The sequence below is a fragment of the Chachezhania sediminis genome (genome assembly GCF_009765275.1).
Classification (GTDB): domain Bacteria; phylum Pseudomonadota; class Alphaproteobacteria; order Rhodobacterales; family Rhodobacteraceae; genus Chachezhania; species Chachezhania sediminis.
In genome coordinates, this window is sequence record NZ_VOPH01000011.1 from 1 (window position 1) to 112,668 (window position 112,668).

Below are 112,668 nucleotides of genomic sequence, written 5' to 3' on the forward strand. Positions count from 1 at the left end.
GGCCTTGAACTCGCCGAAATACTTCGTGATCGCGGCCGTCAGAGTCGTCTTCCCGTGGTCAACGTGACCGATCGTGCCGATGTTCACGTGCGGCTTCGTACGTGCGAACTTTTCCTTTGCCATGATGGCCTCCTTGTCTCTCTGGGTGGCGGGGTGAACCCCGCCCTACGTGGTATGGGTAGGGCGGGGTTCACCCCGCCGTCCCGGATCAGGCGTATTTTGCCTGGATTTCTTCGCTGATGTTCTGCGGGACCGGATCGTAGTGGTCGAACAGCATCGTGAACTGCGCGCGGCCCGACGACATCGAACGCAGCGTGTTGATGTAGCCGAACATGTTGGCCAGCGGAACGAAGGCGTTGATCGCGATGGCGTTGCCGCGGTTGTCCTGACCGGACACCTGGCCACGACGCGAGGTCAGGTCGCCGATGATCGAACCGGTGTACTCTTCCGGCGTCACGACCTCGACCTTCATGATCGGTTCCAGCAGCTTTGCGCCGGCCTTTTTCAGGCCTTCACGCATGCACATGCGGGATGCGATTTCGAAGGCCAGGACCGACGAGTCGACGTCGTGGAACTTGCCGTCGATCAGCGCGACCTTGAAGTCGATCACCGGGAAGCCTGCCAGCGGACCGGAGTCCATAACCGACTGGATGCCCTTTTCGACGCCGGGGATGTATTCCTTCGGCACCGCGCCGCCGACGATGCGGCTTTCGAAGGAATAACCTTCGCCCGCTTCGGTCGGGGTGATGATCATCTTCACTTCCGCGAACTGACCCGAACCACCCGACTGCTTCTTGTGGGTGTAGGTGTGCTCGGTCTCTTTCGAGATCGTTTCGCGATAGGCCACCTGCGGCGCACCGATGTTCGCCTCGACCTTGAATTCGCGCTTCAGGCGGTCGACCAGGATGTCGAGGTGGAGTTCGCCCATCCCCTTCATGATGGTCTGGCCCGATTCCAGGTCGGTTTCGACGCGGAAGGACGGGTCCTCGGCCGCCAGGCGCTGCAGGCCCTGGCTCATCTTTTCCTGGTCGCCCTTGGTCTTCGGCTCGATGGCGATCTCGATCACCGGATCCGGGAAGGTCATGGTTTCCAGAACCACCTGCTTCTGTGCGTCGCACAGCGTGTCGCCGGTGGTGGTTTCCTTCAGACCCGCCAGCGCGATGATGTCGCCGGCAAAGGCTTCCTCGATCTCCTCGCGGTTGATCGCGTGCATCATCATCATCCGGCCAATGCGCTCGCGCTTGCCCTTGGTCGAGTTGACGATCGAGTCGCCCTTCTTCAGCACGCCGGAATAGATCCGGGTGAAGGTCAGCGAACCGACGAACGGGTCGTTCATGATCTTGAATGCCAGCGCGGCGAAGGGCTGCGCGTCATCGGCCGAACGCTCGATATTGCGCTCTTCCGTTTCGTCATCCGGCGAGAAGCCCATGTAGGCGGGCACATCCAGCGGGCTGGGCAGGAAGTCGATCACGGCGTTCAGCAGCGGCTGGACACCCTTGTTCTTGAACGCGGAACCGGCCGAAACAGGCACGAAGGACAGCGACAGGCAGCCCTTCCGGATCAGGCTGCGCAGGGTTGCCTCGTCCGGCTCTTCGCCTTCCAGGTAGGCTTCCATCGCGTCGTCGTCCATTTCGACGGCGTTCTCGATCAGGGTCGAGCGCCATTCGTCGGCGACATCCTTCAGGTCGTCACGGATCGGCTGGCGGACCCAGGAGGCGCCCAGGTCTTCACCCTTCCAAACCCATTCTTCCATCTTGATGAGGTCGATAATGCCTTCCAGCTTGTCCTCGGCGCCGATCGGCAGGGCGATCGGAACGGGGGTCGCGCCGGTGCGGTCCTTGATCATCTTCACGCAGTTGAAGAAGTCGGCGCCGATCTTGTCCATCTTGTTGACGAACACGATGCGCGGGACCTTGTAGCGGTCGGCCTGACGCCAGACGGTTTCGGTCTGGGGCTCGACACCTGCGTTGCCGTCAAGCAGGCAGATGGCGCCGTCCAGAACCGCCAGCGAACGTTCGACTTCGATGGTGAAGTCCACGTGGCCGGGGGTGTCGATGATGTTGAAGCGGTACTTGGTGTCCGAGGTGCCTTCGGCGGTCGGATCTTCCTGGCGCTGCCAGAAGGTCGTGGTCGCAGCCGAGGTGATCGTGATCCCGCGTTCCTGCTCCTGCTCCATCCAGTCCATGGTCGCAGCACCGTCGTGCACTTCCCCGATCTTGTGGGACTTGCCGGTGTAATACAGGATGCGCTCGGTCGTGGTGGTCTTACCGGCGTCGATATGCGCCATGATGCCGAAATTGCGGTAGCGCTGGAGCGGATAGTCGCGTGCCATAGGGGTTGGTCCTTGTAGGGCCGAAGCAGGTTACGATTAGGCGGTCTCGTGATCGAGAACGGGGCGGCGTGCAATGCGGTCTTCGCGCACAGCGAACGTGAACACGCAAGCACCCGCCCGGTCCGGCCCGCGCCCGAAGATCTTTCGATCCAACAAGACGACGCCGCCGGCCACATGGGCCGGGGCGAAGGTCATCTCGTTTGTGGCGCGGGGAGCGGACATCGAGTTACCAGCGGTAGTGCGAGAAGGCCTTGTTGGCCTCGGCCATCTTGTGCGTGTCTTCACGTTTCTTGACGGCTGTACCGCGCGACTGGACCGCATCCAGAAGCTCGCCTGCAAGGCGCTCTTCCATGGTGTTTTCGTTGCGGTTGCGCGACGCGGTGATCAGCCACCGGATCGCCAGGGCTTCGCGACGTTCGGGACGAACCTCGACCGGCACCTGGTAGGTTGCACCACCGACCCGGCGCGAACGCACTTCGACCGACGGCTTGATGTTGTCGAGCGCCTCGTGGAAAACTTCCACCGGCGCACGCTTGATCTTGCCTTCAACGCGGTCGAGCGCGCTGTAGACGATGGTTTCTGCGACCGACTTCTTGCCGTCGATCATCAGGTTGTTCATGAATTTCGTCAGAACACGATCGCCATACTTGGCGTCGGGCAGAACTTCGCGCTTCTCGGCAGCGTGACGGCGGGACATGGGCTGATCCTCTTATTTCGGGCGCTTGGCGCCATATTTCGAACGGCGCTGTTTCCGGTTCTTCACGCCCTGCGTATCGAGCACGCCGCGGAGGATGTGGTAGCGCACACCGGGAAGGTCTTTCACACGACCGCCGCGGATCAGGACCACGGAGTGTTCCTGCAGGTTGTGGCTTTCACCCGGGATGTAGGAGATGACTTCGTAACCGTTGGTCAGACGCACCTTGGCGACTTTCCGCATGGCCGAGTTCGGTTTCTTAGGCGTCGTGGTGTAGACGCGCGTGCACACACCGCGTTTCTGCGGGCACTGCTCAAGGTGCTGAGACTTCGAGCGTTTGATTTTAGGCTGCCGCGGCTTGCGGATCAGCTGTTGGATCGTTGGCATTCCGGCGTTCTTCCCCGTTTCGCAACACACATGTCTGGCACGCATGTGCGTGCGGTTTCAGTTCGTACGGCGGCTCGCATTTCGGCAAAGCGCCAAAGACCGCGGTCGTCCTCCGAGTACGGGAACGATGCGGTCCTATTTCAGAGGATCGGGCCCGCAAGCGAACCGGATCGTGACCACTTCCATAACTGGAGTCGGCGGAGGGGATTACCCCTAGCGCCGAGATGAGCCCGGCGTATAGGGGGAGTCGGACGGGCTGTCAACAGCCCCCGGCCCCTTACGGACGTACAGCTGGGCGATTGCCCAGATAGGCAGCCCGACTGCCGGTTGCAACAGCGAAATCGTCGCCCTGTCACGCGTCCTGTTCGCGCACCCTCTGACGGGCGAACATGAACAGCCCAGAGGCCACGACCACCCCTGCCCCCATCAGGGTCACAGGCGTCGGCCATTCGCCGAACAGCAGCCACCCCAGGACCAGGGCGATCAGCAGGCTGGAATAGCGGAACGGCGCGACAAAGGAGATCTCGCCCACGCGCATGGCCATGACGCTGAAGAGGTAGCCGCCCGTCACGAAGATCGAGGACGCCGCGATCAGGATCCCCGTCCTTGGATCCACGGGTGCCCAGTCGATCCCGACAGACGTGATCGCCGAAAAGATCAGCACCGCGGCAGAGGCCGCGAAGGTCACCGTCAGGGAAGGCACCGATGGCGACAGCTTGCGGACCGACAGATCCCGGATGGCCACCACGAAGACCGTCACCAGGACGTAGAGCGCGCCCGTGTCGAAGCCTTCGGGCCCTGGGCGGATGATGATCAGGACGCCGACAAAGCCCGCCAGGATGGCCATGGCGCGGCGCCAGCCCACCTTCTCGCCATAGAACAGGACCGCCCCCAGCGTCACCGCCAGCGGCAGGACCTGCAGCACCGCCGCGACATTGGCGAACTTCATCCGGAACAGGGCCGCGAAGAAGAAGATCGCCGCCAGGAACTCGCAGGTGCTCCGTATGCCGATGATGATCCAGTCCCGGCGGGACTGGTCGAATCGTAGCCCTCCCAGCGCACGCGCCAGGAAGAAGATGCCGATGGTGGTCAGGACCGCCCGCAGGACCATGATCTGTATGACGGGCAAGCTGCCGCCCGTGGCCTTGATACAGATGTCGCTGATGCCGAAGGACGCCATGGCGGCGACCATGATCAGCGCGCCGCGCGCGTTGGGTGACATCTTCGGTCCTTCCGGTGGGATCCCCAGCCGGAACCGGAGGGGTTGCGCCCTGCCCTAGCATCGGGTCCGGCGTCCGGCAATCGCTGCAGGCGCAGCAAGGACCGGAACAGGCCGGGGCCCCAACTGGGGCCGTCGCAAAAGAAAAACCCGCGCCTTGACGCGGGTTTCCCTTGTTCCGTTCAGGTCGGACGGACCGGTCAGTCCTGGCTTTCCGGCGTATCCACCACCAGGCTGTCCGCGTCGTCCGCCATGCCCATGTCGTCCATGGCCGGTGCGGCCAGGGCCGCGGCAGCTGCCGCTTCCTCGCGCCGCGCCTCGATCACGATATTGTCGCGATCCTGGGCGATGCGGCGCACCCGCTGGGTAGCCCCGCCCGTCCCTGCCGGGATCAGACGGCCGACGATGACGTTCTCCTTCAGGCCGACCAGCTTGTCGCGCTTGCCCTGGACCGAAGCCTCGGTCAGGACGCGCGTCGTCTCCTGGAAGGAGGCGGCAGAGATGAACGACCGGGTCTGAAGCGACGCCTTGGTGATGCCCAGAAGGATCGGTTCGCCCTGTGCCGGACGGCCGCCTTTCGACAGCGCCTTCTCGTTCGCCTGGTCGAACTCCTGCTTGTCGACATGTTCGCCCTTCAGAAGCGTCGTGTCGCCGGACTCCGAGATCTCCCACTTCTGCAGCATCTGGCGAACGATCACCTCGATGTGCTTGTCGTTGATCTTCACGCCCTGCAGTCGATAGACGTCCTGAACCTCGTCGATCATGTAGTCGGCCAGCGCCTCGACGCCCATGATGGCAAGAATGTCATGGGGGGCAGGGTTGCCGTCCATGATGTAATCGCCCTTCTGGACAAAGTCGCCTTCCTGCACCGGGATGTGCTTGCCCTTCGGCACCATGTATTCAGCCGGCTCCATGTTCTCGTCGGCCGGTTCGATGGTGATACGACGCTTGTTCTTGTAGTCGCGTCCGAAGCGGACATAGCCGTCGATCTCGGCGATGATCGCGTGGTCCTTGGGACGCCGCGCCTCGAAGAGTTCCGCCACCCGCGGCAGACCGCCGGTGATGTCCTTCGTCTTGGCACCTTCGCGCGGGATACGCGCGACGACGTCACCGGCCGCAACGGTCTGACCGTCCTCGACCGACAGCACCGCGTCCACCGACATCGGATAGGTCACCGGGTTACCGGCAGAGTTCCGGACCGGTTCGCCATCCTCGCCCACCAGGATGATCTCGGGCTTCAGTTCGCTGCCCTTGGGGGCGGCGCGCCAGTCGATCACGATCTTCTGGGTCATGCCGGTGGCTTCGTCGGTCTCTTCCCGGACGGCAAGGCCCGAGACGAGGTCGACATATTTCGCCGTACCAGCCTTTTCCGCAATGATCGGCAGGGTGTAGGGGTCCCACTCGAACAGCTTGCGGCCCCGTTCCACCGTCTCGCCTTCCTTGACGAACAGCTTGGTGCCGTAGCCCAGCTTGTGGCTGGCCCGTTCCTCGCCCGCGTCGTCGAGGATCAGAAGCTTCATGTTCCGACCCATGACCATCATCTCGCCCGCCGCGTTCTGCAGAAGGTTCGCGTTCTCGAAGTTCACGGTACCGGACTGGGCCGCTTCCAGGAAGGACTGCTGACCACCCTGGGCAACGCCGCCGATGTGGAAGGTCCGCATCGTCAGCTGGGTGCCCGGTTCGCCGATGGACTGCGCCGCGATGATGCCGACGGCCTCGCCGACGTTCACCATGGTGCCGCGCGCCAGGTCACGGCCATAGCAGGTGGCGCAGACGCCTTCTTCGGCCTCGCAGGTCAGCGGCGAGCGGATACGCGCGGACTGCACACCGGCTTCCTCGATGGAATCCGCCATGCGTTCGTCGATCAGCTGCCCCGCCGACACCAAGAGGTCGGTCGTCCCCGGCTTGAAGATGTCGTCGGCCGCCACCCGGCCCAGCATCCGCTCGCCGATGGAGGCCACGACCTCGCCATCGTTGACCGCTGCTTCGCAGGTGATCGCGTTGTTGGTGCCGCAATCCCGCGACCGCACGATGCAGTCCTGCGCCACGTCCACCAGACGACGGGTCAGGTAACCCGAGTTCGCGGTCTTCAGTGCCGTGTCCGACAGACCCTTCCGTGCGCCGTGGGTCGAGTTGAAGTATTCAAGAACGGTCAGACCTTCCTTGAAGTTCGAGATGATCGGCGTCTCGATGATGTCGCCGTTCGGCTTCGCCATCAGGCCGCGCATCCCGCCCAGCTGCTTCATCTGCGTGACCGAGCCACGCGCACCGGAGTGCGCCATCATGTAAACAGAGTTCGGTTCCATTTCGGCCCCGTTCTCGTCCCGCTTGTTGGCCGAGATGGTCAACATCATGGCCTCGGTGACCTTGTCGTTGCACTTCGACCAGGCGTCCACGACCTTGTTGTACTTTTCGCCCTGGGTGATCAGGCCGTCCATGTACTGCTGTTCAAAGTCCTTCACCTGCTCGCGCGTCTCGTCGACGATGGTCCACTTCGACGGCGGGATGACCATGTCGTCCTTGCCGAAGGAGATCCCGGCCTTGAAGGCCTGACGGAAGCCCATGGTCATGATCTGGTCGCAGAAGATGACCGATTCCTTCTGACCGCAGTAACGGTAGACGGTGTCGATGACCTGCTGGACTTCGCGCTTCCGCAAAAGCCGGTTGACCAGTTCGAACGGCGCCTTGGCGTTCAAGGGCAGCAGAGCGCCCAGCCGGACACGGCCCGGCGTGGTCTCGTAGCGCTTGAAGACCTCGTTGCCTTCCTCGTCGATCTGCATGACCCGCGCGGTGATCTTGGAGTGCAGGTGCACTTCACCGGCGTCCAGCGCGATCTCGACTTCCTCGGGGGAGCCGAAGATCTTGCCTTCACCCTTCATGCCTTCGCGTTCCAGGGTCACGTAGTACAGACCCAGGATCATGTCCTGCGACGGAACGATGATCGGCGCGCCGTTGGCGGGCGACAGAACGTTGTTCGTCGACATCATCAGGACGCGCGCTTCCAGCTGCGCTTCCAGCGACAGCGGAACGTGAACGGCCATCTGGTCGCCGTCGAAGTCGGCGTTGAAGGCCGAGCAGACCAGCGGGTGCAGCTGGATCGCCTTGCCTTCGATCAGGATCGGTTCGAAGGCCTGAATGCCCAGACGGTGCAGCGTCGGCGCGCGGTTCAGCAGAACCGGGTGCTCACGGATCACCTCGTCCAGGATGTCCCAGACCTCGGGGCGCTCCTTTTCAACCAGCTTCTTGGCCTGCTTCACGGTCGACGACAGGCCCTTGGCCTCCAGTCGCGAGTAGATGAACGGCTTGAAGAGCTCGAGCGCCATCTTCTTCGGCAGGCCGCACTGGTGCAGCTTCAGTTCCGGCCCGGTCACGATGACCGAACGGCCCGAGAAGTCGACCCGCTTGCCCAGAAGGTTCTGGCGGAAGCGGCCCTGCTTGCCCTTCAGCATGTCCGACAGCGATTTCAGCGGACGCTTGTTGGCCCCCGTGATCACGCGGCCGCGACGGCCGTTGTCGAACAGCGCGTCCACCGATTCCTGCAGCATCCGCTTTTCGTTGCGGACGATGATGTCGGGCGCACGCAGTTCGATCAGCCGCTTCAGGCGGTTGTTCCGGTTGATCACGCGGCGGTACAGGTCGTTCAGGTCCGACGTCGCGAAGCGGCCGCCATCCAGCGGCACCAGCGGACGCAGTTCCGGCGGAATGACCGGAATGACGGTCATGACCATCCATTCCGGGCGGTTGCCAGACTCCAGGAAGGATTCCACGACCTTCAGTCGCTTGATGATCTTCTTCGGCTTCAGTTCACCGGTGGCTTCCGCCAGTTCCGCACGCAGCGTCTCGGCCTCGGACTCGAGGTCGATCTTGGCCAGCATCTCGCGGATGGCTTCGGCACCGATATTCGCCGTGAAGGCGTCCATGCCGTACTGGTCCTGGGCGTCCATGTACTCTTCTTCGGTCAGCATCTGACCTTCGTTGAGCTCGGTCAGACCCGGGTCGATGACGACATAGTTTTCAAAGTACAGCACGCGTTCCAGATCGCGCAGCGTCATGTCCAGCATGAGGCCGATCCGGCTGGGAAGCGACTTCAGGAACCAGATATGCGCGACGGGCGCAGCCAGTTCGATGTGGCCCATGCGTTCGCGGCGAACCTTCTGCAGCGTGACTTCAACGCCGCATTTCTCGCAGACGACGCCGCGATACTTCATCCGCTTGTACTTGCCGCACAGGCATTCGTAGTCCTTGATCGGCCCGAAGATGCGGGCACAGAACAGGCCGTCGCGCTCGGGCTTGAAGGTCCGGTAGTTGATCGTTTCCGGCTTCTTGATCTCGCCGTAGGACCACGAGAGGATCCGCTCGGGCGATGCCAGCGAAACCTTGATCTCGTCGAAGACCTTCGGCGGGGCGACCGGGTTGAACGGGTTGTTGGTCAATTCCTGGTTCATGAGGTGTCCTCGAATATCGTTCGGATGGAGGGGGGCGGCGGGGGAAACCCCGCCCTACCCGGGACATTTGCGTTGGGCGGGGTTCACCCCGCCGCGCGCGATGCCGTGTCGGTTACCCTTCCTCCTCCAAATCCAGGAGTTCCATGTTGAGGCCCAGACCCCGGACCTCCTTGACGAGAACGTTGAACGATTCCGGCACGCCGGCTTCGAAGTTGTCCTCGCCCTTCACGATGCTTTCGTAGACCTTGGTCCGGCCCGCGACGTCGTCCGACTTCACCGTCAGCATTTCCTGCAGGGTGTAGGCGGCGCCGTATGCTTCCAGGGCCCAAACCTCCATCTCGCCGAAGCGCTGACCACCGAACTGCGCCTTGCCGCCCAGCGGTTGCTGGGTGACGAGCGAGTACGGCCCCGTCGAACGGGCGTGGATCTTGTCATCGACCAGGTGGTGCAGCTTCAGCAGGTACTTGACCCCCACCGTCACTTTCCGCGCGAACTGTTCCCCGGTGCGGCCGTCGAACAGGATCGACTGGCCCGAGCTGTCGAAGCCGGCGCGCAACAGCGCGTCGTTCACGTCGGGTTCCTTCGCGCCGTCGAAGACCGGCGTCGCGATCGGAACGCCACGGACCACGTTGGCCGCCGCATCCAGAAGCTTCTCCTCGTCCATGTTGGCGATGCCCTCGTCATAGACATCGTCGCCATAGGCATGGGACATGGCTTCGCGCACCGGGGTCAGATCACCCGAACGCCGGTATTCGCCCAACGCATCGTCGATCTTCAGACCCAGACCGCGCGCGGCCCAGCCCATGTGGGTTTCAAGGATCTGACCGACGTTCATCCGCGACGGCACACCCAGCGGGTTGAGGCAGAAGTCGACCGGCGTACCGTCCTGCAGGAACGGCATGTCCTCTTCCGGGACGACCCGGCTGATGACACCCTTGTTCCCGTGCCGACCGGCCATCTTGTCGCCCGGCTGAAGCTTGCGCTTCACCGCGACGAAGACCTTGACCATCTTCATCACGCCCGGCGGCAGGTCGTCGCCACGACGGACCTTTTCGACCTTGTCCTCGAAGCGGGCGTCCAGGGCGCGCTTCTGCGCCTCGTACTGCTCGTGCAGGGCTTCGACGATCTGCGCGTCGCCCTCTTCCTTCAGGCCCAGCTGCCACCACTGACCGCGGGTCATGGTTTCCAGCAGCTCTTCCGTGATGATGGACCCCGGCTTCACGCCGCGCGGCCCTTTCGCCACTTCCTTGCCCAGAAGCTGCTGCTTCAGGCGGGCAAAGATGTTGCGGTCGAAGATCGCCTGTTCGTCGTCCCGGTCACGGGCCAGACGTTCGATCTCTTCCCGTTCGATCTGAAGGGCACGTTCGTCCTTGTCGACACCGTGGCGGTTGAAGACGCGAACCTCGACAACCGTACCGTAATCGCCCGGCTTGACCCGCAGCGAGGTATCGCGCACGTCCGATGCCTTTTCCCCGAAGATGGCGCGCAGAAGCTTTTCTTCCGGCGTCATCGGGCTTTCGCCCTTCGGAGTGATCTTGCCCACCAGGATGTCGCCCGGTTCGACGTCGGCACCGATGTACACGATCCCGGCTTCGTCGAGGTTGCGCAGGGCTTCCTCGCCGACGTTCGGGATATCGCGGGTGATCTCTTCCGGCCCAAGCTTCGTGTCACGCGCGGCGACTTCGAATTCCTCGATGTGGATCGAGGTGAAGACGTCGTCCTTCGCGATCCGTTCCGAGATCAGGATGGAGTCTTCGTAGTTGTAGCCGTTCCAGGGCATGAAGGCGACGATGACGTTCTTGCCGAGCGCCAGTTCCCCCATGTCCGTGGACGGGCCGTCCGCGATGACTTCACCCTTGCCGACGGTCTGCCCCACCTTCACCAGCGGACGCTGGTTGATACAGGTGTTCTGGTTCGACCGCTGGAACTTGCGCATCCGGTAGATGTCGACGCCGGCATCGCCAAGCGTCAGGTCTTCCGTCGCCCGGATCACGATCCGCTGCGCGTCGACCTGGTCGATAACGCCCCCGCGCTTGGCCATGATGGCCGCGCCCGAGTCGCGTGCGACGACTTCCTCGATGCCGGTGCCGACCAGCGGCGCTTCGGCCCGGATCAGCGGCACGGCCTGACGTTGCATGTTCGAGCCCATCAGGGCCCGGTTTGCGTCGTCGTTTTCCAGGAACGGGATCAGCGAGGCCGCGACCGACACCAGCTGTTTCGGCGACACGTCGATCAGGTCGACCTGGTCGACCGGAGCGAGGGTGTAGTCGCCCGACTGGCGGGTGTTGACCAGCTCGTTCACGAACTTGCCGTTTTCGTCCAGCGTCGCGTTGGCCTGCGCCACGGTGTGGCGCATTTCCTCGGTCGCGGACATATAGTGGACCTCGTCCGTGACATGTCCGTCCTTCACCACGCGATAGGGCGTTTCGATGAAACCGTACTTGTTCACGCGGGCGAAGGTGGCCAGGCTGTTGATCAGACCGATGTTCGGGCCTTCCGGCGTTTCGATCGGGCACATCCGGCCATAGTGGGTCGGGTGAACGTCGCGCACCTCGAAGCCCGCACGTTCACGCGTCAGGCCGCCCGGCCCAAGCGCCGACAGGCGCCGCTTGTGCGTCACTTCCGACAGCGGGTTGGTCTGGTCCATGAACTGCGACAGCTGCGACGAACCGAAGAATTCACGCACGGCAGCCGCGGCCGGTTTCGCGTTGATCAGGTCCTGCGGCATGACGGTGTCGATTTCGACCGACGACATGCGTTCCTTGATCGCACGTTCCATCCGCAGAAGGCCGACACGGTACTGGTTTTCCATCAGCTCGCCGACAGACCGCACACGCCGGTTGCCCAGGTGGTCGATGTCGTCGATGTCGCCCCGACCGTCGCGCAGGTCCACCAGCGCCTTGATACAGGCCACGATATCTTCGCGGCGCAGCGTGCGCTGGGTGTCTTCAGCGTCGAGCGCCAGGCGCATGTTCATCTTCACGCGGCCGACGGCCGACAGGTCATAGCGTTCGCTGTCGAAGAACAGCGTATCGAACAGGGCCGAGGCAGCCTCGATCGTGGGCGGCTCGCCCGGGCGCATCACGCGATAGATGTCCATAAGCGCGGTCTCGCGGCTCATGTTCTTGTCCATCGCCATGGTGTTGCGCATGTAGGCGCCGACATTGATATTGTCGATGTCCAGGACCGGGATATCGGTGAAACCCGCATCCAGCAGGTCCTTGACGGTCCCGCCGATGAACGTGCCGTCCTTGTCGTATTCCAGCGTCAACTCGTCGCCGGCCTCGACATAGATCGCGCCGGTTTCCTCGTTGATCATGTCCTTCGCGACGTATTTGCCCGCGATATGATCGAAGGGAACCTGCAGGTTCTTGATCGAGCCTTCTTCGATCATCTTCTTGACGGCGCGCGGCGTGACCTTCTTGCCGGCTTCGGCAAAGATCTCGCCCGTTGCGGCGTCGACCAGGTCATAGGTCGGACGAGTGCCGCGGATCCGATCCGGGAAGAACGGGGAAATCCAGCCCACGCCCTTTTTCAGCGAATAGGTGACCGTGTTGTAGTAGGCATCCATGATGCCTTCCTGATCCAGACCCAGCGAGTAAAGCAGGGTCGTCACCGGCAGCTTGCGGCGGCGGTCGATGCGCGCGAACACGATGTCCTTGGCGTCGAATTCGAAATCCAGCCACGACCCGCGATAGGGGATGATCCGGCAGGCGAACAGCAGCTTGCCCGACGAATGGGTCTTGCCCTTGTCGTGGTCGAAGAACACGCCGGGCGACCGGTGCATCTGGGACACGATCACGCGTTCGGTGCCGTTCACGATGAACGTCCCGTTGGGCGTCATCAGGGGCATGTCGCCCATGAAGACGTCCTGTTCCTTGATGTCCTTGACCGACCGAGCGCCGGTGTCTTCGTCCACATCGAACACGATCAGGCGCAGCGTGACCTTCAGCGGAGCCGAGAAGGTCATGTCGCGGGCCTGGCATTCCTCGACGTCGAATTTCGGCTGTTCAAGCTCGTACTTGACGAACTCCAGGACCGAAGTCTCATTGAAATCCTTGATCGGGAAGACCGATTGGAAAACGCCCATGATGCCTTCGCCGTCGGTGGGCTGAGGAGCATCGCCGGAGTTCAGGAACAGGTCGTACGAGGACTTCTGGACTTCGATGAGGTTCGGCATGTCCAGCACTTCGCGGATTTTGCCGTAATATCTGCGGAGCCGCTTTTGGCCGAGATAGCTTTGCGCCATGTGAGATGTCACCTTTGCAAGTTCTCATCGGACAAGGAGCCGCCGGGCACCGGCTGCCTGTCCCATCGAGACGACGAAGATCCGCATCCATTCCATGCTGCCATCCCGACCGGCAGCGTCCCGATGCGAAAACCACGTCCAAGAAAGGCCCGAAACCCGCCGGGCCTTTCTAAGACAGGTTCGGCTGAACCCGGATTTTCCGGGTCCAGCCCAATTCAAGCGCGCCGCTATGCGGCCGCGACAAGGTGGGAACGCCCCACCCCGGTGGCCTTAGGCCAGCTCGACTTCGGCGCCAGCTGCTTCCAGCTTGGCTTTGATGTCTTCGGCTTCCGACTTGGCGACCGCTTCCTTGATCTTGCCGCCGGCTTCGACCAGTTCCTTGGCTTCTTTGAGGCCCAGGCCGGTGATGCCGCGCACTTCTTTGATCACGTTGATCTTCGAAGCGCCTGCGTTCTTCAGGACGACGTCGAATTCGGTCTTTTCTTCCTCGGCTGCGGCGCCAGCGCCGTCAGCAGGACCGGCCATCATGACAGCGCCGCCGGCTGCGGGCTCGATGCCGTACTCGTCCTTGAGGATGGTTTTCAGTTCTTGTGCTTCCAGAAGCGTCAGGTTGACGATTTCTTCTGCGAGTTTCTTCAGATCAGCCATTTTCAGCTCTTTCCGTATAAAAAAGGTGTGTTCCAACGACGCGTGATTACGACACTCGCCGGTCTACGATGCTCAGGCCGCCGCCTTGTCCTCGATGGTGGACAGGATGGAGGCAATGTTCGAAGCAGGTGCGCCAATGGCCCCGGCGATGTTCGATGCGGGCGCGCCGATGCAGCCGACGATGGAAGCGATAAGCTCCTCGCGCGACGGCATTTTCGACACGGCCGCGACACCGGCACGGTCCAGAGCATTCTCACCCATGGCACCGCCAAGGATCACGAACTTGTCGTGGGTCTTGGCGAAGTCTTCGGCGACCTTGGCAGCCGCGACAGGGTCTTCCGAGTAGGTGAGAACGGTCATGCCCGTCAGAAGATCGGCCATGCTTGCGCAGGGCTGTCCTTCCAGGGCAATCTTGGCGAGCCTGTTCTTTGCAACACGCACGGCGCCGCCCGATTCACGGGCTTTGATCCGAAGCGTCTGCATCTGAGCAACTGTAAGACCGGTGTAGTGGGCAACCACGACAACGCCAGAGCTTTCGAAGATCTGGCCGAGTTCCTCGACCACTTTCTCTTTCTGGGCTCTATCCACAGTTTCACTCCAGTAAGGGAGGTTTGACCCTCCGGCTCGGTTCTGCCGGGACGAAAAGCCCCGGCTATCGGGTCCTTTACGGGTCCTGCGCAACGCCCCGGATCGCTGAAACGGTCCGAAGAAACTTTGTTCATTTCCCGTCTCAGGCAGGATTTATGAGAGGAGGCCCCTCACCCACCGTCTTGGACGAAATACGGACCCCCCCGAATCGTGAGGGTGCCCGAGTGAGCTTAGCTAGACCCTTGCGGGCCGGATGTGAAGGGGGTACGAAAAACTTTCACGCCGCACACGGCCGCCCGAAGTATCCGGCAGCCCAGTTGCAGGGGGAAATCATCCCCGCCAAGGCCGGGGCATGTCAAGTCAATAGGGACTTCACTGCTCCGCAAAGCGCTGTCGACACCCTCGATTGTCTTCGTGACAGCCCTATTGCGCCGGCGCCTTCCAGCAAATCCCGTCCTTGGCGGCGAAACGCACCACGACACAGCCCGGCATACCGACCGGCCCGAAATGACCGGCCCCCTGCTTCAGGCCAAGTCTCATTTCGACTGCGACCGCGGCCTGACGGTTGATCCACGGGGTGCCCCATGTCCGGGCAGACAGGCAATTGGCCTTGTGGGGCGTCGGCCCTATTGTCACCCGACAGCCATGACCGAAGGGACGCAGGGATGAATCGCAAGCCCGCCGGCGCGCCGACCACCAGGCGTCGCAAGGGATCCGTCGGGACAGTCGCCGATCTGCGGGCAAGACTGGGACGGGCCCGTGCCCGGGGCATGCCCAGGGCGCTTGAAGATCGCGGGCGCAGGATCCTGGATGACTGGCTGGCCGCCGAGGATCGGCGCGGCCGGCCGGTCGCCCAGGTCGTGCAGGATCTTACGGCCGGAGAGGCCGCGCGGCTGCTGGCCGCCACAACGGAAGCGCAGATCCGGGCCGGGAACCCGCCCGAACTGGCCCATGCGGTCTGCAGCGCGGGCTGTGCGTTCTGCTGCATCATGCTGGAAGGCGACGGCGGACTGATAACCGAAGCCGAGGCCCTGGCGGTTCATGCCGCACTGGCGCCGCTGGCCGGACAGCCGGACGGGCGCACCTGGACACCGCTTGCCTGCGCCGCGCTGGACCCCGCCAGCCGGATGTGCCGCGCCTACGACGCGCGGCCGACCGTATGCCGGTCCTTCCTGTCGTCGGATGTCGATGCCTGCCGCATCAATGCCGTCGGCGGCGATGCGGACGGGTCCGGCCTTCTGGGCAATCACCTGGACTACCTGGCGATCCTGGCACTGTCCCGGGACCTGCTGAAGGACGTCGCCAAGGTCCGGACCTATGCGCTGGACCGGCTGGCCATCGCGGCGGTCGAGGGGCTTGCGGCAGGCGCCGCATTGGCGGCCGCACGACATTCAACCGCGGAACTGGCAGAAACCTGCGAGGATATCGGGGGATCGGCCGTCTGATCCTTGACCGCCGGGGCGGCGGGGTGAACCCCGCCCTGCGCATGCAAAAAGGGCGGGGAAAACCCCGCCCTTCGCAATTCTGGATCCGGTCCGGTGTTATTCGGCGGTTGCAGAGTCGACGTCGACCGACACGCCCGGGCCCATGGTCGAGCTGAGCGAGACCTTCTTCATGTAGGCACCCTTGGCCCCCGACGGCTTGGCGCGAGCAACGGCACCGACGAAGGCGCGGATGTTTTCGACCAGCTTGGCTTCGTCGAACGAGACCTTGCCGACACCTGCGTGGATCACGCCGGCCTTTTCGACCTTGAACTGGACTTCACCGCCCTTGGCGTTCTTGACCGCTTCGGCCACGTCCATGGTCACGGTGCCGACCTTCGGGTTCGGCATCAGGTTCCGCGGGCCCAGGATCTTGCCCAGACGGCCCACAACCGGCATCATGTCCGGCGTCGCGATGCAACGGTCGAACTCGATCTTGCCGGACTGGATGGTTTCCATCAGGTCCTCGGCGCCGACGATGTCCGCACCTGCGGCCGTGGCTTCATCCGCTTTGGCGCCACGGGCGAAGACGGCGACGCGCACGGTCTTGCCGGTGCCGTTCGGCAGGCCGACCACGCCGCGGACCATCTGGTCGGCGTGACGCGGATCGACGCCCAGGTTCAGCGCGACCTCGACGGTCTCGTCGAACTTGGCCGAGGCATTGGCCTTGATCAGGGCAACGGCTTCCTCGATCGTCAGATCTTCCTTGCCGGCGAAGGCTTCGCGCGCAGCGCGGGTACGTTTTCCGAGCTTTGCCATGTTACTTCACCTCGATGCCCATGGACCGGGCGGAGCCCAGGATGATCTGCATTGCAGCTTCGACGTCGTTCGCCGAGAGGTCCTTCATCTTGGCTTCCGCGATCTCGCGCACCTGGGCGACGGTCACGGAACCGGCGGTCGCGCGACCCGGGGTCTTGGACCCGGACTGCAGCTTGGCCGCCTTCTTCAGGAAATAGGACGCCGGCGGCGTCTTGATTTCCATCGTGAAAGACTTGTCCTGGTAATAGGAAATCACGGTCGGGCACGGAGCGCCCGGCTCCATGTCTGCGGTCTTGGCGTTGAACGCCTTGCAGAATTCCATGATGTTGATGCCGCGCTGACCCAGCGCCGGGCCGACGGGCGGCGACGGGTTCGCCTGGCCGGCCTTCACTTGCAGCTTCAGGCTGCCAATCAGTTTCTTGGCCATTGGCCATCTCCTGTGTTCATCGCGTATTAGGACAGGAAGATCCCTGCCCTGCGCCTGTTCCCGCCGGCGCGCCGTTGGGAACGGATTCGCGTGGTCTGGTCCGGCGGTCGCGACCACCTCGCCTCCCACGTATGAACGGGACACTTCCCGAAAGAAGCGTCCGCGGGCCGCCTATTAGACGTCCGGCGCCGGAATGACAACGTGATTCTTCAGGACATTCCGGCAGATCGCCCGCCAGCCGGCAAAGTGCCCCCCCCCGGCACAAAAGGCCTTGGATCCACGCCGTCCCCGTCTTCCGCGCAATTGCACCGCTGCAAGGCACGCGGCCTGCCCCGCTGCCGAAGACCTTTAAACAGCAAAGGCGCGCAACCTCGTCGGTGCGCGCCTGAAAAGTTTCGTCGATGGGCCGCGTTCAGCCCTGCTTGGTCACCTGGGTGAATTCCAGTTCGACCGGGGTTTCGCGACCGAAGATCGACACCGTCACCTTCAGGCGCTGGTTGTCGTCGTCGACAGCCTCGACCATGCCGTCGAAATCCTCGAACGGGCCGTCGTTGACCTTCACGCGCTCGCCCACCTCGAAGTGGATCAGGGTGCGCGGGGTTTCCTCGCCTTCCTGGACGCGGTTCAGGATCTGGTTCACCTCGGCATCGCGCATCGGCATCGGGCGGCCTTGCGGGCCCAGAAAGCCGGTGACGCGGTTGATCGAGTTGATCAGGTGATAGCCGCTGTCCGACATTTCCATGTGCACCAGCACATAGCCGGGCATGAAGCGCCGTTCGGTCGTCACCTTCTTGCCGCGCCGGACCTCGATCACTTCCTCGGTCGGCACCAGCACTTCGTCGATCTGGTCTTCCAGACCCTTCTCGGCAACCGACGTGCGGATCTGCTCGGCGATCTTCTTCTCGAAATTCGAGAGCACGCTCACCGAATACCACCGTTTCGCCATGATGCTCCGTCTCCGCCTGTCGTTCTGCTGCCCGACCTCGCGGGCGTGTTCCCTGCCCCGGTGTCGAAGTGTCTTGCCAGTCTGTCCGGCAATATCTTCATGCGGGCGCCGCGAATCATCGGGCGCCCATTCCGCAAGGCAGGCCGCCTGTTACCGCCGCTGCCATTCTTTCGCAAGGGCAAGGCGCGGCCTTTTTTGCCCGCGCCCGCATTCCGGGTCCCGTTCGGCCGGGGCTCAACCGAAGATACTGAGGATCCCCTGAAGTCCGCTGCGGATACCCAGATCGACCAGCGCGAAGAAGGTCGCCATCAGCGCCGCCATGATGAAGACCATGATCGTGGTCACCATGACCTCGCGCCGGGTCGGCCAAACGACCTTCGCGATCTCGGAGCGCACCTGCTGGATGAACTGGATCGGGTTGACGGCCATGAGGGGCAATCCTTTTGCGTAGGCGGACGGTCGAGTGCGGCATCTAACCAAGCCGCGCCCGGGTTTCAAGCGAAACCCTTGCCGATGCGCCGTTCGGCCGTCTTCCGCACGCTTGCAGGTCGTCTGGAAAACCGGGTCGCTCGCGCTTCGGCAGCGTAGTCTGGCAGGCCACACGCCCGGTCAGCCCGGTGCGCCGGCCGAACGTTATGCTGAAGCTTCCAACTTTTGCAGGCACAAACGCGAACGCCTCCCCGAGGGGATGGCCACGTGGCAGAGAAAGCCCGGAGGGAAAGTTCTGGTCCACTCCGACCAGGGCAGCCAGTTCACCCGCATGAACCGGGCAGCATTCCTTCGCGCCCACGATCTGGAGCACTCGACGAGCCGTCGCGGGAACTGCCAAGACTGAAAATGTGGTATCGCGGCTTGATGGCCTGCCCCCTGCCACGGTTGACTTTGTGTCATTGCGTTGACGTGTCGGCCATCAGGCTGCCCCGGCAGCGGGCTAGATGTGACTTCATAGGAGCCTGACGGGTGGCGGAGCTTCACAGTCCTGTCCTCTTCGACCGGGCCCCGGCTGGTCTGGCCCCCATTTCAGCGGACACTCAGGCGGTTGCGGTTTGAGCTGCGATGAACGCGCGCGGTGGCGCCCGTACACTTCGAGCGACAGCAGTAACTGAGACAAGAAGGCGACTAAGAAACGCGGGGCTATTCAGAGGTTGGAGACGGGGCGGTGAACAAACAAGCTGTGACGGAACCCCGCGGGGCATCCGGGCCGTCTGAACAGGCCACTTTCGGGCCCAGGCCTAGGCCTGTTCGCCCCCGGCGAGGGCGCCGGGGATCACTTCGAGATTGGAAAGAACGCGGTCCCGGATCAGGTTAAGCCATATGCGTGTGTTGCGCTCCGCGGCGTCGGGATCGCCGTTACGGATGGCCATCACGGTCGCTTCCACCTGTGCCAGCCTCTCCTGTCGCTCGGCCACCGTAAAGGCATCCTGCGGCTTCTTCCATATGGCCGACCAGAACGTGTGGTCGTTCAGCTCGGCCCATATATCTTGCAAAAGCTGGTTCCGGCTGGTGACAATGATCGTGTAGACGATGCGAGTCATCTGGAAGCTGTAGTCCAGCGGCTGGCAGGTCTTCTTCGCCGCCATGCCCCGCAGCTGTTCCAGCCTGCGGTCCAGTTTCAGCATCACGTTTGCCTCCGGGGATTCGGTTACGCGCCGGGCGACATGCGCCGCCGCCATGCCAGCGAGCGTGTTGCGCACGTTGAACAAATCGGCGATCGAATCCCGCGTAACAGGGCGCACGAAGGCGCCTCGGCGGGGAATGATCTCGACCAACCGCCGTTTCTCGAGCACGCGGAAGGCATCGCGCACCGGCCCACGGCTGACGTGATAGAGATCGGCGAGCTTTTCCTCGCCGATCCGTTCATGGGGCACCAGCGTGCCGTCGACGATCATGGCCCCCACCGCATCGGCGATCTGCTCGGCCGTGGTCAGCGGCCTGCGGATCCGGCGCAGCCGTCCGGCAGGCGTACCGGGATCCGATCCCGTGACCTTCGAAAGCGACGCTGTGATAGGTTTGGCCTTCCTCGGCATGAAGGACCCTCGTTCAGGAAGAAACCGGAGAAAGCTCCATTACCACGTATCCACGAAACCGCGCACCCCCTGCCCGCGCGGAGGCGCAGACCGGGACGCGTTCGTCAGCCACCGGCGCGTGTCCATCGGATCGATCACCGCGTCGATCTCGGTCGCGACGGCATAGTTGATGGCCTTGCCGCTATCATAGAAATCGGCCAGCAGCGTTTCGAACAGGGCCTGCTTCCTCTCTGGGTCGGTTTCGGCTTCCAGTTCCTTGCGGAAGCCAAGGCGTACAGCGCCTTCCAGCCCCATGCCGCCGAATTCGCCCGACGGCCAGGACACCGTCAGCGCCGCTTCCTTGAAACCGCCCGCGACCATGGCCATCGCCCCCAGCCCGTACCCTTTCCGCAGGACCACCGCGTAGACCGGGACCGAAAGCGCGGCACCGGTCACGAACATGCGGCAGACATGACGGACAAGGCCCGTCTTCTCGGCCTCGGGTCCAACCATGAACCCCGGCGTGTCGCAAAGCGAGACGACGGGCAGCCCATGCGCGTTGCACAGCTGCATGAAGCGCGCGGCCTTGTCGGCCGCATCGGCATCAATCGCCCCGCCAAGGTGGCGGGGATTGTTCGCGATCAGGCCATAGGGTTTGCCTTCGATCCGGACCAGCGAGGTGATCATCCCGCCCCCCCAGCCGCGGCGAAGCTCCAGGACCGACCCTTCGTCGGCAAGAATGTCGATCACGTTGCGCACGTCGTAGACCCGCAGCCGGTTTTCCGGGATGGCGCGCCGCAGCCGCCGCTGATCGGGAGCCGACCAGCCGGCCACGCTTCCCTGGAAATAGGACAGGTACTGCTTGGCCACGGCGCAGGCCTCGGTCTCGTCCTTGACCCGTATATCGACGACACCGTTGGCCAATTGCACGTCGATCGGGCCGATCTCTTCCGGCTTGTAGACGCCAAGCCCGCCGCCTTCGATCATTGCCGGTCCGGCCATGCCGATATTGCTGTCTTCGGTCGCGATGATCACGTCGCAGCAGCCCAGAAGGGCCGCGTTCCCCGCAAAGCAGCGCCCGGCCACGACGCCGACCACCGGCACCTTGCCCGACAGCGCCGCGAAGGCCGCAAAGCTGTGCCCGTCGAGGCCTGCCACCGTGGCGCGGTCGGTATCCCCCGGACGCCCGCCGCCGCCTTCGGCGAAGAAGATCAGCGGCAGGTCGTGATTCCCTGCAAGGCTGAAGATCCGGTCCAGTTTGCGGTGGTGCCTCTGGCCCTGCGTTCCCGCCAGCACGGTGTAATCCCCCATGGCGAAGGCGCATCGCCCGGCCTCCGGCCCGAAAAGAGCACCGTTCACGCTGCCGGTGCCGGTCAGGATCCCGTCGCCGGATGTGTTGCGGATCAGGTCGTCGCGGCTGCGCCGCAGTGACTGGGCCGCGATGGCCAGTTCGCCGTAGGGATTGAACGTGCCGTCATCGCAGAGATCGGCAAGGTTTTCCGACACCGTCCGCTGCCCGCGGTCATGGCGTTTGCGCACCGCATCCGGGCGCGCGCCGTCCTGTCCCAGCGCAAGCCTGTCCAGAAGCTCCTGCAGGTCAGGGCGGACGGCGTCCAGATCCACCTCGGCCTCGTCATCAGCGGCAAAATCAGGGCCGTCGCCGGGTTCGATGGCAAGGATCGGATCGTCGGGCATCAGCGTCTGCCCCGTCGTCACGAACAGCGCATCGACGCGCCCCGATACCGGCGCCTCGATCGTGTGTTCCATCTTCATCGCTTCAAGAAGGGCAACCACCTCTCCCTTCCTGACCGTATCGCCCGCTGCGACCTTCAGTTCGAAGACGGTCGCCTGCATCGGTGTCACGACGCCGACTTGGTCGTCGGGCACCGAAACGGATCCGCTGGCTGCATCTTCCGTATCAGACGCGGCGCCGAATACGGATCCGGGCGCAGCTACCGCAGCTTCCGCCAGCTCGGCACCCTTGGCTTCGATGAACCGTGTCGAAACATCGTATTCCGCCATTTCGGGCCGGTTCAGCAGCGCATGCAGCCAAGCCAGGTTGGTCTCGAACCCTTCAATGCGGAATTCGGTCAGCGCCCGGATACTGCGCCGAAGCGCTGCAGGATAGCTGTCGCCCCGCGCGATAACCTTGGCCAGCAGGGAATCGTAGGCAGTCGAGGTGCGGTAGCCCGCATAGCCGAACCCGTCGACCCGGATGCCGGGACCGGCAGGCGGATCATAGGCCTTCAGCGTACCGCCCGACGGTCGAATGCCGCCATCGGCGCCGATGCGTTCCATGTTGATGCGCGACTGGACCGCGAACCCGCGCGGCGCGGCCGGCAAGGCAAGATCGCCAAGGTTTTTGCCTTCGGCGATCTGAAGCTGAACCGCGACCAGATCGATGTCGAAAATCGCCTCGGTGATCGTGTGTTCCACCTGGATACGGGGGTTGGCCTCGATGAAGAGGGCCTCTCCGGTGGCCTTGTCCAGCAGGAATTCGAAGGTGCCGAGGCTGCGATACTCTCCGGCCGCGGCAAGGGTGCGAGCGTAGTCGTGCAGCAAGTCACGGGTCGCATCATCGAGACCGGGGGCAGGCGCAATCTCGATCACCTTCTGGTGGCGGCGCTGTAGCGTGCAATCGCGCTCTCCCAGCACGGCGATGCCGCCCTGCCCGTCGCCCACGATCTGAACCTCGATATGGCGGGCGCTTTCGATGAAGCGTTCGACGTAGACATCGCCGTTCCCGAACGCCGCCTCGGCTTCGCGCCGCGCGGCTGTCACGGCGGCTTCGGCCTCGTGTGCCTTTCTGACGATGCGCATGCCGCGTCCGCCCCCGCCCGCGACGGCCTTCACGATCATCGCCGCCCCGTCCGGCAGGTCGGCAAGGAACGCAGCGGCCGCAGCCCCGTCAACCGGGTCCGGCGTGCCGGTCACAACCGGCACACCGCATTTTTCGGCCAGTTTCCGCGCCGCGACCTTGTCGCCGTATAGCCTGAGCGATTGCGGCGTGGGCCCCACGAAGACCATGCCCGCGGCTTCGACGGCGGCTGCGAAATCGGCGTTCTCGCTCAGGAAGCCGTAGCCGGGATGAACCGCGTCGGCCCCGCTGCGCCGCGCGGCCTCGACCACTTCGGCGATATCAAGATAGGCCCGCGCGCCTTGCCCCGGCAGCAATTCGGCCCTGTCGGTACGCAATGCATGCAGGGATCTGGCATCGTCGTCGGGGCAGATGGCAACGGTCGCAATCCCGGCATCCGAGGCGGTCCGGGCGATGCGCAAGGCGATTTCGCCCCGGTTCGCGACGAGAAGAGTATCGATCTTGGTCACGCAGTCTCGTCCTTGTCTTCAACCCAGGTCTGAAGTTCCGCCTTGCGGACCTTGCCGGTTGCCGTCATCGGCAGCGCATCGACGATGCGGATTTCCGGGATTTTGTATTTTGACAGTCTCCCCGAAAGCCAACGCGAAAGCGCGGTGGCATCGAGGCCGGGCTTGACCGGCTGAATGAAGGCCACGGGGATCTGCCCCGCATGTGCATCTGTGCGCCCCACCACGCCGGACCCCTGAATATCCGGATGCTTGCCCAGCACCGCTTCGATTTCGGCCGGGAAGACGGACATGCCGCGCACCTTCAGCATCTCCTTCCGGCGGCCCAGGTAGTGGAGATAGCCCATTTCATCCAGAACGCCGATATCGCCGGTATGAAGGAACCTGTCGCGGATCGCTTCGGCCGTGGCGTCGGGCTTGCCCCAGTATCCTTTCAGCAGCGCGGGCGTGCGCACGGTGATCTCCCCCTCTTTGCCAAGGGGCATGATGGCGCCGGTGTCGAAATCGCGGATCACAAATTCGGTCTCAGGGACCGGTAGCCCCACGAAGACAGGCTGCTGCTTCAGGTCGAAATCGTCGTCCTGCATGCCGGTGGTAAAGGTGTTCGACGTGTGGGTTTCGGTCATCCCCCAGGCGGCTTCTGCCAGGATCGTCCCCGTCAGATCGAACCAGCGCTTGCGGATGTCGGTATCCAGTTTCTTGACGAAGCTCACCACCCGCACCCGCGTCAGCGAAGACAGGTCGAAGTCGCCGAAGTCGGTCCGGTTCATCAGCTCGACCGCACCGTCGACGATCATGGCGGTGGTGGTGACGTGGTATCTCTCGATGGCTTGCAGAACGCCCAGCGGGTCCCAGCGGGTCATCAGTACCACCGCATCGCCTGTCATCGGCGGCATCACAAGTGCCGCGTTTTCACCCGCGATCCAGAACTCGGGGAAGAAGGACAGGCTGACACCTGTCGCACGGCCTGTCGAGACGGACCAGTTCGACGCGCCCGTGAACACCATGTCGCGCTGGGTGTGGATACAACCCTTGGGCATACCGGTTGTTCCGCCGGTATAATTCAGCGCCGCCGGGCTATCGAGGTCGCCAAGATCGACAGGATCAGCCGATTGTTCCGCCAGCGCGGGCAGAAACGCCGTGGTCCCCGGGCAGGGCAACGGGTCGGTCGCGACGCTGGCGGGCAAGTGGATGGCAGGTGTTTCAGGCAGCATCTCGGCCAGCGCGGTCGAGAAGATTTCGTCGACTGAAACCTCCTTCGTGGCGGTCTCAGCCACGGGCAGGAGGGTGTCGAGCAGTACGAGCATCCGGGCACCGGTATCGCGCAGCACGTAAGCCAGTTCGTCGGGCGTCGACAATGGCGAGACGGGAACATGCACTGCCCCAGCCTTCAGGATCCCGAAGAAGGCAATATGGAACTGCGGGCAGTTGGGCAGGAAGACCGCCACGCGGTCACCCTTTTCGATACCTCGCGCGCCAAGCAGACGGGCGAACCGGTTGGACTGGGCATCCAGTTCCGCCCACGAAATCGCGCGCCCGTAGTAGATGACGGAAGGCGCATCGGGCGTGCTCTTTGCCCAGTGCGTCACGTGAGCGGTCAGCGGGATCTCTCCCAGGGGGTAGCTGACCTCGCGGTCCAGATCCTTTGGCCACGATTGTTGCTGTCGTTGCGCGACGTCCGCCAGGTAATCTGTCAGTTCGCTCATCGATGGGTCTCCGTTTTGATGCCCAGTTCGGGCTGCAGCCTCTGCTGCCGATCGTCGGGTTGATCCTGGTTCTGGGCGGTCCCGGCCATCAGGGTTTTGCCGAAGTCGGATCGAGCGCTTCGCGCAGGGATTCCCCCACGGTGTTGAAGGCCAGTGCCGTGACAAGGATCGCGATACCCGGCGCATACATCTGGGCCGGTGCAATCTGGGCATACAGGTAGGCCCGCGCGATCATCGATCCCCATGACGGGTCGGGCGGCTGCATCCCCAACCCGAGGAAACTGAGCGAGGCTTCCGCCAGAAGTGCCACAGCCATCAGCAGTGTCATTTGCACCAGAACCGGCTGGATCGCGTTCGGCAGGATATGCCGGGCCAGGATCCATGCCGGCGAGGCGCCGAAACAATGCGCTGCATCGACGTATAGCTCCTGCTTCAGGACAAGCGTCCGGGCACGGGCCAACCGGGCCAGCTGGGGCGCGAACACGATGCCGACGGAAATCATGGCATTGGTCAGCCCGATGCCCAGTACGCCGGTCACCGCGATGGCCAGAACAATGGCGGGGAAGGACAGGAATGTGTCGATGACCCGGCTGATCGCCTCGTCCACCCAACCCCCGGCATAGCCCGCGATCAGGCCCACCGGGATACCCAGCAGCGAGGCCACGCCAACGGCAAGACAGGACGCGTAGACCGAGGCGGACGCCCCGTGGATCAGGCGGGAGAACACGTCGCGGCCAAGGTCGTCGGTGCCCAGCAGATGCGCGGCAGACGGCCCTTCCAGCATCGCGTCATAGTTCTGCAAGGTCGGGTCATAGGGCGAGATCCATGGCGCGAAGATCGCGCAGCCGACGATCATGCACAGCACGGCCAACGCGATGGCCGCCACCGGATCGTCCGTCAGCCAGTGACGGAACCGGGTAACGAACCCGTCGCGGTCGATCTGTGCCTGATGCGGGGCCTGAACAGTGGCGTCGGTCATCGCTGGCTGATCCTCGGGTCGAGTACGGAATAGAGCATGTCGGCGATCAGATTGACCGTGATCACGGTCAGGACCATGGCAAGCACCGCTCCCTGCACCACGGGGAAATCCCGCTGGAGCGTCGCGTTCACGATGGTGTTGCCCATGCCGGGAATGGCGAAGACGACCTCGACCACCACGGTGGCCGCCAGCGTCCGGTTCACCAGAAGCGAAATGACGGTCAGCAGGTTGACGGAAACATTCCTGAGCCCGTGTTTCCAAAGGACCGTTCGGAACGGCAGCCCCTTGGCATGAAGCGTTCGGAAGTGCTGGGAATTCAATACCTCGACCAACGATGACCGGAGCTGCCGAGCCACCTCGGCAACGCCGGATGCCGCAAGGGCAACGGCAGGCAGTGTCGCGTACCAGACCGCGCCCAGCGGGTCCTCCCATGGCGACACGAAGCCCGTCGCCGGGAACAATTGCCGGTTCAGCGCCAGCACGACGACGAGGATCATCGCGATCCAGAAGTTCGGCAGCGCCACCCCGACCGAGCTGCCCAGCATCACCAGCCGGTCGGCCAGCCCCCCGGCCTGCGACGCGGCCAGAAGGCCAAGCGGCACCCCGATCACGATCGAAAGCACGATCGCATAGCAGACGATAAACATCGTGTTCGGAAAGACGCGGGCCAGCGTCGTGGTCACCGCCTCGCCCGACAGAAGCGAATTCGACAGGTCGCCCTGCACGGCATTCCACGCCCACTGCCCGTATTGTACCAGCAAGGGCCGATCCAGCCCGTGGATCTGGCGGATCTCCTCGATCCGTTCGGAGGTGGCGTTTTCACCTGCCAACGTGATGGCCACGTCGCCCGGCAAAAGTTTCAGAAGCATGAAGACGGAAAAGGTCGCCATGATGATCACCGGCACGGCCTGGACGATCCGGCGTCGCAACATGCGTCTCTGAAGTGGGTTCAGCATCTTTCGGGCCTTTTGGGAATTGGAGGTCCGGGTGAAGGGGCGCACGCCCGGACCGTCGGGACTAGCCCAGTTTCACATCGCGGAACTTGGGCTTGCCCAACAGGTTCGCCTGGTAGTCCCTGACATTCGCCGTGGCGGCGTCGACCTCGTACCGCACGGAGAGCGGGATCGAGAGCTGCGCTCCCATCGCCAGTTCCTGTGCCGTGGCAAGCGCCGCAGCCCGTTCGGACTGGTTGTCGGATTCCCGGCTTTTCTGGACCGCCGCATCATAGCCTTCCGGCGGAGCCACTCGGCCGGGATTGTAGTACGAGCTTTCGCTGTAGAGCAGCGCGTAGGTCAAACTGGGATCGGGGCGCCCCGTCCATGCGGACAACAGCAGGTCGCCCACTTTCTCCTCGCCGAAGAACCGGCCCGAGGCCTCGGCTACGGGGGCGTTCTGAAACCGGCCCGTCACGCCGATCTTCTTCCACTGCGCCAGCAGGAATTCCTGACGCTGAACCGAACCCTGATCGGGATAGCCGCGCAGGTCGAGTTCGAGCCCGTCGCCATAGCCTGCCTCCTCCATCAGCGCCCTGGCGCCGTCGGGATCGAAGGTGGTGAGCTTCGCCGCATCTTCCGACCAGGCCCAGTGTGCCTTCGGAAGGTTCATGTAGGCGGGTTCGCCCACACCGGCCTGCGTCACTTTCACGAAGGCCTCGCGGTCTATTGCCATGGACAATGCGCGACGGACGCGGGCATCCTTAAGGGCCCCGCGGGCCGAGTTCACGTAGAGCTGGTAGATATAGAGCGTCGGCCCTGCCACCAGTGTCAGGTTCGGCATCTTGTCGACCAGCTGTTGCTGACGCTCGTCCAGCTGGTAGGCGATGTTGACCTGCCCGGACTGGACCGAACGCAGCCCGGTCGCGGCTTCCGGGATGACAAGGATCTCGATATTGTCGACGCCCGGCACGCCTTTGCGCCAATGGTCCGCGAACCGGGTTCCGGAGACCTTCTCGCCATCGGTCCAGCTTTCGAACGCCCACGGACCGGTGCCCACCGGGTTGCGTTCCATATTGGCCTCGGGATCGTTGCCAAGGGCCGCGGGCGATACCATCATCCCGGCCCGATCCGACAGGATCAGCGGCAGCGCCGTATCCGGCGCCGACAACGTAAGCGTGACCGTCAGGTCATCCGTCGCCTCGACATTCGCGATATTGGCAACGTCCCTCTTGATATTGGAAAGCGCCGCCGTGCGGTTGCGGTCAAGGTTGAATTTCACCGCCTCGGCATTGAAGGGGGTACCGTCCTGGAACGTGACACCGTCCTGCAACTTGAAGACAAGCGTCTTCGGGTCGGTGAATTCCCAGCTTGCGGCAAGGCCCGGTCTCGGCGCCAGGGTTTCCGGCTCCCAGTCCACAAGCGTGTCGAAGAAGTTGTAGAGATACACATGGTCGGACCCGGCCCCCCCGGTCGCGGGATCAAGGCTGGACGGGTTGGCATTGCCCCGGATCTTCAGCGTGTCGCCCGCCTGCGCCAAGGCCGCCTTGGGCAACAGGCCAGCCGCGGCGACGCCGGCCATCCCGGCCAGCACCTGCCGCCGTCGCAGGGGCGGCAGGGAGTTGATGATCTCCTCGGTTCGTCTGGACATGACATTCTCCTCCATTGTCAGTCGCTCGATACGCTTTCGCGCACGGGCAAGGGCGGCATCCCCTTCTCCGTGGCGTGATGGCAGGCCACCCGGTGATCCGGTTTCAGCTCGCGCCATTCCGGTTCGAGGCTGGCACAGTCCGGGGTGGCCCAGGGGCAGCGGGTGTGGAACCGACAGCCTGAAGGCGGATTGGCCGGGCTGGGTATGTCGCCTTCCAGTGTCATGCGGCGCCGGTGCCTCAAATGGGTAGGCAGCGGCTGCGGCTCGGCCGACAGAAGCGCGACGGTGTAAGGATGCAGCGGATCGTCGATGATGCCTTCGGTCGGCCCCAGTTCGACGAACTGGCCAAGGTAGGTCACAGCAATCCGGTCGCTGATCTGCGCGACAACGGAAATGTCGTGCGCGATGAAGGCGTAGGCAACGCCGAGGTCGTCCTGCAGTTCCTTGAAAAGGTTCAGGATCTCACCCCGGATCGACACGTCGAGCGCGGCGACCACCTCGTCGCAGACGATCAGCCTTGGCGACAGTGGCAGCACCCGGGCGATGTTCACCCGCTGCTTCTGGCCGCCCGACAGCTCGTGCGGGTAGCGTTGTGCCATGTCGCGGCGCAGCCCCACCTTTTCCAGCGCGGCCAGCGCGGTGTCCTGCATGTCGGCCTTGCTGCGCCCCCCTGCGATCCGCATCGGTTCCGTCAGGCTGTCGAGGATCGTCATCCGCGGGTTCAGCGCCGCGTTCGGGTCCTGAAAGATCATCTGGTAGTGGCGTCGCTCGGTCCGCCATTCGGCCCGGGTCATCGCGGCGCGGTCCCTGTCGCCGAAGGCCATCGTCCCGCTTGTCGGGGCCAGAAGGCCAACGAGCGTGCGGCCCACGGTCGATTTCCCCGACCCGCTTTCGCCGATCACGCCGAAGGTCTCTCCCGGTCGGATGTCGAAGGATACGCCATCGACCGCACGCACTTCGGACGAACCGTCGAGGCTGGGAAACCGCACGACCAGGTCGCGGACGGATACAACGGGGCGGGTCATGCCGTCTCTCCCGCGACCGCACCGTCGAGGACGAAATCATCGGCCCGCACGCAGCGCACGCGACGGTCGGCCGCGATATCGCGAAGCTCCTGCGGCGCGGTGCAGGCGTCGGCGGCATGGGCACAGCGCGGCGCGAACCGGCAGCCGGTCGGCATGGCACCTGGCGATGGCACCCGCCCGGGAATATGCGCGAACCGCCCTTTTTCCATGTTGAAATGCGGCAGGGACCGGAGCAGCCCGGACGTATAGGGATGGCGCGGCGACAGGAGCGCGTCGTCAACGGGCGCATCTTCCACGATTTCCCCGGCATACATCGTGATCATGCGCTGGCAGGTTTCGGCCACGACGCCAAGGTCATGGGTGATGAACAGAAGCGCGGTGCCGGTATCTTCGGAAAGCCGCGTCAGCAGGTCCATGATCTGGGCCTGGATCGTGACATCCAGCGCCGTCGTAGGTTCATCGGCGATGATCAGATCGGGCCGGTTGATCAGAGCCATGGCAATCATCACCCGCTGGCGCATGCCGCCGGAAAGTTGATGCGGATATTCGTCATAGCGCCGCTTGGGCGCCGGAATTCCAACGTCGGCCAGCGCGGCGATCACGCGGTCGCGCTCATCGGCCTTTGACAGGTTTTCATGCAGCCGCAACGCCTCGGCGATCTGTTCGCCGACGGTGAAAACCGGGTCGAGCGCGCTCATCGGCTCCTGGAAGATCATCGCGATCTTCTTGCCCCGCATGCGCCGGATCTCGCCCTGCGAAACGGTCGCCATGTCCTTGCCGTCCAGCAGGATCTGGCCACCGATCTGTGCCGCGCCGGGCAGCAGCCGCATCAACGCCAGTCCGGTGACCGACTTACCGCAACCGGATTCCCCGACGAGCCCCACCCGTTCGCCGGGCGCGATCCGGAAGTTCAGGTCATGCACGATATTCAGCGCCGGCTGACCCCGTCGCCCCCGGAAGCCGATTGACAGATCGCGCACGTCGAGAATGGGTCGGATCGCAGCGCCGGTCATGGATGGCGTACCGCCGAAGGCCCTGCAGCCAAGGCTCCGCCATCCCGCTTGAACAGCGGCTCGATCCTGCCGGATCCATCCATTATTGTCCTCCCTGACAACTCACAGGTTGCTGGGAGGCACCGTTTCATACCGTCGATATTTTTGTCAACAATTAACAAAAATATTTGACGAAGCCAGATGGAGACTGAAGATAACCATATGGTTTTAAACTTTTTTATAAAGAATAACCGCAATTCTGACCCTCTATCGGCATTCAAAGATTGCCCCGGCGGAGCGCACGGGTAGCTGGCCCGATGCGGTGCAGCCACCCTGTGTGCGACTTCCGCGTCGCACCGGTCGGACATTTCCACTGCCACAGGCGCGTCAGCGAGCGCTTCGATCAACGCCTCCAGGGCGTCGGCGATTTCCTTCAGCCGCGCGTAGCGCCAGATGCGGGAGGCATGCCGAGATGGCAGGGTCGCTTCCGCGACCTCTTCGGCGGAAGCGTCCCCGGAGGTGCGGGCCCGCTCCAAGAGCTTCGGAATATGTAGCCGCAGGCGCTTGGCCTCTTCCTTCTCGAAGCAAACCTTCCGCGCGGCGGCCTCGATCTCGCGGGTCCGGTCCACGAGCGGGGCGAGGTTGATGCCGAAAGCGTAGCGGATGAAGTTTTCGGACCTGACTCCATAGCGTCGACAACGTGCCGCGCTGGATGTCACGATGAAGCCCAGCTCCGCCAGGTGCGCCTCGGCCCGGGCAATCTGGCGTGGGTCCGCCTCAAGCTGCGATGCGGTTTCCGAAACCGAGGGCCACAGGGCGCAGATCCTGCCTGCTGCATAATCCTGATCCTGTGTCCGGGAGATCGCGAAGCGCAGGTACTTGAGCGTCGTATCGGTCAGGCCGAAATGCTTCGGCGCCTTCACCAGGAGGCCGTAGAGGTCCCATCGGTTCATCCCGTCCGGCAGACCGCGGTGCGTCAATACATGCGTCATACGAACTTCCCATCGGGAAGGTCGCCCCACAGGATTTTCGTTGTGACAGGGCGGCTCGACGCGCTACACTCGGGAAAGCAGAATTTCGTGTCTGCTTTTGAATTTGCCTCGGTTTCGGTTGCCGCCGGACCGAGGTTTTTCTCTGCCAATTTCCCAGCTGAATCAGAGCCAGCCCGATCCGACTGTGCGGGTTTTGTACGGGACACTCTCGGTCCAGCACTGAGAACCGCCGAAAAATCCTGCAAGAAGCTGCATGATGTGCTCGCACGGAACACACAAGCATCTGATATCAAATTGAAAAGTGGTGACCCCGACAGGACACGAAGAGTGTCCATGAAATCAGTAAGGTAATCCGTCCAACCCGGCCAGAAGGCCACATTGAAAACGTTGGCGAAAATCCGGGTTTGTCCAACCCGAAATCGGCAAAAGAAAACGCCGCTGCGGCTGGTCCCCGCAACGGCGCTGTCAATGCATGTGAAGCCCCTCAGCTTCGCGGACATGATACCCCGAGGCGGGGCACCTCCGCAATCAGCAAGTACATGAAACCCGAGCACAAGCGCCTGTCGCGGATGCTTGGCTACTGCCTGGTGCGCGGCTGCGATTATGAGAATTGGGCGGGCTTCGCCATCGTGGCGCAAGCGCGCCTGTCGGTGCAGGAGCGCGTGGCGCTCGCCTTCGCCTGCCTGAAGGCCCTTCCCGGCGATCTGATCGAAGATACTGCCGGGGCCGTTCTCGGCGCTCGGGGCTATCCACTGCCGTCCACACTCGGCGGCATGTTCGACGCCCGCTGGTGGGCGAGCGCTGCGACACGGCCGGAACTGAAAGCATACGCAGTCGCGGCCTTCGAAGCGATGAGCCGCGAGGACCGCCGCGCCTTTCTCGATTTTCTCACCGACTTGGAGCAGGCGGCATGACCGAGACAGAGCTGGACATGATCCTGACGTTCCGCTGGCCGCGTGTGGTGCGCCGGGTGATGGGCGCGGGCGACGATCCGAAGCTGATGGGCTTTGTGCGGTCCATATCCCGCAACGGGCGGCGCAAGACCTGGCATCCGAGCCCGAAGCAGGAGGCGTGGATGCACGCCATCCTGTCCGACTTCGACGCTGAGCACGAGCCGGATTTGGAGGTGATCGAGAGGGAATAACTCCGCATTGGCCGGCCCCTGATCAGGGCCAAGGCCAAGAACAACACGCGCTGCGAGTGGGCTTGACGACTTGTACGGGCGCAGCGTGACACGGGCGGTATCGTAGAAACTATCAGCCGCCAGGCCAGCCATGCAGCTTCGTGCTGTCACCCCAAGGCCGAAGATAGCACTGCCACCTGCGGGCGGTGAACAGAGGGGGTGCGCGCTTTCGATGCTGGATAGCGGAAGCGTGGCCTAAGCGGCGGCCCGGCTCCGGTGAGCAGGCAAGATCGCGGCGGTCAGGGGCGGCTGCAAAGTCGCCTGCTGACCGTCACAACAACCCTCACCAATGAGCAGGTGGGGATAGAGCAACGATAGAGAAGAGAGAGGAAGGCAGATGAAGACGACAGACTGGCGACACGTCTCCGAAGTCCTGGAAGACCTGGTCAGGCGACTTCGACGGCTCTGCCCCGACCATCACGACCCGCACCGCTTTCACGAGGAAAAGAGCGAGATCGCTTTCGAACTGACCAAGCTTGGAAGGAGCATTTCAGAATGACCGAACACGACAGAACCCCCGAGCAGTCCACAGAGATCGTCGCCAATTGCGTCTCTGACCTTATCCTGCGCCTGCACAAGGAGGCAGGGATACCTTTGCAGATGGTGATCGCTGCGGCGCATGCCGAGATCGTCACCGAAATGGCCCTGATGGTCGGCGGGGAGATGGCCTATGAGCTCTGCCTTGGCGCCGGTGAGCGCGTCCGACCGCTGTTGAGCGTGAGCGATATTGCCCTCGCCGCATCCACCCCTCACGGCAGCGCCTGATGGCGCGCGGGTCCTTCCCCGCCCCCCACCGCATGGGGGTAATTCGCGCCCCGACACTTCGGCCTGCGCAAGAATTTATAAGGGGCTGAAAATCATGAGGATTTTGGAGGAGCTGCCCCTTGGCGACAGCGGCGCCAGCGTCATGCGCATTGGCGGCGCTGATCTTTGCGACCTCCTGGGTATCAGCCCGGCGCTGCTGTCGGACCTGAAGCGCCGCCAGATCGCCATTCACATCGGGCACGACGCCTATGACCTCGGCGCCACCGTGAAAGCCTATGTCGCCCATCTGCGCGAAACCGCCAGTGGCCGCGGGGGCGAGCAGCATGTGAACACCCTGACGGCCGAGCGCGCCCGGCTGGCAAAGGAACAGGCCGACGCCCAGGCGCTGAAGAACGCCCGCCTGCGCGGTGACCTGGTCGAGGCGGCCGAGGTCGAACGCACCTGGTCGGACACGCTGCGCCACGTGCGGTCCCGGATGCTGGCGGTTCCGTCCCGGCTTCGGGCCGACTTCCCCCAGGCGGATGCCGCCATCTTCACAGCCATGGACCGCGCCCAACGCGATGCCCTGACGGAGCTTGGCAATGACGACGCTTGAACTGATCCGCCGCAACGCCCTGGGCGCGCTCACCCCGCCGCCCCGCCTGCGTCTGTCCGAATGGATCGAAGGCCACATCGCCCTGCCGGATGGCGTCAGCGCCCAGCCCGGGCCGGTGCGGCTCTGGCCTTTCCAGCGCGAGATTGCCGACGCCATCGGCGATCCGCTGATCGAGCGCGTGACGCTGGTCAAGCCGGTGCGCGTCGGGTTCACCACCCTCCTGACCTCGGCCGTTGCATCCTTCGTCGCCAATGAGCCGTCGCCGATCCTCTGCCTTCTGCCGGCCGAGGCGGATTGCCGGGATTACATGGTCAGCGACGTGGAACCGATCTTCGCCGCGTCCCGCAGCGTGGCGGACGCCCTGGGCGACGATCAGGACGAAGGCGAGCGCAACACGCTGCTGTCCCGTCGCTTCCCCGGCGGGTCGCTGAAGGTGGTCGCCGCGAAGGCCCCACGCAACCTGCGCCGGCACAACGTGCGCGTCCTGTTCATCGATGAGGCGGACGGCATGGACGCCACGGCCGAAGGCTCGCCGATCCTGCTGGCCGAGCGCCGCACGCTGTCCTTCCCGGATCGCAAGATCGTCCTGGGCAGCACGCCGGTGCACGATGAGACCAGCCATGTCCTGCGCGCCTATGCCCAGTCGGATGCCCGCATCTTCGAAGTGCCCTGCCCCGAATGCGGCAGCTTCGCCGAAATCGTCTGGGACCAGATCGTCTGGGACGACACGCCCGCATCCGCCCGCTGGAAGTGCCCGCACTGCCGGGCCGAGGTCGAGGAGCGACACAAGCCCGCGATGGTCGCACAAGGCCAGTGGCGTGCCACGCGGCCCGAGGTGCAGGGCCATGCCGGGTTCCGGCTGAATGCCTTGGTCAGCCTGCACACGAACGCGTCCTGGGCGAAGCTGGCGGCAGAGTTCATCGGCGCCAAGGACGATCCGACCACGCTTCAGACCTTCGTCAACACGATCCTGGGCCAAGGCTGGCGCGGGGAAGGCGAAGAACTGTCCGAAGAGGATCTGGCCGGCCGTGGCGAAGACTGGGGCCTGTCCGCCGTGCCCGAAGAGGTTCTGGCGCTGACGGTGGGCTGCGACGTCCAGCACGACCGCCTGGAGCTGACCTTTGTCGGTTGGGCCGAAAGCGGCATTGCCTATGTCCTGGGGCACCGCGTGATCTGGGGCGACTGGGACGACGACGATACCTGGGCGGCGCTGGACGTGCAGCTGCGCGAGACCTTCCCCCACGCCCTGGGCGGGCGCATCGGGATCGACGCCTGCGCGGTGGATGCCGGCGACGGCACCACCATGAACCGCGTGACCGACTTCGCGCGGGCGCGCACCCGCCGCAAAGTGCTGGCCATCAAGGGCGCCGCTGGCAGCCGGCCGCTGATCGAGCGGGCCGGGTCGAAGACGAAAACCGGTGCCCGGCTGTGGATCGTGGGCGTGGACACGGCGAAGGAACAGATCTTCGCGCGCCTGTCCCGCGGCAGCACGATTCGCCTGTCAGGCGACTTACCCGCCGTCTGGCATGAACAGGTGGCATCGGAACGTGCCGTGCTGCGGTATCGGCGCGGTCAGCCGGTGCGGAGCTTCGAGAGGATACCTGGGAAGAGGGCGGAGGCGCTGGATTGCTTGGTCTATGCGCTCGCGGCACGGCAGATGCTGCGGCCGGATTGGGAGGAGTTACGAAAGCACTGCGCGAGACAGGAAACCGCAAGGAAGAACCCAGTGCCCGTGCTTAAATCTGACTGGATGAAGCGTTGAACGCCACCGGCTTTGTGGCCGGCGCAAAAAGCACTCATCGTAGCGGAGGATCTAAGTAGCGTTCTTCAGGTGGAATTGCCGCGAGCTTGTCGAAAATCTCGTGAAGTTGTGCCGTTATCTGTCGTTGACGTAGGAACTCGCGTTCCATTGCAGCCTTTTGTGTTTGAAGGATTCCAATTGCCTCATCCCATTTCCGAAGTGACATACTATTGCCTCGTATAAGGATTTCCCGGTCGGCCTCCAGCTTCCTCATCCCTTCCTGGTACTCGTTGACAACTTTTAACAAACCTTGTCGCGGGGCCTCCCAAAGCTCAGGATTCGCCGGAACGAGGTCCATTTGCCGGTGCGTTAGGCGCATGACTTCGTTCGTAAGAAAGTCGGAAAGCTGCCCAACTAAACCTATGGTTTCAGCGCTAAGTGCCAGCGCCGCATTTCGCTTTGCGCTGATTTGGCTTGATCTAGTCGACCCCAACCCGATCAACGAGAACAATGCAGATACCGGGTCCGTCATGTTGTTCGCCTCCGCGTTGCGCAATCAATCCTAGTCACCCTGCGCCCAACCGAACAACAGCGGTGATCAGTCGGACCCCGATTCCAGATACTTCGGATGCGGCACGTAATCTATTGATCGTCCGTTCATGTGAAGCGTGACCGTATCTGGCAGATCCTTGCCGCAGGCGCTCTTTGATGCCGCAGTTTCACATGTAAATTGGTTCGACGCGCCCAGCCACGCTTCCAGCGCCGCCAGGATTTCCGCGTTCATGCTGCGTCGGTTCTCGGCCGCCAGGTCCTTAACCTGGTCCCGCATGCCGTCCGGCAGCCGGAGCATGAACTTGTCACTTTCCCGGTTTGCGCCGCCAGTCATCGTGCCTCCAAGCTTTGTGGCACCGTGACACCAGAAAACACTTGACCGCAATAAAGTCACCGTGACACATGTGATGTCACGGTGACTTTGGAAACTTGATATGACCAACCGCAAACCGCTTCAGCTGCGGCTTCCGCCCGAGCTCAAGGCATGGATCGAAGAGCAGGCAGAGAAGAACGGCAGCAGCCAGAATTCCGAGATCATCCGCGCCGTGCGCGACCGGATGGACCGGACCCAGGAGGCGCATAGCGCCTGAAATGAAGCGGGCCAGGCGGTGCTCCAACACCATCCCGGCCCTGACATGAAACCGATCTAATGAGGAGATCGCCCATGGCTGACAGCCAATATATGACCCGTCGCGTCCTGGTGAAAGGCCTTCCCATGGCCGCAGGGGGCGCAGTGTTTCCGTTGGCCGCAGAGACTGGCGCAGAAAAGGTGCCGCAATGTGCCGATCCGCATCCCGAGTGGCTGGCGCGCTGGCGAAAGGCCAGGCACGAAATGGACCAGCTCCTACGGGTCGATGATATGACCGACGCGGCGGAAGAAGATGCACTTTGGGCCCGGCGGATAGGGATCGAGGATCTTTTGACCGGCACCCCTGCCGGGACCATCGCAGGGGCCTGGGCGCAAATTCAGTTTCTGATCGAGGATGGCGAGCGCCATTACCTGGAAGACTACCAGATGAAGGCCCTTCAGTCTGTCGCTGCCACGCTTGGCATGGCTTAGGCGAGCTTCGAACGCCAAGGCGGAGTCCGCGCTGGTTCACCATTCTGAAACAGGTTGCCAGAAACCATTTTACGAGCTATCTTACCGACAAGTCAAAAGTGGTTGACCGAAACCACTTCGGAGTTGAGAGATGAGCGACGACAAGATGCGTTTCCGGCCGATGTTGATTGCGGAGGTTGCTCGCGTGGCGGGTGACCCCCGCGAAACCATCCGGACACGGCTGAAGCAGGGCGTTTTCAGCTTCGAACGCGGCAAGGGGTGGAAGCGCTTCACCGACTTCGAAACGATTACGATCAGCATCCACGCCCGCCTGAAACGCGCCACGAACGACGACAGCTTGGCGGAAATCGGAATGCTTCTGGCCGCCAAGGTGCTCATGGATGAGTGGATCGAGGACGAGAACGGCGTTCCGTATTTCGCCATGAAAACATTCGAAAAAGATCGCTTCATCATGTTTCGGCGCGGGGAGACCGGTGATTGGGTCGCGAACCTTGTCGAGAGCAACGAAGAGCTGAATGCCGAGATCAATCAGCGCCTGGATGAAAGCTTCACGACCGCGCCGGTCTTCACTTGTATCAATCTCCGCACGCTGCTGCGCCAGACCTTGCTTGCAATCCTGAAAGTCCAAGTTGAAGCGGAGGAAGGCAAATGAACGCCATCACCCGCACCCTTGGCCGAGTGTTTCGCCGCTCCGGCATCGAAGCCGGTGGCGGCGGTCGCCGTTGGGATGGTGCTTCCGTCCTGACCAATCCGCAGCAACAGACGCTTGCCGCCCGCGGTGCCGCCAAGGCCCGCGCCTCGGCCGCGTATGTGAACACACCCTATGGGCAGAGGATCGTGGAAGCCTGGACGGCCGCCCTGGTCGGCAAAGGCTGGCAGGCCCGTCCCCGTCATCCCGACGAAACGGTGCGCCGGCAGCTGAGCGATGACTTTGAGCACATGGTGGGCCAACACCTGACCGCCATCGCCCGTTCGCTGATCCGGGACGGCGAAGCCTTCGTCCGCATCCTGGTCAACGAAGACGGCACCACGCGCCTGCGGGTCATCCCCGCCGATCAGGTGGACCCGTCGCTGTCCCGCGATCTGGGCGGCGGCGCCCGGATCGTGTCCGGGGTGGAGTTCGATGCGTCCGAAACAGTGGCGGCCTATCACATCCTGCGCGAAGCCCCCGGGGCGCCGTTCGCCACGTTCGGTGAAACGGTCCGGGTTCCGGCAACGGATATGCTGCATATCTTCGACACGCTGTTTCCCGGCCAGGTGCGCGGCCTGTCATGGCTGACCCCGGTACTGCTGAAGATGCGCGACCGTGACGAGGCATCCGACGCCATGCTGATGCGCGAGAAGACCGCGGCCCTTCTGACCGGCTTCATCCGGGATCTGGATGGCGGCCCCGGTGGTCCCGCCGGTTTCGACGGTGAATTGTCGGGCGCCGCGGTGAATGTCTCGCTGGAACCCGGGGCGATGCGCGTGCTGCCGTCCAATACGGAAGTGACCTTCAGCCAGCCCGGCCAGGGCCTCGCCCAGGCCGTTGAATTCCTGCGCGCCCAGGACCGCGAGATTGCCGCCGGCGTCGGGCTTACCTTCGAGGCGCTGACCGGCGACCTGGGCGAAGCGAACTATTCCTCGGCCCGTGTCGGGCTTCTGGAATTCCGGCGCCGGGCGGAGATGCTGCAACGCAACCTGATCGAAGCGCAGTTCCTGCGCCCGCTGTGGCGGCGCTGGATCGACATTCAGGCCCTGTCCGGCGCCATCACCGGCGGCAGCGCCGATTTCAAGGCCGTCCGCTTCGTGGCGCCCGGCTGGCAGTGGGTCGACCCGCAGAACGAAGTGCAGGCCGATGTCTCGGCTATCGAAGCCGGCCTGAAGAGCCGGGAAGAGGTCGTCGCGGGGCGCGGGCGGGACATTGACGAACTGGATGCCGAGATCGCCCGCGATGCGCGCCGGCCGGATCAGGGGACCGCTACATGACCATTCATCTTCGCGCGATCACCCCCAGGCCGACCACGGTCGATATCAAGGGCCGCACTGTCGAGGCCATCGTTTCCACCGGCGCGGACGCGGTCCGCCCGGGATATATCGAGCGGCTTGACCTGCGCGGTGCCGACCTGTCCCGCCTGGTCGGCGCGCCCGTTCTGGACGGGCACCGCTCCGGTTCGACCCGCGATCAGCTGGGCGTCATCGAGGCCGCGGAACTGCGGTCCGAGGGGCTGTGGGTCCGGATGCGGTTCCGCAGCAACGACGCCGCGCAGGCGGTGCTGACCGATATCGGTGACGGCACCCTGCGCGGGCTGTCCATCGGCTACACCGTGGCCGAGTGGCAGGACGGGCGGGACGGCAAGAACCGTGTCCGCACGGCAACCCGATGGACGCCCCTGGAAGTGTCCATCGTCCCCGTCCCGGCCGATGCCGGGGCTCACTTCCGCAACGGAGAATTCGGCATGGAACCCGACGAGCAGACGGCCGAACGGCCGAACGAGACCGAGCGCCAGACGCGCGCGCAGGTGAACGCAGAGATCCGCAGCATTGCCCAGACCGCCGGCCTGAACCGCGCCTGGGCGGATGGCCAGATCGACGCCGAAGTGACCGCAGACGCGGCCCGCCAGTCCGCCTTCGCTGAAATGCAGCGGCGCAGCGCAGACACCACCACTCGCACCACCCGGGCCGTGATCACCCACGACAACACGGCACCCGAGGTCGTGGCGCAGCGTGCGGGCGAGGCGCTGTTCGCCAGGTCGCACCCGGATCACCAGATCAGCCCGGAAGCCCGCCAGTGGGCCGGCCTGACCTTCCGCGAGATCGCCCGGGAAGTGCTTCAGATGCGCGGTGCTGCCACCATGGCCATGACCGGGGACGCGCTGATCACCCGGGCGCTTCACAGCACCTCGGACTTCCCGATGATCCTGGGCGACGCTGTCGGGCGGGAGCTGCGCCGATCCTATGGCGCCGCCCCCTCGGCCGTGCGTCAGCTGGCCCGCCAGACGACGGCGCGGGACTTCCGGGCCAAGCGGGCGATCATGCTGGGCGAAGGCCCGGAACTGGAACGGGTCGGGGAAGGCGGCGAGTTCAGCTATGGCACCATCGACGAATCGGAAGAGAGCTACAGCGCCGAGACCTTCGGGAAGATCTTCGCGATTTCCCGGCAGGCGATGGTCAACGACGACCTGGGCGCCTTCACCCGGGTGCCGACGCTCCTGGGCGCATCCTCGGCCGCATTCGAGGCGAGTCAGCTGGTCGCCAAGATCACGGCGAACCCGGTGATGAGCGACGGTGTCGCCGTCTTCCACGAAGACCATGACAACCTGTCGGGCGCCTACGGTGCCCCGAGCATGACCACGCTGTCGGCCGCACGGCTCGCGATGCGCCGTCAGACCGGGATTTCGGATCGGCTGATCGACGTGAAGCCCCGCTTCCTGGTCGTCCCGCCGGAATTGGAAACCACGGCCGAACAGGTGCTGGCTGAGATTGCCGCAACGAAGACCGACGACGTGAACCCGTTCTCCAAACTCAGCCTGATCGTGGAACCCCGGTTCACCGACGCCCAGCAATGGTATCTGACCGCCGATCCCGCCCTGATGGATGGCCTGGAATACGCCTACCTGGAAGGCGCGCCAGGCCCGCAGATCGAGACCAAGGCCGGCTTCGAGGTTGACGGGCTTCAGATCAAGGTGCGGCTCGACTTCGGCTGCGGCTGGATCGAGCACCGCGGCTGGTATCGGAACGGCTGATGGCGATCGAGGCCACCGAGCTTGAAGAAATGCGCGACGCCCTGATCAGGGCGCGCGCAAAGGGCGTGCGCGAGTTGCAGATGAACGGCGAGCGCGTGCGCTATGGATCCGATGCGGAAATGGCTGCGGCGATTGCTGCGCTCGACCGCCGCCTCGCAAGCCCCACCCGTGTGCGCACCGTCGCTTTCAAGACTTCGAAGGGGGTCTGACCTCAAGCCATGTCGAACCGTCCCGCCAAGATCACGCAAACCGAGATCAGCCGCACCATAAAGGGTGCGGCCGAAGCCGGTATGCAGATCGGCGAGGTTAGAGTTAACCATGCCACCGGCGAAGTGACGATCCTCCCCGTTTCGTCAAGCATCTCGACGAACGGAATCGCGGATATCGACCGCATGCTGGATATCAGGAAATGAAGCGCAGGAACCCTTTCCCCGGGCTGGGAAATCAGCCCGTCATTGATCGACACGGCAAAAAGCGCTGGCGGCTCCGGCTGACGATCAAGGGCCGCAAGATCGACACCTATATCCACGGCGCCTATGGTTCTGCGCAGTTCCGGGCCGAATACGAAGCTGCGACCACCGCGGCCCCGGAACCCCAGACCGCGGGCGACTGGGGCACCGTGGAATACGTGCTTTCCAAGTACCGTGCCGACAAGAAGTACAAGGCGCTGGCAGCGTCCACGCGGTACGCAAAGGGCAAGCGTCTCGACTGGATCGGCTCGCTGATCGGTCGCGCCCGCATGGCCGAGCTTCAGCCCTACCACATCGAAAACCTGATGGATCGCAAGGGCGGCCCTGACGCGGCAAATCGGCTGCGCAAGGAGGTGTCCGAACTATTCACCTTCGCCCGCAAGAAACTGGGCATGAACCACCCGGACCCGACCGAAGGCATCGATGAGCGCAAGACCAACAAGAGCGGTTTCCACACCTGGACCGCGGCCCAGGTCGAGCAATACCGCGAGGCCCATGCCAGCGGGACCATGGCGCGCCTGGCGCTTGAGCTGATGCTTGCGACAGGCGCTGCCCGACAGGATGCCTGCGCCATCGGCCGCCAGAACATCAAGGGCGATGTGATCTACTATCGCCGCGGCAAGACCGGGCAAGATACGGAACTGCCGTTGAAGTACATGGCCGCCCTAGTCGCCGAAATCGTCCAGCTGCCCTACGGCACCACGATCTTTGTCACGCATGGCGGCAAGCCCTACACCGTAGAAAGCTTCGGAAACTGGTTCGCAGATCAGTGCAAGGCTGCGGGGCTTCCCGACGAATGCCGGGCACATGGCCTCCGCAAACTGGGGGCCACGACACTCGCAGAAGCCGGCGCGAACGAATTTCAGATCATGTCGTTCCTCGCACACAAGAGCACCCGCGAGGCGCTCCGCTACGTCCGGGCTGCGCAGCGGAAGAAGCTCACGGCCGCCGGCATGGCCCTCGCACACAGTGAAAACGTGTCCAACCTTTCCGAGTGGTTGGACAAAACAGACACGCAAGCACCTGAAAATAGGGAGTAAAAATGAAACAGTGGCGACCCCGACAGGATTCGAACCTGTAACCTGCCCCTTAGGAGGGGGCTGCTCTATCCAGTTGAGCCACGGGGCCACTGCCCGGGGCGTCACAGCGCTTCGGGCCGGGACCGCCTAGCACAGACGGTTCGGCTTGTCTCGTCACAATCGCCCGGTGCGGCGCTTGCGAAATGTCCGGGAAAGCGCCCCCCTGCATCCGCGGGATATTGAACCGGGCCCGTTGATCACGCTAACATCCCTTTACTCGACCGTTTGAAGGTTTCTCCCTTGCCCCCGTCACCGACCCGCCCCCTGACGTTGCGCGACGTCTCCGAAGCGTCCGGCGTGTCCGAAATGACCGTCAGCCGCGTTCTGCGAAACCGGGGCGATGTGTCCGACGCCACCCGCGCGCGGGTGCTGCAGGCGGCCAAGGACCTGGGCTATGTCCCGAACAAGATCGCGGGCGCCCTGGCCACCAGCCGGGTCAACCTTGTCGCGGTGATCGTGCCGACCCTGTCCAACATGGTCTTCCCCGAAGTGCTGATGGGCGTGAACGAGGTCCTGGACGATACCGAGTTGCAGCCCGTCATCGGCCTGACCGATTATACCCCCGCCAAGGAGGAACGCGTCCTTTACGAGATGCTGTCCTGGCGGCCTTCGGGCATCATCATCGCGGGGCTGGAACACTCCGACGCCAGCCGGGCGATGCTCAAGGCCTCTGGCATTCCGGTGGTCGAGATCATGGACACCGACGGCACGCCCATCGACGCGATGGTGGGCATTTCCCACCGCCGCGCTGGCAAGGAAATGGCCGAGGCGGTGCTGGCCGCCGGTTACCGCCATATCGGGTTCATGGGCACCAAGATGCCGCTGGACCACCGGGCGCGGAAACGGTTCGAAGGTTTCACCGAACGGCTGGCCAAGTCGGGGGTCGAAATCCAGGACCGAGACTTCTATTCCGGCGGGTCCGCGCTGGCCAAGGGCCGCGACATGACCGAGGCGATGCTGAATCGCTCTCCCGATCTGGATTTCCTATATTATTCCAACGACCTGATCGCTGCGGGCGGGCTTCTTTACCTGCTGGACAAGGGCGTCGACATTCCCGGGCAGGTTGGCCTGGCTGGCTTCAACGGGGTCGACCTGTTGCAGGGCCTGCCGCGAAAGCTGGCGACGATGGATGCCTGCCGGAAGGAGATCGGACGCAAGGCCGCGCAGATCGTCCTGAAGCGGCTGGCGGAACCCAAGTCGGAAGATTGCGGGTCAGTCACGCTGACGCCGACCATCGCCTGGGGCGACACGCTGAAGCGCACCGCCCGGACGTGACCGGCCTTCACCTGGACAACCGCGCCGCGCGGCGGCTGTTCCTGCACCGGCATGGCCTGGGCGATGCGCCCACCGGATCCGGCAAGGGGCCTGACCTGCTGGACGTGATCGAACGGCTGGGTTTCGTCCAGTTGGACAGCGTCATGACCGTGGCGCGTGCCCATGACATGATCCTGCGGGCGCGACGCACGTCCTATCGGCCGGCCCATCTGAAACGGCTTTACGAGGTCGACCGGCAACTTTTCGAACACTGGACCCATGATGCCGCCGTCATCCCGCGTTCGTATTATCCGCACTGGCACCTGCGTTTCGCCCGCGACCGCGAGATGCTGAAAGCGCGCTGGCAGAAATGGCGCGGCCACACATTCGACGACCAGTTCGACACGGTGCTAAGCCATATCCGGGACAACGGCCCTGTCTCCTCGGCCGAAGTCGGGCCTCAGGAGGGCAAGAAAAGCGGCGGCTGGTGGGAGTGGCACCCGTCCAAGACGGCTTTGGAATATCTCTGGCGAACCGGGACCCTGACGGTGATCGGGCGGGACGGCTTCCAGAAACGCTATGACCTGACCGAACGGGTGATCGAGGAGCATCTGCACGGCCCCGCCGCCCGGCCCGATCCCGAGGAGACCATCGACTGGTGCTGCCGGACGGCGATGGACCGGCTGGGCTTTGCCACCTCGGGCGAACTTGCGGCCTTCTGGGCCACGATCACCCCGCAGGAGGCGAAGGACTGGTGCGCCGCCAAACTGGCGAGCGGAGAAATCGTCGCCGCCACGATCGCGGGCCATGACGGCGCCCTGCGCAAGGTCTTTGCCTGGCCCGACGTGGATCAGGCCGCGGCCGCCCTGCCCCCGGTCCCGGGCCGTCTGCGCGTCCTGTCGCCCTTCGACCCGGCGCTCCGCGACCGGAACCGTGCCCAACGGCTGTTCGGGTTCCACTACCGGATCGAGATCTTCGTGCCGGCGCCCAAGCGGGTCTATGGCTATTACGTCTTCCCCCTAATGGAGGGCGACCGCCTGGTCGGCCGCGTCGACATGAAGACGGACCGCGAGAGCGCGCAACTGGTGGTGACGGCGCTCTGGCCCGAGAACGGGGTGCGCTGGGGCGGGGCACGGCAGGCGCGGCTGGAAACGGAACTGGATCGGGTGGCCCGGTTTGCAGGGATGGAAGGGGTGACCTTCCTGGATGGCTGGATGCGGGACCCGCAACCGTAGGGTGCGTGGTTTCCACCCGCATTGCCCCTCAGGCCGGTGCTGGGTTCCCAGTGCCGGTGCGGTGCGCGCCAAGCACGCGCCCTACGGTATGAACGGCGACCGCCCCTTTGGCCACATGTCATAGGGTGCGTAGTGTCCACACACCATCCCCCTGCAGCCCGACCGATTGCCCCGCCCCGATGTCACGGCGTCGACAGGAACCCTCGTTCTTCGATCAGAGCCAGCAGGTCCTGCAGCGACGCATCCGTGGTCTTGCGGGACGTATCAAGCTGCGCCTCGGCACGGGCATAAAGCTCCTCGCGATCCGTCAGGATGGATTTCAGCTGCTCCATCGCCTCGGGGTTGCCGGCCATGGGACGTTCGTCCCCCTGGGCACGGACGCGGGCCATGTGTTCGTCCGGCGACGTGCGGACCCAGATCGTATGGAAATGGGCCAGAAGTTCTCCATAGGTCTCGGTATCGGCGACGATGCCGCCGGCCACCGCCAGGATCAGCGCGTCGTGCTGCCGGATCACCCGGGCCACCGCCTGCGCTTCCAGCCGGCGATAGCCTTCCTGGCCATACAGCGCCATGACCTCGCCCACGGGCATGCCGCTTTGTTCCTCGATCTCGCGGTTCAGTTCGACAAAGGGCAGGCCCAGAACCGCCCCGGCGCGGGTGCCCAGGGTGGACTTGCCGGCGCCACGCAGGCCCACAAGGCAGATCCGGTTGCGACGGGCGTCCGGGACCTCTCCCGGGGCCAGCAATTGCAGGACCTGCGCCTGCACCGCAGCCGGCGCGGCACGGTAAAGCTCGGCCACCCGCGCGGCTTCTGTCGGGACCGCCGGATCGCTTCCGATCAGCCACTCCAGCCGCCGGCCCAGCGCCACGGCGACCCTTTCCAGCAGCGCGATGGAGATGTTGCCCTGCCCCGCTTCCAGCTGTGCAAGATACCGCGCCGAAACGCCCGACGCCTCGGACAGGGCGCGGCGCGGCAGGCCCTTTTCGGCCCTCGCCATGCGCACCCGCGCACCGACACGGCGCATCACGTCCGAGACGGGGGTCTCGGTCGCGTCGGCCGGCGCGGCGCTGGCGGGAAGCGGGGTTTCGGTCATGGATGCACGCTGGTATCAGAACAATAGCGCCATAAAGTAACCGAAGCGGCGCCCCGGGCAACGGAAATATGCACTATTTTTCCGGTTAATGCTCGTCAGGCCGGAATATACGGCTCCACCGCGGCGCGGATCTCTTCCGGGGCCGCGCGCGAGGTGAAATCGGCCGAATGCGTGAAGACGTTCACGAAAGTGCCTTCGAAGCACAGCGTTCCGTCCTGCGTGCCCGTCACCCGAAACTCGATCGACTTGGTGCCCAGCCGCACCGGTATCACCGCACAGATCAGGCGGTGACGGGGGGTGACCGGGGACCGGAAATCCAGGCTCATGTGCACGAAGGGCGTGCCATAGCCGCGGTCCAGTTCCATCTGATACCAGCCGTCGCCATCCAGGACATGTTCCCAGAAGCCGTTGATGGCTTCCAACGCCCAGGACGGGATCCGGCCGGTATAGGCGATCTTGGCCGGGTCGCAATCGCCCCAGGCCACCCGGATTTCGTGCAGGTAGGGTCCGGTCTTTTCTGAACTCATCAATAGGTTTCCACGTGATAGCGCCCGTCGGTGCGCATCTCATCGCGGATCGAGGTCCAGTCAAGCCCGGCGCCACGGGCAATGTCCGAAAGCGCCTGTTCGACACCCTGTTCCATGGCCTTCAGGCCACAGATGTAGATATGGCCCTTGGGGTCCTGCATCAGCTTCAGCACCCGGTCGCCTTCGGTCCGCAGGCGGTCCTGTACATAAGCCTTGGGTTCCCCCTCCTGCCGCGAGAAGGCGAAGAGCTTCGCCATGAAGTTTTCCGGCACCTTCTTCAGCGGGCCGAAATAGGGAAGCTCTCCCGGGCGGCGCGCACCGAAGACCAGCGTCAGCGATTCCTTCAGCGACGGATATTCGCGCTGACGCCGCATGGTGAAGGCCCGGAACGGGGCGGACCCGGTGCCGGTGCAGATCATCATCAGGTGCGCTTCGGGGTCGGAGGGCATCAGGAAGGTGGCACCGAAGGGCCCCGTCACCTTGACCTTGTCGCCCACCTTCAGGTCGCAGACATAGTTCGAACACAGGCCGTTCGGTTCCCGCTTCACGGTCAGCGAGATGTTGTGATAGCCGGGCCGTTCCCCGTCCCGCGGGCTGGAGACTGAATAAAGCCGCGGCAGGTGCGCCTTGCCATCGTCGCCCGTACCGGGCGGGATGATGCCCAGCGACTGGCCTTCCAGCACCGGGAAGGGCTGTGCACCCATGTCCAGGATGATCAGGCGCACATCGCTGTCGCTGTCGGCCTCGGTCAGACGGTAATTGCCGGTCACAGTCGCCTCGGCTGGCTTGCCCAGGTTGTACATGTTGATCGTGGGCTTCGACGCGGTGGCCGGCGCCTTGGCCTTGCCGCCGGCACCGGAATGGGCCTGGGCCAGCAGGGCGGCGATCTGGTCATCGACAGCCCCGGCGTCGTCGCCGTCGGTGTCCGATGCCACCTCTTCCTGTTCGGGCAGCTCCATCCATTCGTACTGCTCTTCCAGCGAATAGGGTTCTGCCACCACGCGCCAGTTGTCGATGGACCCGGTCGGGCAGACCGGGATGCAGTCCATGCAGAAATCGCATTTCGAGGCATCGACGACCACGTTGTTGTCGTCGTGCTGGATGGCTTCGACCGGGCAGGACATCTCGCAGGTATAGCAGCGGATGCAGATTTCAGGGTCGATCAGGTGCTGCTTCAGAGGCTTGTTCATGGGGCCTTCCGTGGCTCGTCGTCGGTCCGCCGCCGCGACGGCCGGTTCAGGACGGCGCCGGGCAGCATCAGGGCTTCGATCAGCTCGTGGCACAGGCCGTTGCAATCGGCGCAGTCGATGCAGGGGCCGTAAAGTGCGGAAAGCTGGCGGGAGAGATCGTCGGACAGGCTACGCGGGGCCTGCGTGCGGTCGATGATCATGTCGGGTGCGCGCTCCTTGGCCGAACTGTCAGGGTTCGAGGCCGCGGCGGTCTCGTCCTTGGCGCCTGTGGCGCGCTTGGGAAACGGTATGACTGTCACGGCACCGCGCGGCGTCTTTCAGGTGAAGACGTTGCGCGGGCGCCCCCCGCGCAACGTCTGTGGCCATCAAGCCATGTGAAGCTTAACGTATTCGAAGTCACCCGGCTTGTTGTCAATGCCAACTTTCGGAGCGGCGATCCAGCTGGCGTACTTGCCCGGCTCCGTGCAGGGCTTCATCAGCGACTGGATGAAGTCACCGTCGGCCCTGGTCGGCAGCCATTCGGTGATGCCCTTGTCGTATTCGGCCCCCGACACCAGCGTCCCGTCCGGGGCGAAGGTCTTGCCCGAGAAGACGCCGATCTGACGGTGGAACGCCTCGTGCGGAAGCTTCATTTCGAACTGGACGCCGGTCTTCTCGATAATCTTGTTCCAGCGGCCGACACCACCGGCGGCGTCCTTGGTATAGTCATCGCGCAGGCGCATGTTGATCGCGGTCAGCGCCGGCACCGACTTGCGCACCAGCTTGCCGTCTTCGAAGTCCCAGACATCGTAGGTGGCGTCGTTCAGCTTGTGGTCGTCGTCGATCCGGTTCTCCATGAACCGGCCCTTGATGCCCGAGTTGAACGCATTGGCAGCGTTGGTCGAGACTTCCTGGCCGAACAGGTCCAGCGACAGGGTATAGTGCAGGTTCAGTTTCTTCTGGATCGTCGGCAGGTCGATGACGCCCAGCGCACGGATGCGGTCGGTGTCATAGGGGTCGTCGATTCCCGCTTCGACCATCGCCTCGCAGGTGCGCTGGATGGTACGGCCGACGCCGGTTTCGCCCACGAACATGTGGTGCGCTTCTTCGGTCAGCATGAAGCGGCAGGTGCGCGACAGCGGATCGAAGCCGGATTGCGCCAGGCTTTCCAGCTGCATCTTGCCGTCACGGTCGGTGAAGTAGGTGAACATGAAGAACGACAGCCAGTCCGGCGTTTCCTCGTTGAAGGCGCCCAGCATCCGCGGGGCTTCTTCCGAACCCGACTGACGACGCAGCAGATCGTCCGCTTCTTCACGACCGTCACGGCCGAAATACTTGTGGAGCAGATAGACCATGGCCCAGAGGTGCCGGCCCTCTTCCACGTTGACCTGGAACAGGTTGCGCAGGTCATAAAGCGACGGGGCGGTCAGGCCCAGGAAACGCTGCTGTTCGACCGATGCCGGTTCCGTGTCACCCTGGATCACGATCAGGCGGCGCAGCAACGAACGGTATTCGCCCGGGACTTCCTGCCACGCCGGCTGGCCATAGTGCTCGCCACAGGGGATGCGGCGATCCTCGACCTGCGGCGCCAGCAGGACGCCCCAGCGATAGTCGGGCATCTTCACGTAATCGAACTTGGCCCAGCCCTTCGGGTCGACGCTGACGGCAGTCCGCAGGTAGACGAGGCTTTCCTGGAACTTCTGCGGGATCAGGTCGTTCCACCAGTTGATGTAGCCCGGGTGCCATTTCTCAAGCGCCTTCAGCACCTGCTTGTCGGAACTCAGGCCGACATTGTTCGGGATCTGCGTGTCGTAGCTGACGTTGATCAAGTCGAGCATGGTAATCTCCCTTGGGTATCTCTGCCTTAGGCGGCCGTGGCCGTGTCGTCTTCCAGGTCGGGCGCGGTGGCCACGATGTAGATCGTCACCGAGTTCTCGCCGCTGACGTCCGATGTGGTGGTGCACCAGACCGACTGGGTTTTCTGGACGGGCACGGCGTCGAAGAAGTCTTCGTCCACCGTGAAGTCGAAGAATTCGGCGGACGGGTGGGTCGTGGCGAAGGTGTTCAGGGCCTCGGACATCGACGGCGCCCGGTATTGAGCGACGAAGCTCGCCCCGTTGTGGTCCGCGATGATGGTCCAGAGCTTCATCCTGAAACCTTCCGATCCCTGTCCTGTCTGCCCGATGGTGCGCGGGGACCGCGCACCCTACGGATGCCGCCGCGTAGGGTGCGTGGTTTCCACGCACCGCAACGCCTGGGCGTCACACACGCTCCATGTTGTAGTCGCCACGCTTGCCGGTGCCATAGCGACGCAGCGCGCCGTCCTCGCCCACCGCGTTCGGGCGCTGGAAGATCCAGTTCTGCCAGGCGGTCAGCCGGCCGAAGATACGGGTCTCCATCGTTTCCGGGCCGGCAAAGCGCAGGTTCGCTTCCATGCCCGTCATCGCGTCGGGCGAGAAGCTGGCGCGTTCTTCCAGGAAGATCCGCACCTCGTCGTCCCAGTCGATGTCGTCCAGGATCATGGTGACCAGCCCGGCCTCGTCGGCCGCTTCGGCCTCCATCGGCTCGCCGATCCTGTCCTTCAGCGCCACCACGTCCTCGGGCGTGCCCAGGAAACGGGTCTGCAGGCGGGTCAGGTCGTTCGACATCGGGAAGGTCCCGAAGTTGCTTTCCGACAGGGTCACCGTCGCCAGCGGACGATTGTCGCCGTCGAACTCGCCTTCCATCATGTAGCTGCGGTCGACCGACCAAAGCAGTTCCGCCAGCACGCCGGCATAGCACGAGCCATGTTCGACCAGCGCCACCAGGCTGCGCGAAGTCATGTCGACCCGCTTCAGCACGCGCTTCCAGTAGGCCAGGATCTCGTTCGCCAGCCAGTTGTCCTTGTCGGCCAGCAGCACGGCCTCGTGCGCCAGGACCTTTTCCGGATCGCCTTGGGTGGTGAAGACCATCAGGCCCAGCTGCCGTTCGTTCAGGCGCAGGTGCAGGATCGCGTCGTCCAGCTCGCGCGCCAGGCGCAGCATGTAGGTCGACGCCCCTTCCGCCTGCATCGCGGCCATGTCGGCCGGCGCATCGCCGTCCGGGCCCTTGATCAGGATCGTGGCCTTGCCCGCATCGCGGTCCAGGGTCACCTCGACCAGCGAATAGGTCACGGAACCGTCGTCGCCGAAGGTCCGGTCGATGGGCGTCAGCTCGACGCCCTTCAGACCCGAAGCCTTGCCCGAGGCCGCGACGAATTCCTTCGCGCGTTCCTGCACGGTGTCGTCGAACTTGGCGTTCGGGATCACCTCGTCAACCAGGTTCCAGTCGCGGGCGCGCTTGCCCTTGATACCTTCCTCGATCGAGCAGAAGATGTCGGCCCGGTCGCGGCGCACCTTGCGCTTGTCGGTGACGCGGGTCAGCCCGCCGGTGCCCGGCAGAACCGCCAGCAGCGGCACCTCGGGCAGCGCGACAGAGGACGAGCTGTCGTCCGTCAGCATGATGTAGTTGCAGGCCAGAGCCAGCTCGTAACCGCCGCCGGCGCAGGCGCCTTTCACGGCACAGATGTACTTCTGGCCCGAATCCGCCTCGGCGGCTTCGAAGGTGTTGCGCGTCTCGTTGGTGAACTTGCAGAAGTTCACCTTGTGGGCATGGGCCGCGCCGGCCAGCATGCGGATATTCGCGCCCGAGCAGAAGACCTTCTCTTTGCCGGACTGCATGATCACCACCTTCACCTCGGGGTGCTCGAACCGCATCCGTTGGACGACATCGGCAAGTTCGATGTCGACGCCCAGGTCATAGGAGTTCAGCTTCAGCTGATATCCATCGAAGAGGCCGCCATTCTCGTCCACATCCATGTAGAGATTGGCGATCTCGCCGTCGTACTCCACCCGCCAGTGCCGGTAACGGGACGGGTCGGTCTGAAAGTCGATACGCTGGGCCATGCCTTGCTCCGCTAATCTCGTCATTCTGGATGCACTTTATGCATCCCTTTGCATCAGGTAAAGGAAAACATGCACGATAATGCTAATTTTCGTCCATATTTTCCGCTGAACTCGTCCAATCAATGCAAAATATTGCACTATAATTCATAATTCACCTTCAAGCTGACCTTCGACCCGGTCCAGCCAGTCGATCAACCGCTGCGAGTCCCGGCCAAGAATCACCTTCCCCGGACCACCCAGCGTGTCGACCAGCGCGCGGGACATCCCGCACAGCCGCAGCGCCGCCTTCGGCCGGTCCATCCGCGCCTTCAGCGTGGCATTCGCCCCCTGGATCACCGCCTGCACGAAAACCCGTTCGTCGGAACCTTCGGGCAACGCCATCCAGACCGGCTCCAGCACCTCGTGGGCTTCCCAGCCGTATCCGGCCTCCATCAGGTCCCAGCCCAGGGCCCAGGACCGGCAGCCGGCCAGATCGGCTGAAGTCAGACCCGGCCGGATCTCGGCATGAAAGGGCGCAAACAGCGCCGCGTCGTGCCGGTCCGACTGGCCCGGCAGATAGACATGCGGCGGCCGCCAGTTGAGGTCAGGCCGTTTCAACCTCGGCTGCCTCGATCAGTTCCAAATGGTCGATGAACTCCGCCACGCCCGCCAGCACCGCCTCGGGCTGTTCGAACTGGGGTGCATGCTTGCAATCGTCGATCACCAGCATCTCGACCGGTGCATAGGACCGTTCCTCGATCACCTCGATCTGGGCCAGTGTCCCGTATTGGTCGTCGCGCCCCTGGATCGCCAGGCACGGCACGCGGAAATAGTCGATGGTATCCGCCACGTTCCATTTCTTGAAGTCCGGGTTCAGCCAGACCCCGTTCCAGCCCAGGAAGGCCCCTTCGGGATCCTTGTGGTACTTGCCCAGCCGCGCCTTCATGTCCGTCGTCTCGAAGGCGGTCTTCGCCTTCTCGATCTCGGCCAGGCCCATGTCTTCGGTGAAGAAATGCGGCGCCATCAGGATCAGGCCGCGGATGCGGTGGTCCTGAACATTGCCGGCGTGAAGCGCCGCGATGGTCGCCCCGTCGGAATGGCCGAAAAGGACGGCACGGTCGAAACCCACCTGGTCCAGCACTTTTGGCAGCACGTTCACCGCCTCGTGCGTCATGAAGTCGATGGGTTTCGGCAGCGCAGTCGGATCGGACTGGCCATAGCCCTGCCGGGAATAGACGAAGACGCCACAGCCCGTCCGCGCCGCCAGTTTCGCAGGAAAGTCGCGCCACAACGCGGTCGATCCCAGCCCTTCGTGCAGCAGGACGATGGTCAAGGCCTTGTCCGGCGCAGGGCCGAAACAGGCATATTCCAGCGTCACGCCATCCACGATCAGCGGCGTCTTCGGGGTTTCCGACCAGTCCAGTGCCATGTTCTTACATGTCCCTCAGCTTGAAGCGCTGGATCTTGCCGGTGGCCGTCTTCGGCAGATCATCGGCAAACTGGATCCAGCGCGGATATTTCCACTTGCCCACGCGGTTCTTGACGAAGTCCTTCAACTCGGCCTCCAGCCCCTCGCGCGCGGCACCGTCTTTCAGGACGATGACTGCCTTGGGCTTTTCCAGCCCCTCTTCGTCCCGGGCGGCGATGACGGCGGCTTCCAGCACCGCCTCGTGCCCGATCAGGGCCTGTTCGACCTCGAACGGGGACACCCAGATGCCGGACACCTTGAACATGTCGTCGGTCCGGCCGCAGTAGACGAAGCGTTCGTCCTGCGTCATCTCGTACTTGTCGCCTGTCCGGGTCCATTCGCCTTCGAAGGTCGTCCGGCTCTTGTCCCGGCGGTTCCAGTATCCATCGGCGGCCGAAGCGCCGCGGACCAGCAATTCGCCGATCCCGCCCGGGCCCACGTCGTTGCCGTCCTCGTCGACCAGCCGCACCTCGTATCCCGGCACAGGCTTGCCCGAGGTTCCATAGACCACATCGCCCGGCACGTTCGACAGGAAGATGTGCAGCATCTCGGTCGAGCCGACACCGTCCAGGATGTCGACACCCCAGATCTGCTGCCATTTTTTGCCGACTTCCTCGGGCAGTGCCTCGCCTGCGGAAATGCAGCGGCGCAGCGGTGCGTCGGGCTTGGGATTGCGTTCGTAATGGTGAACCGTCGCAGCATAGAGCGTGGGAACACCGCAGAAGATGGTGGGTTTCTCGGTCTCCAGCACTTCGGACACGGAACCCGGCGTGGGGCGGCCGTTGAACAGGATCGAGGTAGCCCCTGCCGACAGCGGGAAGGTCATGCCGTTCCCCAGCCCGTAGGCAAAGAACAGCTTCGCGGCCGAGAAGATCACGTCGTCTTCCTGGATCCCCAGGACCTGCGCACCATAGGTGTCGGACGTGGCCTTCAGGCTGCCATGGACATGCTTCACGCCCTTGGGCTGCCCGGTGGAGCCAGAGGAATAAAGCCAGAAGGCGGTGTCGTCGATATGGGTGGAAAGCGTCTCGGACGGTTCGGCCCCGTCGATGAAGGCGGCAAAGCTTTCGGCGCCTTCGGGGGTGTTGCCGCCGATCACCACGATATGGCGCAGGTCGGCTGCGGCGCGGGCGGCTTCCTCGACCACCGGCCACAGTTCGGCCGACACGAAGAGGATGCTGGCCCGGCTGTCCTTCAGGATCACGTCATAGACCGAGGTGGCCAGAAGCGTGTTCAGCGGGATCGGCACGACACCGGCCTTGACCGCACCCCAGAACAACAGGGGGAATTCGATCTGGTCCAGTACCAGCATCGCCGCGCGTTCTTCCCGCCGGATGCCGGCCCGGCCCAGCGCGGTGGCAACCCGGGCCGACCCTTCGGCCAGTTCGCCGTAGGTGATCGACCGCTTGTCGCCCCCGGCCTCGCGAAAGGCCGTCTTGGCGCCCCGGCCTTCGGCCATGTGTCGATCCACGAAATAGGTTGCTGCATTCGCCGACATGGACATGTCGCGCATTCCTCCCTGGGCTGGGCCCGGGTGCGCCGGACCTTGCAATGCTCCCCCGCCGGAGCCCGCCCGAAGGCGGCCCATCCCGGCGCCCGTGTCCACGACGTCGCTCCCCGACGCGCGAACACGAATCCTGCACGCACCATAATGACCTTCGCGCAGAATATTGCAACATCTTGCGTGCATGTTGCAATATAATGCAAATTAGACGCGGATCACCGCCGGGTCATTGTCGTCGTACAGCCGGTCGAGCAACGCCTTGCGCCGGGTCAGCAGCTTGCGGAAGTTCAGGTTGCCCTTGGCCGTGATCTCGCCTTGGGCGATCAGCGGCGGCTGGGACATGAACATCGCCCGCGTCACACGGTTCGACGCGCCATGGGCATGCTGGGCCGCCTTCTCCAGCTTCTCGCGCAGGGCAGCCAGTACTTCCTCTCCCACGGCCGCACCATTGCCGTCGTCGCTCAGGCGCCCGTCGGCCAGCATCGCGGGCGGCGGGACGATCAGGATGCCGACCTCGGTCCGACCCTCGCCCGTCAGGGCCACATCCGCGGCCAGGGGCGCCAGCGATACCAGCATGTCCAGCCGCAGGTTCCCGGCCCGGACCCAGACGCCGGTCATCAGCTTGAAGTCCTCGGTGATGCGGCCGTCGAAGCGCAGGCCCCGGTTCGCATCGGCCGGATCGACCAGCGCGACCGCATCGCCGGTGCAGAAAAACCCTTCGTCATCGAAAGACTCGGCTGTGCGCTTTTCGTCCCGAAGGTAGCCGGGCGTGATATTGGGGCCCCGGACCCGCAATTCAAACCGGTTGTCGATGCCCTCCTCGGGGACCAGCCTGGCCTCGGTCCCCGGCATCGGCACGCCGATCACGCCGGGTTCCGACGTTTCCTCCAACAGGATGATGCAGGCCGGTGCGGTTTCGGTCATGCCCCAGCAGGTCGTCAGGCGCACGCGTTCGCCGCGTACCTCCTCCGACATGGCGACCAGGTCGTTCCAGACGTCCCCGGGCAGCGAGGCCCCGGCATAGAAGATCATATCGAGGTCGCGGAAATAGCTTTCCCGCAGGGCGGCATTCGTCCGCATCTCGTCCCGCAGCAGCTTGAAACCGACCGGCACGTTATAGGCGACGGTGCCGTTCATGATCGTGTTGTTCTCGATCGACTGGCCGAACAGCGCGGGCGTGGGCTTGCCCCCGTCGATGTAGAGCGACCCGCCCAGCGCCAGCATCTGGTTGAAGTTCGACGAGCCGCCGAAGACGTGGTTCCAAGGCAGCCAGTCGACGATCCGCGGCGGGCGGCGCTGCAGGAACAGCAGCGTGTCCGTGTACATGGCCTGGTTCACGCACATCATCCGGTGGGTCGTCATCACCCCCTTCGGGTTCGAGGTGGACCCCGAGGTCATCAGGATCTTCACCACCGAGTCCGGCCCGACCTTGTCCGCCGCCCCGTCGACGTCGGAACGGCCGCCCCTCAGCAGATCGTCCAGTGTGCCCTGCCCGGCCGACGGATTGCGCGCCACGACGATGTCGCGGCCGGCAAAATCCTCCATCGCCAGCGCGCCGGCATATTGTGCGCCGTCCTCGGCAAAGATCATCCGGGGCTGGATCAGGTCGGTGATGTAGCGCAGTTGCCCGTGGGCATCGGGGATCAGGGCGTATTGTTCCGCCACCGGCACGGTCGGGATGCCGACCCAATGCGCCGCCATCGACAGGATCCCGTGCGCCACGCTGTTGCCCGAGATGATCAGGATCGGTGTCGCAGGCCCCATCCCCCGGTCCAGCAGCGCCGCGGCGATGACCCGGGCCTGTGCCAGGGCTTCCGCATAGGTCACCTCGTACCAGCCGGGACCAGAGCGTTCGGCCAGGAACACCGTATCTGGGCGCTCTGCCGCCCAGCGTTTCAGCCACTGGTCCGTCGTGTCGACGGCTGTCGACAGCGCAAGGCCGGAGCTCAGGACGATGCTGCCATCGGCCCGGTCCTCGCGCAGCACGTGACTGCGTGCAAAGGCTTCAGCTTTCATCGTCGTCCTCCCGGCCGGCGGGCGCCCGCCCAGTCTGCTCCATGATCGAAAGCGCGCGGATCAGGGCCAGACGCTGCCCTTCGTCCAGGCCATGCGTCACCCGTGCCTCGTGCTCCGTCACGACCTGCAGGGCCTGCCGGCATAGGTCCTGCCCGGCCTCCGTTGCCTCCAGCGCATAGGCACGTTTGTCGCCCGGCGCCCGGCCCCGCCGGACCAGCCCGCGGGACTGCAGGTCGTCCAGCACCGACACCACGTTCGGCCGTTCCACCGCCAGCGCATCGGCCAGCTGTGCCTGCCGCAGGCCCGGATTGTCGACGATCACCACAAGCGCCGAAAAGCTGAACATCCGCAGACCCAGCGGTGTCAGGGCCGCATTGATGTCGTTGCGCACGACCGCGACGGCACGCTTCATCACGTAGCCCGAGAACTGGCGCAGCGTGGCATCGGGCGCAGTTTCCGCCCCTTCGATCGCCTTGTCCGGGGCGTTCATAGGAACACCGGCGGGCGCTTTTCCAGCAAAGCGGCCAGCCCCTCGGTCGCGTCGGGACTGGTCTGGGTCAGCGCCGCGCACAGGCTTTCGGTGAAAAGTCCATCGGACCGGGCCATGTCCCCGATCCGGGCGATGGCGTGGATCATGACGTAGTTCGACAGGGTCGCGTTATCGGCGACGTCCGCCGCCAGCTTGCGCGCCAGCGTCAGCCCCTCGCCTTCGGCGTCGCGCGCCTTGTGTTCCGACGGGTCCAGCCCCGCACAGAAATGCCCGTCGGTGCCTGTCAGGATGATGCAGCGCACGCCCGTCGGGATATCGGAAAAGAACCCGTCCAGTTCGGCCAGAAGGCCATCGGACATCGCGTTGCGCTTGTCGGGACGATCCATGGCCACCGTGGCAATGCGCCCGTCGACCTCGATACGCGTAAACGCCCCCTCATGGCGCGAATTCGCCATAGGCAGTCCTCCCCCCTCTCTCGTGGCCCGTATTCCGGACCGGGCCGGTTCTCCGGCACTCACTTAGATATCGTTTGTATCTATCATTAGATCCGCAGCCCCGAGTCGCACAAGCAAAACGCGAGTGGCCCAGCTGGCGGACAGGTCATTGCCGACACGCACGCAAGGGATCGCGCCCGCGGCGGGCAAGACGGATCCCGACAGGGATCCGCCGGAGGGCGGGCGGGTGGGCCCGTCGCGGGCGCGGGCCCGGGATGGACACCCGGGCGCCGCGCTAGTGCATGATCAGGAACAGCGTGATTACCGGGAAGGCGGTCAGGATCGCGACCCGGATCAGGTCGGAGCCGACGAAGAAGATCACCGCCTTGTAGGTGTCCGCCATCTGCGTCTTGCGGTCCATCGCGTTGATGATGAAGAGGTTCATCCCTACCGGCGGCGTGATCAGCCCAACCTCGACCACGATCAGCACCAGGATCCCGAACCAGATCGCGACATATTCCGATTCGATCCGGTTGGCCATGCCGCGGGTCATGCGGATGTCCAGCGCCTTCATCTGTTCGCGCGTCAGCTCCACCCCGTCGGCGATACTCGCCTTGATCGATGCGATCATGTCCGCGCCCACCCCGTCCGGAATGCCATGCTTCAGCACGTCCAGCGCCATGCCCGCCTGCAGGTCCGCCAGCGAGGTCAGGCCGAAATCCATGGACGAGATCACCGGGAAGAAGATCGGGATCGTCAGCAGGATCATAGACAGGCTGTCCATCAGGCAGCCGAAGACCAGGTAGAAGATCAGGATCAGCGTCAGCACCAGCCATGGGGAATAGCCCTGGCTGACCACGAAGTTCGACAACTCCTGCGGGACCTGCGTCAGCGCCAGGAAGCCGTTGTAGAACCCCGCGCCCAGCACGATGAAGAAGATCATCGCCGAGGACCGGGCCGTCACGGCAAAGCTTTCCACCAGAGTCACCCGGGTCAGCCCGCCGTTCAGCCAGGCGATCAGCCCGGTGCCGGCGGCGCCCACGGCCGCGCCTTCGGTCGGCGTGAACCAGCCGGCATAGATGCCGCCCACGACCAGACCGAAGACCAGCAGCACCGGCCACACCTTCGACAGCGCGACCATCCGCGCGGGCCAGGGCATCCGCTCGCGGATACCGGCCCGGTCAGGATAGAGCCGGACATAGATCGAGATCACCACGACATAGCCCAGCGCCGCCAGGATGCCGGGAATGAAGGCGGCCAGGAACAGCTTGGCGATGTTCTGTTCGGTCAGGATCGCGTAGATCACCAGCACCACCGACGGCGGGATCAGGATCCCCAGCGTGCCGCCCGCGGCCAGCGTCGCGGTCGAAAAACCGCCGGAATAGCCGTACTTGCGCAGTTCGGGCATCGCGACGCGGCCCATCGTGGCCGCCGTGGCCAGCGACGACCCGCAGATCGCGCCAAAACCGGCGCAGGCGCCGATGGCGGCCATGGCCACCCCGCCCTTGCGATGCCCCAGGAAGCCTTCGGCCGCCTTGAACAGCGCCGACGACATGCCCCCCAGCGTCGCGAAATGGCCCATCAGCAGGAACATCGGCACGATCGACAAAGAATAGCTGGAAAAGGTCGAAAAGGTCTCGTTCTTCAGCTTGGCCAGCGCCACGGTGGTGCCGCCGGTCACCCAGACCAGGCCGCCCAGACCCACGACGAACATGGCGAGCCCGATGGGCATCCGAAGGAAGATCAGGATCATCAGGACCGGGAAGGACAGGATCCCGATTTCAAGCGCGGTCATTGCGGGGCCTCCTCGGTGCCGTCCCAGATGCGGATCCGGCCGGTCACGGCCTCAAGGACCCGGATGCAGGCCATGTAGACGCCCACGATCGCCGCCGCGACCGAGGCCACGAAGCTGGCGGCATAGGCCCACCAGACCGGGTATTGCAGCAGCAGCGTCGTCTCGCCGTTGCCGATCTTGGACAGCATGCCTTCGTAAAGCTGCCGCGCGATCAGGACCAGGACCGCGGCAAAGATCACCTCGACCACGGCCCGCAGGATGCGGTTCACCCAGACCGGGAAGAAGTTCACCAGGATATCGACCGAGGCATGGCCGGCGGTGATCTGGCAGAAAGGGAGGAAGGCGAAGATGGCGAAGGCCATCCCCGATTCCACGATCTCGAAATCGCCGTTGACGGGCCCCACGCCGGTGCCCAGCGCCCAGGCGGAAAAGCCGGGTGCGATCGACCGGATCAGGTCCCAGTGAAAGAAGCCGTTCAGCTGCCGTCCGATGATGGACACGCAGGTCAGAAGGATCAGCGCGGCCAGCATGAGACCGCCAAGGACGGCCATCGTACGGGCCAGCCCCAACATCGCCTTGTACACGGATTTTGCCCCCTGCAGGCGACGCGCCGCGGCATTGTTCCGCCGCGGCGCGCCTGTTCCGGTTTATTGGTTTGCGTATTGATCGGTGTATTTGGCGATCAGCGCCTGGGCTTCGTCCAGAAGCGCCTGACCGTCCTTGCCGCGGGCGTTCATGTCGGCAACCCATTCGTCGTAGATCGGCTGGGACAGGGCACGCCATTCCTGGGTGCCGGCCTCGTCGATCGTGATGATGTTGTTGCCAAGATCGACCGCGATCTGACGGGCCGGGCCGTCCGCATCCGCCTGGGTGCCGCCGGCAAAGACCGAGAACTCCATGCCCGACGCGTCGTCGATGGCCGCTTTCAGGTCATCCGGCAGGCTTTCGTACTTTTCCTTGTTCATCGCCAGGACGAAGGTCAGCGTATAAAGCCCGTTGCCCGTGAATTCGGTGTGGTTTTCCACCAGTTCCGGCACCTTGAGCGAGGTCGTGACTTCCCACGGGATGGTGGTCCCGTCGATCACGCCCTTGGACAGGCCTTCCGACACTGCCGGCACCGGCATGCCCACCGGGGTCGCGCCCAGCTTGGTCAGCAGGTTGTTGACCGACCGGCCACCGCCGCGGATCTTCATGCCTTCCAGGTCGGACGGCTTTTCCACCGGGTCGGCCGTGTGGATCATGCCCGGCCCGTGCACCCAGGTGCCCAGGATCTTCAGATCCTTGAACTCGTCGTCCTCCATATGCTCTTCGAACATCTCCCAGAACGCGCGCGACACGGCGCGGGCATTGGTCATGATGAAGGGCAGTTCGAACACTTCGGTCGTCGGATAGCGGCCGGGCGTATAGCCCACCACGGTCCAGACAACGTCGGCCACGCCATCGATGGCCTGGTCCATCAACTGCGGCGGCGTGCCGCCCAGCTGCATCGACGGGTACATGTCCACCTGGATCCGGCCGTCGGAATTGGCTTCGACATCCTCGGCCCACTTTTCCAGGACCAGCTTCGGCACATTGGCTTGTGCCGGCAGGAACTGGTGCAGCTTCAGCGTCACTTCCTGAGCGGCCGCCGGCAATGCGCCCAGCGTGGCCAGCATCGCTCCCCCGGCAATCCCCAGGAACGTTCTACGTTGGGTCATGGTCTCCTCCTCTGACTCCCTGTAGTCTTTAACTTGTTTATCACTTCTCGTGTCGCCGCACTATCTTGCGCTCGGCCGATGCGGGAAGGTCCCGCTCCGGTGCCCCGGCGCCGCCCCTGCGGCGGTTCGAGGGCGGGTTGCCCGGGCCGACCGACCGGACCCTCGGGTCCTTCGTCATGGCCCGAACGGCGCCTGGCCGTTCCGGCCGGCGGCACGGCCAGGCACGGGCCAGCGCGCACAGGAATTCATTGCGCGATGCAACACGGCGACCATACGTCGGAGAATCGAGTCGTGAAACGGTGCCTTCGGCGTAGCGTCATCGCCCAACCGAATGCGCAGCGCACACGCCATCGCGTCAGGACATCCCGGCCGCAGAGCACGGTCGCAGCGTCAGGCATAGATCACGTGAAACCATCGCCGGACTCCTCCCTGCCGACTGCCGTTGGGAAATGAGTATAGGTTATAACTAATTCCGTCAACGACAGTGATCATCAACCGGCTTGATGCATCAGGCACCCAGATCGTCCCAGATCTCGTGCCGCAGGATGCGCCCGCCCTTCAGCAGCAGACGGTCCACCCAAGCATAACCGGCAAAGGGGGTCCCGTCCTCGCGCACGCCTTCCATGGTGCCGGTCGCATAGACGACCACCTCGGCCCCCGCCGGCACCACGTCGATGGCAGTCACCTTCCGCTTCACATGCCGGCAGCCGCGGGTCACCGCCTTTTGATAATGCGCGAGATCGGTCGTCGCGGTCCGTCCAGGCAGGCGCAGGGTGAAACCCTCGGCCAAGTACGAACGGACAAGATCCAGATCGTCCCGGACCAGCACGTCCAGGTAGGACCTCACCAGCGCTTCGGGATCCGGCAGGGCGGGCGGCGATTGCCGCAACACGCCGTCGCGCATGAACCCCGACGCGGCATAGTCATGTGACATCACCGTCACCGAGGAAACGGGCAGGATCAGCTGGACCGCGCGGGTCACTGCCTCTCCCATCCGGACCCTGTCGTCATCGGTCAGCCCTTCGGGCATGTGCAGTTCGACAACCGCCATCGCGAAACCTCCGTTGCGCCAGCGCGGCCATGGAGCAGCCGACCCCGGGTGCTGTCAACGCCGCAGGGCAGCATCCGCACCGTCGTGTCGCCACCGTTCACGGGGGTTTCCTTTTTTCGTGCGATTTCAGAGGGTGACGCCATCGGCAAGGCCATGCCACAATTGTCGGGCCGGCCGGATCAGCGGCCTTCGGCAACAGTGGCCGAGTCGCGCCCCGTCCCGCCGTCGCGCGGTCCGACCCGGCACGACGATGCCGACAGATGCAGGGGGTTTTCATGGAAATCAGGGGGCTGAAGACCTTCCTTCTGGTTGCCGACTTGGGCACCGCGGTCGAAGCCGCGCGCCAGTTGAACTGTGTCCAGTCCAATGTCACCTCGCGGATCAAGGCGCTGGAAGATGAACTGGGCGTGGTGCTTTTCATCCGCTCGCGGACGGGGATGACACTGACCTCGGCCGGGATCGTGCTGCGCGATCATGCCCGCGCGGTCTTGCGGGCTGAACGCGACGCCAGCGCCGCCATGGCCGGTTTTGCCGACGAATCCGGCCTGTTGCGGATCGGCTCGATGGAATCGACGCTGGCGGGCCCCTTGCCCGCGCGGCTGGCCGCGTTCCGGCGGCGATATCCGGGCGTGAAGCTGCACATCACCGCCGCCCCGACCGAGGAGCTTGCGGAAAAAGTGCTGGACGGCCAGATAGATATCGCCCTGGTCGGCGGTCCCTACCGGCAGGAGGCGCTGACCTGCACCCCGGTCTTCGACGAGGAAATGGTGCTGGTGACAGAGCCTGCATTGACCGCGCCCCCCGCCGCCGCGCGGGCCCCGGTAATCGTATTCCGCGCCGGCTGTTCCTATCGCAGCTATGCGCTGGACTGGTTGCGGCGGACCGGGCTTGCGCCCAACAATATCATGGAGATGGGGACGCTCGACGGGATCCTGGGCTGCGTCGCCGCGGGCGTGGGCATCACGCTGCTGCCGCGTTCGGCGGTGGGCGGCGGCGCCCATGACGGCCGGCTGCGGCTGCATCCGCTGGACGATCCCGACCGCTTCATCCCCACCCACGCGATCTGGCGCGACATCGGGCCGAACGTGCAAATCGACCGTTTTGTACATCTTCTTCGCGCCTCAGAGTCCGGTTTGTACGAAGATCTGCAAGCCGATAGCATCTGAAATCGAGAACGTAGCCTTCTGATCAATTCGTTTTTCAGGATGGGAGCCCCGCACTATCGTGTGACTGTCGCAACCCGAGCGAGGCCTGCCATGCCCACCTGCCTGACCACCCGCTTCACCGAACGTTTCGGCCTGGATCACCCCATCGCGCTGGCGCCGATGGACAAGATTTCCGGCGGAGCCCTTGCCGCTGCCGTGTCCGAGGCCGGGGGGCTGGGTCTGATCGGCGGCGGCTATGCCGATGGGCCATGGCTGGCCCAAGCGCTGGCGCAGGCCGGGAACCGGCCCGTCGGCGTGGGCTTCATCACCTGGTCGGCGCTGGAACATCCCGAAACGGTCGAGATCGCACTGAACGCCAACCCGAAGGCGCTGATGGTGTCCTTCGGCGATGCCGAACCGCTGGTCGAGGCGGCGCAGGCGAAAGGGATCCCTGTGATCTGGCAGGTGCAGACGCTTGCACAGGCGAAACAGGCCCTTGCAGCCCACGCCGACGTCATCGTAGCCCAGGGGCAGGAAGCGGGCGGGCACGGCATGTCCCGCGGACTAATGTCACTTCTTCCAACAATCAGGGACTTGGCAGGCAAGGAACAGATCATCCTGGGCGCCGGCGGCATCGCCGACGGGCGCGGACTGGCAGCGGTCATGATGCTGGGGGGCGACGGCGTGCTGATGGGCACGCGGTTCTGGGCCTGCCAGGAAGCCAGCGGACCGCAATCCGCCAAGGACCGGATGCTGGGCCTGGGCGGCGACGACACGATCCGGTCCAAGGTCTTCGACGTGGCCCGCGACGCCGGCTGGCCCTGGCACTTTACCGGCCGGGTTGTCCGGAACCGCTTTCTGAACCAGTGGCACGACGACCCCGACCTGCAGGCGCGCGCGCCGGAAGCACAGGCCGCCTATGACGCCTCGGACGAGGAGGATTACGGCACCCGCGTCCTGATCGCGGGAGAGGCGCTGGACCTGATCCGCGACCTGCCCACCGCGGCAGAGATCGTGGAACGCACCAGTGCCGAGGCCGCGTCACTTCTGCGCGGCGCTGCCTCGACACTTTAGATCAGCGCGCGGCGCAGACGGTGGCGGTGGCGTTCGACCAGCAGCCGCCCGCCCCCATGCGGAAGCCCTCGCCCAGCGGCGCCTGTGCGTGGGTGGCGCCGGCTTCGGCGTTCCACCAGCCGGAGGCGGAGCCGGTGCCGTCCGGCGCGATTTCGGCAAAGTACTGGCCCAGATAGGAGTTCCGGTCGGTGTTGATCCAGAAACTGCCCGTCCCGTCATTGGCCAGCCAGATCGGGCAACCGACGGCCATGTCGACATAGGTCCGCCCGTTCACGATCAGCTTGCAACTGCCATGAAGCACCGACGGCGCGGCGGCGGCCGGTTGCGGCGCCGCTTCGACCGTCACGTCCTGGACGCAGCTGAAGGTATCCTTCGTCGCCCGGTTGGTGCCCTTCAGCGGAAAGGAAACCTGGTGCGGCCCCTGCCCGCTGTCATAGGCGAAGTGGATCATGTTCGCATTGGCGAACCCGTCGATTTCGCCCGCGGGTTCGTCATTCGTCAGGACCAGCGCGCGCCAGGTGAATTCGTTGTGGTCGTCCACCGGCTGCATCGCATAGACCTGTCCGCCGGCACGGTCGTTGTCGAACCACATTTCGACATCGATCGGAAAGGGCGACGCGGCCGCCCCCCAGCTGGAAAAGCCGATGGCGGTGGTGGCGGGGTCGTGACGGAAGTAGAGACCTTCCTCCATCCCGGTGATCGCCATTGCCTCGCAGGCGATGGGCACGGTGTCGGTGCTGATGCGGGTCACGGTCCAGTCGCCGAACTGGCTGTAGGTGGCGGTGTCTGCCGCGGCCGGAAGAACAAGCGCCTGCGACAGCAGAGCGGCCGCAAGGGCCGGTCGGAAAACCTTCATGGAATTCACTCTTTCGAAATGTCTGAACACGCCCGGATCCAACAATACGCGCCGGTCAGGCAGGCGCACGGTAGCCGACGGCGCGCCCTTTTCAAGCTTTTCGATAACAGATCCGTGATCGAAGGGGCGGCCCCAAAGGACGCCGCCCCGAAACCCGGATCAGAAGTCCAGGTTTTCGACGCTCAGCGCGTTCTTCTGGATGAACTCGCGCCGCGGTTCGACCACATCGCCCATCAGCTTGGTGAAAAGGTCGTCGGCCTCGGCCATGTCCTCGATCCGGACCTGCAGCAGGGTGCGCGCTTCGGGGTCCAGCGTCGTTTCCCACAGCTGGCCCGGGTTCATTTCGCCCAGGCCCTTATAACGCTGCAGCGACAGGCCCTTTTCGCCTTCGTCCAGGATCGCCTTCAGCAGGTCCAGCGGACCATAGACGACCTGTGCCCGGTCCTTGCGGACCAGCGTCGCGGGCGTACCATAGGTGTCCTGCAGCGACTTGGTGAAACTGCCGGTCTTGCGCGCCTCGCCCGACCGCAGCATCGGACCATCCAGTGTCCGCACTTCTTCCACGCCACGCAGGATCCGGGCCAGGCGAATGCCGTGATCCTGGGTGATCCGCCCCATCCAGCCGCGTTCGTATTCCAGCGCGATCAGGTCCAGCCGCTTGGCCACGTCGTCGGCCACACCCTGCAGGTCGGCATCCACCGCGCCGGGCACGAAGGCCCCCGCAATCGCCGCCTGTTCGAGAATGTGCTTTGGGTAGTGCGTCGGGAAGGCTTCCAGCACGCGCTTCATCTGCCGCGCCTCGGTCACCACGCGGGCCAGATCGGCACCGACGATTTCCTCGCCTGCGCCAAGCCTTAGCACGGCGCCTTCGATCCCCTGTTCGATCAGGTAATCGTCCAGCGCGGCCTGGTCCTTCAGATAGACCTCGGACTTGCCGCGTGCGACTTTGTACAAGGGCGGCTGCGCGATATAGAGATAACCGCCTTCGATCAGTTCCGGCATCTGCCGGTAGAAGAAGGTCAGAAGCAGGGTCCGGATGTGGGCGCCGTCGACATCGGCGTCGGTCATGATGATGATCTTGTGATAGCGCAGTTTCGAGATGTCGAATTCGTCCCGCCCGATGCCGGTGCCCAGCGCCATGACCAGGTTGCCGATCTCCTGGCTGCCCAGCATCCGGTCGAACCGCGCCCGTTCCACGTTCAGGATCTTGCCGCGAAGCGGCAGCACCGCCTGCGTGCCCCGGTGCCGGCCGGTCTGGGCCGATCCGCCCGCGCTGTCACCCTCGACCAGGAAAAGTTCGGTCTTCGACGCGTCCTTTTCGGAACAGTCCTTCAGCTTGCCGGCCAGGAAGTTCACGTCCATCGCCGTCTTGCGCCGCGTCAGCTCGCGCGCCTTGCGCGCGGCTTCGCGTGCCAGCGCCGCCTCGACGATCTTGCCGACGATCGACTTGGCCTCGTTCGGATGCTCCTCGAACCATTGGCCCAGCTTCTCGTTCACCAGGCTTTCGACCGCCGGCCGCACTTCGGACGACACCAGCTTGTCCTTGGTCTGGCTGGAAAACTTCGGATCCGGCACCTTGACCGACAGGACGCAGGTCAGGCCTTCGCGGGCATCGTCGCCGGTGAAGTTGATCTTTTCCCTCCGCGCGATCCCGCTGTCCTGGGCATAGCGCGTCAGCGTCCGGGTCAGCGCCCCGCGGAAGCCCGCCATATGCGTGCCGCCGTCCCGCTGGGGAATGTTGTTGGTGAAGGGCAGGACGTTTTCGTGATAGGTGTCGTTCCACCACATCGCGACCTCGACCCCGATGCCGTCGCGTTCGCCTTCCATGAAGATCGGCTCCGGCAGCAGCCCCGTCTTCGACCGGTCGAGGTAACGGACGAATTCCCGTACTCCGCCTTCGTAATGCAGTTCGGCGCGCTGCGGCTCTGCCGGGCGTTCGTCCACCAGCAGGATCCGCACGCCCGAATTCAGGAAGGCCAGTTCCCGCAGGCGCCGTTCCAGCGTCTCGAACGAATAGTCCAGGTTGGAAAACGTGCCGGTCGAGGCCAGGAACCGCACCTCGGTCCCGGTCTGGCCGTCGGACGGCCCCACGACCCTCAGATGTTCCACCGTGTCGCCATGTTCGAAACGGGCGACATGCTCCTTCCCGTCGCGCCAGACCCGCAGCTCCAGCCAGACGGACAGCGCGTTCACCACCGAAACGCCCACGCCGTGCAGACCGCCCGACACCTTGTAGGAATTCTGGTCGAATTTGCCCCCGGCGTGCAGCTGGGTCATGATGACCTCGGCCGCGGAAACGCCCTCTTCCTCGTGGATACCGACCGGAATCCCGCGCCCGTTGTCGCGCACGGAAACCGAGCTGTCGGCGTGGATTTTCACCTCGACATAGTCGGCATGACCGGCCAGCGCCTCATCGATGCCGTTGTCGACGACCTCGTAGACCATGTGGTGCAGGCCCGACCCGTCGTCGGTATCGCCGATATACATCCCCGGCCGCTTGCGAACCGCTTCCAAGCCCTTGAGAACCTTGATGGAATCGGCACCGTATTCTTCGGGGGACGACTTCGCGTCGGACATCCGGATCATCCTTCGTAATTTTGTCACCTTATACGAATCCTGCGCGGGATTGTCACGGTCCCGGCGCCGGAAATCGCTTCAGGTAAAGGGCAAGATCGCGCCAACCACGATCAGCAGGCTGCCGGCCGCCAGGTTCATCCTGCGCATGCGCTCCGGCGTGTTGAACCGCACCCGCAGTCGGTCGACCATCAGGGCAAAGAAGATGTTGCCGACCATCGGGATCAGCATCGACAGGATCACGATCAGGGTGATGTCGACGGGCCCTACCGCGGTCATGTCGAAGAAGCCCGGCAGGATCACCATGTAGAACAGGATCGCCTTCGGGTTCGACAGGATCACGGCAACCCCGGCCAGGAATCCCGACCAGACTCCGCCGCGGCCCAGCCCCTCCTTCGCCTCGACCCGGTCGCGGGCATGGCGGATCGTGTTCACGCCCATCCACAGGAAGACCACGCAGGCGGACCAGCGCAGGATATCGGCCGCCACTTCCACCTCGGATACGACCCAGGCCATGCCGAGGCTCGCCAGTAGCGGCCACAGGGCGTCGCCGACGGCAACCCCCAGCGCGATGGGCCATCCGGCCTTAAAACCACCGGCCGTGGTCCGGGCGATGATCGCCAGCCACACCGGCCCCGGCGTCATGAACAGCGCCAGAAGCCCGCCGGCATAAAGCACGAATTGCCAGGGCGTGGCCGTCATCGCAGTCGCTCCAGCATCCCGGAAATCGCCTGGACCGTCCGCCAGTTCCGCGCGGTCACGGGCTTGCCCGCCAGCGTCTCCATCGCCGCGGCCAGTTTCGAGCGGCCGATGCCGGAAGGTGCCCACAGCCACAAGGCGCCGGGCGTGCTGCCGAATTCCTCGTCCCGGTCCGCAAGCACCACGAAGCGCGCCAGGATCGGCCGGTCGGTGCCGTCATCCGCCACCCGTCCGTCCAGGAAGAAGACGTGCAGGCTTTGCGGATCGGCCTCCGTCATCCGGTCGGCAAAGGGATTGCGCGCCATCCGCGCGTCCCAATCCCCGGCCGCGATGGCCGCGACATGGGGCCGGAACCCCTGCGCCGCCTCGATCCGGTCGGCCAGCGCCTCCGGGTCCACGGGCGGCGACACCACGGCATTGCCGCTCTGGATATGGGTTTCGACCCGTTCGGCCCCCAATGCCGCCAGATGCGCTTTCAGATCGGCCATCGTCAGCTTGCCGTGCCCGCCCACATTGATGCCCCGCAGCAAAATCACCTGAGCCGTCATGTCACCACCTCTTCCACCTTGCTTTCGCCTTCGGCCTCGCTGACCTCGAAGCGCTGCGCCCGGGATCCCAGATCCTCGAACAGCTCCGGCCCCGTTCCGGTCATCCAGGCCTGCGCCCCCAGGGCACAGATCTCGTCATAAAGCGCCGCACGCCGGCCCGCGTCCAGATGCGCCGATACCTCGTCCAGAAGCAGGATCGGCGGCGTCCCCATCCGCGCCGCCAGGGCCCGCGCATTGGCCAGGATCAGCGACACCAGAAGCGCCTTCTGCTCTCCGGTCGAACAGTCCCGCGCAGCCACGCCCTTCACGGCATAGACCGCGCCCAGGTCCGCCCGGTGCGGGCCCACCAGCGACCGGCCCGCCGCCAGGTCCCGCCCCCGGCTTTCGGCCAGCGCCGCCAGCAGGTCCCCGACCGATCCGGGCGCCGCGCCTTCGGGATATTCCATCGTCAGATCCGCCACAGGAAACGCCGTTTCCGCCGCCGCCTGCGCCGCCCCGATCTCTGCCAGTGCGGCGGTGCGCCCGCGCTCCAGCGCCATGCCCGCCTCGGCCATCTGCGCCTCCAGCGCCCGATACCAGTGGGGATCGCGCACCTGGTCGCGCAGCAGCCGGTTCCGTTCGCGCATCGCCTTCTCGTAGACCAGCGCCGCCTCGCCATGTTCGGGCTCGAAGCTCAGCGCGATCCGGTCCAGGAACCGCCGGCGCCCCTCGGCCGCCTCGATCCACAGCCGGTCCATCGCCGGCACCAGCCACAGGACCCGCAGGATCCGCCCCAGTGCCAGCTGCGCCGCGGCCTTGCCGTCGATCTTCACCTGGCGCGATCCGCCGCCCTCGGCCCGCATCTCGATCTCGTGGACCGGCCCGCCCCCCGCGACAAGGCCGCCGACTGCCCAGCCCACGGATGCCGGCCGCCGCGCGATCTCCTCGGCCTTCGCCCGCCGCAGGCCCCGCCCCGGTGAAAACAGCGACACCGCTTCCAGGATATTGGTCTTGCCGGCGCCGTTCGGGCCCCAGATGGCAACCGGACGCCCGTCCAGCTCCAGCGCCGCCCGCCGGTGCGAGCGGAACTGCGCAAGTCGCACCCGCTCCAGCACCGATCCCTCCACGAAAAAAGGAAGGGCACGGCGCCCTCCCCTTCTTCTCTTTCTAAATACTCACAAGCGACGCGCGCTAGACGCGCATCGGCATGACGACATAGACCGCGCTCTGGTCATTGCCCTCGCGCATCAGCGTCGGATCGCCGGACGAGTTGAACAGGAACACCGCGTTCTCGCGGTCCACCTGGCTCGCGATCTCCAGCAGGTACTTCGCGTTGAACCCGATCTCCAGGCTCTCGTCGCCATAGGCCACGGCCAACTCTTCCTCGGCGGCGCCGCTGTCGGGCGCATTGACCGACAGCACCAGCCGATCCTCGCCCAGCTGCAGCTTCACGGCACGGGACCGTTCGGACGACACGGTCGACACCCGGTCGACGGCCTTCGCGAACTCGGTCGCGTCCACTTCCAGCCGCCGCGTGTTGCCCATCGGGATGACCCGCGAATAATCCGGGAAGGTCCCGTCGATCACCTTGGACGTCAGCGTGATCGCCGGCGTGGCAAAGCGCACCTTGGTCTCCGACACGGACACCGCGATCTCGGCCTCGTCATCGTCCAGAAGCTTGCGCAGCTCGCCCACGGTCTTGCGCGGCACGATCACGCCCGGCATGCCCGACGCGCCCGCCGGCAGATCCGCATCGATCCGCGCCAGCCGGTGCCCGTCGGTCGCCACGCAGCGCAGCACCTTGCCGCCATCTGCATCGGCCACATGCATGTAGACGCCGTTCAGGTAATACCGCGTCTCTTCCGTCGACACGGCGAATTTCGACTTGTCGAACAGCCGCCGCAGCACCGCCGCAGGGGCCGAGAAACTCACATCGTAATCCGAGGTCGCCATGACCGGGAAATCCTCGCGCGGCAGCGTCGCCAGCGAGAAATTCGACCGCCCCGCCTCGACCGTCAGCCGGCCGGCGGCGCTGTCGGCGGTCAGGACCACCATCGCGCCATCGGGCAGCTTGCGTACGATCTCGTGCAAAGTCGTGGCGGCAACCGTCGTCGCACCCGCGCGCTCGACCATGGCCGGCGCCTTGTCCACGACCTCGATGTCCAGGTCGGTCGCGCGGAACTGCACCTGCGCGCCCTCGGCCTCGATCAGGACATTTGCCAGGATCGGGATCGTGTTGCGCCGCTCGACAACCGACTGTGCCTGGCTCACGGCTTTCAGAAGGGCTGCGCGCTCGATACTGAACTTCATGTCCTTCGGTCCTCTGGTTTCGGGCCTCTGGGTCCGGGGCCACTGCCCGGCCCCCCGGGACCGGATTCCGCACCCCGCCCAAGGCCGGAAAGGACCCCGGGCGCAGGGACCCGCACCCTACCGCGTTGCGGCCCCGACACAAGGTCTTTCAAGGCCCCTCCGGCGATTTCGCCCGCACGGCAGGCCACCCGGCCGGACGGTGTGCGATTGATGCACCACCCCTTCCCTGTCATGCTTCCGTCCAAGGCAGGACACCAGCTCAGGAGGACCCCCGATGCCCGTGACCAGGACCGCCGCGAGGCAGGCCGCCGAGCAGTACCGCGAGGAAGGCTATGCCGTCCTCCGCCAGTTCATCGACGGCGACGCACTGATCGCGCTCAAGGCCGAAACCGACCGGATTTATGCCGAGGCCCTGAAACACCACCACACCTGGCGCCACGGCAATCTCTGTTTCGAGATCCTGCCCGAGGCCGATTTCGGCGCCCGCTACGTGATCCAGGCCTACTGGATAAGCTGGATGTCCGACCATTTCGAAAAGCTTCGCCGCTCGGACGACTACTTCACCCTGCTGGAACCCATCCTCGGCCGCGACATCCGCCAGGTGGCGCAGCAGATCCACTGGAAACCGCCCGGCGCTGGCCTGACCGGCTACCGCTTCCACCAGGACATCCGCTTCCGCGACTCGCGGAATTCCTACGTCGACATCGTCGCCTCCACGGTCAACACCGGCCTCGCCATCGATCCCTCGACACGTGAAAACGGCTGCCTCCAGGTCGTCCCCGGCTCCCACAGGTCCGCCTATCTGGGCCTCTCCGATGACGGCGACGGCCAGATCATGAAGGGCCTCACGGCCAAAGACGAACTCCGCGTGGCCGGCATCGACCCGGACAGCATCGTCTGGCTGGAACAGGATCCCGGCGACATCGCGATCTGGAGCCTGATGACCGTCCACGGCTCGCTCCCCAACATGTCGCGACAAGACCGCGCCTTCGCGATCTCCAGCTATGTCAATGCCGCCAACACCGACCGCGGCGAATGGGCCTTCCGCGACGGCGTCTCGACGCCCATTGGCGACACGCCGGTCCTCTGCAAGTACGAAAAGCTCCACGACAACCCCGACCCCCACTATGTCGAGGACCGCTGGTACGCCTGATCCCGGTCACGGGGCATGAGAAAACCGCGCACCCTCCCCCGGACATGACAGGGGCGCCCCCGTAACCCGGACGCGCCCCTCGCTTCTTTGATCTTCAAATATCTCGGGGGGGCTGCCCGGCACGGGCGGCCGGGGGCAGAGCCCCCGTCAACTGCAACACGTTAAACCGGTCCCGGAAGCACCCGGAAACACAGGCGCCCCGCAGGGTGCGTACTCTGCACGCGCCGCTCCGTATCAGGCCTCAAGCGCCCGTCGCAGGATCTCCAAGTCCTCGGCGATCTGCCCGTCCGTCGCCTTCAGTTCCTCGATCCGGCGCACCCCGTGGATCACGGTGGTATGGTCCCGCCCGCCGAACCGGCGTCCGATCTCGGGCAAGGACCGCGAGGTCAGCTGCTTGCAGAGATACATGGCGACTTGCCGAGGCCTGGCATAGCTTCGCAGCCGCTTCGGTCCGATGATGTCGCTCAGGCGGATGTTGTAATGCTCCGCCACCTTGCGCTGGATTTCCTCGATCGTGGTCTTGCGTTCCGACGCGCGCAGCACGTCCGCCAGGCAATCCTGCGTCAGATCCAGATCGATCGGCCGATCCACCAGCGAGGCGAAGGCGAACAGCCGGTTCAGCGCCCCTTCCAGCACGCGGACATTGGTCGAGATCCGCTGCGCCAGGAATTCCAGCACGCCCGAGGCCAGGCGGATCTGTCCATAGGTCTGCCCGAACTGCTGGACCTTGGCCTGCAGGATGCCCAGCCGCAGTTCATAGTCGGTCGGGTGCAGGTCAACGACCAGCCCGCATTGCAGGCGCGACTTCACCCGGTCTTCCAGGTCCTTGATCTCGCCGGGGCTGCGGTCGGCCGAAATGATGATCTGCTTGTTCTGGTCCACCAGCGCATTGAAGGTGTGAAAGAACTCTTCCTGCGTGCTGTCCTTGCCCGCGATGAACTGGACGTCGTCCACCATCAACACGTCGACCGACCGGAACAGGTGCTTGAAGTCCATCATCTTGCGTTCGCGCAGGGCCTGGACGAAACGGTACATGAACTGTTCCGCCGACAGGTACAGCACGTTCAGTTCCGGTCGCGCGGTGCGCAGTTCCCAGGCGATGGCATGCATCAGGTGGGTCTTGCCCAGGCCCACGCCGCCATAAAGGACCAGCGGATTGAAGGTCACGGGACCGCCTTCGGACACCCGGCGCGCGGCCGCATGGGCCAGCTCGTTCGGCTTGCCGACGACGAAGCGGTCGAAGGTGAAACGCGGATCCAGGGCGGCGGCCTGCAACGCCTCGGCCGGATCGACGCTGTTTTCCTGCACAGCGGGTGCAGCCGGGGCGGATTCGGGAAGCGACTCCGCCTGCGTCTGCGCACCGCTGGGACGGTCCGGGGCATTGGCCGCGACCCGGAAGGACAGACGACGCACGTCTTCGCCCGCCAGCTTCAGCTCGTGCAGGATCGTGTCCGCATAGTGCTGATTCACATAGGTTCCGACATAGGCATTCGGCGCGTCCAGCAGCAGCACGCCATCCTGCAGGTCCGCGTATTCCAGCGGCTCGATCCAGGTCTTGAACGAGTTCTGCCCGACAACCCGCAAAAGCCTTTCCCGCAGCAGTCCCCATTTTTCCTGTGTCATTCCACGCCTCACGTTTCCCGTATCCGGCCCTTCGGACCGTGTCGTTGCTTCTTGCCCACCGGGTTTTCCCGGCTGGATCCAAGGCATGCGACAAGCGTGCGCCGACCATGACATGATCGGACGTAGCCGCCCGAAAGGACGGCGACGTGCAGGTTGCGCCAAGACAATAGGCGACGCCGACCCCGCCCAAGGAGCCTGCGCGCTTACACTCCGCGCCACCACAACACTCTTGTCTTGACAGGGCCGTCCCGTGGGAAACCACGGAGAGCAGCAGGCTGACGGAGGTCCGAAACAGAACCCGTTTAGCCATGCCCCGGTGCCGTCTGATGCCCGTCAGAAGGTCCGGAGGCAGCCTGTCCCCCCAAGCGATGAATCGCAGGTTTATAGGTAGCAAGTCCCGGCGAGAGGCGGCAACGAAACTATGATGTTGACTCCGCCTTGGGCCGCAAAGAATCTCTCGCCGTTGCAGCAAGATGTTCGATGCCGCTGCGGCAAACGAAAAAAGCACCGCAGGGCGCGATGCTCTTGAAAAGTTTACTTTTTGTTAACCTTTTCGGGAGGTTCCGCCCACCACTGCAAGTTGCGCGACAGGGGCGTTTCCTCCCGTCAGGAAGGGCCTTCGATCAGGCCAGCGCCTTCACGCGCGAGGACAGGCGGGACATTTTGCGGGCCGCCGTGTTCTTGTGCACGACGCCCTTGGAAACGCCGCGCATCAGCTCGGGCTGGGCGTCGCGGAGGGCTGCCACTGCAGCTTCCTTGTTGCCGGAAGTGATCGCTTCTTCGACCTTGCGGAGGAAGGTGCGGATGCGCGACCGACGGGCCTTGTTTACGGCAAAGCGGGCCTCGTTCTGACGGGCGCGCTTCTTTGCCTGAGGCGAGTTTGCCATGTATTTTCGTCCTGCTGTCTGATCCGGCCGCCACGAATTGGCCTCGGGCCGGACGTCGAAATCGGGATGTGATCTGAAGTCGCGTCTCTAGCGGCGAGTCGTCTGTAAGTCAACCGGGGATCGACCCCGGCGTTCCGCAGCGAACTTCGGAGGGTGAAAGGGCGCGCCGGAAAGCCCCGGCACGCATCGTTTTACTTGTCGCGGAACTGCGGTTCACGCTTTTCCAGGAAGGCCGCCATGCCTTCCTTCTGGTCTTCCGAGGCGAACAGCGAATGAAACAGCCGCCGTTCGAAGGCGACGCCTTCGGCCAGCGTCGTCTCGTACGACCGGTTCACCGCTTCCTTGGCCGCCATCGCCGTGATCAGGCTTTTCTCCGAGATCTTGTCGGCGGCGGCCATCGCCTCGTCCATCAGCTTCTTCGCGGGGACCACGCGGCTGACAAGGCCGGAACGCTCCGCCTCTTCCGCCGTCATGAAACGCCCTGTCAGGTTCATGTCCATCGCCTTGGACTTGCCGACAAAGCGGGTCAGGCGCTGGGTGCCGCCGATGCCCGGGATGACACCCAGGTTGATTTCCGGCTGGCCGAACTTGGCCGTGTCAGAGGCGATGATGAAGTCGCACATCATCGCCAGCTCGCAGCCGCCGCCCAGGGCATAGCCGCTGACGGCGGCAATGATCGGCTTGCGGACCGAGGTGACGACATCGTTCGCCATCGCGAACAGGTTCTTCGAGTAGACGTCCGCAAAGGACATCTCCGACATCTCCTTGATGTCGGCGCCGGCGGCAAAGGCGCGCTCGGATCCCGTCAGAACGATGCAGCGGACCCGCTCGTTCTCGTCGGCCTCTTTCAGGGCCTGGCACAGTTCCCCAAGCAGTTGCTGGTTCAGTGCGTTCAGAACGTCGGGCCGGTTCAGCTTGATGAGGCAGACGTGGTCTTCAATCTCGACGACAATCGTCTCAAAGGCCATCAGGTTTGCTTTCGTTGTTCCAATCGAACCCCGTGATTACGGACGGGGCATATGCGGTTCAAGTTATCTTTGGCACGTCGGACAATAGAAGGTGGACCGCGCGGATTGCACGATCCGTGTCACCGTACCGCCGCAGTCCGGCCGCCGGCAAGGCTGTCCTTCGCGGCCATAGACGTCGAAGCTGTGCTGAAAATATCCAAGCTCTCCATCGGCCTGGCGGTAGTCCTTCAGCGAAGATCCTCCCGCCGCGATGGCGTCGGTCAGCACGTCACGGATGGATTGAACCAGCGCCTCGATTCTCTCGCGCCCGATGCGTCCCGCCTGACGCTTGGGGGATATGCGCGCACGGTATAGCGATTCGCAGACATAGATGTTGCCCAGCCCCGCCACGTTCCGCTGGTCCAGAAGCGCCGCCTTGATCGACGTCTTCCGCCCCGCCAGCCGGTCCGCCAGGTGATCGGCGTTGAACGCATTGCCCAGCGGTTCGGGCCCAAGGCCGGCCAGCAGGCGGTGGGTTTCCATCCCTTCGGTCGGCAGCAGGTCCATGGCGCCGAAGCGGCGCGGGTCGTTCATGGTGATCCGCGTCCCGTCCGCCATTTCCAGCACGACATGGTCGTGCTTGTCGGGCGCGGAATGCGCGTGTTCGAACCGCCCCAGCGGATCGCCCGACACGGTCATGCGGCCGGACATGCCCAGGTGGACCAGAAGCGTCTCGCCCCCCGACAGTTCCGCCAGCATGTATTTCGACCGCCGCCCCAACCGGACGACCGTCTGCCCCGTCAGCCGCGCTGCCATGTCGGGCGGAAAGGGCCAGCGCAGGTCCGGCCGGCGCACCTCGGCCCGCGCGATCACGCGGCCCTCCATCACCGGCGCCAACCCGCGCCGGACGGTTTCGACCTCGGGCAGTTCAGGCATGGGGCAGACGTTCCTCTGCCATGCGGACCAGCATGCGATATCCTTCCAGCGAGGATCCGATTCCCAGCCGCCCGGCCCCGGCAAAGGTCAGCACCTTGGCCCTGCGCCCCCTGCTGACCCCAGTCAGGTCCTTCCAGTAGCGCCGTCGGCGAATGGGCCCGCAGCGCAGTTCGACCCAGTCCTCGGTCCAGCGGATCCGGGCCTGCGCCTGCCAAAGAATCGCCCCTGCGGCCACGGCGATCTGCGCCAGCAGCAACCCGCCTTCCAGATCGACCAGCGGTCCGGTCCGGTCCTGCGGCCAGCGGTCGGCCCCGAAGAGGCCCGGCATCATCGCCGGCACCATCACCACGAAGGCCACGCCGCCCAGCATCAGTGCCCGCAGGCCCAGCCGGACCCTTGTTTCGGACACACCGTCAGAAAGGCTGTGGATCTCGTTCCCACGAAGCGCGCGCGAGGCGCTGAGGATCCCGGCCGTGAAGATGCCGACCGCCAGCAGCGCAAAGAGCGGCGCAGCCAGGCGGGCGCCCGGCATCCCGGGGTTCAGCAGCGCGGCGCGGACCTCGTCCAGCGCCTGCCAGAACAGGAAACCCGCCGCCACAAGCGACACGGCAAAGAACGGCACCGCACAACGCATTTTCAGCCGGTCGGGGACCAGCGAACCGAAGCGCGGCAATTCGGGATCGGGCGCGTGCCCCTCTCCTGATCTATTCGGCATATAAGTGACCACCCAGTCCACCAGTCCAAAGGGGCGCATTGTCCCCGGCCCGCTTGGTCCTATAACAGGGGCGAACGCGACAGGCGGCAAGGGCTCATGGACGACACGGACGCAAAAACCACGCATTTCGGCTATCAGACGGTGCCGGAGGGACAGAAGGCCGAGAAGGTGAAGGGTGTCTTCACCTCGGTCGCCAGCCGTTATGACCTGATGAACGACGTGATGAGCGGTGGCATCCACCGCATCTGGAAGGATGCGATGATGGACTGGCTGGCGCCCAGGCCCGGCCAGCGGCTGCTGGACGTGGCGGGCGGGACCGGCGACATCGCATTCCGGTTCCTGAAACGCGCGGGCGAAGGCCATGCCACCGTGCTGGACCTGACCGCCGGCATGTTGGAGGAAGGCCGCAAGCGCGCCGAGGCCGAGGCGATGTCCGACAGCCTGGACTGGGTGGTGGGCGACGCGATGGCCCTGCCCTTTGCCGACAATACCTTCGACGTCTACACGATCAGCTTCGGCATCCGGAACGTGACCCGACCGCAGGAGGCCCTGAACGAGGCCTACCGCGTGCTGCGCCCGGGCGGGCGGCTGATGGTGCTGGAGTTCAGCCAGATGCCGGTGCCGATGCTGCAGAAGGCCTATGACCTTTATTCCTTCAACGTGATTCCGCGGATGGGCAAGATCATCGCCGACGACCGCGACAGCTATCAGTACCTCGTGGAATCGATCCGCAAGTTCCCGGACCAGGAGACGTTCCTGTCCATGGTCCGCGCGGCCGGGTTCGAGAACGCGAAATACCGCAACCTGTCGCTGGGAATCGCGGCCCTGCATTCCGGCTGGAAGATTTAGGGCCATGCGCGGTCCGCACAATATCTGGCGCCTGATCCGCACGGGGGCCACGCTGGAACGTGCCGGCGCGATGAACGTCGTGCTGGATGCCTTCGAGGCGCCGGTTTCGGTCCGCATTGTCGCCCGGATCCTGGCCAAGCCGTTCGAATTCCTGGGCTATCGCGGCGATCCGTCGATGGCGCCCGCGACACGGGCGCTGACCGCGCTGGGCCCGGCCTATATCAAGTTCGGACAGATCCTGTCGACGCGGCCGGACGTGGTGGGCGACGAACTGGCCGAGCAGCTGCGTATCCTGCAGGACCAACTGCCCCCCTTCCCGGTCGAGATCGCCAAGGCCGAGGTCGCCCGCGAACTGGGGGTCGAGGTCGACGAGGTCTTTTCAGAGTTCAGCGAACCGATCGCCGCGGCCTCGATCGCGCAGGTCCACAAGGCGCGGCTGGCCGAAACCGGGCAGGAGGTCGCCGTCAAGGTCCTGCGCCCGGGGGTGGAACGCGCCTTCCGCAAGGATATCGATGCCTTCTATCTGGGCGCCTCGATGGTCGAGATTTTCGCGCCGGGCGCCCGGCGGCTTAAGCCCATGGACGTGATCCGCCATTTCGACGGCGTGGTCCGGGGCGAACTGGACCTGCGGCTGGAATGCTCGGCCGCGTCGGAATTCGCGGCGAACACCAAGGACGACGAAGGTTTCCAGCTGCCGGCCATCGTCTGGCCCTATTCCGGCCGGCGGGTGATGACGTTGGGATGGGCCGACGGGTTGCCACTGGGCGACAACGCGGCACTGGATGCGGCGGGACACGACCGGCGGGTCTTGGGCGAACGGGTGCTGACCCTCTTCCTGAACCACGCGCTGCGCGACGGATTTTTCCACGCCGACATGCACCAGGGCAACCTGAAGGTCGCGGCCAATGGCGACATCATCGCCTATGACTTCGGGATCATGGGGCATATCGACCTCTATACCCGACGGGTCTACGCCGAGATCCTCTATGGCTTCATCCGCAAGGATTACCACCGTGTGGCCGAAGTGCATTTCGAGGCAGGCTATGTCCCCGCCGATCAGGATGTCGACGAATTCGCCCGGGCGCTGCGCGCGGTGGGGGAACCGATCTTCGGCATGGATGCCTCTCGCATTTCCATGGCGAAGCTGCTGGCCTATCTCTTCGAGGTGACCGAACGCTTCGGGATGGAAACGCGGACCGAACTGATCCTGCTGCAGCGGACCATGGTCGTGGTCGAGGGCGTGGCGCGGTCGCTGGATCCGCGGATCAACATCTGGGACGTGGCAAGCCCCGTCGTGTCGGATTACATCAAGAAGAGCATCGGACCGCGGGCAGTCCTGTCGGATCTGGCGCTGACGGCCAAGGTCCTGACGCGTTTCGGCCCCCGTCTGCCCAGGCTGGTCGAGGCTGCGCTGGTCGCCCAGTCGCAGGAGGCGCCCCGTCCGTCCCGCCGGTCTTCGCTGGTGCCGGCCGTCCTCGGGGCGCTCGCGGGCGGCGCGCTGGTCGCCCTGGCCTTCCTGGCATTCTGATCCGTCGACCCAGCCACTGGCCCCCTTCGCCCCGAAGGCTCGCTGAACCGGACGCAGGGCTGCGGCCGACAACGGCAAGCCGGATGCAGCACGCATCCGGCGGATCGGGCGGGTGGTCCGTTGGCGGGCGCGCGACGTCAGTCGCCGTCCGCTTCTGCAACGGTCCGGCCGAGCGCGGGATCGAAAAGCCCGCCGCCCAGTTCCGTATGTCCCCAGCCGTCAGAGCCAAAAGCGCCGGTTCCACCGCCCGGGCCTTGTCCGTCGCGACATAGGCGTAGCGCGGCAGTCTGGACTCATAGCCGCGCTTTTCCAGAAGCCCCCGGTTCACCAACTTCTTAGGACGGTCCGACAGGATATTCGTGGGGATGCCTTCCTCGCTGGTCTGAAAGTCGCCGAACTTCGCCTTCCGGTGCCACAGAGCGTCCCGCAGGATCGGCAGGGTCCGCCTGTCCCCCACCATGATCGCCCGCGCGGGCGAGATCACGCGGGCTACGGGCGCCTTCCAGACCGATCAACTGGCCGATCCCGACCAGATCGGAGTCTGCCGGCAGATGGGCGGGGAGATCCATGGCTTCGTGCAATGCACCGGCTCCGCGGCGTGTCCGAGGCGCTGCACGACCACGAAGCGACGATCCCCTGCATCGCGGTCGAACCGGCCGAATCGGCGGTGCTGTCGGGGGGGGCCTTTCGGCGTCCACCGGATCGAAGGGGCCAGCGCGGGTTATGTCGTGCCGCTCTGGCGGCATGCAGGCGTGGACGGGTCGATAGGCTCTCGACCATGGAGGCGATGGAGATGGCCCGCAGGCTCGCGACCGAGGAAGGCACCTCGACGGGCGCCATCTGGTGGCGCCCTGCGGCTTGCTGCAGATCTGGGGCCACGGTGGTGACCGTGGCCTGCGACACGGGAATGAAGTACTCTCCACCCCCGCTCTACGGCGACAGGTCGCCAGATCGACCCCGGGACCGCGACGGGCCTTTCAAAGACCTGTCGGAAGCCCGTTCAAACGGGCTTCCCGGTCCCGGCCGCAGCGGTCAGAGACGTTCGATGGCCAGTGCAATCCCCTGGCCGCCGCCGATGCACATGGTGATCAGCGCGCGTTTTCCGCCGGTCCGCTCCAGCGCATAGAGCGCCTTGACCGTCAGGATCGCGCCCGTGGCGCCGACCGGGTGGCCCAGCGCGATGGCACCGCCCCAGGTGTTCACCTTCGCAGAGTCCAGCCCCAGTTCGCGGTTCACGGCGATGGCCTGCGCCGCGAAGGCCTCGTTCGATTCGATCACGTCGAAATCGTCGACCGTCAGGCCGGTCCGTTCCATCAGGTTCCGCACCGCCGGGATCGGGCCGATGCCCATCACCTCGGGGCGGACGCCGGCATGGGCATAGCCCAAGACCCGCGCGCGCGGGTTCAGGCCGGCCTTCTCGGCCGCCTCGGCCCGGGCCAGCACGACCGCCGCCGCGCCGTCATTGATCCCCGACGCGTTGCCCGCCGTGACCGTGCCGTCCTTCCTGAAGGCCGGGCGCAGCCCGGCCAGCGCCTCGGGGCTGGTGGCCTTGGGATGTTCGTCCCTGGTGAACGGCACCTTTTCGCGGCGCACCATGACCTCGACCGGCGTGATCTCGGCTGCGAAATCCCCGGCCTCCAGCGCCGCCTTCGCCCGCTCCTGGCTGGTCATGGCAAAGGCGTCCTGGTCCTCGCGGGTGATCTGGTACTCGGTCGCCACGTTCTCGGCCGTGATGCCCATGTGCCCGGTGCCGAACGGGCAGTTCAGCGCCCCCAGCATCATGTCGAGCGATTTGACGTCGCCCATCTTCTGGCCCCAGCGCGCATTCACCATGGCATAGGGGCTGCGCGACATGCACTCGGCCCCGCCGGCCAGGGCGAAATCCGCATCGCCCAGCATCAGCGACTGCACCGCGGACACGACAGCCTGCGCGCCCGACCCACACAGACGGTTCACGTTCATCGCGGGCGTGCCTTCCGGAATCCCGGCCTGCATCGCGGCCACCCGGCTCAGATACATGTCGCGGGGTTCGGTGTTGATCACGTGGCCAAAGACCACGTGGCCGATCTGCGCGCCATCGACCCCGGCGCGTTCCAGCGCGGCCTCGGTCGCGACGGTGGCCAGTTCGATCGGCGGGATTGAGGCCAGCGTGCCACCGAAGGTGCCGATCGCGGTGCGTGCACCGTCCAGGATTACGATATCGGTCATGGGGTTCAGTCCTTTGTCAGCCATCGGGCCCGCGCGGGGCCGGGGAAGGGTTACCCGCGGATATATCGCCCCTGCCGGGTCGGACCAATGGAAACGAAACGTCACTTTGCCGCCCCCCGCCCGGGTGCGCCAAGGTCCGGCATGGTCCGGAAACGACATATCCCGGCACATCCGGCATGACGCGCCTTCCGCGAGCGTCTAAACCCGGCCAAACTGACGCCGGAACGAAGGAGCCCGCCCCATGACCCTGGCCTTCCTGAACGACATTGCCGATACGCTGGCCCAGATCGATGCCGACGGGCTGATGAAGCGCGAACGGCTCATCACGTCTCCCCAGGGGGCCGAGATCAGCATCGAAGGCCGCCGCCTGATCAACCTTTGCGCCAACAACTACCTGGGGCTGGCCGATCACCCGGCCCTGATCGCCGCCGCGAAACGGGCGATGGACGATCACGGCTACGGCATGGCGTCGGTTCGGTTCATCTGCGGCACCCAGGACCTCCACCGCGAACTGGAAGGCGCCATCGCAAGCTTCCTCGGCATGGACGATTCGATCCTCTTCGCCGCCTGCTTCGACGCCAATGGCGGGCTTTTCGAGCCCCTGCTGGGGCCGGAGGACGCCATCGTCTCGGACGCGCTCAACCATGCGTCCATCATCGACGGCATCCGGCTCTGCAAGGCGCGCCGCTATCGCTATGCCAATTCCGACATGGAGGATCTGGAGGCACAGCTGAAGGCCGCCCGCGCCGACGGCGCGCGGCACATCATGATCGCGACCGACGGCGTCTTCTCGATGGACGGCTACCTGGCCGACCTGCCGGGCATCCGCGCGCTGGCCGACCAATACGATGCCGTGGTCATGGTCGACGACTGCCACGCGACCGGCTTCATGGGGCCCAAGGGCCAGGGCACGCCGGCTCATCACGGGGTCAGGGTCGACATCCTGACCGGCACGCTGGGCAAGGCGCTGGGCGGGGCCATCGGCGGCTACATCGCAGGCCCCCAGCCGGTGATCGACCTGCTGCGCCAGCGCGCCCGGCCCTATCTCTTCTCGAACGCCCTGCCGCCCGCAGTTACCGCTGCCGGCCTCGCCGCGCTGAAACTGGTGGAAGAGGGCGACGCCCTGCGGGCACAGCTGTTCGAAAACGCCGCCTACTGGCGCGCTGGCCTGGAAACCCTGGGCTTCACCCTGCTGCCCGGATCGCACCCGATCATCCCGGTGATGCTGGGCGAGGCGAAGCTGGCCCAGGCCATGGCCCAAAGCCTCTACGACAATGGCGTCCAGGCCTCGGGCTTCTTCTTCCCTGTCGTGCCCAAGGGCCAGGCCCGTGTCCGCACCCAGATGAACGCGGCGCTGACCCGCGCCGACCTCGACCGCGCGCTCGACGCCTTTGCCGCTGCCGGCAAGGCCTCCGGCGCTCTCTGAAGACCTTCTGAAGGAATGCTCCGATGACCACCAACCAGATGAAGGCGCTGGAAAAGAGCTTCCCGCGCGAAGGTCTCTGGATGACAGAGGCCCCGGTGCCCGAAATCGGCCCCGACGACGTGCTGATCAAGGTGAACATGACCGGGATCTGCGGCACGGACATCCATATCTGGAACTGGGACGACTGGGCCTCGCACACCGTCCCCGTGCCGATGATCACCGGCCACGAATTCGCGGGTGAAATCGTGGAACTGGGCCGCGACGTGTCGGGCCTGAAGATCGGCCAGCGCGTCTCCGGCGAAGGGCACCTGGTCGGCTCCGAAAGCCGGCAAAGCCGGTCGGGCAAGTTCCACCTGGATCCCGGCACGCGGGGCGTGGGCGTCAACGTCCAGGGCGCCTTCGCGCAATACCTGCGCCTGCCCGCCTTCAACGTGGTGCCCCTGCCCGACGATATCCCCGACGAGATCGGCGCGATCCTCGATCCTCTGGGCAACGCCGTCCACACCGCGCTCAGCTTCGATCTCTTGGGCGAAGACGTGCTGATCACCGGCGCCGGGCCCATCGGCATCATGGCCGCCGCCGTCGCCCGCCGCGCCAGCGCACGCCACGTGGTCATCACCGACGTGAACCCCGACCGCCTGAAGCTCGCGGCCGAGGTGGCGGACGTCCGAACCGTCAACGTGGCGGAAGAAAAACTTCAGGACGTGATTGCCAGCCTCGGCATGAAACAGGGCTTCGACGTGGGCCTGGAGATGTCCGGCAACCAGGCTGCGCTCGATCAGATGTGCGACGCGATGGTCATGGGCGGCAAGATCGCGCTTCTGGGCATCCCGCCGGGGCTGGCACCGATGGACTGGTCCAAGGTCGTCTTCAAGGCCCTGACCATCAAGGGCGTTTACGGGCGCGAGATGTTCGAGACCTGGTACAAGATGATCGCCCTTCTCCAGAACGGTCTCGACATCAGCCGGGTGATCACCCACCGCTTCCCGGTGGCCGAGTTCGAAAAGGGCTTCGCCGCGATGAAATCCGGAAAAAGCGGCAAGGTGGTCCTCGACTGGCGCGACGCCTGACAGCCCCGAAAACCAAACCGCCCCCGGGCCTTATTCGGTCTTCAAGTATCCAAGGGAAGTCGCACCAGGCGCGCGGCGGAAGCCGCGCCGCCAACCGGGCCAGACACGCAACCGGCGCCCCTGGCTTCTTTGATCTTCAAATACCTCGGGGGAGTCGCCCGAAGGGCGGCGGGGGCAGAGCCCCCAACCACGCCAATCGAAAGCCTCACACCAGCTCGGACAACCGCGCCAGCGCCTCTTTCAGCTGCGCTTCCTCGCCTTCCCGCGCGGCCAGGTTGGCACGGGTTTCCTCGACCACCTCTTCCGGCGCGCTTTCGGCGAATTTCGGGTTGTTCAGACGCCCGCGCAGACCGCCCAGTTCCTTGGCCAGCTTGGCAAGCGTCTTCTCCAGCCGCGCCTTTTCCTCGGCGATGTCGATGATGTCGGCCAGCGGCAGGCCGAAAGTCGCGCCCTCGGCCGGGATCGTGACGGTCCCCTTCGGGAAGGCCCCGACCTCGGTCAGCCCCTCCACCCGCGCCAGTCGCAGGATCAGCGCCTCGTTCCGGGCCCAGGCGGCCCTGGCCGCATCGTCCATGCCGGTCACCAGCATGGCGACATGCAGGCCCGCCGGCACGTGCATCTGCGCGCGTGCGGACCGGATCGCGTCGATCAGGCCGATGACCCAGGTCATCTCGCGGTCGGCCTCGGCATCCGCGATCTCGGGCCCATAGGTCGGCCAGTCGCCGTGGATCAGCATCTTGGCGCGGTCGCCCGTCTCGCCCCACAGCTCCTCGGTGATGAAGGGCATGATCGGGTGGAGCAGGATCAGGCACTGGTCCAGGACCCAGCGCATTGTGGCCTGGGTTTCGGCCTTGGCCGCCGCATCATCGCCCTGCAGGAGGGGTTTGGCGAATTCCACGTACCAGTCACAGACCTTGCCCCAGACAAAGGCGTAAAGCGCATTGGCCGCGTCGTTGAACTTGAACTCGGCAAGGGCCGCATCGACCGCCGCGCGGACGCGGGCGGTTTCGCCCAGGATCCACTTGTTGACCGTGTGCTCGGGTGCCAGCTGCGCCACCGGCAGGACCGGGACGGAAGACTCGTAGACCCCGTTCATCTCGGCAAAGCGGACGGCGTTCCACAGCTTGGTGCCGAAGTTCCGGTAGCCCGCGATCCTTGCCATATCCAGCTTCAGCACGCCGCCCAGCGCCGCCATGGCCGCGGACGAAAACCGCAGCGCGTCGGCACCGTATTCGTCGATGACCTCCAGCGGGTCGACGACATTGCCAAGGGACTTCGACATCTTCTTGCCCTTGGCATCGCGGACGAGGCCGTGCAGGTAGACGGTGTCGAAGGGCACATCGCCCACGACGGCCAGCTGCATCATCATCATCCGTGCGACCCAGAAGAACAGGATGTCCTGCCCGGTCACCAGCGTCGAGGTCGGGAAGTACCTGGCCAGTTCCGGTGTCTGGTCCGGCCAGCCCAGCGTCCCGATGGGCCAGAGCCCCGAGGAGAACCAGGTGTCCAGCACGTCCGGATCGCGCCAGACCGGGTAGACCAGGTGCGTCGGGTCCTGGCTGACCTCGTATTCGGCAAGGCTGGCCGCCAGCGTGTGCAGCGCCGTGGCACGGTCCTCGACCTCGATCACACGGGCCGCGTTCAGGGGCGTCGGCAGGGTTTGCAGCACATCGGCGAACTGCCCCGCGACGGCGTCGAAATCATGGCCGCAATGGATGTGCTCGTCCCCGGCCAGCAGTTTCTGGTCCAGCAGCAGGCGGCCCATCTCGACCGGGTCCAGCGCGCCGTCGCCCTCGTCGTCGCGGAAGCCTTCGCCCGACAGGTCGAACCCGTACCAGACCGGGATCTGGTGACCCCACCACAGCTGGCGCGAGATGCACCAGGGCTCGATGTTTTCCAGCCAATGATAATAGGTCTTCTCGCCCGATTCCGGCAGGATCTTGGTGCGGCCGGTGCGCACGGCGTCCAGCGCCGGGCCCACGATCTTTTCGGCATCGACGAACCACTGGTCGGTCAGCATCGGTTCGATCACGACCTTGGACCGGTCGCCGAAAGGCTGCATGATCGCCTTGGCCTCGACCAGCGGGACCTGCGGGATTTCCTCGCCTTCTTCCGGGGTGAAGCCCGTCTTGCCCAAGCGCGGGTCGTCGGCCAGCGTCATGACCGCCAGGCCATCCGCGTTGATCTCATCCACCACGGCTTTGCGGGCCTCGTCGCGGCTCAGGCCGCGCAGGTGGTCGGGGACCAGGTTCAGCGTGTCGACCTCGGCCACGGTGAAGGCCGCGCCATTCGCGATGTCCTGCGCCCGGGCGGCAGCTTCGGCATAGGGCGCGCCGTCGTCGCGCATGTTGGCCCTAGTGTCCATCAGGCGGAACATCGGGATGTCGTTCCGCGATGCCACGCCATAGTCGTTGAAGTCATGGGCGCCGGTGATCTTCACGGCGCCCGATCCGAAGGTCGGATCCGGATAGTCGTCGGTGATGATCGGGATCAGGCGGCGGTGTTCTTTCGGGCCTACCGGGATCTCGCACAGCTTGCCGACGATGGGCGCATAGCGTTCGTCCGAGGGATGGACCGCGACGGCACCGTCACCCAGCATGGTTTCGGGCCGGGTCGTGGCGATCGAGATATAGTCCCGCGTCTCGCGCAGGGTGACGTTCCCGTCCTCGTCCTTTTCCACGTATTCATAAGTCTCGCCACCGGCCAGCGGGTACTTGAAGTGCCACATGTGGCCCGGCGTCTCGATGTTCTCGACCTCCAGGTCGGAAATCGCCGTTTCGAAATGCGGGTCCCAGTTCACCAGACGCTTGCCGCGATAGATCAGGCCCTTGTCGTACATGTCGACGAAGACCTTGATGACGGCATCGTGGAAGTTCGGCGCGCCCTTCCCGGCATCCGGGTCGCCCGCAGCGCCACCCATGGTGAAGGCCTCGCGCGACCAGTCAGCCGAGGCGCCCAACCGTTTCAGCTGACCGATGATGTGGCCGCGGGAATTGACCTTCTGCTGCCACACCAGGTCGATGAAGTCCGGGCGGGACATGTCGGTGCGGCGGCGGTTGGTCTTGGCCAGTTCGCGTTCGACGACCATCTGGGTCGCGATGCCGGCATGGTCGGTGCCGGGCTGCCACAGCGTGTCGAAGCCCCGCATGCGGTGCCACCGGATCAGGATGTCCTGCAGCGTGTTGTTGAACGCGTGCCCCATATGAAGGGACCCCGTTACGTTCGGCGGCGGGATCATGATGCAGTAGGTGTCCGCCCGAGAGGCATTGGCGCCCGCCTTGAAGGCGCCACTCTCTTCCCAGGCCTTGTAGAGGCGCGGCTCGGCTTCGGCCGCGTCGAACGTCTTGTCCATCGCCATCGGTCTGATCCCTTCCGGTTCAAGCCCCGTCTAGCCGGGCCGGCGGCGAAGGAAAAGACCGCATCCGCGCGGGAACGGGTCCGAGAGGCGGATCGAACGTCGGGTCGGCCCGATTTTCGGCGGCGCGTTGTGGTGGCCGGCGCACGGGGGCGCTGCCCCCGCCGGCCCCCCGAGGGTATTTGAAGACCGAAGAAATGGGGAGGGAGGCACAGGGCAGGGTTTACCCCGCCGTTTGCCTCCGACGGTCGCAGCGCCCCCCCGCCCCGCGCGATGTCAGTCCCGGTCGATCTTGGTCGACAGGTGGATCAGGCTTTCCGAGGAACGCACGCCGGGCGCCTCGCCGATGCGGTCGAGAAGTTCGTCCAGCGCGCCTGGGGTGGCGGCCGAAACCTGGACCAGCAGGTCGAACCGGCCGGAGGTCGTGACGGCGCGTTCGATGCCCGGCAGGATCTTCAGGCGGTCCAGCACGGCGGGCCCGCGCCGCGGCTCGATCACGACCAGGACGGTGGCGCGCAGCATCGGGCCCAGGCCTGCGCCGCGCTTCAGGGTATAGCCCGCGATGGCGCCGCCCTCTTCCAAGCGGGACAGGCGGGCCTGCACCGTGGTGCGGGCCAACTTCAGCCGCTGGGCCAGCGCTGTGACCGGCATCCTTGCATCGTCGCGCAGCAGGTCCATCAGTCTGCGGTCGGTATCGTCGATCTGCATCGCAACCTCGTCAATTCGCCCAAAACTATCGGCGATCCTGTCGGAATGCCAAGGCAAACCGACAGCGCCCCGGAGGATACTGGAGATCCAGCCGAACCCGGACCCACCCCGAGAAGGACCTTGTACCGATGCATCACGCGCCTGCCCTGTGGTCGACACCCGAAGCCCATCTTCGCCTGACGACACCCGACCGGGCGCAGATGTACATCGCGCCATCCGTCCTGCAGGCGACGGCCCGGCGTTTTGTCGCCGGATTCCCCGGTCTCGTGACCTATGCCGTCAAGGCCAATGCGCGGGACGAGGTCCTGACCAATCTGGTCGCCGCGGGTCTGAAGGCCTTCGATGTCGCCTCGGTCGACGAGATGCGGCTGGTGCGGCGGATCTGCCCGAGCGCCACGCTGCATTACAACAACCCGGTCCGGTCGCGGGCCGAGATCGCCGAGGCCATTGCGCTGGGCGTCCAGTCCTGGTCGGTCGACGATCAGGGCGAGCTGGCAAAGCTGGCACCCGTCCCGGAAGGGTCCGAGATCGCCGTGCGACTGGCCCTGCCCGTCAAGGGCGCGGCCTATGATTTCGGGGCAAAGTTCGGGGCCACGCCCGATGCGGCCATCGACCTGCTGAAGACCGTCGCCGCCTCGGGCCGCGTGCCGGCGCTGTGCTTTCACCCAGGCACCCAGTGCACCGATCCCGGGGCATGGACCGCCTATATCGCCGAGGCAGCGCGCATCGCCGAGGCCGCTGGCGTTCGGCTGGCGCGGCTGAACGTGGGCGGCGGCTTTCCGTCGTCCCGGGGCGCGGACGCCACCGGCCCGGCGCTGGAGACGATCTTCGACGTGATCGGCACCGCCACCGGCCGGGCCTTTGGCGACGACGCGCCGGAGCTGGTCTGCGAACCCGGGCGCGGCATGGTGGGCGAGGCGTTCACCCTGGCCGCCCGCATCAAGGCGATGAAGCACGACGGGCAGACCGTCTTCCTGAACGACGGCCTCTATGGCGGCCTGTCGGAATGCCGCGACATCGGCCTGAACCTGCGCGTCCGGGTCCTGTCGCCCGACGGCACCCCGCGCCGGGCCCCGACCAGCCCGCGGGTTGTCTTCGGGCCGACCTGCGACAGCCTTGACCGGCTGCCCGACGGCCTGCCGCTGCCTTCTGACGCAGCCGAGGACGACTATGTCCTGTTCGACGGCATGGGCGCTTATTCCATTGCCATCGGAACGCAATTCAACGGCTATGGAATCGGCGATGTCGTCACGGTGGCCGAGCTGACCTGACGCACCGGCTGGACTCCTGCCTGCGGCCCGTTACTGTCCCCCGAGAATTTCATTCGGAGGGCGCAGCCATGGAAAAGTTCGGTAAGAGCCAGCCTGTCAAACGAGTCGAGGATGTCCGCTTCCTGACCGGTCACGGGCGTTACATCGACGACGTCGCGCCCGAAGGCGCCCTGTTCGGCTATGTCCTGCGCAGCCCCGTGGCCCATGCGGTTCTGAACGGTGTCGATGCCTCGGCCGCAGCCGAGGCGCCGGGCGTGGCGCTGGTGGTGACGTCGGCCGATCTCGACGCCGCCGGCGTCGTGAACGAAATGGACGGCGTGGTGCTTCAGAACCGCGACGGGTCCAAGGCCGCCGCCCCGGTCCGCCCGGTGCTGGCCAAGAAGAAGCTGCATCATGTCGGCGAACCGGTCGCGATGATCTTCGCGGAAACGCTGGACCAGGCCCGCGACGCGGCCGAGCTGATCGAGCTGGACTACGACGAACTGCCCGCCAAGCTTGATCTGGCCCCGGGCGGCGAGACGATCCACGACGAGGCCCCCGACAACCTGGCGCTGGACTGGGGCCTGGGCGACGAGGCCGCGACCGAGGCCGCCTTTGCCGCCGCCGCCAAAACCGTGTCGCTGGAAGTGGGCGACAACCGCGTCATCGTCAATTCGATGGAGCCGCGCGGCTGCTCGGCCGACTGGGACGGCGAACGGCTGCACGTGGCCTATGGCGGTCAGGGCGTCTGGGGCGTGCAGAACATCGTCGCCAAGGCGCTGGGCCTGGCCCCCGAACAGGTCCATGCCACCACGCCCGACGTCGGCGGCGGTTTCGGCATGAAGGCCCCCACCTACCCGGAATACATCGTCTGCGCCCATGCCACCCGCGTGCTGGGCAAGCCCGTCCGCTGGATGTCGGACCGGACCGAGGCGATGCTGTCCGACCATGCCGGGCGCGACCTGGTGACCCTGGCGGAATTCGCCTTCGACGAGACCAACAAGATCACCGCCTACCGGGTGAAGACGCGCTGCAACCTGGGTGCCTTCAACTCGAACTTCGGGCAGGCAATCCAGACCAACCTCTTCGCGCGGGTGCTGATGGGCACCTATGACGTGCAGACGATCTGGCAGCATGCCGAATGCTTCTATACCAACACCACGCAGGTCGATGCCTATCGCGGCGCCGGCCGGCCCGAGGCGATCTATGTGCTGGAACGGCTGATGGACCGCGCGGCGCGCGAATTGGGCGTCGATCCGCTGGAACTGCGCAAGCGGAACTTCATCAAGCCGGATGCGTTCCCCTACATGTCGGCCACGGGCGAGAACTACGATGTCGGCGAATTCGAGAAGGTGCTGACCCGCGCCGAGACGGAATCGGACCTGGCCGGCTTCGCTGCGCGGAAGGCCGCGGATGAAAAGGCGGGACGTCTTCGCGGTGTGGGGATCTGTTACTATATCGAAAGTATTCTGGGCGATCCTTCCGAGGGCGCCAAGGTCGAGTTCTGCGAGGATGGGACGGTGAACATCTATGTCGGGACACAGTCGAACGGCCAGGGACACGAAACCGTGTTCGCGCAGTTCCTGTCCGACCAGACCGGGATTTCCGCCGACAAGATCTTCGTCATCCAGGGCGACAGCGACATGATTGCCCAGGGCGGCGGCACCGGCGGCTCGCGCTCGGTCACGACGCAGACGAATGCGACGCTGGAAACCGTGTCCAAGATGATCGAGGCATTCACGCCCTACCTTGCGGAAAAGATGGGCGTCGAGGCATCGGCGGTGACCTTCGACGACGACACTTTCCGCGCGGCCGGCTCGAACATGACCCCCGGTTTCCTTGAAGCCGCGGAAATGGCCCGGGCCGACGGCCGCACCGATCTTCTGGTGCACGAGGCCCGCGGCAAGCTGCCGGGCCGGTCCTATCCGAACGGCGCCCACGTGGCCGAGGTGGTGATCGACCCGGAAACCGGCACCGTGGTGGTGGACCGCTATACCGTCGTCGACGACTTCGGCAATCTGATCAACCCGATGCTGGCCGAAGGCCAAGTCCATGGCGGCGTGGCGCAGGGCATCGGCCAGGCCATCAACGAGATGACCGTCTTTGACGAAGATGGCCAGCTTCTGACTGCAACCTTCATGGATTACGGGATGCCTCGGGCCGCGGACGTGCCGATGATCGGTTTCACCCCGGAACCGGTGCCGTCGACTGCCAATATCATGGGCATGAAAGGCTGTGGCGAGGCCGGTACGGTCGGCGCACTGGCCGCCGTGTCGAACGCGGTGCAGGATGCGGTCTGGGATCAGGGCGTGCGGCAGGTGGACATGCCGTTCACCCCGCTGAAAGTCTGGGAAATGCTGACGGATGCCGGACAACAGGCCGCCTAAGACAGGTGGCCTCCGCCGCCGGCTGCAGGCGCTGTCCTACAGCGCCGCGCGCCGGCTGGCACGTACCCTGGCGACGGTTGTAGGCGGGTCCTACAGCCGCCGCTACTCGCCTCCGGGCTTTTCCCGCGGCCCCAAGGCGCATGTGATCATCCTGGACGGCACCATGTCGTCGCTGGAACGCGGGTTCGAAACCCATGTCGGCATCACCTACCGGATGCTGCAGGAAATGGGCAGCCAGGTGTCCGTCTTCTACGAGGCCGGGATCCAGTGGCGCAGCTGGCGCAGCATGGGCGACGTGATCACCGGCAACGGCATCGACCGCCAGATCCGCCGCGCCTATGGTTACCTTGCCTCGCGTTATCGTCCGGGCGACCGGGTCTACCTGATGGGCTATTCCCGCGGCGCCTATGCCGTGCGATCGCTGGCCGGGGTGATCGACATGGTGGGCCTTCTGAAGCCCGAACATGCCACGGTCAGCAATATCCGCACCGTCTATCGCCATTACCAGCTGAACCCCGAAAGCACATCGGCCAAGGCCTTCGCCCGGCTCTACTGCCTGCCCCAGATCCCGATCGAGATGGTGGGCGTCTGGGACACGGTGAAGGCGCTGGGTCTGCGCCTGCCGCTTTTGTGGCGGCTGACCGAACCGCGCTATTCCTTCCACAACCACAAGCTGGGCCCCACGGTCCGGAACGGTTTCCAGGCGCTGGCGCTGGACGAAAACCGGGTGGTCTACCAACCCGTGCTCTGGACCTCGGACGAAGGCTGGACCGGCCGGGTGGAACAGATGTGGTTTCGCGGCAGCCACGGCGATATCGGCGGCCAGCTTGGCGGGTTCGAAGCCGCGCGGCCGCTGGCCAATATCTCGCTGGTCTGGATGCTGGACCGGGCCGAAGGGGCGGGCCTGCCCCTGCCCCACGGCTGGCGCGCGCGGTTCTACACCGATGTCACCGCACCTTCGGTCGGGACCTGGCGCGGCTGGGGCAAGCTGTTCCTGTTGCGTCACCGCCGTATCGTCGGCCGCGATCCCACGGAACACATCCATCCCAGCGTCCACGACCATCCCGCCCCGCGCAGCTGGGCCGAGGCGCTCCACTGGGGCTCTCGCAACGCGCATTAGACAGCCGGCGGGCAACGGCAACGGCAACGGCAACGGCAACGGCAACGGCAACGGCAACGGCAACGAAACATGTTGCGGTCACGCCCGGCCGTAGAATGCCCCGGTGTATCTGCCCCTGGCGATCACGCACCGTCCGGTCGGTCTGGGGGACCGAGCGCGGGGCACAGCTTCTGCTCGGTCGACCCCGCCGGCCTGCCCCGGTCCCTTCTTCCCGGCCTGCCCTGGCCAGACCTTTCTCAGCCCTCGGGGCCACCCGCCTCTCCCCCAACGGGGCGAACACGGAAACATGCCTGTCCACCGCACATCCCTGCCCATCGCCTCGCGGTTCCACCGCAAAGCGGGCGCGGGTTTCCCGTGGTCGCCGGTGCGGGCGGGTGGGCGGGTGGGCGGGTGGGACCGCGAGGCGCAGGCCCAAGCGATTGCCAAGCCTGCGCCCGGCCCCATATCGTGCAACGGACACCAAGAAGCAGGCGCCATGTTCCCGATCCGCGATCACAACCCGTCAGGGCGCACGCCCTATGTCGTCTATGCGCTGATCGCGGCCAATGTGCTGATCTTCCTCAGCTACGTGAACCTGATGGGCAACGAACGCGCGCTGCAGTCCTTCTTCTTCGACTGGGCGCTGATCCCGGCCAGGCTGGAAACCGGATCGGGCTATGGCACGCTGCTCAGTTCGATGTTCCTGCACGGCGGCTTCATGCACCTGGCCGGCAACATGCTGTTCCTCTGGGTCTTCGGCGACAACCTGGAAGACCAGATGGGGCATGGCGGCTTCGCGCTCTTCTACCTGGCCTGCGGCATCGGGGCCGGCTTGGTCCACGTCCTGTTCTCGCCCGGGTCGATCGTTCCGACCGTCGGAGCCTCGGGCGCCATCGCGGGCGTGATGGGGGGCTACCTGCTGCTTTACCCCAAGGCGCGGGTCGACCTGTTGCTGATCCTGATCGTCATCATCCGGATCATCCCGGTCCCGGCCTGGATCGTGCTGGCGGTCTGGTTCGCAATGCAGTTCGTCGGCAGCATCGGGTCGGATGCCGCGGCCGGCGGCATCGCCTACTGGGCCCATACCGGGGGGTTCGTCGTGGGCTTCCTGCTGACCGTGCCGATCTGGCTGCGCCTGGGCGGTCCCGGTTTCTGGACGCGCACGGCCGGCCATCCCGCGCATCCGCAGGCCGAATACCGTTTCTCGCAAAGCCGAATCCCGAAGGTGCCCCGCGGCCGGCGCCCGGGGTCCCGAAAGTCCCCCTGGGGCTGACCGCCGGAAACCGAAGCAGGCAAGGCCCTTTCCAAGGGCCTTCGGACGCGACTTCGAAAGGCGCTTTGACGCCGTCAGCCGTCAGCGGCGGATCGTCTTGGCGAAGGCGTCGAACACCGCATTGTTGGCGCAGATCACCTCGCCGCTGTCCAGGATGCCTTCGTCGGGCCGGATCGGTTCGACCAGGCCGCCGGCTTCGCGCACGATGACGATGCCCGCCGCCAGGTCCCAGGGCTTCAGCCCGCGTTCCCAGAACCCTTCATAGCGGCCGGCCGCCACATAGGCCATGTCCAGTGCCGCCGCGCCCCAGCGCCGCACGCCCGCCGTCACCGGCAGAAGCTGCGCCAGGTCCTTGATCGTGTCCGGAAGCTCCGGCCGGCCGCCATAGGGCAGGCCCGTGGCAAAAATGCTCTCGATCATCCGGTGGCGCCCGGACACCCGCAGGCGCGTGTCGTTCAGCCAGGCGCCGGCGCCCTTCTCGGCAAAGAATATTTCATCCTTGGCGGCGTCGAAGACGACGCCCGCCACGATCTGGCCCTTGTGTTCCAGCCCGATCGAGATCGCCCAGTGCGGCAGCCCGTGCAGGAAGTTCGTCGTCCCGTCCAGCGGATCCACGATCCAGCGACGGGTCGGATCCTCGCCCTTGATCTCGGCGCTTTCCTCGGCGCACCAGCCATAGGTCGGACGGGCGCCCAGAAGTTCCTCCTTCAGGATCGCCTCGGCCGCGATGTCCGCCTTCGACACGAAGTCGCCCGGCCCCTTGGCCGATGCCTGCAGGTTCTCGACCTCGCGGAAGTCCTTGACCAGCGAGCGGCCCGCCTTGCGCGCGGCCTTCACCATGATGTTCAGATTGGCGCTGCCGATCATCGGGCCTCGACCTTCTTGACTGGATAGTTCTCGTTTCGGGAATGGCCAACGGGCCCTTGAAGGGGCCTATACTTGCAGGGGCCCCGGTTGAAAAGGGGAACCTCCCCCACCCTACGCTGCGTAGCTGGGCGGGAAAGATCCACGTTAACAATTGCTTAACACTGTTTCGCGCGCGAAACAAATCTCTGCAAGCCCTTGTTTTTCCATCAGGCAGTGCTGGCGAATCCCCGCCTTTGTCGCCGCGTCAGACCATCCGGACCCTTGTCAGGCGCCCCGCCCGCAGCCACGGTCCGCAAATTGAAGTCACGTGGAGGAGAGCCCCCGATGTCCGACAAGATGTATCGCGTCGCCCTGGCCAGCCGGCCCGACGGCGCGCCCGTCCCCGCCAATTTCAGCTACGAAGCCGCCGATATCCCGACCCCGGGCGAAGGCGAGGTGCTGGTCCGCGTCCATTACATGTCGCTGGACCCCTACATGCGCGGCCGGATGGACGATGCCGAAAGCTATGCCGCCCCCGTGCCCCTGGGCGGCACGATGGAGGCCGGCGGCGTGGGCGAGGTGATCGCGTCGAACAGCCCCGATTTCGAACCGGGCGATTTCGCCTTCGGCATGTTCGGCTGGGCCACCCACGGCGTGCAGCCCGCCAAGATGCTGCGCAAGGTCGATCAGACCCAGGTGCCGATCACCACGTCGCTGGGCGTCCTGGGCATGCCGGGCTTTACCGGCTGGTACGGCTTCACCCAGATCGGCAAACCCAAGGCGGGCGAAACGCTGGTCGTGGCCGCGGCTACCGGCCCCGTGGGGTCGATGGTGGGCCAGGTTGCCAAATCACTGGGCCTGCGCGCCGTGGGCATCGCCGGCGGGGCCGACAAGTGCAAGCTGGCGGTCGAGAAATTCGGCTTTGACGCCTGTCTGGACCACCGCGCCTATGGGTCGGCGAAGGACCTGCGCGCGGCACTGAAGGCCGAATGCCCCGACGGGATCGACATCTATTTCGAAAACGTGGGCGGCATGGTGCTGGAGGCGGTGCTGCCGAACATGAACCGTTTCGGCCGGATCCCGATCTGCGGGATTATCGCCTGGTACGATGCCGGCGGGTTGGGCGAAGGGGCGCAGGGCCTGTCCGGTCCCAAGATCTGGCGGACGATCCTGGTCAAGCACCTGCTGGTCAACGGCTTCATCATCTCGAACCACTGGAACCTCTATAACCAGTTCCTGTCCGAGATCGCACCAAAGGTCGCAAGCGGAGAAGTGGCCTATGTCGAGGACGTGGCCGAAGGGCTGGAAAACGCCCCCGCCGCCTTCATGTCGATGCTGAAGGGCGGCAACATGGGCAAGCAGATCGTCAAGGTGATCTGATCCCCCGACAGGTGGCCCGATCCGCCACGGGGATGGGTCGGACCGCCGGCAGGGCCGCCGTCCCTACATGGACTGCAGCTTGCGCGCTTCGGTGCGCGCAAGCGCGACCAGGCGCTGAACGTATGGTTTTTCCAGGTCGTCCCGGCGCACGGCGGCGTAAAGGCGCCGGGTCAGCCCGGTCTCGGTCAGGGGCCGCGTCACGTAATCCGAATTGTACTTCACCTCGCGCACAACCCAGTCGGGCAGCACCGCCACCCCGCGGTTCGACGCGACCAGAAGCAGGATCACCGCCGTCAGTTCGACCTGCCTTATCGCGGCCGGCTCGACCTTGGCGGGCGTCAGAAGCTGGCTGAAGATGTCCAGCCGTGCGCGATCCACCGGATAGGTGATCAGCGTCTCGCCCCGAAAATCGGTCGCGTCGATATAGGGCTTTGCCGCCAGCGGGTGCGCGGCCGCGGCCACGAAGACCGGCGCATAGTCGAACAGTTCCACCCATTCCACGCCCGGCAGATCCTCGGGGTCGGACGAGACGACAAGGTCGACCTCTTCCTTTTCCAGCGCCGGCAGGGCGTCGAAGGCAAGCCCCGGGCGGATGTCCACATCGACATCGCCCCAGTCCTTGCGGAATTCCTCCAGCACGGGAAACAGCCATTCGAAACAGGCATGGCATTCGATGGCGATGTGCATCCGACCGGTCTTGCCGTCGCGGAGCGCCGCGAATTCGTCCTGCAGCGCCTCGACCTTCGGCAGCACCTGTTCGGCCAACCGCAATAGGCGCAGACCGGCGGCCGACAGGCGCATCGGCTTCGACCGCCGCACGAAGAGTTCGACGCCCGCCTGATCCTCCAGCCCCTTGATCTGGTGCGACAGCGCGCTTTGCGTGATGTGCAACTGGTCTGCAGCCTTGGCCAGCCCCCCGGCGTCATGGATCGCCTTGATCGTGCGCAGATGGCGGAACTCGATATTCATCGTGCGGCTCATGTTGTTCTTGAGAATTATGAGTTTGTCTCACGGAGCGGGGAATGCCACAAGGGCCCAACTGACAAGGATGTGACCCCCATGCCCGCTCCGAGCGTTTCCTTCGAGTTCTTTCCGCCGCGCGACCTGGCCGGTTCCTTCCGCCTGTGGGACACGGTCCAGCATCTTGCGCCCCTCGGGCCCCGCTTCGTGTCGGTGACCTATGGCGCCGGCGGCACGACCCGCGACCTGACCCGTGACGCGGTCGCCACCCTGCACAAGCAGTCCGGCCTGAAGGTCGCGGCGCACCTGACCTGCGTGAATGCCTCGAAAGAGGAAACGCTGACCATCGCGCGCGGCTTTGCCGAGGTCGGCGTGACCGACATCGTGGCGCTGCGGGGCGATCCGCCCCAGGGCGCGGACAAGTTCGTGCCGCATCCCGACGGGTTCGCCAATTCCTGCGAGCTGATTGCGGCGCTGAAGGACGCGGGCGACTTCACGATCCACGTGGGCGCCTATCCGGACCCGCACCCGGACGCCCCCCATGACGGTGCCGATGTCGAATGGCTGAAGCGCAAGGTAGATGCCGGCGCGGACGAGGCGCTGACCCAGTTCTTCTTCGAGGCCGAGACTTTCCTGCGGTTCCGCGATGCCTGCGTGAAGGCCGGGATCGACAAGCCGATCGTGCCGGGCATCCTGCCGATCGAGAACTGGAAGGGCGCGCGTCGTTTCGCCGAACGCTGCGGCACCGTGATCCCGGACTGGGTCGATCCCGCCTTCGAGGCTGCGATCCGCGACAACCGTCACGACCTGCTGGCCACGGCGCTCTGCACCGAACTCTGCAGCGATCTGATGGACGAAGGCGTCGACACCTTCCACTTCTACACGCTGAACCGGCCCGAGCTGACGCGCGACGTCTGCCATGCGCTGGGGGTCACCCCGCAGGTCGCCCTGCGCGACGTGGCCTAAGCGACGCGGCGTCAGTCCGGTCCGCCCCACGCGCCGGCTTCTCTGCGGTGCAGAGAGGATGCTAATTTCGAAGTGACTGCTGCCGGCCGGGCGAAGGCCCCGGCCGGCAGCGCCGCATTCGGGAGGAGCGTTGCATGAAGAAAGTCACATCGATCGAGGATCTGCCGTCGCGGGAGGACATCCTGTCCCGCACGGGGATGGAGTTCATCCAGGACATCCTGTCCGGCGAACTGGCGCCGCCGCCAATCGCCCATCTGATGAACTATGCGATGCACGAGGTCGAACCGGGCCGTGTCGTCTTCCGCGGCACGCCGAAGCTGGAGGTCTGCAACCCCATCGGCAGCGTCCATGGCGGCTGGTACGGCACGCTTCTGGACAGCGCAATGGCCTGTGCCGTGCAGACGATGCTGCCCAAAGGGTCGGGCTACACGACGCTGGAATACAAGGTGAACATCATCCGGTCGATCCCGTTGGGCCTGGTGGTCGACTGCATCGGCTGGACGGATCATGTCGGCCGCTCGACCGGTGTCGCCCATGGCGAGATCCGGGGGGTCGAGGACGGACGGCTTTATGCCACCGGATCCACGACCTGTATCGTGATGACGCGCTGAGGGGGCGCCTTCCTGACCTGCGCAGACAGCGGCCGTGGACAGGCGGGACATCCGCCTTTCACCTGCGGGATCGGCAAGCCGGGGCAAGACGAACGGTGTGCCGCGGATCACGGTGAAATCGGGCGGGAAACACCGGAACTGTCCCAAGCAGGGATCAGCGGTCCGACCTGGGACGGGCGTACGTGGCGGGTTTTCCATCCTTTGCCGGGACTTTTCCCGGCAGCACGGCATGGAACCTGTACGGATCGGGGGTCCCGGGTGCGTGGGGAACCACGCACGCTGCCCCTGTCATCGGATTATGTACGTTCCGAAACTGAAGGTCCGGTCGTGAAACCGCGCCTCTGGCGATATGGCCTGGTAGGTGATCCGGCCCGGTCCCGAAACCACATCTCCCTTCGGGCAGGCCAGGACGCTGACATCGCCACGAATGTCGTATTGCCCACGCTGCATTTCCGCCTTCAGGGCATCGTCAAACTCGGCCCTTTCGGTCGGGTCACCGCTGGCGAGATCCACCAAACCCGGGGTGTAAGGGCGGGCACGCAAGGTGTTCTCGACCTGCAGGGTGCTTGCGGGCGGAATGCGCATGGCAAGAATCTGCCCGTTCTGCGAATATGGCAGTGGATGTTCCTTGCCCTGAACGAATGCCGCAAGACCGAAACTGTCGTTCGGCGCCGCGGGATATGTCGAGAAACGCGCAATGCAGACAGGATGGGACGTCCTGTTTTCCAGGGTGGTGCGAATTGTCACGAAATGCCCCGAACGATGAACAGAGCCGGCAATGCCCAGTCCCGTCTCGCCGGCACCAATCTGGCCGCAAGCCGCGAGCAGTATCGGCGGCAAGAGACACGTCAGGAAGGCTCCACAGGCCCTGAGTGAGCCATGTCTGAAAATGGGTTGCTGCGGCTCATGCGAAATCATCCGCATCTCTCCATTCTGGTGTCCTACCGATTGCCGGAGCCGTACCGGTCGAACCCGGCCCCCAGTCGCAAGTCCTGCCATTCGTGCAAGCAAGACGCGGCATGGGCCGCTTTTGCCACGATCTGGCCAAGGCACGGACCTGGCGGATCTGGACCGGCGGTGCGCGGGTCCGGGCGCCATGTCTGTCCGGGGGCGGAGCATGGGAGCCGGCAGGATGGGGGCTCTGCCCCCGCCCTCCCCTGCGGGGAGGACTCCCCCGAGGTATTTGGAGATCAAAGAAGTCAGGGGGGAGCGCCCGGAAGGGGACGGGGCGGGCCGGGTAAACCCCGCCGGTCCACTGGCCAATGGGCGGCGATCCACCGGAGATCGGCCAGTCGAGGACGGGCTAGTCAAAGACGGGGGCGCGTTTCTGCATCTGGGCCGCGACGACTTCCATCTGTTCGGGCTTGCCGATCAGGTCGACCTGTTCACGGGATTCGGCCAGAAGGACCTCGGTCCGGGTTTCGGATTCCGCGACCTCGATCAGGCGCTTGGCGGCGCGGATCGCCTTGGGGCTGCGTTGCGCGATGTCCCGGGCGATGGCCATGGCGGCCGCCAGCGGGTCTTCGGCGATTTCCGTGACGAGGCCCCAGGCCAGGGCCTGATCGACCTCGACCGGGCGGGCGGTGTAGGTCAGCAGGCGCAGGACGTCCGAACGCATCAGCGTCGGCAGCAGCGCCATGCCGCCCATGTCCGGGACGAGGCCCCATTTCATCTCCATCACCGCGAATTTCGTGCCCGGGGCGGCGATGCGGATATCGGCGCCCAGGGCCAGCTGCAGGCCGCCGCCGAAGGCCACGCCGTGGACGGCCGCGATGACCGGTACGGGGACGCGGCGCCAGACCATGGCCACTTCCTGCGCGCGGTTGGCGTCGCCGAAGGTGCGTTCCATCAGCCGCAGGGTCGGATCGTCCGAGCCGTGCGCCGCGAAACTTGCCAGGTCGAGACCGGCGCAAAAGGCCTTGCCTTCGCCCGATATCACGCAGGCCCGCGCGCCGGAGGCCGCGACCTCCTGCCCGGCGGCGACGATGGCTTCGAACATCTCGCGGTCGAGGGCGTTCATCTTGTCCGCCCGGGTCAGGGTGACGTGGGCGATGTGGTTTTCGTAGGTGACCGAAACGCGGCTCATGGCCGATCCTCCCGAAGTGATTTGGCGGCATATTGCCGTGTCGCCGAAGGTCTTGACCAGCCGCCCCCCGCATTCCGTCCCGTCACGGGGTCCCCGGGGGTCGCACCCCCGGGCGGGGGGCGCGGGGGGCAGCGTCCCCCGCCTGCCCCGGGCGACGCGTTCACGCGGCGCAACCCGGCCTGCACGGGATCTCTTGCCGCACCCGTGCAGTTTGGCTTAGATCGCCGTCATGTCCGGACCCTACCTTACCTCCCTGGCCATGTCGCTGCCTGCCACCGTGCCCTTCGTCGGGCCCGAGGCGCAGGAGCGGCAGCGCGGCGCGCCCTTCCTTGCCCGGATCGGCGCCAACGAGAACGTCTTCGGCCCGTCCCCCCGGGCCGTCGAAGCCATGGCAAAATCCGCTGCCGACATCTGGATGTACGGCGATCCGGAAAGCCACGACCTGCGCCATGCGCTGGCCGCCCATCACGGCGTGACCCCCGACCACATCATGGTGGGCGAAGGGATCGACGGCCTGCTGGGCTATGTCGTGCGGCTGTTCGTGGGGCCCGGCGATGCCGTCGTCACCTCGGACGGGGCCTATCCCACGTTCAACTACCACGTGGCAGGCTTTGGCGGCATGTTGCACCGGGTGCCCTACAGGGACGACCGGGAAGACCCCGCCGCTCTGTTCGCGCTGGCGGCCGAGGTGCAGGCCAAGCTGGTCTACCTGGCCAACCCCGACAATCCCATGGGCTCCTGGACCACGGGGGCCGAGATCAAGGCCGCCCTGGCCGATCTGCCCGAACACTCCGTCCTGATCCTGGACGAGGCCTATGCCGAATGTGCGCCCGCCGAAGCAGAGCTGAAGCTGTCGGTCGACGATCCCCGGGTGCTGCGCTTCCGGACCTTTTCCAAGGCCTATGGCATGGCTGGCGCCCGCGTCGGCTATGCCATTGGCGCACCCGAGGTGATCTTGGCCTTCAACAAGGTGCGCAACCATTTCGGCATGAACCGCTCTGCCCAGATCGGCGCGCTGGCAGCGCTGGAAGACGGCGACTGGCTGGCCCATGTACTGGCCCAGATCGACATCTCGCGCAGGCGGATCGAAGAGATCGCGCAGGCAAACGGTCTGATCCCCCTGCCCTCGGCCACGAATTTCGTAACCGTCGATTGCGGCGGGGACGGCGCCTATGCCCGGGCCGTGCTGCAGGCGCTGGTTGGGCGCGGCCTGTTCGTGCGAATGCCCTTCGTGGCCCCGCAGGACCGCTGCATCCGGATCAGTTGCGGGACAAAGGCCGACCTCGACCTGCTGGAGAGCCACCTGCCCCAAGCCCTGGCCGAGGCCCGCGGCTGAGCCCAGAGACCACCGCGGATCGGCCAGAAATGGCCGGTCTGCGTTAACCGGATCTTCACATTTTCGGGCGTTCCGCTTGCGAAATGCTGCGCTGCAGCGCAAAGCGCTGGCATGCAACACTACCACGATTCCGACCGCCCCTCTGCCCCGGATTATACCGTTCCGGCGCTGATCATGCTGGGCGTGAACCTCTTTCTTGTGCTGGCTGTCCTTTGGGTCGCCTATGGGTTTGCCGTGCCCCTGCTGCTGGGCGGCGCGCTGCTGATCGCCTTCGATTACTGGGCCGAACGGCGCCGCCGGTAAGCGCGCGACCTGTGCACTAAACGCCGGCACCGCCGGCGGGCACGCCAAAACGAGACGTTTGGCGTATCGGCCGGAAAGGGCACGACCGCCCCGCGGGGCGGTCGCAAATCAGCCGCCCGCCGTTCGAATGGGGGCGGGTCGTCCGACGCCCGGCCGGACGGCCGGGCGGGGCTTTCGCTGCGATGCAGCGTTCAGTCATCGAAGACCGGGCCGGCGGCAATCACCTCGGCCGCGGCGGACAGGGCGCCCGCGCCGTGCGGGATGCCCTGAGCCTTCATCCCGGCCTCGATCCCGCCCAGAAGGCCCATGACCATCTGGCCGTTCAGATAGCCCATGTGACCGATGCGGAAGTAGCGGTCCCATTCCGGGTCGCCCTTCATCGCGAAGCCCAGGCCGATGCCAAGGGTCAGGCCGATCTGCTGTTCGACCCACTCCCGCAACCGCGTTCCCTGATCGCCCGACAGCTTCAGGCCGGTCACGGCATGGCTGCGCAGGGCAGGGTCGGTCACCAGCATCTCCAGCGGGCCTTCCTGGCCCCAGGCCTCGCAGGCGGCCCAGATCGCGCGGGCCAGGGCCGCGTGGCGCGCCCAGACGTTTTCCATACCCTCGCCATGGATCAGATCCAGCGCCGCGCGCAGGCCATACAGGTGGTGCGTGGGCGCCGTGCCGCCGAAATGCTGCGGGAAGAATTCGGGATTGGCGCGCGGCGTCCAGTCCCAGTAGTTGAAGACGTTCTGGCGGGTCTTGCGCATCTCGGCCGCCTTGTCCGAGAAGAAAACGAAGGCCAGCCCCGGCGGCACCATCAGGCCCTTCTGCGACCCCGTCACGGCGATGTCGACGCCCCAGTCGTCCATCTCGAACCTGTCGCAGCCCATCGAGGCGATGCAGTCCATCGCCAGAAGCGCCGGGTGGCCGGTGGCATCCAGGACCTCTCGCAGCCCGCGCGGGTCGGTCCTGACCGAGGTGGCGGTGTCGACATGGGTGCCCAGCAGGACCTTGATTTGGTGGGTCTTGTCGGCCTTCAGCGCATCCGCCACGGCATCGAGATCGACCGACCCGCGCTGACGGAAGTTCAGCATCTGCACGTTCACGCCCTGCGCTTCCGCCGTAGCGGCCCAGCCCTGCCCGAAATAGCCGACCGAGGCCGACAGCGCCTTGTCGCCCGGGCCCATCACGTTGGTCAGCGCCGCTTCCCAGCCGCCATGGCCGTTGCAGATGTAGATGGCCGCGTTGTGCCTGGTCCGTGCCACGCGGCGCAGATCCTTGACGATGCCGTGGGTCATTTCGACCAGATCGCCTTCATAGATGTTCGGCGCCGCGCGATGCATGGCGTTCAGCACCGCGTCGGGCATGACCGAAGGTCCGGGAATGGCTAGATAGTCACGCCCCTGAGCGAGCGTCGCTTTGTCCGACATCGGATTCGTCCTGTCCAAAAGATCCGGGCGACCCTATCCCCGTTCGCGGCGGCGTCAATCCGCGGGGGTGCGGATGCGCCCCCTTGCCCGGCCCGGGTGTGCTTCCTAAAAGGGCCCGGTTTTCTTCTTGCGGAACAACCGGGCAGGATGCGAAACCTGCGGACCCCAAATGAATGGGGACGGCAGGTCGGGCGAAGGACAAGGAATGAGCCTCTGGCAACGGGTGCGCGCCTGGGAAGGACGTATCCGCAATCATTTCAACGTGGATCTCTCGACGCCGGAAAGCCGGCGGCGCGCGCGGATCTACAACCTGTGGTTCGACCACGCGATCCTGCGCGGCATCTGGACGAATTTTCACCAGATCGCGCCAGGCGTGTACCGGTCCAACCACCCGACCCACGCCCGTTTCGAACAGATGAAGGCCATGGGCATCAAGACGGTGGTGAACCTGCGCGGCGAAAGCCGGTCGGCCCATTACTGGACGGAAGAGGCCAGCTGCCGCGACCTGGGCCTGACGCTGGTCAACGCCCAGCTGCACGCCCGCAGCGCCCCCAGCCGGGAAGAGCTGCTGCACGTCATCGACCTGTTCCCGACCATCGAGCCGCCCTTTGTCATGCATTGCAAGTCGGGCGCGGACCGGGCCGGTTTCGCCTCGGCCGTGTATCTTCTGACGATGCTCGACCGCCCCGTGACCGAGGCGAAAAAGATGCTGGCACCGAAATACTTCCATATGCCCTTCGGCCCGGTGGCCATCCTGGACTATATTCTGGATGTCTATGCCGCCCGGGTGGCGCGGGGGCCGATCCCGTTCCGGCAATGGGTCGAACAGGAATACGACGGTCCCGCGATCGGGACCGCCTATCGCAATAAAGTGCCCGCCGCCAAGGCGCTGGGACAACCCAAGATTGGCCCACGTGATGCGTGACGAGACCGAAATCGAAGCCCCGGCCACATTCGCCGAATCCAGGGCGCTGATGTCCTGGCTTTGGAAGGACTATCTGAACCGCCATGTCGGCGCGCTGGTGCTGGCGTTGCTGTTGATGACCATCGAAGGGTCGTCGCTGGGCGCGATCAGCTACATGGTCAAGCCGATGTTCGACCAGATCTTCGTCGACGGCAATGCCGGCGCGATCTGGACCGTGGGCCTGGCCATCGTCGGCATCTTCATGATCCGCGCCGCGACGTCGGTCGTGCGGTCCGGCCTGATGACCAAGATCTCGCAGACCGTGTCGGCGCGGCTGCGCTTCGACCTCTTGGACCGCATCATGCAGCAGGATGGCAAGTTCCACCTGATCCACCCGCCCGGCTTCCTTCTGCACCGGGTGCAGGGCGATGTCGGCGCCGTGGGCGACGTCTGGTCCACGATCCTGACAGGCACCGTGCGCGACGGGATTTCCCTGATCGCACTTCTGGGCGTGGCGATCCATGTCGACTGGCGCTGGACGCTGATCACGCTGGTAGGCGTGCCGCTGCTGCTGCTGCCGCTGGGCTTCGTGCAGAACTATATCCGCACCCAGGCCCGCGTCGCCCGCGACCTGGGCGCAGGCCTTGCCACCCGCCTGGACGAGATCTTTCACGGCATCGTGCCGATCAAGCTGAACCGCCTGGAACGCTACCAGGCCGACCGCTATCAAAGCTCGACCATGAAGTTCATCCGGGCCGAGGTGCGCGCGGCCCTGGGCGGCGCGGCCATTCCCGGACTTCTGGACGTGGTCGCGGGCTTCGGCCTTCTGGCCGTGCTGGTCTATGGCGGGTCCGAAATCGTGGCCGGCGAAAAGACCGTGGGCGAATTCGTCAGCTTCTTCGCTGCCATCGGCCTGGCCTTCGACCCGCTGCGCCGCCTGGGCGGCCTGTCCGGTGCTTGGCAGGGCATTGCCGCCTCGCTGGAGCGTGTGAAGGAGCTGATGGACGAACCGATCCTTCTGACCTCGCCCCCGAACCCGGTTCCCCCGCCGACGGGCCTGCCGGACATCCGGCTGGACAATGTCACCATGCGCTATGGCGACAGCGAGGTCCTGCACGAGATTTCCCTTCATGCCGAAGCGGGCAAGACCACGGCGCTTGTCGGTGCCTCGGGCGCTGGCAAGTCGACCGTCTTCAACCTGCTGACGCGCCTGATCGATCCGGTCGACGGCACGGTCAGCATCGGCGGCGTCGATGCCCGCGCGATGCGGTTGGAGGACCTGCGCGACCTGATTTCCGTCGTGACACAGGACGCGCTGCTGTTCGATGAAAGCCTGCGGGAAAACATCCTTCTGGGCCGGACCGACGTGCCCGAGGACGAACTGGACCGGGTGCTGAAGGCCGCGCATGTGGCCGACTACCTCGGCAACCTGTCGAACGGCCTGGATACGATGGTCGGGCCCCGCGGATCGGCCCTATCGGGCGGTCAGCGGCAGCGGGTGGTCATCGCCCGCGCCCTGCTGCGCAACACGCCGGTCCTGCTTCTGGACGAGGCGACGAGCGCGCTGGACGCCCAGTCGGAAAAGATCGTACAGACGGCGCTGGAAAAACTGGCGGGCGGGCGCACGACGCTGGTCATCGCCCACCGGCTGTCGACGGTCCAGAACGCCGACAAGATCATCGTCATGGACCATGGCCGCGTGATGGATACCGGCACCCATGAAGAGCTTATTGCCCGCGGCGGCATCTATGCCGACCTCTACCGCCTGCAATTCAAGAACCCGAAGGACGCGCAGGAGTGACACAAGCCGGGGACGTCTCCTAATCCTAAGCCGGGGCGCCCGTCCCCGGCCGGAAACACCGTTGGCCTGCCCCGAACCGCGATCCTTCTGCGGGCCGCCTTTCCGGCGTGGCCGCGCCGAAGCCGCCCAATAACCCCTTGCCTTCGTCGCAATCGCCCGTCGAGGCGCGGCCTGCGCCCAAAGGCAGCATAATGCCGTGAATGCGGCACGGCCCCGGAAGACGCCCCCGGCGAACGATTGAAGGGAACGGACGGACGGCGGCGCGCGCCTATTGCGGCGCCGTGTCCTTGCGATAGCCCCGGGCCAGCCGGAACGGATCGGCCCCCAGGCTATAGCGGACCAGCCGCCACAGGTTGGCCGCACCGCGCCGCAGCCAACCCTGCCGCTGGTAGGCATCGGCACTGGTCACCGCCCTGACCGACAGCGCCGAGGGCCGCAGCCCCGCGCGCCGCAGCGCACAGACAAGCGCCACATCCTCCATCAGCGGCTGATCGGGATATCCCCCGGCGCGCCGGTAATCCTTGACCTTCATCAAGAGGCCCTGGTCGCCATAGGGCAACCTGAAGACGCGCGCGCGCAGGTTGGCCCAGCCGGCCACGAAGGACGCCATCGGCCCCTCGGCGCTGAAGGCCAGCCTGAAATAGGCCGGCCGGCCGCCGCCCTGGTGCAGGTAGCGCGCAACTACCGGCGCCCAGCCGGGTTCCAGCACGGTATCGGCGTGCAGTACCAGAACCCAGGGCGCCCGCGCCGCCGCGACGCCGCGCTTCAGCTGCCCCCCGCGCGAGGCCGCACCCACGATGAACTCGCACCCTACACCTTCGGCAATGGTCCCGGTATCGTCGGTGGACCCGCCATCGGTCACGATGACCTCGCGGATTAGCCCTTCCGGCAGACCTTCGGTCAATGCCGCCAGACACGCCGGCAGTTGCATCTGCGCGTTGAGGGTGGGAATGACGATACTGATCGGGGCCGGCAAGGCGTTCTCCGTCGTGGACCTGGTCTTGGGCGTGGTCTTGTTGCTGCGCTTACCTATATCAGCCAGAACGCGAGACAACCCGCGTTTGCAGCCACAGAATTGCATAATTTTCCATCGGAGCCCACGAATGTCCCAAAGAAGCATCCTAAGGTTGAGCGGCGGCGATGTTGAACACTTTCTGCAGGGCCTTGTCACCAACGATGTCGCGAAACTGTCCGATGGCGCGGTCTATGCCGCGCTGCTGACGCCCCAGGGCAAGTATATCGCCGACTTCTTCCTGATCGGTGAACAGGACGGGTCGGTCCTGCTGGACGTCGCCGCGTCGCTGGCGGACGACCTGACCCGCCGTCTGTCGATGTACAAGCTGCGCGCCGACGTCGCCATCGCGCCCGCGGGCCTGAACGTCCGGCGCGGCACCGGTCCGAAACCGGACGGCGCCGTCGACGACCCCCGCCACCCTGCCCTGGGCTGGCGGCTCTATTCCGATGCGCCCGAAGGGGACGACGGCACCGACTGGGACGCGCTGCGGGTCGCCCATTGCATCCCCGAAACCGGGATCGAACTGACCCCCGACAGCTATATCCTGGAAGCAGGCTTTGCCGCGCTGAACGGCGTCGACTTCCGCAAGGGCTGCTATGTGGGGCAAGAGGTCACCGCCCGGATGAAGCACAAGACCGAACTGAAGAAGGGGCTGGCCCTGGTCGCGGTCGACGGCGTCGCGGTGCCGGGGGACGAGATCCTGTCGAACGACAAGCCGGCCGGCCAGCTTCTGACCCGGTCCGGCGACCGGGCCATCGCCTATCTGCGCTTCGACCGCGCCCACGGCCCTATGGTGGCGGGCACGGCAACCGTCACCCGCCTCTGATCCCGACGCCGGGGCTTGCCCCCGGCGCAACCACAGGGCTAGATCTTGCCGGAACAGATCCCAGATCCGGTCCCGACATGTACCAGCTCTACCGCGCTATCCTCATCACCTCCGGGCGCCGCCAGATCGCGCTGGTGATCCTGTCGCTGGCCATCGCCGCGCTGGCCGCCGCGCCGCTGAAATTCCAGAAGGACATCGTCAACGGCCTGACGGATTCGACGATCAAGACCGACAAGCTCCTGGAACTCGCCGGCGGCATGATGGCCGTGGTACTGCTGTCGCTGGCCCTGAAATGGCTGCTGGGCTATTTCTCGAACACCCTGGGCGAGGACATGATCCGCCGTCTGCGCAAGTTCATCCTGATCTCGGCCCAGGACAGCCAGAACGGGAAGATCGACCGCGGAACGCTCGCCACCACCATCGCCGCCGAGGCGGAAGAGGTCGGCAAGTTCACCGGCGGATCCATCGCCGACCCGCTGATGCAGCTGGGCACCCTGGTCAGCGTCATCGGCTTCGTCACCGCGACCCAGCCCCGACTGGGCCTGATCGCGGTGATCGTGGTTGTGCCCCAGATCTTCGTCCTGCTGTTCTCGCAACGGCAGGTGAACAAGTTCGTGGCGCAACGGGTGCTGAAGCTGCGCGGCGTTACCAACCGCATCACCCACCGCAACGTGGCCGAGGTCCAAGCCGAGGCCAATTCCGAATTCGACACGATCTACCACATCCGCCGGGGAATGTTCCTGTGGAAGCTGTCGTCGAAATTCATCATCTCGACCTGCAACAGCGCGGGCCTCGTGGCGGTGCTGCTCTTCGGCGGCTTCCTCGTCCTCGAAGGCAAGTCCGACATCGGCACCGTGGTTGCGGCCACAATGGGTCTGACGCGCCTCCAGAACCCGATCAGCGAACTGATCGCCTTCTACCGCCAGGTCAGCGCCATGACGGTGAAATATCAGCTTCTGGTCGAGGTCACGGGCGATCCCACCCAGGCCTGACAGGCCAAACCGCCGCCACCGGACCGGGGAAGCGGCGGGGCAAACCCCGCCCTGCCCCTGAAACCGGGCCCGCCCCCATCTTCTTCGGTCTCCAAATACCCTCGGGGGAGGCGCGCCAAGGGCGCGGCGGGGGCAGAGCCCCCCATCACGACCCGACCAAAGAAAAAACGCCGTCCATTCCAGACGGCGTCCCCAACTTCTTTGATCTTCATGTATCCCGGTGGGACCCCCGGCGAAGGCGCGGCGGGGACAGAGCCTCCAGCCCCCGCAAAGGCGTCACGCCCGCTCGGAATATTCCATCGTCTCGGTGTTGACGATGATCATCTCGTCCTGGCCGACGAAGGGCGGCACCATGACCTTCACCCCATTGTCCAGCACCGCCGGCTTGAACGAATTCGCGGCGGTCTGGCCCTTCACCACCGGCTCGGTCTCGACGATCTTGCAGGTGACCTTCTGCGGCAGGGTCGCGTTCAGCGCCTCGGCCTCGTGGAATTCCACGACGATGGTCATGCCGTCCTGCAGGAACGGGCGGCGGTCGCCCAGAAGATCCGCGGGCAGTTCGATCTGCTCGTAGGTCTCGGTGTCCATGAACACCAGCATCCCGTCGGTTTCGTACAGGAATTGCTGGTCCTTCTGTTCCAGCCGCACCCGTTCCACCTTGTCGGCGGACCGGAAGCGTTCGTTCAGCTTGGAGCCGTTGCGCAGGTTGCGCATTTCCACCTGGGCAAAGGCGCCGCCCTTGCCGGGCTTGACGTGATCCACCTTGACGGCGGCCCAAAGCCCGCCGTTGTGCTCCAGGACATTGCCGGGACGGATCTCGTTACCGTTGATCTTGGGCATGTCGTTTTCCCTTGACGTGCGCTTGATGGCGCTTCGCGGGCTCCTATATATGGGCCTCCGGTGCCTGGCAAGCTTACGTTGTCCCACGCCGCAGACTGAACAAGCCATGCGCCAGATGCATGGAAGTCATGCAGTAGCGGGGTGTTCGAATCATTCGTGATCTGTCACAAGGGGCGCCACGCCGAAACGCAAGACCAAGAAAAACAAGGAAAACGAAATGAAAGATTTCGTCGACGGCACTGCCTTCAATGCCGAACAAGGTAACCGTGCGAAGAAACTCTTTGCTGCAGTCGTGCTGGCAGCACTGGACGACGCCATTGCCGACGACAAGAAGTACGGCAACGGCCCCGAACAGATCGCCCGCTGGGCCCGTTCGCGCGACGGGCGCGAAGTGCTGTCCTGCGCCGGGATCGACCCGAACGAACGCGTCGTCTCGGGCCTGATGGAATTCGTCAGCCGCGGCGTCCGCACCTCGGTCGCCCTGTCGCGGGAAGAATCCGAACGGCGCAATGCCGCCGAACAGGCCGAAGCCGCCTGAACCCTCCCTGATCGGGACCCAGGGGTTCCGTCGGATCACCAGCACCACAGCTTGTCCGGGATGGCCCGCAAGGCGGGACATGGGCAGGTTCGACCCGGCAAAAGTCGCATAACGGTTCGAAACACAAGAAAAGGCGCGCCCCGATCACACCGGGCGCGCCTTTTGCATTCCGGGAAGATGTGGCCGCGACAAGCCTGCCGCGCTATTCTGACCCGCCCAGCCCCTGCGCGGCCAGCATACGCTGGACCTCCTGCCGGACCAGCTTGCGCACGTTGCGGGTGATCCGGGTCCCCAGGGCACCCTGCAATTCCTCGCGCACGATCTGGACGACCATCTCGCGCAGCGTGTCCTCGTCGATGAAACCGTCGTCGTCGAAGCCGTTTTCGGGCTCGTCGGCCAGGGACATGTCCGGGTCCCGCGGCGCGTCGTCGTCCAGCGAAACCTCTTCCGGCGCGGGGGCGGATGACGGCGTTGCCATCATGTCCCTGTGCGGCTCTGCCGCCGGGTCCTGCACAGACATGGCCGGCGAGACGGGGGCCGCCGAAACGGGGGCCGGGGCGACGGGCGACGGTTCGGTCCAGGCACCGCGCGTGCGTTCCACGGCGCTGGCCACCGCGGCGATCTTGGCCTTCAGCGCGTCCGAGGGCACCAGCGACGGCGCG

At 65.1% G+C, this 112,668-nt stretch carries 101 protein-coding genes, 1 tRNA gene and 2 pseudogenes (1 of these 104 only partly in view); 39 read left to right on the forward strand and 65 right to left on the reverse strand.

Features of this window, described 5'->3' with window-relative positions; genetic code table 11:
• From FQK05_RS21725 to rplJ, 9 genes are all read right to left on the reverse strand, one after another.
• Positions 1-123: GTP-binding protein (locus FQK05_RS21725; RefSeq protein WP_233270435.1), on the reverse strand; the 123-nt coding region annotated here is incomplete at its 3' end.
• 85 nt (positions 124-208) lie between these two features.
• On the reverse strand, positions 209-2,332 hold the full coding sequence (gene fusA, locus FQK05_RS21730; RefSeq protein ID WP_158970890.1) for an elongation factor G: 2,124 nt from the start codon (positions 2,330-2,332) through the stop codon (positions 209-211).
• Positions 2,333-2,558: 226 nt separating this feature from the next.
• Positions 2,559-3,029 carry a 30S ribosomal protein S7 gene (gene rpsG / locus FQK05_RS21735; RefSeq protein WP_158970892.1) on the reverse strand — a complete coding sequence of 157 codons (471 nt, stop codon included), beginning with the start codon at positions 3,027-3,029 and terminating at the stop codon, positions 2,559-2,561.
• Between the two features lie 12 nt (positions 3,030-3,041).
• Positions 3,042-3,413, reverse strand: a complete 372-nt coding sequence (gene rpsL / locus FQK05_RS21740) for a 30S ribosomal protein S12 (RefSeq protein ID WP_158970894.1) — start codon at positions 3,411-3,413, stop codon at positions 3,042-3,044.
• Positions 3,414-3,765: 352 nt separating this feature from the next.
• Positions 3,766-4,635: a DMT family transporter gene (locus FQK05_RS21745; RefSeq protein ID WP_158970896.1), complete on the reverse strand. Its 870-nt coding sequence runs from the start codon at positions 4,633-4,635 to the stop codon at positions 3,766-3,768.
• Positions 4,636-4,832: 197 nt separating this feature from the next.
• Positions 4,833-9,077, reverse strand: a complete 4,245-nt coding sequence (gene rpoC / locus FQK05_RS21750) for a DNA-directed RNA polymerase subunit beta' (protein WP_158970898.1) — start codon at positions 9,075-9,077, stop codon at positions 4,833-4,835.
• 112 nt (positions 9,078-9,189) lie between these two features.
• Positions 9,190-13,326 carry a DNA-directed RNA polymerase subunit beta gene (rpoB, locus tag FQK05_RS21755; RefSeq protein ID WP_158970900.1) on the reverse strand — a complete coding sequence of 1,379 codons (4,137 nt, stop codon included), beginning with the start codon at positions 13,324-13,326 and terminating at the stop codon, positions 9,190-9,192.
• A gap of 270 nt (positions 13,327-13,596) precedes the next feature.
• Positions 13,597-13,974: a 50S ribosomal protein L7/L12 gene (gene rplL, locus FQK05_RS21760; protein ID WP_158970902.1), complete on the reverse strand. Its 378-nt coding sequence runs from the start codon at positions 13,972-13,974 to the stop codon at positions 13,597-13,599.
• A gap of 72 nt (positions 13,975-14,046) precedes the next feature.
• The gene (rplJ, locus tag FQK05_RS21765; RefSeq protein WP_158970904.1) at positions 14,047-14,562 is read right to left on the reverse strand and encodes a 50S ribosomal protein L10; all 516 of its coding nucleotides are present in this window, start codon (positions 14,560-14,562) and stop codon (positions 14,047-14,049) included.
• A gap of 665 nt (positions 14,563-15,227) precedes the next feature.
• On the opposite strand from rplJ, the gene FQK05_RS21770 reads away from it, so the two are divergent.
• On the forward strand, positions 15,228-16,007 hold the full coding sequence (locus tag FQK05_RS21770) for a YkgJ family cysteine cluster protein (protein WP_158970906.1): 780 nt from the start codon (positions 15,228-15,230) through the stop codon (positions 16,005-16,007).
• Positions 16,008-16,103: 96 nt separating this feature from the next.
• On the opposite strand, the gene rplA is transcribed toward FQK05_RS21770, so the two are convergent.
• The 4 genes from rplA to secE all read right to left on the reverse strand — a co-directional run bounded on the left by rplA (position 16,104) and on the right by secE (position 18,604).
• Positions 16,104-16,802, reverse strand: a complete 699-nt coding sequence (gene rplA, locus FQK05_RS21775) for a 50S ribosomal protein L1 (RefSeq protein ID WP_158970908.1) — start codon at positions 16,800-16,802, stop codon at positions 16,104-16,106.
• Position 16,803: 1 nt separating this feature from the next.
• On the reverse strand, positions 16,804-17,229 hold the full coding sequence (gene rplK, locus FQK05_RS21780; RefSeq protein ID WP_158970910.1) for a 50S ribosomal protein L11: 426 nt from the start codon (positions 17,227-17,229) through the stop codon (positions 16,804-16,806).
• 412 nt (positions 17,230-17,641) lie between these two features.
• Positions 17,642-18,175, reverse strand: coding sequence for a transcription termination/antitermination protein NusG (gene nusG, locus FQK05_RS21785; protein WP_158970912.1), 534 nt, complete (start codon positions 18,173-18,175; stop codon positions 17,642-17,644).
• A 234-nt stretch (positions 18,176-18,409) separates the two neighbouring features.
• On the reverse strand, positions 18,410-18,604 hold the full coding sequence (gene secE, locus FQK05_RS21790; RefSeq protein ID WP_158970914.1) for a preprotein translocase subunit SecE: 195 nt from the start codon (positions 18,602-18,604) through the stop codon (positions 18,410-18,412).
• 259 nt (positions 18,605-18,863) lie between these two features.
• On the opposite strand from secE, the pseudogene FQK05_RS21795 reads away from it, so the two are divergent.
• Positions 18,864-19,007 (forward strand): annotated as a pseudogene (locus tag FQK05_RS21795) (DDE-type integrase/transposase/recombinase); the annotation flags it as partial.
• Positions 19,008-19,407: 400 nt separating this feature from the next.
• Here the strand turns inward: FQK05_RS21795 and FQK05_RS21800 are convergent.
• The 9 genes from FQK05_RS21800 to FQK05_RS21840 form a co-directional block, all read right to left on the reverse strand.
• The gene (locus tag FQK05_RS21800; RefSeq protein WP_158970916.1) at positions 19,408-20,202 is read right to left on the reverse strand and encodes a GntR family transcriptional regulator; all 795 of its coding nucleotides are present in this window, start codon (positions 20,200-20,202) and stop codon (positions 19,408-19,410) included.
• A gap of 39 nt (positions 20,203-20,241) precedes the next feature.
• Positions 20,242-23,508 carry an acetyl-CoA carboxylase family protein gene (locus FQK05_RS21805; protein ID WP_158970918.1) on the reverse strand — a complete coding sequence of 1,089 codons (3,267 nt, stop codon included), beginning with the start codon at positions 23,506-23,508 and terminating at the stop codon, positions 20,242-20,244.
• Positions 23,505-25,211: an AMP-binding protein gene (locus FQK05_RS21810; RefSeq protein WP_158970919.1), complete on the reverse strand. Its 1,707-nt coding sequence runs from the start codon at positions 25,209-25,211 to the stop codon at positions 23,505-23,507. Before FQK05_RS21810 ends, FQK05_RS21805 begins: the two co-directional genes overlap by 4 nt.
• 88 nt (positions 25,212-25,299) lie before the next feature.
• The gene (locus FQK05_RS21815; RefSeq protein WP_158970922.1) at positions 25,300-26,190 is read right to left on the reverse strand and encodes an ABC transporter permease; all 891 of its coding nucleotides are present in this window, start codon (positions 26,188-26,190) and stop codon (positions 25,300-25,302) included.
• Positions 26,187-27,146 carry an ABC transporter permease gene (locus tag FQK05_RS21820; protein WP_158970924.1) on the reverse strand — a complete coding sequence of 320 codons (960 nt, stop codon included), beginning with the start codon at positions 27,144-27,146 and terminating at the stop codon, positions 26,187-26,189. Before FQK05_RS21820 ends, FQK05_RS21815 begins: the two co-directional genes overlap by 4 nt.
• Before the next feature lie 61 nt (positions 27,147-27,207).
• Positions 27,208-28,773, reverse strand: a complete 1,566-nt coding sequence (locus tag FQK05_RS21825) for an ABC transporter substrate-binding protein (RefSeq protein ID WP_158970926.1) — start codon at positions 28,771-28,773, stop codon at positions 27,208-27,210.
• A gap of 17 nt (positions 28,774-28,790) precedes the next feature.
• Positions 28,791-29,798 (reverse strand): ABC transporter ATP-binding protein, encoded by a 1,008-nt coding sequence (locus tag FQK05_RS21830; RefSeq protein ID WP_158970928.1) that lies wholly within the window; start codon positions 29,796-29,798, stop codon positions 28,791-28,793.
• On the reverse strand, positions 29,795-30,811 hold the full coding sequence (locus tag FQK05_RS21835) for an ABC transporter ATP-binding protein (protein WP_158970930.1): 1,017 nt from the start codon (positions 30,809-30,811) through the stop codon (positions 29,795-29,797). Before FQK05_RS21835 ends, FQK05_RS21830 begins: the two co-directional genes overlap by 4 nt.
• Positions 30,808-31,782 carry a helix-turn-helix domain-containing protein gene (locus tag FQK05_RS21840; RefSeq protein WP_158970932.1) on the reverse strand — a complete coding sequence of 325 codons (975 nt, stop codon included), beginning with the start codon at positions 31,780-31,782 and terminating at the stop codon, positions 30,808-30,810. Before FQK05_RS21840 ends, FQK05_RS21835 begins: the two co-directional genes overlap by 4 nt.
• A 539-nt stretch (positions 31,783-32,321) precedes the next feature.
• On the opposite strand from FQK05_RS21840, the gene FQK05_RS26265 reads away from it, so the two are divergent.
• The 6 genes from FQK05_RS26265 to FQK05_RS21870 all read left to right on the forward strand — a co-directional run bounded on the left by FQK05_RS26265 (position 32,322) and on the right by FQK05_RS21870 (position 36,087).
• Positions 32,322-32,696, forward strand: a complete 375-nt coding sequence (locus FQK05_RS26265; protein WP_233270629.1) for a hypothetical protein — start codon at positions 32,322-32,324, stop codon at positions 32,694-32,696.
• Positions 32,693-32,926: a hypothetical protein gene (locus tag FQK05_RS21850; protein WP_158970934.1), complete on the forward strand. Its 234-nt coding sequence runs from the start codon at positions 32,693-32,695 to the stop codon at positions 32,924-32,926. The genes FQK05_RS26265 and FQK05_RS21850 overlap by 4 nt, the downstream gene beginning before the upstream one ends.
• Positions 32,927-33,302: 376 nt before the next feature.
• The gene (locus tag FQK05_RS21855; protein ID WP_158970936.1) at positions 33,303-33,464 is read left to right on the forward strand and encodes a hypothetical protein; all 162 of its coding nucleotides are present in this window, start codon (positions 33,303-33,305) and stop codon (positions 33,462-33,464) included.
• Positions 33,461-33,730, forward strand: a complete 270-nt coding sequence (locus FQK05_RS21860) for a hypothetical protein (protein ID WP_158970938.1) — start codon at positions 33,461-33,463, stop codon at positions 33,728-33,730. Before FQK05_RS21855 ends, FQK05_RS21860 begins: the two co-directional genes overlap by 4 nt.
• A gap of 94 nt (positions 33,731-33,824) precedes the next feature.
• Entirely contained in the window at positions 33,825-34,325 is a 501-nt protein-coding gene (locus tag FQK05_RS21865) for a DNA packaging protein (protein ID WP_158970940.1), read from the forward strand.
• Positions 34,312-36,087, forward strand: coding sequence for a phage terminase large subunit family protein (locus tag FQK05_RS21870; RefSeq protein ID WP_158970942.1), 1,776 nt, complete (start codon positions 34,312-34,314; stop codon positions 36,085-36,087). Before FQK05_RS21865 ends, FQK05_RS21870 begins: the two co-directional genes overlap by 14 nt.
• A 34-nt stretch (positions 36,088-36,121) precedes the next feature.
• On the opposite strand, the gene FQK05_RS21875 is transcribed toward FQK05_RS21870, so the two are convergent.
• Together FQK05_RS21875 and FQK05_RS21880 are read right to left on the reverse strand one after the other, a co-directional pair.
• Positions 36,122-36,598, reverse strand: coding sequence for a hypothetical protein (locus tag FQK05_RS21875; RefSeq protein ID WP_158970944.1), 477 nt, complete (start codon positions 36,596-36,598; stop codon positions 36,122-36,124).
• 66 nt (positions 36,599-36,664) lie between these two features.
• The gene (locus FQK05_RS21880) at positions 36,665-36,952 is read right to left on the reverse strand and encodes an Arc family DNA-binding protein (protein WP_158970946.1); all 288 of its coding nucleotides are present in this window, start codon (positions 36,950-36,952) and stop codon (positions 36,665-36,667) included.
• 100 nt (positions 36,953-37,052) lie between these two features.
• On the opposite strand from FQK05_RS21880, the gene FQK05_RS21885 reads away from it, so the two are divergent.
• The 8 genes from FQK05_RS21885 to FQK05_RS21920 all read left to right on the forward strand — a co-directional run bounded on the left by FQK05_RS21885 (position 37,053) and on the right by FQK05_RS21920 (position 42,913).
• Positions 37,053-37,208, forward strand: a complete 156-nt coding sequence (locus FQK05_RS21885; RefSeq protein ID WP_158970948.1) for an Arc family DNA-binding protein — start codon at positions 37,053-37,055, stop codon at positions 37,206-37,208.
• Positions 37,209-37,282: 74 nt separating this feature from the next.
• Complete coding sequence (locus FQK05_RS21890; protein ID WP_158970950.1) at positions 37,283-37,678, forward strand: hypothetical protein; 396 nt, start codon at positions 37,283-37,285, stop codon at positions 37,676-37,678.
• 130 nt (positions 37,679-37,808) lie between these two features.
• On the forward strand, positions 37,809-38,330 hold the full coding sequence (locus tag FQK05_RS21895) for a hypothetical protein (RefSeq protein WP_158970952.1): 522 nt from the start codon (positions 37,809-37,811) through the stop codon (positions 38,328-38,330).
• Positions 38,327-39,646, forward strand: a complete 1,320-nt coding sequence (locus tag FQK05_RS21900; protein ID WP_158970954.1) for a phage portal protein — start codon at positions 38,327-38,329, stop codon at positions 39,644-39,646. Before FQK05_RS21895 ends, FQK05_RS21900 begins: the two co-directional genes overlap by 4 nt.
• Complete coding sequence (locus tag FQK05_RS21905; protein WP_158970956.1) at positions 39,643-41,403, forward strand: prohead protease/major capsid protein fusion protein; 1,761 nt, start codon at positions 39,643-39,645, stop codon at positions 41,401-41,403. Before FQK05_RS21900 ends, FQK05_RS21905 begins: the two co-directional genes overlap by 4 nt.
• Positions 41,403-41,612 (forward strand): phage head-tail joining protein, encoded by a 210-nt coding sequence (locus tag FQK05_RS21910; protein ID WP_158970958.1) that lies wholly within the window; start codon positions 41,403-41,405, stop codon positions 41,610-41,612. The genes FQK05_RS21905 and FQK05_RS21910 overlap by 1 nt, the downstream gene beginning before the upstream one ends.
• 9 nt (positions 41,613-41,621) lie before the next feature.
• Complete coding sequence (locus FQK05_RS21915) at positions 41,622-41,816, forward strand: hypothetical protein (protein WP_158970960.1); 195 nt, start codon at positions 41,622-41,624, stop codon at positions 41,814-41,816.
• The gene (locus FQK05_RS21920) at positions 41,813-42,913 is read left to right on the forward strand and encodes a tyrosine-type recombinase/integrase (protein ID WP_158970962.1); all 1,101 of its coding nucleotides are present in this window, start codon (positions 41,813-41,815) and stop codon (positions 42,911-42,913) included. Before FQK05_RS21915 ends, FQK05_RS21920 begins: the two co-directional genes overlap by 4 nt.
• 11 nt (positions 42,914-42,924) lie before the next feature.
• On the opposite strand, the gene FQK05_RS21925 is transcribed toward FQK05_RS21920, so the two are convergent.
• Positions 42,925-43,001: transfer RNA gene (locus FQK05_RS21925), tRNA-Arg, on the reverse strand.
• A 191-nt stretch (positions 43,002-43,192) separates the two neighbouring features.
• Between FQK05_RS21925 and FQK05_RS21930 the strand changes: the two genes are divergently transcribed.
• Together FQK05_RS21930 and FQK05_RS21935 are read left to right on the forward strand one after the other, a co-directional pair.
• Positions 43,193-44,227 carry a LacI family DNA-binding transcriptional regulator gene (locus tag FQK05_RS21930; protein ID WP_407644516.1) on the forward strand — a complete coding sequence of 345 codons (1,035 nt, stop codon included), beginning with the start codon at positions 43,193-43,195 and terminating at the stop codon, positions 44,225-44,227.
• Positions 44,224-45,441: a winged helix-turn-helix domain-containing protein gene (locus FQK05_RS21935; protein ID WP_158970966.1), complete on the forward strand. Its 1,218-nt coding sequence runs from the start codon at positions 44,224-44,226 to the stop codon at positions 45,439-45,441. The genes FQK05_RS21930 and FQK05_RS21935 overlap by 4 nt, the downstream gene beginning before the upstream one ends.
• A gap of 182 nt (positions 45,442-45,623) precedes the next feature.
• Here FQK05_RS21935 and FQK05_RS21940 read toward each other — a convergent pair whose 3' ends face one another.
• The 17 genes from FQK05_RS21940 to FQK05_RS22020 all read right to left on the reverse strand — a co-directional run bounded on the left by FQK05_RS21940 (position 45,624) and on the right by FQK05_RS22020 (position 62,588).
• Complete coding sequence (locus FQK05_RS21940; protein ID WP_158970968.1) at positions 45,624-46,535, reverse strand: helix-turn-helix transcriptional regulator; 912 nt, start codon at positions 46,533-46,535, stop codon at positions 45,624-45,626.
• 95 nt (positions 46,536-46,630) lie between these two features.
• A complete protein-coding gene (locus FQK05_RS21945) occupies positions 46,631-47,062 on the reverse strand; it encodes an acyl-CoA thioesterase (protein WP_158970970.1) in 432 nt (143 codons plus the stop codon).
• Entirely contained in the window at positions 47,062-48,252 is a 1,191-nt protein-coding gene (boxA, locus tag FQK05_RS21950) for a benzoyl-CoA 2,3-epoxidase subunit BoxA (protein ID WP_158970971.1), read from the reverse strand. The genes FQK05_RS21945 and boxA overlap by 1 nt, the downstream gene beginning before the upstream one ends.
• Entirely contained in the window at positions 48,249-48,551 is a 303-nt protein-coding gene (locus FQK05_RS21955; protein WP_233270630.1) for a hypothetical protein, read from the reverse strand. Before FQK05_RS21955 ends, boxA begins: the two co-directional genes overlap by 4 nt.
• Before the next feature lie 66 nt (positions 48,552-48,617).
• Positions 48,618-50,069, reverse strand: a complete 1,452-nt coding sequence (gene boxB, locus FQK05_RS21960; RefSeq protein WP_158970973.1) for a benzoyl-CoA 2,3-epoxidase subunit BoxB — start codon at positions 50,067-50,069, stop codon at positions 48,618-48,620.
• Between the two features lie 26 nt (positions 50,070-50,095).
• Positions 50,096-50,380, reverse strand: a complete 285-nt coding sequence (locus tag FQK05_RS21965; RefSeq protein ID WP_158970975.1) for a hypothetical protein — start codon at positions 50,378-50,380, stop codon at positions 50,096-50,098.
• Positions 50,381-50,492: 112 nt separating this feature from the next.
• Positions 50,493-52,154 (reverse strand): 2,3-epoxybenzoyl-CoA dihydrolase, encoded by a 1,662-nt coding sequence (boxC, locus tag FQK05_RS21970; RefSeq protein WP_158970977.1) that lies wholly within the window; start codon positions 52,152-52,154, stop codon positions 50,493-50,495.
• A 144-nt stretch (positions 52,155-52,298) separates the two neighbouring features.
• A complete protein-coding gene (locus FQK05_RS26270; protein WP_233270631.1) occupies positions 52,299-52,751 on the reverse strand; it encodes a DUF309 domain-containing protein in 453 nt (150 codons plus the stop codon).
• The gene (locus tag FQK05_RS21980) at positions 52,738-53,562 is read right to left on the reverse strand and encodes an alpha/beta fold hydrolase (RefSeq protein ID WP_158970979.1); all 825 of its coding nucleotides are present in this window, start codon (positions 53,560-53,562) and stop codon (positions 52,738-52,740) included. The genes FQK05_RS26270 and FQK05_RS21980 overlap by 14 nt, the downstream gene beginning before the upstream one ends.
• A gap of 4 nt (positions 53,563-53,566) precedes the next feature.
• Positions 53,567-55,105 (reverse strand): benzoate-CoA ligase family protein, encoded by a 1,539-nt coding sequence (locus tag FQK05_RS21985; RefSeq protein ID WP_158970981.1) that lies wholly within the window; start codon positions 55,103-55,105, stop codon positions 53,567-53,569.
• 204 nt (positions 55,106-55,309) lie between these two features.
• Positions 55,310-57,121 carry a feruloyl-CoA synthase gene (locus FQK05_RS21990; protein ID WP_158970983.1) on the reverse strand — a complete coding sequence of 604 codons (1,812 nt, stop codon included), beginning with the start codon at positions 57,119-57,121 and terminating at the stop codon, positions 55,310-55,312.
• Positions 57,111-57,611 (reverse strand): MarR family winged helix-turn-helix transcriptional regulator, encoded by a 501-nt coding sequence (locus FQK05_RS21995; RefSeq protein WP_158970985.1) that lies wholly within the window; start codon positions 57,609-57,611, stop codon positions 57,111-57,113. Before FQK05_RS21995 ends, FQK05_RS21990 begins: the two co-directional genes overlap by 11 nt.
• On the reverse strand, positions 57,608-58,066 hold the full coding sequence (locus FQK05_RS22000; RefSeq protein ID WP_158970987.1) for an enoyl-CoA hydratase-related protein: 459 nt from the start codon (positions 58,064-58,066) through the stop codon (positions 57,608-57,610). Before FQK05_RS22000 ends, FQK05_RS21995 begins: the two co-directional genes overlap by 4 nt.
• 274 nt (positions 58,067-58,340) lie before the next feature.
• A complete protein-coding gene (locus tag FQK05_RS22005; RefSeq protein WP_158970989.1) occupies positions 58,341-59,840 on the reverse strand; it encodes a TRAP transporter large permease in 1,500 nt (499 codons plus the stop codon).
• Positions 59,837-60,424 (reverse strand): TRAP transporter small permease, encoded by a 588-nt coding sequence (locus FQK05_RS22010; protein ID WP_158970991.1) that lies wholly within the window; start codon positions 60,422-60,424, stop codon positions 59,837-59,839. Before FQK05_RS22010 ends, FQK05_RS22005 begins: the two co-directional genes overlap by 4 nt.
• Positions 60,425-60,487: 63 nt before the next feature.
• A complete protein-coding gene (locus tag FQK05_RS22015; protein WP_158970993.1) occupies positions 60,488-61,537 on the reverse strand; it encodes a TRAP transporter substrate-binding protein in 1,050 nt (349 codons plus the stop codon).
• A gap of 508 nt (positions 61,538-62,045) precedes the next feature.
• Positions 62,046-62,588 carry a nuclear transport factor 2 family protein gene (locus FQK05_RS22020; RefSeq protein ID WP_158970995.1) on the reverse strand — a complete coding sequence of 181 codons (543 nt, stop codon included), beginning with the start codon at positions 62,586-62,588 and terminating at the stop codon, positions 62,046-62,048.
• 275 nt (positions 62,589-62,863) lie between these two features.
• On the opposite strand from FQK05_RS22020, the gene FQK05_RS22025 reads away from it, so the two are divergent.
• Positions 62,864-63,754, forward strand: coding sequence for a LysR substrate-binding domain-containing protein (locus FQK05_RS22025; protein WP_158970997.1), 891 nt, complete (start codon positions 62,864-62,866; stop codon positions 63,752-63,754).
• A 90-nt stretch (positions 63,755-63,844) separates the two neighbouring features.
• Entirely contained in the window at positions 63,845-64,807 is a 963-nt protein-coding gene (locus FQK05_RS22030) for an NAD(P)H-dependent flavin oxidoreductase (RefSeq protein ID WP_158970999.1), read from the forward strand.
• A gap of 1 nt (position 64,808) precedes the next feature.
• On the opposite strand, the gene FQK05_RS22035 is transcribed toward FQK05_RS22030, so the two are convergent.
• From FQK05_RS22035 to dnaN, 6 genes are all read right to left on the reverse strand, one after another.
• Positions 64,809-65,663 (reverse strand): hypothetical protein, encoded by an 855-nt coding sequence (locus tag FQK05_RS22035; RefSeq protein ID WP_158971001.1) that lies wholly within the window; start codon positions 65,661-65,663, stop codon positions 64,809-64,811.
• A 159-nt stretch (positions 65,664-65,822) separates the two neighbouring features.
• Complete coding sequence (gene gyrB / locus FQK05_RS22040; protein ID WP_158971003.1) at positions 65,823-68,240, reverse strand: DNA topoisomerase (ATP-hydrolyzing) subunit B; 2,418 nt, start codon at positions 68,238-68,240, stop codon at positions 65,823-65,825.
• A gap of 78 nt (positions 68,241-68,318) precedes the next feature.
• A complete protein-coding gene (locus tag FQK05_RS22045) occupies positions 68,319-68,939 on the reverse strand; it encodes a LysE family translocator (protein ID WP_158971005.1) in 621 nt (206 codons plus the stop codon).
• Positions 68,936-69,484: a DUF1697 domain-containing protein gene (locus tag FQK05_RS22050; protein ID WP_158971007.1), complete on the reverse strand. Its 549-nt coding sequence runs from the start codon at positions 69,482-69,484 to the stop codon at positions 68,936-68,938. The genes FQK05_RS22045 and FQK05_RS22050 overlap by 4 nt, the downstream gene beginning before the upstream one ends.
• A complete protein-coding gene (gene recF / locus FQK05_RS22055; RefSeq protein ID WP_233270632.1) occupies positions 69,481-70,578 on the reverse strand; it encodes a DNA replication/repair protein RecF in 1,098 nt (365 codons plus the stop codon). The genes FQK05_RS22050 and recF overlap by 4 nt, the downstream gene beginning before the upstream one ends.
• A 76-nt stretch (positions 70,579-70,654) precedes the next feature.
• Positions 70,655-71,773, reverse strand: coding sequence for a DNA polymerase III subunit beta (gene dnaN / locus FQK05_RS22060; protein WP_158971011.1), 1,119 nt, complete (start codon positions 71,771-71,773; stop codon positions 70,655-70,657).
• Positions 71,774-72,047: 274 nt separating this feature from the next.
• Here dnaN and FQK05_RS22065 point away from each other — a divergent pair, with 274 nt between their 5' ends.
• Positions 72,048-72,926: a phytanoyl-CoA dioxygenase family protein gene (locus FQK05_RS22065; RefSeq protein ID WP_158971013.1), complete on the forward strand. Its 879-nt coding sequence runs from the start codon at positions 72,048-72,050 to the stop codon at positions 72,924-72,926.
• Between the two features lie 234 nt (positions 72,927-73,160).
• Here the strand turns inward: FQK05_RS22065 and dnaA are convergent, their stop codons facing one another.
• The 5 genes from dnaA to FQK05_RS22090 form a co-directional block, all read right to left on the reverse strand.
• Complete coding sequence (gene dnaA / locus FQK05_RS22070; RefSeq protein WP_158971015.1) at positions 73,161-74,549, reverse strand: chromosomal replication initiator protein DnaA; 1,389 nt, start codon at positions 74,547-74,549, stop codon at positions 73,161-73,163.
• 623 nt (positions 74,550-75,172) lie between these two features.
• Positions 75,173-75,436, reverse strand: a complete 264-nt coding sequence (gene rpsT / locus FQK05_RS22075; protein WP_158971017.1) for a 30S ribosomal protein S20 — start codon at positions 75,434-75,436, stop codon at positions 75,173-75,175.
• 191 nt (positions 75,437-75,627) lie between these two features.
• A complete protein-coding gene (locus tag FQK05_RS22080) occupies positions 75,628-76,404 on the reverse strand; it encodes an enoyl-CoA hydratase (RefSeq protein WP_158971019.1) in 777 nt (258 codons plus the stop codon).
• A 63-nt stretch (positions 76,405-76,467) separates the two neighbouring features.
• The gene (mutM, locus tag FQK05_RS22085) at positions 76,468-77,319 is read right to left on the reverse strand and encodes a bifunctional DNA-formamidopyrimidine glycosylase/DNA-(apurinic or apyrimidinic site) lyase (RefSeq protein ID WP_158971021.1); all 852 of its coding nucleotides are present in this window, start codon (positions 77,317-77,319) and stop codon (positions 76,468-76,470) included.
• Entirely contained in the window at positions 77,312-78,034 is a 723-nt protein-coding gene (locus tag FQK05_RS22090; RefSeq protein WP_158971023.1) for a hypothetical protein, read from the reverse strand. The genes mutM and FQK05_RS22090 overlap by 8 nt, the downstream gene beginning before the upstream one ends.
• A gap of 96 nt (positions 78,035-78,130) precedes the next feature.
• On the opposite strand from FQK05_RS22090, the gene ubiE reads away from it, so the two are divergent.
• Both ubiE and ubiB read left to right on the forward strand, forming a co-directional pair.
• On the forward strand, positions 78,131-78,883 hold the full coding sequence (ubiE, locus tag FQK05_RS22095; RefSeq protein ID WP_158971025.1) for a bifunctional demethylmenaquinone methyltransferase/2-methoxy-6-polyprenyl-1,4-benzoquinol methylase UbiE: 753 nt from the start codon (positions 78,131-78,133) through the stop codon (positions 78,881-78,883).
• Positions 78,884-78,887: 4 nt separating this feature from the next.
• Positions 78,888-80,411, forward strand: coding sequence for a 2-polyprenylphenol 6-hydroxylase (gene ubiB, locus FQK05_RS22100; protein ID WP_158971027.1), 1,524 nt, complete (start codon positions 78,888-78,890; stop codon positions 80,409-80,411).
• 229 nt (positions 80,412-80,640) lie between these two features.
• Here ubiB and FQK05_RS26570 read toward each other — a convergent pair.
• A pseudogene (locus FQK05_RS26570) lies at positions 80,641-80,871 on the reverse strand (winged helix-turn-helix transcriptional regulator); the annotation flags it as partial.
• A gap of 572 nt (positions 80,872-81,443) precedes the next feature.
• Positions 81,444-82,619 carry an acetyl-CoA C-acyltransferase family protein gene (locus tag FQK05_RS22110; protein WP_158971031.1) on the reverse strand — a complete coding sequence of 392 codons (1,176 nt, stop codon included), beginning with the start codon at positions 82,617-82,619 and terminating at the stop codon, positions 81,444-81,446.
• A gap of 241 nt (positions 82,620-82,860) precedes the next feature.
• Between FQK05_RS22110 and FQK05_RS22115 the strand changes: the two genes are divergently transcribed.
• On the forward strand, positions 82,861-84,045 hold the full coding sequence (locus FQK05_RS22115; RefSeq protein WP_158971033.1) for a glycine C-acetyltransferase: 1,185 nt from the start codon (positions 82,861-82,863) through the stop codon (positions 84,043-84,045).
• Between the two features lie 38 nt (positions 84,046-84,083).
• Positions 84,084-85,115: an L-threonine 3-dehydrogenase gene (gene tdh / locus FQK05_RS22120; protein ID WP_158971128.1), complete on the forward strand. Its 1,032-nt coding sequence runs from the start codon at positions 84,084-84,086 to the stop codon at positions 85,113-85,115.
• A 205-nt stretch (positions 85,116-85,320) separates the two neighbouring features.
• On the opposite strand, the gene FQK05_RS22125 is transcribed toward tdh, so the two are convergent.
• On the reverse strand, positions 85,321-88,473 hold the full coding sequence (locus FQK05_RS22125; RefSeq protein WP_158971035.1) for a valine--tRNA ligase: 3,153 nt from the start codon (positions 88,471-88,473) through the stop codon (positions 85,321-85,323).
• 273 nt (positions 88,474-88,746) lie between these two features.
• Entirely contained in the window at positions 88,747-89,178 is a 432-nt protein-coding gene (locus tag FQK05_RS22130) for an Lrp/AsnC family transcriptional regulator (RefSeq protein ID WP_158971037.1), read from the reverse strand.
• A gap of 128 nt (positions 89,179-89,306) precedes the next feature.
• Here FQK05_RS22130 and FQK05_RS22135 point away from each other — a divergent pair, with 128 nt between their 5' ends.
• The 4 genes from FQK05_RS22135 to FQK05_RS22150 all read left to right on the forward strand — a co-directional run bounded on the left by FQK05_RS22135 (position 89,307) and on the right by FQK05_RS22150 (position 95,187).
• Complete coding sequence (locus FQK05_RS22135; RefSeq protein WP_158971039.1) at positions 89,307-90,449, forward strand: type III PLP-dependent enzyme; 1,143 nt, start codon at positions 89,307-89,309, stop codon at positions 90,447-90,449.
• Between the two features lie 68 nt (positions 90,450-90,517).
• The gene (locus FQK05_RS22140) at positions 90,518-92,815 is read left to right on the forward strand and encodes a xanthine dehydrogenase family protein molybdopterin-binding subunit (RefSeq protein WP_158971041.1); all 2,298 of its coding nucleotides are present in this window, start codon (positions 90,518-90,520) and stop codon (positions 92,813-92,815) included.
• A complete protein-coding gene (locus tag FQK05_RS22145; RefSeq protein ID WP_158971043.1) occupies positions 92,793-93,935 on the forward strand; it encodes a DUF2235 domain-containing protein in 1,143 nt (380 codons plus the stop codon). The genes FQK05_RS22140 and FQK05_RS22145 overlap by 23 nt, the downstream gene beginning before the upstream one ends.
• A gap of 475 nt (positions 93,936-94,410) precedes the next feature.
• Entirely contained in the window at positions 94,411-95,187 is a 777-nt protein-coding gene (locus tag FQK05_RS22150; protein WP_158971045.1) for a rhomboid family intramembrane serine protease, read from the forward strand.
• 81 nt (positions 95,188-95,268) lie between these two features.
• Here the strand turns inward: FQK05_RS22150 and FQK05_RS22155 are convergent, their stop codons facing one another.
• Positions 95,269-96,054, reverse strand: a complete 786-nt coding sequence (locus FQK05_RS22155; protein ID WP_158971047.1) for an inositol monophosphatase family protein — start codon at positions 96,052-96,054, stop codon at positions 95,269-95,271.
• Between the two features lie 324 nt (positions 96,055-96,378).
• Between FQK05_RS22155 and FQK05_RS22160 the strand changes: the two genes are divergently transcribed.
• Complete coding sequence (locus FQK05_RS22160; protein ID WP_158971049.1) at positions 96,379-97,413, forward strand: NADP-dependent oxidoreductase; 1,035 nt, start codon at positions 96,379-96,381, stop codon at positions 97,411-97,413.
• Between the two features lie 63 nt (positions 97,414-97,476).
• Here FQK05_RS22160 and FQK05_RS22165 read toward each other — a convergent pair whose 3' ends face one another.
• Positions 97,477-98,382, reverse strand: coding sequence for a LysR family transcriptional regulator (locus tag FQK05_RS22165; RefSeq protein WP_158971130.1), 906 nt, complete (start codon positions 98,380-98,382; stop codon positions 97,477-97,479).
• A gap of 90 nt (positions 98,383-98,472) precedes the next feature.
• On the opposite strand from FQK05_RS22165, the gene metF reads away from it, so the two are divergent.
• A complete protein-coding gene (metF, locus tag FQK05_RS22170; protein WP_158971051.1) occupies positions 98,473-99,339 on the forward strand; it encodes a methylenetetrahydrofolate reductase [NAD(P)H] in 867 nt (288 codons plus the stop codon).
• Between the two features lie 134 nt (positions 99,340-99,473).
• Positions 99,474-99,950, forward strand: coding sequence for a PaaI family thioesterase (locus FQK05_RS22175; protein ID WP_158971053.1), 477 nt, complete (start codon positions 99,474-99,476; stop codon positions 99,948-99,950).
• 288 nt (positions 99,951-100,238) lie between these two features.
• On the opposite strand, the gene FQK05_RS22180 is transcribed toward FQK05_RS22175, so the two are convergent.
• Positions 100,239-100,868: a hypothetical protein gene (locus tag FQK05_RS22180; protein ID WP_158971055.1), complete on the reverse strand. Its 630-nt coding sequence runs from the start codon at positions 100,866-100,868 to the stop codon at positions 100,239-100,241.
• Positions 100,869-101,253: 385 nt separating this feature from the next.
• The gene (locus tag FQK05_RS22185) at positions 101,254-102,036 is read right to left on the reverse strand and encodes a crotonase/enoyl-CoA hydratase family protein (RefSeq protein WP_158971057.1); all 783 of its coding nucleotides are present in this window, start codon (positions 102,034-102,036) and stop codon (positions 101,254-101,256) included.
• 229 nt (positions 102,037-102,265) lie between these two features.
• Here FQK05_RS22185 and FQK05_RS22190 point away from each other — a divergent pair, with 229 nt between their 5' ends.
• Positions 102,266-103,372 (forward strand): pyridoxal phosphate-dependent aminotransferase, encoded by a 1,107-nt coding sequence (locus tag FQK05_RS22190; protein ID WP_158971059.1) that lies wholly within the window; start codon positions 102,266-102,268, stop codon positions 103,370-103,372.
• Between the two features lie 111 nt (positions 103,373-103,483).
• Positions 103,484-103,675: a hypothetical protein gene (locus tag FQK05_RS22195; RefSeq protein ID WP_158971061.1), complete on the forward strand. Its 192-nt coding sequence runs from the start codon at positions 103,484-103,486 to the stop codon at positions 103,673-103,675.
• A 191-nt stretch (positions 103,676-103,866) separates the two neighbouring features.
• Here FQK05_RS22195 and FQK05_RS22200 read toward each other — a convergent pair whose 3' ends face one another.
• Positions 103,867-105,090 carry a pyridoxal-phosphate-dependent aminotransferase family protein gene (locus FQK05_RS22200; protein WP_158971063.1) on the reverse strand — a complete coding sequence of 408 codons (1,224 nt, stop codon included), beginning with the start codon at positions 105,088-105,090 and terminating at the stop codon, positions 103,867-103,869.
• 205 nt (positions 105,091-105,295) lie between these two features.
• Here FQK05_RS22200 and FQK05_RS22205 point away from each other — a divergent pair, with 205 nt between their 5' ends.
• Together FQK05_RS22205 and FQK05_RS22210 are read left to right on the forward strand one after the other, a co-directional pair.
• On the forward strand, positions 105,296-106,015 hold the full coding sequence (locus FQK05_RS22205) for a phosphatase domain-containing putative toxin (RefSeq protein WP_158971065.1): 720 nt from the start codon (positions 105,296-105,298) through the stop codon (positions 106,013-106,015).
• A complete protein-coding gene (locus tag FQK05_RS22210) occupies positions 106,008-107,795 on the forward strand; it encodes an ABC transporter ATP-binding protein (protein ID WP_158971067.1) in 1,788 nt (595 codons plus the stop codon). Before FQK05_RS22205 ends, FQK05_RS22210 begins: the two co-directional genes overlap by 8 nt.
• Before the next feature lie 268 nt (positions 107,796-108,063).
• Here FQK05_RS22210 and FQK05_RS22215 read toward each other — a convergent pair whose 3' ends face one another.
• Positions 108,064-108,771 (reverse strand): TIGR04283 family arsenosugar biosynthesis glycosyltransferase, encoded by a 708-nt coding sequence (locus FQK05_RS22215; protein ID WP_158971069.1) that lies wholly within the window; start codon positions 108,769-108,771, stop codon positions 108,064-108,066.
• Between the two features lie 127 nt (positions 108,772-108,898).
• On the opposite strand from FQK05_RS22215, the gene ygfZ reads away from it, so the two are divergent.
• Positions 108,899-109,636, forward strand: coding sequence for a CAF17-like 4Fe-4S cluster assembly/insertion protein YgfZ (gene ygfZ, locus FQK05_RS22220; protein WP_158971071.1), 738 nt, complete (start codon positions 108,899-108,901; stop codon positions 109,634-109,636).
• A 77-nt stretch (positions 109,637-109,713) separates the two neighbouring features.
• Complete coding sequence (locus FQK05_RS22225) at positions 109,714-110,628, forward strand: ABC transporter transmembrane domain-containing protein (protein WP_158971073.1); 915 nt, start codon at positions 109,714-109,716, stop codon at positions 110,626-110,628.
• A 276-nt stretch (positions 110,629-110,904) separates the two neighbouring features.
• Here the strand turns inward: FQK05_RS22225 and efp are convergent, their stop codons facing one another.
• The gene (gene efp, locus FQK05_RS22230) at positions 110,905-111,468 is read right to left on the reverse strand and encodes an elongation factor P (RefSeq protein ID WP_158971075.1); all 564 of its coding nucleotides are present in this window, start codon (positions 111,466-111,468) and stop codon (positions 110,905-110,907) included.
• Positions 111,469-111,685: 217 nt separating this feature from the next.
• Here efp and FQK05_RS22235 point away from each other — a divergent pair, with 217 nt between their 5' ends.
• Positions 111,686-112,006, forward strand: a complete 321-nt coding sequence (locus FQK05_RS22235) for a DUF6280 family protein (RefSeq protein ID WP_158971077.1) — start codon at positions 111,686-111,688, stop codon at positions 112,004-112,006.
• A gap of 202 nt (positions 112,007-112,208) precedes the next feature.
• Here the strand turns inward: FQK05_RS22235 and FQK05_RS22240 are convergent, their stop codons facing one another.
• Positions 112,209-112,668, reverse strand: partial view of a hypothetical protein gene (locus tag FQK05_RS22240; protein ID WP_158971079.1) — the 3' end only. Its footprint extends 581 nt past the window's final position; the window shows 460 of its 1,041 coding nt (coding positions 582-1,041); the start codon falls outside the window, past its right edge — the gene reads right to left on this strand; the stop codon is at positions 112,209-112,211.

What these genes read in the sequence shown, in the direction of transcription:
- fusA (WP_158970890.1), bottom strand. Translation starts at nt 2,332, where the DNA reads ATGGCACGCGACTATCCGCTCCAGCGCTACCGCAATTTCGGCATCATG.
- rpsG (WP_158970892.1), bottom strand. Translation starts at nt 3,029, where the DNA reads ATGTCCCGCCGTCACGCTGCCGAGAAGCGCGAAGTTCTGCCCGACGCC.
- rpsL (WP_158970894.1), bottom strand. Translation starts at nt 3,413, where the DNA reads ATGCCAACGATCCAACAGCTGATCCGCAAGCCGCGGCAGCCTAAAATC.
- FQK05_RS21745 (WP_158970896.1), bottom strand. Translation starts at nt 4,635, where the DNA reads ATGTCACCCAACGCGCGCGGCGCGCTGATCATGGTCGCCGCCATGGCG.
- rpoC (WP_158970898.1), bottom strand. Translation starts at nt 9,077, where the DNA reads ATGAACCAGGAATTGACCAACAACCCGTTCAACCCGGTCGCCCCGCCG.
- rpoB (WP_158970900.1), bottom strand. Translation starts at nt 13,326, where the DNA reads ATGGCGCAAAGCTATCTCGGCCAAAAGCGGCTCCGCAGATATTACGGC.
- rplL (WP_158970902.1), bottom strand. Translation starts at nt 13,974, where the DNA reads ATGGCTGATCTGAAGAAACTCGCAGAAGAAATCGTCAACCTGACGCTT.
- FQK05_RS21770 (WP_158970906.1), top strand. Translation starts at nt 15,228, where the DNA reads ATGAATCGCAAGCCCGCCGGCGCGCCGACCACCAGGCGTCGCAAGGGA.
- rplA (WP_158970908.1), bottom strand. Translation starts at nt 16,802, where the DNA reads ATGGCAAAGCTCGGAAAACGTACCCGCGCTGCGCGCGAAGCCTTCGCC.
- rplK (WP_158970910.1), bottom strand. Translation starts at nt 17,229, where the DNA reads ATGGCCAAGAAACTGATTGGCAGCCTGAAGCTGCAAGTGAAGGCCGGC.
- nusG (WP_158970912.1), bottom strand. Translation starts at nt 18,175, where the DNA reads ATGGCGAAACGGTGGTATTCGGTGAGCGTGCTCTCGAATTTCGAGAAG.
- secE (WP_158970914.1), bottom strand. Translation starts at nt 18,604, where the DNA reads ATGGCCGTCAACCCGATCCAGTTCATCCAGCAGGTGCGCTCCGAGATC.
- FQK05_RS21800 (WP_158970916.1), bottom strand. Translation starts at nt 20,202, where the DNA reads ATGCCGAGGAAGGCCAAACCTATCACAGCGTCGCTTTCGAAGGTCACG.
- FQK05_RS21810 (WP_158970919.1), bottom strand. Translation starts at nt 25,211, where the DNA reads ATGAGCGAACTGACAGATTACCTGGCGGACGTCGCGCAACGACAGCAA.
- FQK05_RS21815 (WP_158970922.1), bottom strand. Translation starts at nt 26,190, where the DNA reads ATGACCGACGCCACTGTTCAGGCCCCGCATCAGGCACAGATCGACCGC.
- FQK05_RS21820 (WP_158970924.1), bottom strand. Translation starts at nt 27,146, where the DNA reads ATGCTGAACCCACTTCAGAGACGCATGTTGCGACGCCGGATCGTCCAG.
- FQK05_RS21825 (WP_158970926.1), bottom strand. Translation starts at nt 28,773, where the DNA reads ATGTCCAGACGAACCGAGGAGATCATCAACTCCCTGCCGCCCCTGCGA.
- FQK05_RS21830 (WP_158970928.1), bottom strand. Translation starts at nt 29,798, where the DNA reads ATGACCCGCCCCGTTGTATCCGTCCGCGACCTGGTCGTGCGGTTTCCC.
- FQK05_RS21835 (WP_158970930.1), bottom strand. Translation starts at nt 30,811, where the DNA reads ATGACCGGCGCTGCGATCCGACCCATTCTCGACGTGCGCGATCTGTCA.
- FQK05_RS21840 (WP_158970932.1), bottom strand. Translation starts at nt 31,782, where the DNA reads ATGACGCATGTATTGACGCACCGCGGTCTGCCGGACGGGATGAACCGA.
- FQK05_RS26265 (WP_233270629.1), top strand. Translation starts at nt 32,322, where the DNA reads ATGAAACCCGAGCACAAGCGCCTGTCGCGGATGCTTGGCTACTGCCTG.
- FQK05_RS21850 (WP_158970934.1), top strand. Translation starts at nt 32,693, where the DNA reads ATGACCGAGACAGAGCTGGACATGATCCTGACGTTCCGCTGGCCGCGT.
- FQK05_RS21855 (WP_158970936.1), top strand. Translation starts at nt 33,303, where the DNA reads ATGAAGACGACAGACTGGCGACACGTCTCCGAAGTCCTGGAAGACCTG.
- FQK05_RS21860 (WP_158970938.1), top strand. Translation starts at nt 33,461, where the DNA reads ATGACCGAACACGACAGAACCCCCGAGCAGTCCACAGAGATCGTCGCC.
- FQK05_RS21865 (WP_158970940.1), top strand. Translation starts at nt 33,825, where the DNA reads ATGAGGATTTTGGAGGAGCTGCCCCTTGGCGACAGCGGCGCCAGCGTC.
- FQK05_RS21870 (WP_158970942.1), top strand. Translation starts at nt 34,312, where the DNA reads ATGACGACGCTTGAACTGATCCGCCGCAACGCCCTGGGCGCGCTCACC.
- FQK05_RS21875 (WP_158970944.1), bottom strand. Translation starts at nt 36,598, where the DNA reads ATGACGGACCCGGTATCTGCATTGTTCTCGTTGATCGGGTTGGGGTCG.
- FQK05_RS21880 (WP_158970946.1), bottom strand. Translation starts at nt 36,952, where the DNA reads ATGACTGGCGGCGCAAACCGGGAAAGTGACAAGTTCATGCTCCGGCTG.
- FQK05_RS21885 (WP_158970948.1), top strand. Translation starts at nt 37,053, where the DNA reads ATGACCAACCGCAAACCGCTTCAGCTGCGGCTTCCGCCCGAGCTCAAG.
- FQK05_RS21890 (WP_158970950.1), top strand. Translation starts at nt 37,283, where the DNA reads ATGGCTGACAGCCAATATATGACCCGTCGCGTCCTGGTGAAAGGCCTT.
- FQK05_RS21895 (WP_158970952.1), top strand. Translation starts at nt 37,809, where the DNA reads ATGAGCGACGACAAGATGCGTTTCCGGCCGATGTTGATTGCGGAGGTT.
- FQK05_RS21900 (WP_158970954.1), top strand. Translation starts at nt 38,327, where the DNA reads ATGAACGCCATCACCCGCACCCTTGGCCGAGTGTTTCGCCGCTCCGGC.
- FQK05_RS21905 (WP_158970956.1), top strand. Translation starts at nt 39,643, where the DNA reads ATGACCATTCATCTTCGCGCGATCACCCCCAGGCCGACCACGGTCGAT.
- FQK05_RS21910 (WP_158970958.1), top strand. Translation starts at nt 41,403, where the DNA reads ATGGCGATCGAGGCCACCGAGCTTGAAGAAATGCGCGACGCCCTGATC.
- FQK05_RS21915 (WP_158970960.1), top strand. Translation starts at nt 41,622, where the DNA reads ATGTCGAACCGTCCCGCCAAGATCACGCAAACCGAGATCAGCCGCACC.
- FQK05_RS21920 (WP_158970962.1), top strand. Translation starts at nt 41,813, where the DNA reads ATGAAGCGCAGGAACCCTTTCCCCGGGCTGGGAAATCAGCCCGTCATT.
- FQK05_RS21940 (WP_158970968.1), bottom strand. Translation starts at nt 46,535, where the DNA reads ATGACCGAAACCCCGCTTCCCGCCAGCGCCGCGCCGGCCGACGCGACC.
- FQK05_RS21945 (WP_158970970.1), bottom strand. Translation starts at nt 47,062, where the DNA reads ATGAGTTCAGAAAAGACCGGACCCTACCTGCACGAAATCCGGGTGGCC.
- boxA (WP_158970971.1), bottom strand. Translation starts at nt 48,252, where the DNA reads ATGAACAAGCCTCTGAAGCAGCACCTGATCGACCCTGAAATCTGCATC.
- boxB (WP_158970973.1), bottom strand. Translation starts at nt 50,069, where the DNA reads ATGCTCGACTTGATCAACGTCAGCTACGACACGCAGATCCCGAACAAT.
- FQK05_RS21965 (WP_158970975.1), bottom strand. Translation starts at nt 50,380, where the DNA reads ATGAAGCTCTGGACCATCATCGCGGACCACAACGGGGCGAGCTTCGTC.
- boxC (WP_158970977.1), bottom strand. Translation starts at nt 52,154, where the DNA reads ATGGCCCAGCGTATCGACTTTCAGACCGACCCGTCCCGTTACCGGCAC.
- FQK05_RS21980 (WP_158970979.1), bottom strand. Translation starts at nt 53,562, where the DNA reads ATGGCACTGGACTGGTCGGAAACCCCGAAGACGCCGCTGATCGTGGAT.
- FQK05_RS21985 (WP_158970981.1), bottom strand. Translation starts at nt 55,105, where the DNA reads ATGTCCATGTCGGCGAATGCAGCAACCTATTTCGTGGATCGACACATG.
- FQK05_RS21990 (WP_158970983.1), bottom strand. Translation starts at nt 57,121, where the DNA reads ATGAAAGCTGAAGCCTTTGCACGCAGTCACGTGCTGCGCGAGGACCGG.
- FQK05_RS21995 (WP_158970985.1), bottom strand. Translation starts at nt 57,611, where the DNA reads ATGAACGCCCCGGACAAGGCGATCGAAGGGGCGGAAACTGCGCCCGAT.
- FQK05_RS22000 (WP_158970987.1), bottom strand. Translation starts at nt 58,066, where the DNA reads ATGGCGAATTCGCGCCATGAGGGGGCGTTTACGCGTATCGAGGTCGAC.
- FQK05_RS22005 (WP_158970989.1), bottom strand. Translation starts at nt 59,840, where the DNA reads ATGACCGCGCTTGAAATCGGGATCCTGTCCTTCCCGGTCCTGATGATC.
- FQK05_RS22015 (WP_158970993.1), bottom strand. Translation starts at nt 61,537, where the DNA reads ATGACCCAACGTAGAACGTTCCTGGGGATTGCCGGGGGAGCGATGCTG.
- FQK05_RS22020 (WP_158970995.1), bottom strand. Translation starts at nt 62,588, where the DNA reads ATGGCGGTTGTCGAACTGCACATGCCCGAAGGGCTGACCGATGACGAC.
- FQK05_RS22025 (WP_158970997.1), top strand. Translation starts at nt 62,864, where the DNA reads ATGGAAATCAGGGGGCTGAAGACCTTCCTTCTGGTTGCCGACTTGGGC.
- FQK05_RS22030 (WP_158970999.1), top strand. Translation starts at nt 63,845, where the DNA reads ATGCCCACCTGCCTGACCACCCGCTTCACCGAACGTTTCGGCCTGGAT.
- FQK05_RS22035 (WP_158971001.1), bottom strand. Translation starts at nt 65,663, where the DNA reads ATGAAGGTTTTCCGACCGGCCCTTGCGGCCGCTCTGCTGTCGCAGGCG.
- gyrB (WP_158971003.1), bottom strand. Translation starts at nt 68,240, where the DNA reads ATGTCCGACGCGAAGTCGTCCCCCGAAGAATACGGTGCCGATTCCATC.
- FQK05_RS22045 (WP_158971005.1), bottom strand. Translation starts at nt 68,939, where the DNA reads ATGACGGCCACGCCCTGGCAATTCGTGCTTTATGCCGGCGGGCTTCTG.
- FQK05_RS22050 (WP_158971007.1), bottom strand. Translation starts at nt 69,484, where the DNA reads ATGACGGCTCAGGTGATTTTGCTGCGGGGCATCAATGTGGGCGGGCAC.
- dnaN (WP_158971011.1), bottom strand. Translation starts at nt 71,773, where the DNA reads ATGAAGTTCAGTATCGAGCGCGCAGCCCTTCTGAAAGCCGTGAGCCAG.
- FQK05_RS22065 (WP_158971013.1), top strand. Translation starts at nt 72,048, where the DNA reads ATGCCCGTGACCAGGACCGCCGCGAGGCAGGCCGCCGAGCAGTACCGC.
- dnaA (WP_158971015.1), bottom strand. Translation starts at nt 74,549, where the DNA reads ATGACACAGGAAAAATGGGGACTGCTGCGGGAAAGGCTTTTGCGGGTT.
- rpsT (WP_158971017.1), bottom strand. Translation starts at nt 75,436, where the DNA reads ATGGCAAACTCGCCTCAGGCAAAGAAGCGCGCCCGTCAGAACGAGGCC.
- FQK05_RS22080 (WP_158971019.1), bottom strand. Translation starts at nt 76,404, where the DNA reads ATGGCCTTTGAGACGATTGTCGTCGAGATTGAAGACCACGTCTGCCTC.
- mutM (WP_158971021.1), bottom strand. Translation starts at nt 77,319, where the DNA reads ATGCCTGAACTGCCCGAGGTCGAAACCGTCCGGCGCGGGTTGGCGCCG.
- FQK05_RS22090 (WP_158971023.1), bottom strand. Translation starts at nt 78,034, where the DNA reads ATGCCGAATAGATCAGGAGAGGGGCACGCGCCCGATCCCGAATTGCCG.
- ubiE (WP_158971025.1), top strand. Translation starts at nt 78,131, where the DNA reads ATGGACGACACGGACGCAAAAACCACGCATTTCGGCTATCAGACGGTG.
- ubiB (WP_158971027.1), top strand. Translation starts at nt 78,888, where the DNA reads ATGCGCGGTCCGCACAATATCTGGCGCCTGATCCGCACGGGGGCCACG.
- FQK05_RS22110 (WP_158971031.1), bottom strand. Translation starts at nt 82,619, where the DNA reads ATGACCGATATCGTAATCCTGGACGGTGCACGCACCGCGATCGGCACC.
- FQK05_RS22115 (WP_158971033.1), top strand. Translation starts at nt 82,861, where the DNA reads ATGACCCTGGCCTTCCTGAACGACATTGCCGATACGCTGGCCCAGATC.
- tdh (WP_158971128.1), top strand. Translation starts at nt 84,084, where the DNA reads ATGAAGGCGCTGGAAAAGAGCTTCCCGCGCGAAGGTCTCTGGATGACA.
- FQK05_RS22125 (WP_158971035.1), bottom strand. Translation starts at nt 88,473, where the DNA reads ATGGCGATGGACAAGACGTTCGACGCGGCCGAAGCCGAGCCGCGCCTC.
- FQK05_RS22130 (WP_158971037.1), bottom strand. Translation starts at nt 89,178, where the DNA reads ATGCAGATCGACGATACCGACCGCAGACTGATGGACCTGCTGCGCGAC.
- FQK05_RS22135 (WP_158971039.1), top strand. Translation starts at nt 89,307, where the DNA reads ATGCATCACGCGCCTGCCCTGTGGTCGACACCCGAAGCCCATCTTCGC.
- FQK05_RS22140 (WP_158971041.1), top strand. Translation starts at nt 90,518, where the DNA reads ATGGAAAAGTTCGGTAAGAGCCAGCCTGTCAAACGAGTCGAGGATGTC.
- FQK05_RS22145 (WP_158971043.1), top strand. Translation starts at nt 92,793, where the DNA reads ATGCCGGACAACAGGCCGCCTAAGACAGGTGGCCTCCGCCGCCGGCTG.
- FQK05_RS22150 (WP_158971045.1), top strand. Translation starts at nt 94,411, where the DNA reads ATGTTCCCGATCCGCGATCACAACCCGTCAGGGCGCACGCCCTATGTC.
- FQK05_RS22155 (WP_158971047.1), bottom strand. Translation starts at nt 96,054, where the DNA reads ATGATCGGCAGCGCCAATCTGAACATCATGGTGAAGGCCGCGCGCAAG.
- FQK05_RS22160 (WP_158971049.1), top strand. Translation starts at nt 96,379, where the DNA reads ATGTCCGACAAGATGTATCGCGTCGCCCTGGCCAGCCGGCCCGACGGC.
- FQK05_RS22165 (WP_158971130.1), bottom strand. Translation starts at nt 98,382, where the DNA reads ATGAATATCGAGTTCCGCCATCTGCGCACGATCAAGGCGATCCATGAC.
- metF (WP_158971051.1), top strand. Translation starts at nt 98,473, where the DNA reads ATGCCCGCTCCGAGCGTTTCCTTCGAGTTCTTTCCGCCGCGCGACCTG.
- FQK05_RS22175 (WP_158971053.1), top strand. Translation starts at nt 99,474, where the DNA reads ATGAAGAAAGTCACATCGATCGAGGATCTGCCGTCGCGGGAGGACATC.
- FQK05_RS22180 (WP_158971055.1), bottom strand. Translation starts at nt 100,868, where the DNA reads ATGATTTCGCATGAGCCGCAGCAACCCATTTTCAGACATGGCTCACTC.
- FQK05_RS22185 (WP_158971057.1), bottom strand. Translation starts at nt 102,036, where the DNA reads ATGAGCCGCGTTTCGGTCACCTACGAAAACCACATCGCCCACGTCACC.
- FQK05_RS22190 (WP_158971059.1), top strand. Translation starts at nt 102,266, where the DNA reads ATGTCCGGACCCTACCTTACCTCCCTGGCCATGTCGCTGCCTGCCACC.
- FQK05_RS22195 (WP_158971061.1), top strand. Translation starts at nt 103,484, where the DNA reads ATGCAACACTACCACGATTCCGACCGCCCCTCTGCCCCGGATTATACC.
- FQK05_RS22200 (WP_158971063.1), bottom strand. Translation starts at nt 105,090, where the DNA reads ATGTCGGACAAAGCGACGCTCGCTCAGGGGCGTGACTATCTAGCCATT.
- FQK05_RS22205 (WP_158971065.1), top strand. Translation starts at nt 105,296, where the DNA reads ATGAGCCTCTGGCAACGGGTGCGCGCCTGGGAAGGACGTATCCGCAAT.
- FQK05_RS22210 (WP_158971067.1), top strand. Translation starts at nt 106,008, where the DNA reads ATGCGTGACGAGACCGAAATCGAAGCCCCGGCCACATTCGCCGAATCC.
- ygfZ (WP_158971071.1), top strand. Translation starts at nt 108,899, where the DNA reads ATGTCCCAAAGAAGCATCCTAAGGTTGAGCGGCGGCGATGTTGAACAC.
- FQK05_RS22225 (WP_158971073.1), top strand. Translation starts at nt 109,714, where the DNA reads ATGTACCAGCTCTACCGCGCTATCCTCATCACCTCCGGGCGCCGCCAG.
- efp (WP_158971075.1), bottom strand. Translation starts at nt 111,468, where the DNA reads ATGCCCAAGATCAACGGTAACGAGATCCGTCCCGGCAATGTCCTGGAG.
- FQK05_RS22235 (WP_158971077.1), top strand. Translation starts at nt 111,686, where the DNA reads ATGAAAGATTTCGTCGACGGCACTGCCTTCAATGCCGAACAAGGTAAC.